Here is a 112,806-nt window from a genome sequence, read left to right on the forward strand (position 1 = left end):
CATATACATAAACACGCCATCCAGTCCCCCCGGTGGCCCCGTGTTTTCCCCTATGTCCTTTGCGGGGGGGGGGGGGGGGGGGGGGGGGGGCGCCCCCCCCCCCCCCCCCCCCGACTCGCGTTCTTGCCCGTCCTCAGCCCGAGCTGAGTGCCTCGGTCGGTGGCAGCCGTGCCGCTCGGCCGGCCGGGTAGAGACCGGCCAGCGCACCGATCGCCACCGATGCCGCGACTCCGCCCAGGATGGCCGGCCACGGCAGCACCAGTGGCCAACCCTGGGCTCGGGCATACCCGCTGGTGACGATCAGTCCGAGAACCACGCCGGCCACGCCGCCCAGGCCGGACAGCGTCACCGCCTCGGTCAGGAACTGCAGGCGGATCTGGCCGCGCCCGGCGCCCAGTGCCCGGCGCAGGCCGATCTCCTGACGGCGTTCGAGCACGGAGATGACCATCGTGTTGGCCACCCCGACCCCGCCCACCAGGAGCGCGACCGCGCCCAGGCCCACGAACAGCCCGGTGAAGGTGTTCTTGGCGGCGAGCTGTGCCTCCAGCGCGTCGGAGGGACGGCTGACCTTGACCCCGGCGGGGTCGGCCGGATTGGCCGTCGCCGCAAGCACGTTGCGCACGTCGGCCACCGCGTCCTCGGCGGAGCGCTCGTAGATCCTGGTCGGGTGCCCGTCGAAGCCGAGCAGGTCCCGCGCCGCCGACCAGCCGACCAGCGCGGAGTGGTCCACCTCGGGCGCCAGTGGCACCGGGGCCAGGACGCCGATCACGGTGAACCACCGCTCCCCGATCCACACCTGCCGGTTCGGCCCGTCGACCCCGAGCAGCTCCGCCGCCCGGGCGCCGAGCACGACCGTCGGATAGCGCGAATTGGCCGCGTTGAACCACTGGCCCTTCGCCACCCGGCCGCCGATCGTGTCGAGCAGGTCCTCGCGGGTGGCCGCCACGGTGATGCCCTTGGTCACGCGTGGATCGATCCGGTCGGTGCGCCGTACGCTGCGGCCGTCCAGCTGGGCGGTGGCGCTGGCCGACGTCACCGGGCCGATCCGGCGCACCATGTCCACCGCGTCCTCGGGCAGCGGCACCTTGCCGCCGAACATCGAGTCGCCGGGTCCGACCGAGAGCATGTTCGTGCCCAGGCTCCGGATCTGGTCCGTCAACCGGGCCTGGCTGGCCGTACCGATGCCCAGCACCGCGACCATCGCGGCGATCCCGATCGCGATGCCCAGGCCGGACAGGATCGCGCGCATCGGCCGCCCGCGTACCCCGAGCAGGCCGACCCGCACCACGTCGACCGGTCCCAGCCGCGCGGTGTCCGGCAGTGGCACCGGCGTCGGCCGGGCGGCAAGGGTGTCCTGATCCGTCGTCGTCATCCGAGCACCCCCGCCGGCAGTGCGCTCGACACTCCGCTGTCCGCGTGGATGCGGCCGTCCAGGATCTCCACCCGGCGCGGCAACGACCGGGCGATCCCGGGGTCGTGCGTGATCACCACGATCGTGGTCCCATCCGCGTGCAGTTCGTGCAGCAGTCGCATCACCGTCGCCCCGGAGCGCGAATCGAGCGCTCCGGTCGGCTCGTCGGCCAGTACCAGCGCCGGCCGGGCGACCAGCGCGCGGGCGATCGCGACGCGTTGACGCTCGCCGCCGGACAGTTCGCGCGGGACGTGGTCGAGCCGACTGCCGAGCCCGACCCGGGCCAGCGCGTCGGCCGCGCGCTCACGCCGCTCGCGTACCGGAATCCCGTGGTAATAAAGGCCGTTGGCCACGTTGTCCACTGCGGTGAAGTGCTCGGTGAGGAAGAACTGCTGGAAGACGAAACCGATCCAGTTCGCCCGCACGCCGGAGAGTTGACGGTCCTTCAGGCCGGCGATGTCGTGCCCGAGCAGCCGCACCACCCCCTCGGTCGGTCGATCCAGGGTGCCCATCAACTGGAGCATGGTCGACTTGCCGGAGCCGGACGGCCCGACCACGGCGAGCAGTTCGCCCGCCTCGATGGTCAGGTTCGCGTCGATCAGGGCCCGCACCCCGCCGGGGTAGGACCGGCCGACGCCGTCGAGTTCGATCACCGGTACCGGGCCGCGGACGCCGGGCGGCCCCGGTTCGGCCGCCGTGCGCGGCGCTCTGCGATGCCTCCTCATCCCTTGGGCACCCCGACCTTCAGGCCCTCGGTCACGCCGTCGCCGGTCACCTCGACCCGGCCGTTGGCGAACATTCCGAGTTCGACCTTCAGCAGTCGGGTGCTGCCGTCCGGTTCCACCGCCTCGACGCCGTAGCCGCCCTCGGTGAGCGCGAGCAGCGCATTGACCGGAACGGTGAGCACGCCCTTCTTCTCCTTGCCGGTGAAGCCGACGGTGACCGGCGCGCCGTCCAGGGTGCCGGCGTCCTTGGGCTGGTCGAGCGCGATGTCGACCGGGATGGTGGCCTTGTCCCCGCCGGGGGGCATGCCCGGGGTCGATTCGCCCTCCTTGGCCACCGTGCCGACCTGGGTGACGGTGCCGCCGGCGGTCTTGCCGCCGGGCAGGGTGACCTGCACCTTGGCGCCCTTGCTCGCCAGCGTCTGCTTGTTGACCGGCAGGTTGACCGTGACCCGACGCCCGGTGCCGCTCGCCTTGAGCAGCGGTCCCTGCGAGGTCGAGCCGAGAATCGCGGTGACCTCGCTGACCCGCACCGAGTCCGGCAGCACCACCGCGTCTCCGGCATCGAACCGGCCGGTCTGCTTGTGGCCCATGTCCTTCTGCCACTTCTTCACCGCGGCGGCGGTCGTGTCGGTGAACTTCTCGTCCACGGTGAACCCGCCATAGCCCAGGGCCTGGAGGTTCTGCTCCAACTCGCGGACGTCCACCCCCTTTTCCACGCCCACGTACAGCGCCCGCCAAAACGGCGTCTCGCCGTAGAACAGCGGCACCTTCGTGCCGTCGCGGCCGTACACCCGATCGCCGCGCGCCAGGGTTTCGCCCACGCCGGGAAGCCAAGTGATGGTGCCGGGACCCGCGTTGTTCCCGGTGTCCGGAAGCGAACCGCCCTGGCCCCCGCCCTGTCCCCCGCCCTGGCCCCCGCCCGAACCCCCGGTACCCGGTGCGGACCCGCCGCCCGGGCTCTGACTCGGCCCCGGGGTGCCGCCGCCCTGCGGTTTGTTCTTGCCGTCGCCGGCCGGCGGGGTCTCCTTGTCCGGCCCCGGCGCCGCCGCGTTCACGGAGTACGTGCCCGCGTATCCGAGCTTGCCGTCCACGTTCTGCCGGTCGACCAGGTCCGCGCGGGTCACCGGGACCGCGTCCAGCTTCGTGCGGTTCGCGGAGGCGTCGGAGCCGTCGCCACCGTCGGAGAGCAGTACGGCCGCGGCGCCGCCCGCGGAGGCCAGCACCAGAGCGGCGGCCAGGGCCCGACGCCGACGGCGGCGCCGACGCTCGCGCGGGTATGCCGTGCGGTCCGGCTCGGTCGTAGCCGACACCTGCTCCCCGTCGTACTCGTACTGCTGTGGGGTGTCGATCGAAACCACGAGGCCGCCCCTACTTCTTCTTCGTCAGCGGCGGAACCTTCTTGTTGCACAAATCCATCGCCTTGGTGACCTTCTCGTCGCTCGCGTCGATGGTGACCATCGCGCCCCCCGCGCCGTCGCCCACGTTCACCCCGTTCTCGCGCAGACAGTCCATGTGCTTGGCCTGCCACTCCTTGAACTTGGGGTCGTTCGGGTCGAAGTCGCTCTTCGGCTGGAACTTCTCGCACGCCTTCATGGCGTCCTCCGTCTTGGACGACCCCTCGTCCGCGGGCATCGCCCCTATCCGCATCGCGCCGCCCTCGCCGGGCTCCGGGTCGGGCATGTCGACCCCGTGCTCACGCATACAGCCCGCGAACTTGACCATCTGGTCGCGGCGCTCGGCGTCGTCACCCTTGCCCGAGTCCGAGCCGCCGCTGCCCTCGGCCTTCGCGCCGCCGCTGCCGCCGCCCGAGGCCACCTTGCTCTTCGGCGAGCCGCCGTCGTCGCCGCACCCGGCCGTGGTCAAGGCGAGGCTACTCGCGAGAACCACCCCGACCGCCAACCTGAGCGCCAAGGGCCGCCCCGATCCCGTGCGCCCGAACCTCGTCATCACTGCCGCTCCCGCCTGTAGTCCTACCGTCGGTCGTGTGGTCACCCCTCGCCGTGCCGGCGAGGGGTGCGACAGCAGGTCTACGCGGCGGCGGGTTACCCGGCCGTCTCCCGAATTGGTTATCCGGAGCTAACACGGGGTCGCGTATAACCGGTGGGGTTGGTCCGATGTGTACAAACCCCCCTCCCCCGGCCCGAAGCGGAGCGACGAGACCTTGCGAGTCCTGGTGACCGAGGACGAGGAACTGCTGGCCGACCTGGTCGCCCGAGGGCTGCGCCGGGCGGCGATCGCCGTGGACGTCGCGTACGACGGCGACAGCGCGCTGGAGCGGCTCGCGGTCAACGACTACGACGTACTGGTCCTCGACCGTGACCTGCCCGGCACCCACGGCGACGACGTCTGTCGGGCCGTCGTGGCCGGTCGGATGCGTACCCGGATCCTGATGCTGACCGCCGCCGGCACGGTCCCCGAGCGGGTTGCCGGGCTGCGCCTGGGCGCGGACGACTACCTGCCCAAGCCGTTCGAGTTCGCCGAGCTGTTGGCCCGCGTGCAGGCGCTGGGCCGGCGCGCCATGCCGGCCGTACCGCCGGTGCTGAGGAAACACGGCATCGTGCTGGACAACGCTCGGCGTCAGGTCACCCGGAACGGCGAGTACATCCGGCTCGCACACAAGGAGTTCGCGGTGCTCGCGACCCTGATGGCGGCCGACGGAACGGTGGTCAGTGCCGAGGAGTTGCTGGAGCGAGTGTGGGACGAAAACATCGATCCGTTTTCCAACACCGTGCGGGTGACCATGTCCAAACTGCGCGCCAAACTCGGCGACCCACAGGTCATCCGCACCGTGCCCGGCTCGGGATACCTGATATGAGCGGCCTGCGGAGACCCGGCACGAGCGGCCTCGGGGCAGCAGCCGGAAAGAACCGCCGGAGGGCGGCAACCACCACGAGCGGCTCGACGACGACCGGTACGAGCCGCCTGGTCGCGGACGGGCGGCTGATCCTCCGGGCGCTGTTCCGTCGGCCGTCGGCGCGGGCCCGGCTGGCGCTGATGTACGGCGGCATGTCGCTCGTGGTCGGCACGGTGCTGCTGGGCATCGTGTACTGGTTCGTCGACCAGCGGTTGTCCCAGCAGTTGCCGGGGGCGATGGCCAGGACGTTCGCGGCGGATTCCACGTACGGCTACGACCAGACCCAGAGCACCACGGGCCAGGCCCAACCCGCCCAACCCTTGCCGGGTACGGCACTTGTCACCATGATCCCCGCCGACTCGATCCGTCGGGCCACCGTCGTCGGCCAGAACGTGACGATGAGTCAACTGCTGACCGTGCTCGGCGCGGCGCTGCTGCTCCTGGCCGCGGCATCGATCCTGGTCGGCTGGTGGATGTCCGGCCGGGTGTTGCGCCCGGTGCACGGAATCACCGCGACGGCGCGCCGGTTGTCCGAACACAACCTGCACGAGCGGATCGCGATGCCCGGGCCGGACGACGAACTCAAGCAACTCGCCGACACCTTCGACGGGATGCTCGATCGACTGGAGAAATCCTTCGACAGCCGGCGGTTGTTCGTCGCCAACGCCTCGCACGAATTGCGCACGCCGCTCACGATCCAACGCACGGCGATCGAGATCGGCCTGGCCGACCCGCACTCGCCGCAGGACGTCGTCGAGACGCGCGAACAACTGCTGGCGCTGAATCGGCGCACCGAGCGCCTGATCGACGGGCTGCTGAACCTGGCGGTGAGCGAGCGCGGCAACGTCCAGGCATCGCCGGTCGCGCTGGACGAGTTGACCGCCGACGTGCTCCGGCAGACCCGGCCCGCGGCCGAACAGGCCGGCATCCGGATCGACGCGAATCTCGCCGGCAGCATGGTGTCCGGCGACCCACTGCTGCTGCGCCAACTGATCACCAACCTGGTCGAGAACGCGGTACGCCACAACCACGCGGGCGGCTTCGTCACGGTCGGCGTCTCGGCCGGTTCCCTCCGCGTTCGCAACACCGGCCCGGTCATCCCCGCCGGCCGCATCCCCGAACTCTTCGAGCCCTTCCGCCGTTTCCGCCCCAACCGCACGGGCTCCGCCCAGGGCTCCGGCCTGGGGCTCTCCATTGTCCAAGCCATCGTGCACGCCCACGCGGCCCACATCACCACAACGGCCAACCGTCACGGCGGCCTCACCATAGCCATAGCGCTCCCCAAACCACCCCCCGCACCCCACGACCCGAACCAACGCCGAACACCGGCCGAGCCCCGGGATCGAGCCCACCCGGCACTCGAGGCCACCCCAAAACAACCAACAGCCAACGCACGCCAGGGCCAAATCAGCCCGGCCGGCGCTTGAGGCCGACCCAAAGCAACCAACAACCAACGCACGCCAACACCAAATCCAGCCCGGCCGGCGTTTGAGGCCACCTCGGCCGGAGGCCGGGTCCACATCAGCCCGGCCGGCGCTTGAGGCCAAGCCCGACCGGCGACTGAGGCCAGCACCCGTCGGCGACCCGCAACAACGCGTCGGCCACCCGGTCCGCGGCATCGCCCGTCCCCTCCGCCGCCCACCGCCGCATCGCCACCCGAACCGCAACGTTCGCCACACCCGCAGCCAGGTCCACCGCGAGCCCGTCCACCTCCACCGCCTCCGCCGCCCCCGCGCGCGCCGCGCCCACCCGCGCCGCGATCACCGGCCGCAACCGCTCCTCGCAGTCGTGGTGCACCCCCAACCACACCGCCCGCAATGCCGGATGCCCGTCCGCGGTCCGCAGCACGACCCGCAATTGCGCGTCGTCCACCCCGTCCACCTCCCGCGCATGCCGCATCGCCGCGCGATAACTGGTGGTCATCGCCTCCAGCAGTCCGACCGCCGGATCACACGCCGCCAGCCGCTCCACCCAGTCCGCGATCCCGGCCGACAACACCGGCGCGACGGTCTCCTCCTTGCTCCGGAAGTAGCGGTAGAAGGTCCGCAGCGCCATTCCGGATGCCTCCGCGATGTCCTCCACGGTCGTCTCGTCGAACCCGCGCTCCGCGAACAACCGGATCGCCACCCGCGACACCTCGGTCCGGGTATCGGCCTTCCGCCGCTCCGTCAACGATGGCCGCCCGACCCGAGCAGACCCCCCACGCCGAGCCACCCGATCCGAACCCACCGCATCCGAAGCCACCGAATCCACCGGACCCACCGGGTCCGAGCCGACCGAATCCGAACCGACCGCAGCAGCATCCATCAGCCCAGTCTAATGACCCTCGAGGAATTAATGGCACAACGTGCACGTTAGGCGTAGCGTGCAAGGACGGGAACGACCCCGACCCACCCGCCCGGAAAGAAGGACGCACATGAACCGCTTCGACACCCGCCGCATCCTGGTCACCGGCGCCGGCTCCGGCATCGGCCAGGCGACGGCCCTACGGCTGCTCCGCGAAGGCGGCCGGGTCGTCGCGGCCGACGTGGTCCCCGACGGCCTCGCCGGCACCCGCGACCTCGCCACGCAGGAAGGCACCGCCGAGCGCCTCACCACCCTCGTGGTCGACATCGCCGACGAGACCTCCGTAGCCGAAGGCGTCCGTACCGCCGTCACCGAACTCGGCGGCCTCGACGTGCTGGTCAACGCCGCCGGCATCCTGCGCGCCGAGCACACCCACCTGACCTCGCTCGACATGTGGAACCGGATCATCACGGTCAACCTCACCGGCACGTTCCTGGTGACGCGCGAGGCGCTGCCCGCCCTCCTGGCCACCGGCAACGGCGTCGTCGTCAACTTCAGCTCGACCTCGGCGGCCTTCGCGCACCCGTACATGGCGGCCTACGCAGCGAGCAAGGGCGGCATCCAGTCCTTCACGCACGCCCTCGCCCTGGAATACGGCAAGCAGGGTCTGCGCGCCGTCAACGTCGCCCCGGGTAGCATCAAGTCCGGTATCACCGACGCGACTTCGGGTTACCTCCCGGCGGACACCGACTGGGAGCTGTTCGCCAAGCTCTCCCCCATCCTGGCCACCGACCTCGAATCCGGCGGCGCCCCGATGGCCGGTCCTGACGCCATCGCCGGCGTCATCGCCATGCTCGCCTCCGACGACGGCGCCTTCATCACCGGCACCGAAATCCGGGTGGACGGCGGCACACACGCCTGACGGCCCCCGGGTACGCGCGCTCACCCACCGCGTACCCGGGCCACACACCCCATGAGCCCACGACGCCAGGGCCCGTCAACCGTCCGCGCCCACCCGCCGGGCGAGAGGCGCAGGCAGCGGATACGGCTTCTCCGCCGGCAACAACCGCTGTGCCTGTGCCGCGCGGCCGTCCTTGAGCAGCCCGGCCACCCGCCGCACCAGCGGCGTCAGGTCGGTGATGCCGACGATCCACTCGTCGTTGAAGGTGCGAATCAGCTCGCGCCCGATCCCGACCTGGATGCTGTAGTGGTTCAACGCCGCGCCACGCAGGGACCGTTCCGGATCCCACTGCACGTGCACCGCCGCGCCCGCCACCGATCCCTCGGTCGACACCGCCCGGCCGAGCGCGTGCTCGAACCCCGACCGGCTGATCCGCACGGCCAACACCCGTTCCTGGCCCGCCTTCCGGCCCCAATCGCTGCGGTGCATCAGCCAGCGGAACGACGGCTTGACCCACGTCATCCGCCCGAACGAGAACGGCGCCACGAACCGCCCCTCCCGCAACGCCGGTTCGGCGATGGCCGGCGCATACGCCTGGTACACCACCAACGACGTGGCGTCGAAATCGGCCCGCACCTGCCGCGACATCACCATGCCGCGTCACGCTGCCAGGCCCCCGACCTCCGAGCCACGCATTTTCCGCGCCGCCCTCGGGCCGAACCCGGCGGCGGCCCGGATGTCGGGCGGCGCTCAGGTGCCGACGTATTCGAAGACCGCGCCGTCCGGGTGCCGCAGGACCGCGCGGCGGCCGTTCGGCGTGGGCGTCGGCGGGGCGATCGAGGTGGCGCCGTGGGCGGTCGGATCGGCGATCGTCGCGTCCAGGTCCTCGACGCCGAGGGTGGCGGCCACCGAGGCGAAGCGGGCCGCCGGCTCGTCCGGGCCGGTGAACACCAGGAACGGGCCGATGGCCGCCAACTCCAGCCCGGCAAAGGCGAATCGATTCGCCGATTCGCCGCTCAGTCGCTCGTAGAACACGATCGCCGCGTCCAGGTCGGGCACATGTCGACGCACTGTCACCGATGTGATCGTCATGCGCACAGTCTTCCGCACCGGGCCGGACCTCCCCCGCGGGCCCCCGCCCCGCCCCGCCCCACTCCGCACCTCAGCGCAGTACGCCGCGCTCCGCCCGCATGTGCGGCGCCACCAGGTTGCGCGGCCGGTTGAACAGGATCACCGTCGCCTCGATCACCGCGACGGCCAGCAGGACCACGATCGCGACCATCGACAGGTAGCCCCAGAACGCCGCCGGGTTCTCGTCCTCCGCCGCGAACCACGGCGATACCGCGATCACGATGGACAGGCACCACATCTGGATCGCCACCAGCGCCATCGCCCGCACCAGCCCGCGCCGAGCCGGGTCACTCAGCGGCAACGCGCGGAACGCCGACACGATGTCGTCGGCCACGCGCGCACTTCGCCAGATGTCGCTGGTGCGGTTCGTCAGACCCACCGAGGACATGAACGCGAAATAGGACAACCACAACCGCATGCGTACCCACCCCGTCCCCCAACGACCCGACCCGTGGCTCCGTGTCACACGTGTCACCGGCCATTCTCGCGCAGCGCCCTCCGGCTCGGTACAGCGGCTCGGAACAACGCGACCGCGACGTGTGCCGGTGGACGTGACGAACAACGCGCCGAGCCTCTCGGAACTGCGCGCGCCCACCATTGGATCCCCCGGGCACCGCACGCCCCCACCTGCCGGCGGCGCACGACGCGTACCGCGCGGGCGGGCCGGCGTGGCGACCACCGGAAACAGGGTCGAGCCGGGAGGCCCCACCCGGAGGCGGTCCGGGTCGGCTACTCGATGACGGGGTTGCGCTGCTCCCGCTCCTCGATCGTGCGTCGGTGGTCCTCGACGTTGCCGGTCAGCGCCTCGGTGCGGTGGCCGCGGGCGATGTAGTCGAGCACGATCGCCTCGATCGCGTCCTGGGCGTTGCGCACGCCGGACAGGACCATGACCTCGATCACGACGTTCGCGTCCAGACTGATGTTGACCTTGGCCATCGACGACTCCCTCGACTCGACCCGCTCCGTCCGAACCCACGCCCGCCGGCGCAAGATCCGCGCACCGGTCCGCGGACGGGGCCGCAGACGGGTCCGCACACCGAGCCGGTGACGCGCCCGGATCCACGCACCCGACCGCCCGCCCCCGGCGACCGCACACGTGTCACCCGCGCGAGGGGACTCTATCGGCCGTTGGAGGGGTTGGCCGTGCCGGCGCGACTGAATCGACCCGCCGAGGTCCATGCACCCGGCATGTGCGCTTGCGCACGGTCCCTGCCCCCGCGTCGAAGGCGAGTCGGATACCTGTGACCTCGGAAGACCCACTCGTCGTCCTCTCCGGCGTGAACAAGCACTTCGGGTCGCTGCACGTACTGCGCGACATCGACCTGACGGTGTCCCGCAACGAGGTGGTCGTCCTGATCGGCCCCTCGGGCTCCGGCAAGTCGACGCTGTGTCGCACGATCAACCGGTTGGAGACGATCGACTCCGGCAGCATCACCATCGACGGCCGGCCGCTGCCCGCCGAGGGTCGTGGACTGGCCCGGCTGCGCTCCGAGGTCGGCATGGTGTTCCAGTCCTTCAACCTGTTCGCGCACAAGACCGTGCTGGACAACCTGACCCTGGCCCAGATCAAGGTACGCAAGCGCAGCAAGGCCGAGGCGGAGAAGAGGGCCCGCGAACTCCTGGACCGGGTCGGCCTCGCCGACCAGGCGCCCAAGTATCCGGCGCAGCTCTCCGGCGGTCAGCAGCAACGGGTCGCCATCGCCCGGTCGTTGGCGATGGACCCCAAGGTGATGTTGTTCGACGAGCCGACCTCCGCGCTCGACCCGGAGATGATCAACGAGGTCCTGGAGGTCATGCGCACGCTCGCGGTCGAGGGCATGACGATGGTCGTGGTCACGCACGAGATGGGCTTCGCCCGCTCGGCGGCCAATCGTGTGGTGTTCATGGCGGACGGCCGAATCATGGAGTCGCGCAGACCCGAGGATTTCTTCGACCACCCGGAGACCGACCGGGCCAAGGACTTCCTGTCCAAGATCCTCAAGCACTGACGGGGGATCGGACATGCGCACCCGAAACCGGACCGAAACCCGTACCCGAACCCGCAGCCGAAACCGCAGCCGAAACCGCAGCGGCACCGGCGCCCACACCGCCGCCCTCCGAAACACGGCCGGAGGAAACACGTCCCGAAAAAGCGCGTTCCGAGGAAACACGCTACGAGGCGACTCGCCCCGGCCCGCAGCCCTGCTCGCCCTCCTCCTCGCCGCCCTGCTGCTGGCCGCGTGCGGCAAGTCCGGCACTCCCCCGCCCAAGGGCCCCAAGGCCAAGGACCTGCCGTCCTATCAGGTGGCCACCGATGTCGACATCGACTCGCCCACCTTCCGCTCGGCCAAGTCGCGCGGGCGACTGGTCGTCGGCACCAAGGCCGACCAGCCCTATGTCGCCCAGCAGGATCCGGCGACCGGCTACTACTCGGGTTTCGACGTCGAGATCGCCAAGATGATGGCCGCCTCCCTGGGCTTCCCGGCGGACCGGATCGAGTTCAAGACGATCACCTCCGCCAACCGCGAGACGTCCTTGCAGAACGGCGAAGTCGACTACTACGTCGGGACCTACACGATCAACGACAACCGCAAGAAGCTGGTCGGCTTCGCCGGCCCCTACTACATGGCCGGTCAGGCGCTGCTGGTCCGCAAGAACGACAAGGACATCAACGGGCCGCAGGACCTGGCCGGCAAGAAGGTCTGCTCGGTCGCCGGGTCCACCCCGTACCAGCGCCTGGTCGCCGACTACCCCAAGGCCACCGCCGTGGCCTACGACAGCTATTCGGTCTGCGTGGACAACCTGATCAGTCTTCAGGTCGACGCCGTCACCACCGACGACACCATCCTCAAGGGCTACGCCGCCAAGGTGCCCGACCAACTCCGGCTCGCCGGGGAACCGTTCTCGAAGGAGCCGTACGGAATCGGGGTGCCGCGCGGGGACCGCAACTTCCGCCTCGCGCTCGACGACGCGATCGTCGCGCACGAACAGAACGGCGACTGGAAGCGCGCCTACGACTCGACCCTCGGCCTCTCCGGCGTGCCGGCTCCCCAGCCGCCGCCGGTGGACCGGTACTAGCGGAGGGCGTCGACGATGAATGTCCTGCTCGACAACTTCACCCTGTTCCGCAAGGGCTTCGTGGGCACGCTCGAACTCACCCTGGTCGCCTCGGCGATCGCGCTCGGGCTCGGGGTGCTGATGGCCGGGTGCCGGGTCTCTCCGGTCCGGCCGCTGCGCATGCTCGGCGGCGTGTGGGTCACCGTGCTTCGCAACACCCCGCTCACCCTCCTGTTCTTCGCCGTCGTGCTGGGTCTGCCGCGATTCGGCGTGGTGCTCCCGTTCTTCACCCTCGCGGTGCTCGCCCTGGGTTGCTACACCTCGGCGTTCATCTGCGAAGCGGTCCGCGCGGGCATCAACACCGTGCCGGTCGGCCAGGGCGAGGCAGCCCGCAGTCTGGGGATGAACTTCGGTCAGACGCTCAACCTGATCGTGTTACCGCAGGCGGTGCGCGCGGTGATCCCGCCGGTGGGCAGCACGCTGATCGCGCTCGCCAAGAACACCGCGATCGCCGGTTCGTTCAGCGTCGTCGAACTGCTGGGCACATACCGCACGCTCAACGAACTCGGCTACGACATTGTCATCACGTTCATGTGGATCGCGATCGGCTACCTGATCATCACGCTGTCCATCAGCGCCCTGTTCCGCTTCCTGGAGAAGCGCCTGGAGGTGGCCCGATGAGCATCGAGACTTCGGCGCTGTACGACGTCCCCGGGCCCAAGGCCCTGGCCCGACACCGCACGTACGGCCTGGTCGTCACCGTGCTGTTGCTCGGTGTGCTGGCGTGGGTGGTCTACAAGCTGTTCGACACCGACCAGTTCGCCCACGACAAGTGGGCGCCGTTCGAATACGTGGGCGTACAGAAGCTGTTGCTCCGCGGCCTGGGGCACACCCTCCAGGTCTTCGCGTGGGCGGCGGTGCTCTCGCTGGCCTTCGGCGCCGTGTTCGCGGCCGGCCGGCTCTCCGAACACCGGGTGGTCCGCTGGTTCTCGGGCCTGGTGGTGGAGTTCTTCCGGGCCATGCCGGTGCTGGTGATGATCTTCTTCATCTTCATCGCGATGAAGGTCGAACCCCGACTGGCGTTGATCTGCGGACTGACCCTGTACAACGGATCGGTCCTGGCCGAGGTCTTCCGCGGTGGCGTCAACGCGGTCCCCAAGGGCCAGCGCGAGGCGGCCTACGCGCTGGGCATGCGCAAGACCGCGGTCATGGTGCACATCCTGATCCCGCAGGCGGTCCGCACCATGTTGCCCACGATCATCAGCCAGTTGGTGGTCACCCTCAAGGACACCTCGCTGGGCTACCTGATCTCCTACGAGGAATTCCTCTACGCCGGCAAGCAGATCGCCACCAACCTCGACTACAGCCTGCCGTTCATCCCGGTCGTCATCGTGATCGCACCGATCTACATCGGCATGTGCATGCTTCTCTCCGGCCTGGCCCGCTACCTGGAGAGCAGCGGCAGACGCCGGCACCGGACCGCCTGACCACGCCGCGGCCACACGCGTGGGCCCGGGCGCCGACCAAGGTCGCGGACGGCGGCCCGAGTTCGGGCCGCCGCCGGCGAAATAACCCTTCGATGGCGGGCCGTTCGACGCGCTAGGGTCAGCCTGCGGGGGCGGCTCCGCGGTGTGCTTCCTTCTCACTCTTCGATAACAGACAGCGCGCCCACTCTCCGCCCTCGCTTCGTCTTTTCTTCGGGGGAAACCGGTCCATGAGTGGTGGCGTGCGCAGCGTCGTTCGCGTCGATACGAGCACGGCGGCCGATGATCTCGACGGCCTGCTGGTGCGCCGACTCGCGAGCGTGTATGTCGACGCGAAGCGGGTGGTCCGTCCGGACCGGGTGGGCGTGAACACCCGCGGGATCGCCGCGCTGGAAGCGGACCTGGTGCAGCGCGGCCATGTGCTGACCGCACCGTTGAGGACCGCGCTGGCGGGCCTGCGGCCGGTGGATCTGGCCACGCACGGAATGCGGCTGCTGGCCCGGCTGGATGCCCGGCTGGGCAACGACCGCCGGCACCGGCCCCTGTTCGCCGGGTTCCCGGCGCAGGTGCCGAACTACGCGCAGGCGCGGTACTCCACCCGGATCCGGGCGTTCCTGCTCAACCAACCGAACCAGCCCTGCGCGATCTGCGGCCGGGCCGGCGACATCGGCGCACTCGCGCCCTGCGCGCACCTGCTGTGCTCGACGTGCGCACCGGTCGAGGAGTTGCGCGCATGTCCCGTGTGCGCCGAGCCGATCCGCCTGCGCAAGCCGCATCTGACCCCGGCCGGCAACCGGACCGCGGACATGCTCGTCCCGCTCACCGGCACCCTGGCGCCGCTCCGGCTCGGCGTCGACCGCGAGGCGGACGCCCTCGGCGAACTGCTTGCCCTGCTCGCTCGACGCACCCCGCTCGGGCCGCAGGACCGGCACGATCTGATCCTCCTCGCCGCCCACGCGCCGACCGACGCCGAGCGGTGGTTGCCCACCGAGATCCCGGTGCGCGAAAGCAAGGCCGTCGTCCTCGCCGGCCTGCTTCCCGACCACCTGCCCGCCGGCCGGCTGGACACCGCGACCGACGTGCTGCGGGTGTTGTGGGCCTGGTCGGGCGCCCATCCCGATCTGCTCACCCCGCCTCGGCTGCGCACGGTGCCGCGTCGACTGCGCCGCACGCTGCTCGCGGTGCTGGACGGGCTCCCGCCGGAGCACGTGTACGAGGACCTGCACCGGCATCGCCAGGCCTGGCTGCGCGCGGGCGAACTGCTGCACCCCTTCGACTACATCGGCGCGTATCCAACCGCCGCGCTCGCGTTCGCGGCGCTGCGCGGCACCGATCCGCAGGCCCATCGGGCCGGGCCCGCCTTGCTGCTCGCCGCCGAGGCGCACGGCGACGCGGTGACGGTCGTGGCGGACCGGATCGTGGTGCGCACCTTCGCGTCCCGGGTCGAAACGCTGCTCGCGGCCGGCGACACGGCCGGCGCGACCGAGCTGCTGGTCCGGCGTCCCGGCGAGCTGGTGCGCCGGCTGCACCACCTGCTCCGGGTTCGGGGCGGCAGCGGCGAAACCTCGCTGCCCGCCGAGCTCGACGCCGCGCTGCCGGGCGTGCTGCGCCGGGTCGGCCCCGGGCCGCTGCTCGGCGCGTGGGGTCGGCTGCGGGCCGAACGCACGGCGGGGGAACGGCGGGTGTGGTTCCCGCGCGGCAGCGTCGCGGGAGCGTACGCGCGCAACGACCCGGGCGCGCCCGTCCCGATCGCGCTCAGCGCCCCGGTCTGCGTCCTCATCGAGCGGGAACTGACGCGCCGGGCGCTGGAGTTGCCGCGGCACGAGGTCGCGCTTCTGGACGCCGGACTGGACGACCTGATCGCGCCGTTCGCCGAACACTCCACCGCAAAGGCGCTGGTCGCGATCCCGCGCGGAAGCACCCAGCCGATGCCGCGCGGCGGTCGGATCCGGCTGTTCCTGCACTGGATGCAGGCCGCGGACCAGCGGGTCGACCTGGACCTGTCGATCGCACTGTACGACGCGAATTGGGAATACCTCGGCCTGTGCGACTACACGAACCTGGTCTACGGCCCGGACCGCGCGATGGTGCACTCGGGTGACTTCACCTCGGCGCCCGCACCGCACGGCGCGACCGAGTTCGTGGATCTGGACATCGCCAGGCTGGCCGCGCAGGACGTCCGGTACGCCGTCGTGGTCGTCTTCAGCTACAACGACGTGGCGTTCGACGACCTGCTCGACGCGTTCGCCGGCTTCCAGGACCTGGACGCGGTGGCCGCCGGGCGCACGTTCGACCCGAGTGCGGTCCGGCAGCGCTTCGACCTGGCGGGCGACGCGCGGATCTGCGTCCCGATGACCGTCGACCTGGCCGCGGGCACCGCCCAGTGGACCGACCTGAACCTGTCCGGCCAGGACGGCCTGCACAACGTCTTCCGGCACACCGATCGCCTCGCCGAACTGGCCCGCGACCTGCGTATCCACTTCGCCCCGGGAGGCCGGGCCACGCTCGGCGACCTGGCCCGGATCATCGCCGCCGCGACCACCGACCGGGTGCTGATCCGCGGTCGGCGCGCGGGGGAGGTCACCGAGTACCGCCGGGCCGCCGACGAGGACGCCGACGCCTTCGCGGCCCGCCTGCGCGACGGCGTCGGCGGTATCGCGGCCCACCTCGACGCGGGCGAGGAACTCGTCGCCGGCCGCGCGTTCGTGGCCCTCGTCCACGGTGACATCCCGATCACCGGCGGGGGCACCCTGTACCGCCTCTACCCGGGCCCCGCCGACACCGCACCCGCCGAGATGCGGCGCTGGTCGGCGCCGGACCTGGCTTCGGCCTTGGGCCCGACGGAGTAGGCCACCGGCCCAGCCGCCGCCGAGCGCCGCCGGCGGCGTCGATGTGGTCGACTCCCGCGGACTCGCCTCAACGCGCCGCGACCGCCCGCCGCCGGTCCCACGCGACCGCGAGGTACGCGGTCGCGCCCGCGAGCGCGAACGAGAACAGCGAGGCCGAGGTCCACGTCTGCGCGTGGATGTGCAGCGCGTCCTGGATGTGGCCCCAGAACGTCGCCCACCACTCGACCGAACCCGGGTTGATCAGCTGGTACATGCAAAAGCCCAGCGCCCACGGCGCGATCATCACCCAGCGGGCCGGCGCGTGGTCGCCCAGGTCCCAGCCGGCCCGCCCGCGCCCGACGAACAGGTCCACCGCGAGCACGCCCAGCAGCGGGATGAAGATCGAGCCGATCAGCGACAGGAAGCTCGCGTAGGTGTCGAAGTCGTTCACCATCAGCGCGAACGCGGTGACCAGCGCACCCACACCCAGGCACAACACCCGGCGGTCCACGCGCGGCGCGAGGTTCTGGATGGACATCGCGGTGCTGTAGACGTTGGCGAAGCTCTGGTCCACCTCGCGCACGACCAGGACGGCGAAGAAGACCCAGCCGGCGGTGACACCCAGGAACGAGTCGAAAATCTTGTCCGGGTCGCCGCCCACCTGGGCGAGGGCGACCAGGCCGAGCAGGTAGCACCAGATGCTGGTGATCGAGAATCCGCTCAGCGCGGCCCAGAATGCGGGCTTGGTGCCGCGCGAGTGGCGGGTGTAGTCGGACGCGAGCGGGACCCAGGAGACCGCGACCGCGAGCGCCGCGTCCATCGCCGGGAAGAACCCGGACCACGAACCCTCGGTCATCGGCGGCAGGCCCTCGCGCCACAGCTGGACCGAGAAGTAGAGCATCGCGATGCCCACCGCGACCGTCACGTAGCGGCGCAGGATCCGCAGCATGCCCAGCGGGCGCAGCGTCATCGCCGTGGTGACCGTGCCGGCGGCGACGATGTACAGCCAGTGCGGGCCGTCACCGTCGGTCATCGCCTCGATGCCGATCGAGATCACCAACAGCTCGAAGGTGCCCCAGCCGATGCACTGGACGATGTTGAACACCGTCGGCACGTACGAGATCTTCGTGCCGAACAGGCCACGCAGCACGGTCATCGCGGGCGCACCGCTGCGCGCACCGGGGATGCCGGCGACCGCGACCATGAGGGTGCCGATCAGCGTGCCGCCGACGGCCGCGACGATCGCGGCGACCATCGACAGTTGCGGATACCCCGCCGGGGCCAGCACGTACAGCGCGCCGGAGAAGCCGAGCAGGCTCACACCGAGGTTGGCCCAGAACGCCGCCTGGTCGCGGAACCCGAGGGTGCGCGGCGGTGCGGTGTCCAGGATCAGGGGCGCCTCGGCGCCGCCGTGCGGCACCTCGGGGCGTGCGTCGTCGATGACCGGAGCCGACATGGCTCTACCTGCTCTCCCTACGCCGGCATTACCCGGACAGGTTCAAGCGGTCGGTGGCCCCGGGCGCGTCGGCTAGTCGCCGACACCCCATGCCGCCCTCTCAGCCCGGTTGGTCCGAGCTCCCGCGATGGCGTGGCGAACAGTACGCGCCACGCGACCCACTTGGGAAGGCGGGGTGCCAAAACGAGCCCGGGGACGGCTCGCCGAGCGGTCGCCGGGCGCCGTCACGGGCCATCGCCACGCGCCCGACCGCGAGGGGATCCACCCGGCGACCACGGGCCGTCCTCACGCGTGGGCGAGGTGGGCGGTCGGGTGTGGGCGAGACGCACCACCGCGAATGGCGAGGCGTGCGGTTGCATCCGGGCCCGAGCACCGCCGTAACCGGCGAGACGCGCGATCACCTCCAGGAGAGACGCACCACCACGAGCGAGTAAGCCACCCGGTCCGAGCAGGACGCACAACCACGAGCGGGCAAGACGCGCGGCCACGAGCGGGCGAGGCGGGCGATGGCCTCCAAGCGGGCGTGGACGCGCCACCGCGACTGGGTGGACGACGCCGCTTCGTGTGCGTGCGGCTCGCCGGATCGGGTGGGGGCTCACCAGCCCGAGTGGGTGAATGCCGGCCAGGCGGTCAGGTCGTCCGGGGCGATCGCGCGGGCTCGGGCGGCCAGTTCGGCCGGCATCGCGGCGGGGATTCCGCGCTTGGGGTCGCGCAGCCACAACTGCGCCGTGCGGACGGCCTGGGCCGGCGGCAAGTCACGGCGGTCGAGGTAGTGGTGGGCCATGTACAGCACCAGCGCGGTGGTCGTCTCGTCCACCGGCCACAACGTCGACACCACCGTGTGGGTGCCCGCCGCCAGGTACTCGGCGCCCACCCGCCAGGTCTCGTCGTGACCGCCGGCCGGCACGAACGCGATCGGGTCACCGGCGGCCCGCCCGATCTCGATCGCATACCGCCGGGCCCGCGCGCTCGCCGGCCGCGCCGCGACCTCGCACAGCAGGCGCGGCGCGCCGATGTACGAGATCTGCGCGTTCTGGAGCGCATGCCGGCGGCGGCCGTCGACGAGTGTCCAGGCCGCATGCCACGGCACCATGCCCAACGGTCCGGCGGGCAGCAGGACCAGGGACGGCGCGCGGCCGAAAGAGCCGGGCACCGCGGTCAGTACCGGTTCCATCACCGTGGTCCAGGCCCATTCGCCCAGCGCATCGAGCATGTCGGCCCAGTTCTCCCGGTCGCCTCCGGCCAGGTCCAGGCCGTAGTCGAGTTCGGGCAGGTCGAGCACCCGCGTCGTGCCATCGGCATCGGTCAACACCGCGGCGCCCGGCACGAGTTGCACAAGTGCGTCGCTGCCGAGTCGGCCGAGTGCGGCGGCGATCTCGGCGGCAGGCGGCGGGTCGAGCAGGGTGCGCCACGGCGTGCCGCGCGGGTCGAGGCCGACCCGGGCCGAGGCCACCTGCGCGGCGGCCCGGAACAGGTGGGCGTCCGCCGGTGCGGTCCGATGTGCGCGCCGGAAGCAGATCCGCGCCTGATCCCAGGCCGGCCGGCCGTCGGTGGTCGCCGCGCTCGCGGCGTACGCGATGCCCGCCGCATAGGCGAATTCCGGCCAGCGTGTATCGGCAACGTCCAGCGCGCCGAGCGCGTCCGTCAGCAACTCGATCGCCTCCGCGAACAAGTCGCGCACGGCGTCCGGAGCCTCGTCCGTCGACTCCGCGCCCAGCGCTTCGGCACACCGTGCCCGCCCGCGCTCGCCCCGTTCCCACGCCCGCCGCGTCTCCGCGTCGACGTCCTCCACGCTCACCCCCGCTAGCCCCCGCTCGCCGGGACCACGGTACCGGGGCGGGAAGCACCCCTCACCGCGATCGCGGCCGCGGCCGCGGCCGCGGCCGAAGATCACCCCGGGGAGCGCGCCGGGACTTCCGCCACCGCCGTGCGTCCGACTCCCCCACCGGCTCACGCCCCGGTCAGCCGCCGCGTCTACGTCGTGCCCGGCTCGCGCCATCCCGCCCCGGATCAACATGCCCAAAAACGCGCCGAGTCGGGCGTGAGCGCCTCGTCGGCCGGCACGAGCCGACCCTCCGGATCGAAGCCGAACTCGAACCCTGCCGCCCGCCTCCAGCGTCGCCTTACCCAGTGCGCACCATCCCGGCGTCGCCTTACCCGGCTCCTCCCACCCCACCGAAATCACCACGCCTGCCGCCCCACGCGGGCGTACCGGGCCGCGCGGCCGCCCAGGGATGCCGCTCCCCCGACTCAGGCCGCCTCGCCCGAATCACCCCAAGCCGCCGGCCCGCACCGCGTCGCCGCCCGGACCGCTCCGGCCGTATCACGACGAGTCGCCCCGCCGCACCGTCCCACTCAAGCCCGGCGCCGCACCGCCTCGCTTCACCGCCGCGTCACGGCACCCCACCGCCATCACCGTTCGCCCCCGCCGCCGCCGTCGGAACCGTGCGAAGCGGAGTTCCCCGTGGCCCTTCCGTCCTGATTTACCGGCGCGTAACTTACTCGTGAGTCACCTTCAGACGCCGTCCCTGGGCGTCGCTTCACCATGCTTTCTCGCGGGTCGGGCCACGCCCCGACCATGACGTCAGGAGACCCTCATGGGTCAATTCCGCATGCGCTCACGCGCTCGTGTGCGCCCAGGCGCTCGTGTGCGCTCACGCGCTCGTGCGGTCGCCGTCGTCTCGGCCGCGATTCTCGCCGGGCCCGCCCTCGGGCCCGCCGCGTCGGCCGGCACCGTCCCCACGCACACCCCCGCGGCGGCCGTGCAGACCGCCGCCGGCACTTCCCTGCGCTTCGTCGACATCCCCGGCGACGGCGGCACCAAGCTCGCCGCGAACGTCGTCACGCCCACCGGCGGCGCCCCCGGCACCCGCTATCCGGTCGTGGTACTGCCGACCAGTTGGGCGATGCCCCAAATCGAGTACGTCGTCCCCGCGCAAAAGCTCGCGGACAAGGGCTACGTCGTGATCGGCTACAACTCGCGCGGCTTCTGGCAGTCCGGCGGCGAGATCGAGACGGCCGGTCCCAAGGACATCGCCGACGCGTCCAGAGTGATCGACTGGGCGCTCGCCAACACACCCGCCGATCCGGGTCGAATAGGCATGGCCGGCGTCTCGTACGGCGCCGGGATCAGCCTGCTCGCCTCCGCGTTCGATCCCAGGATCAAAGCCGTGGTCGCGATGAGCGGCTGGGCCGACCTGATCGACTCGATCTACAGCGGCCGGACCGAACACGCCCAGGCGGCAGCGCTGTTGGGCGGCGCCGGCTTCCTCACCGGACGACCCAGCGCCGAACTCACCGAGATCCTGAAGAACTTCCTCTCCGGCAACCTGGACAAGGAGGCGGAGATGCTCGCTTGGGGCGCCAAGCGCTCGCCCACGACCTACCTGGACCGGATCAACGCCAACGGCGCCGCGATCATGCTCGGCAACGCCTGGGGCGACTCGCTCTTCCCGCCGAACCAATACGCCGACTTCTACGGGAAGTTGACCGGCGCCAAGCGGCTCGAATTCCGTCCGGGCGACCACGCCACCGCCGAGGCGGGCGGCCTGCTCGGGCTGCCGAACGACATGTGGGCCGATTCGACCCGCTGGTTCGACCACCATCTGCGGGGCGTCGACAACGGCATCGACCGGGAGCAGCCCGTACAGCTCAAGTCCCGCACCGGCGACGGCGGCTATGAGGGTTACCCGAGCTGGCCGGCGGTGCCCTCCTCGACCCGCACCATCGCGCTCACCGGGACCCAGCGCGTCCTGGCCAACGTCGACTCCGGGGCGGACGGCGGCACGATCTTCCTGTCCAGCATCCTCGACCAGTTCCTCCAGGTCCCGCCGGTCGCCTCGATCCCGCTGCTGCCCAGGGCATTCGCGGGCGTGTGGCAGAGCGACCGCTACGGCACACAGACGAAGGTCCGCGGTACGACGAAGCTGCACACCACCGTCACCGCATCGCACGAAAGCGGAACGATCTTCGCCTACCTGTACGACGTCGGCCCGCTGGGCATCGGCAAGTTGGTGACCCACTCGCCGCTGACCTTCCACGGAAAGACGCCGGGGGTGGCGTTCCCGGTCGACATCGACATGTACGCGACGGCCTACGACGTCCCGGCGGGCCACCGCCTCGCCGTCGTGCTCGACACGGTCGATCCGCTCTACCTGGAGCACAACCCGTTCGGCGCCGGACTCGCCTTCTCGTCGCCGTCGAACGACCCGTCCACGGTGACGGTGCCGGTCCGCGACTGAGTTCGCGCAACGGCCGGTCCTCCCCGACGAAGGACCGGCCGTTGCTGTCCGAGGGGTGTCAGCAGGCGCCGGGGCCGACACCGTCGATCCGGCCACCGAAGTCGCCGAGGTAGCGCGAGCGCCAGTCGCCGTTGAACACGTCGCGCTTCTGCACCGGGCTCCAGTTGACGAAACACGCCCTGGTGCCGGAGACGAACGAACCGACGTGGTCGTGGAAGGCCGGCGGCATATCGCGGTAGCCGCTGCGCGAGGTCCACTCCCACGTGCTGCCGTGGAATCCTTCGCCGGTCCAGAAGCAGACCGAGCCGTCGCTACAGGACGGCGGCGCGGCCGGCGCGGCGCTCGCGCTCGTTGCCGGGAGCAGGAGGGCGGTCAGCGAAAGGGCGGCGCCGAGCGCCAGGGTACGCATGTGCATCGGTTCTCCACGATCGAAACGACGACGGCGAACTGCCGCGACGCCGCCATGCTCCTGACCCGCCCCTCGAACTCGCCAGACTTGTCGATCATTTCCACCCGATCGGGGACATGCCCTCCCCAAACGGCCCAGCGCCCCGCCGCCCTGGCCACCGATGGATCACGCCACTAAGCTGCGCCGGTGACTGTTTCCCCTGCCCACCCGCGACCGGCCCTCAGGGCAACTTCGAGCCGCACCGGGGGCTGACATGGCGCCTTCCGTGTACCGCATCACCCCGTACGACCCGGCCGACGCGACCTCCGGTAAGCACATCCGCCACGACTGCCGCGAATCCGTCGCAGCCGCATACTCCGCAGCACTGGGCACATTCGCCCTCGACGCCGGTATCGACCGGCTCACGATCGACAACCCGATGAAGAACGGCTTCCACTCCTTCTCCGAGTGCTCGGGGGCCGGCGGTCATGAACTGGATGGCCTGTTCCCGTACAACCTCACCGGCTATCACGACGGCGCCCTCGTTCCACTCGGCACAGCTCTCGGCCTGGTGCGGGCGATGCTGCTCGGCCACGGCCTCTGGTGTCGACTGGTAGGCGACGATGGGTTCTTCGTGCACGTCGGATACGAACGCGACGTCTACCTCGGCAGCGCCGACCCACTTCACGAAGCCGAGATTCGGGCACGTGCGCTGGGCCTGTTCGTCGAGCAGGTCGACGCGTCACCGTACGACCCGGCCACCGACGAAGTAGCCGAAGACCGAGCGGCCGACGACGCCTTCTGGGCCGAACTGATCGAACTGGTCGCCGAGCGCGGCGGAGTTCTGTTGGAAGAGCGCCGCGTCGGCAACGCGTACCGCTGGCACCGCCTCACCAACGCGCCGGAAGTCGACGCGGTGCGGACCGAGTTGACTCCTCGTGCCCGATTGGCGGCCTGGCCGGACCTGATCGAGGAGGGCGAGGCGATCCGTGCCGCCATCGCGCGCCAGGAACGCCTCGCGTTGCTCGTTCAGCAGTACCCGGGCGGCGGGTTCTACGACGCACGGATCGCCGAACAGGCCATGGCCCGCGACCGAATCATTTCGGCTCCGGGTCACCGAGCCGCACTCGTGCTACTGGAACCATCCGATCGGGATCCGTTCCTCGCCGGTGTCCTACCCGACTCCGACGGCATCCTGCGGGCCCGTTGGCGAACCAATCGCACGCGGGCCGACGAACGCCGGACGCTGATGGCCTCGTTGCGGATCGGCGACATCGTCACCGGCGTCGTCGCAACGGGACTCAACGACATCGGGGTCCACGTCGACCTGGCCGGTGACCCGGGCGGCTGTCTGGGCTTCCTCCGCGTCCCCGAGATGTCCTGGACCCGCTTCGAATCGGTCGACGAGGTCGCGCCGATCGGCCGGGAGATCCGCGCAAAGGTCCTTCACATCGACTGGGATCGTGAACAGGTCAGCCTGTCCGTCAGGGAACTCCAACCCGATCCCTGGCAGCAGTACGCCGACACCCACCACATCGGCGACACGATCACCGGCAAGGTCACCAGACTGCTCCCCATCGGCGTGGTCGTGGAAATCGGAGACGGCATCGAGGGCTTGGCACCCCTGCCCGAACCCCCGAGCCCACCAGTTCAAGTCGGGGACCAAGTAGACGTATCCATCACCGAAATGGACCGCGAGCACCGCCGAATCGCCCTCGCGTTCGCCCGGGAACACACCGCCTGAACCTTCCGATCGGAGGCCGGGCTCGGGCCTCCGATCGGAGCCGGCTACCGCTGCCGGAGTCGGTCGACAAGCGAGATCCGGTCCGGGCGTGCCACGGATATCACTGCGAATCGGGGTACTTTGCCGTCCCGGATGCCCAAGGCAGAGCTGATGATCGCAACTTCGACACAATCGTCATTTCTGGTGTAATCGGACTTGATCCCACGAGATTCGCGCTGAACTCGATGGATCCGCGAAGCTCCTGCCGCCAATCCGCGATGGCGCTGCGGGAAGCCATCTGGGACAACGCGGACGTGTGCAGGCGATCGAACGTCGCTCCGAAGTGCTCGACGTCGTCGGGTCTGTCGATCAGAAGCGAACCCGCGAATTGCTCCAACCAGGCGGCGTGTCGACCTCGCTTCGGCTCCAGGATCAAGCACGGTGTGGATGCCATGAATCGCGCCCCAGGCGGGATGATTTGCACCCTGACATGTGGATGTTCCGAAATGACCTTCACAAGGTGGTCGAGCTGATCGGCCAGGATCTCCGGACTTCCCACCGGCTGATACAGAGCGCTCTCGGTGATGATGAACCAGGCGGGTCGGCCGTCGCGAAACAGTCGCTGCGCCCTCTCCATCCGCAGTTGTTGCCTCTCGCGGGCCTCTGCCATGGACAAGGTGGGATCGTGCATGAGGATGATCGCGAGGGCGTAATCCGCGGTTTGGAGTTGTCCCGGAATGAACATCGTCTGAAAGCAGCGGACGGACGCCGTCCCGCTCTCCAGCCGCATCAGTCGATGAAGACGTTCAGGCGCCTCGGTAATGAAGGTGCGCCAAGCTTGGCTCATCTGCTCTTCGCCCGCCTCGTCGGAGGTGGTGAAGCCGAGAGCACTCAGCGGCCTCCCGAAGAAGTCCTCCAGCACCCGCCGATAATCCGGCGTCGGATAGGGCGGATCCGCACTCTCCCACCGTCGGACCTGACGCACGCTCACCGCCAACCGCATGCCCATCGCGAGGGCATGTTCCTCGAAGGCGTCGGCGAAGCCGGCCTGGGAGTGCAGTCCGAGGGTGCGTCGTGCGGTCACCAGCTTGGAGTTGGCTCCGAGCGGTCGTGCGGGCATGGCATCTCCGGTTGGTCCATCCCCACGCGCCGCCCCCGGCGTTCGCGTATGCGGGGATCACAATGCGGCGAACTCACCTGCACACACGGTAGCGATCCCGGCACATTGCGTGTAACCGATCTGGAAACACGCATACAGAGCCGCGGCGGCGAGCCGGATTGGTGGGCGTAACCGGCATGCGGGACCGCGACGGCGCGCCGAGCCGATCCTGTTGGTGTCATGCCACTTCAGCCGGCCTTGGCGCCTCGAACCGCGTGACCGGAGGAGTTGATACCGGGACGACGGCAGGGCGACCGATGCCCACACAGGACGACGTGCTCGGATTCTCCGGCGGACGCGGCGGGGGTGCGCCCTGGTTGCGCGGTGTGTGACTCCTTCACCAAGGGCGAGTGATTGTGTTGGTGTCCAGAGTTACCGAGCCGTCGATGGCCAGGACCTGGCCGTTGACCGTCACGCCGGCATTCACCGTGATCGAAATCTGGGCAAGGACCCTTCCTGCGAAGTCGGTGTCGGTGCCCAGAGTGGCTGAACTACCGATCAGCCAGATGACGTTCCTGGCCGTGGCGCCGTTGATGAGGAGCACTCGGCTCGCGGTTGCCGTCGTCAGGGTCGATCCGATTTGGAAGATCCAGTCGGCGTTGCGGTCGCCCAAGGCATCCAGCGTCAGCGTGCCGGTGAGCCCGATGGAAGAGGCGGCGTTGTAGACGCCGGGAGGCAGTGTCACGTCGCCGAGGTCTCCGGTGATGCCGGCGTCCGGGATCCGCTCGACGCCGTCGTTGTATGTCGTGACCAGGTCGGCATGGCCTTCGACGGCGGCTGTGTCCGAGTTGTGGATACTTCCGTTGACCTGGCCGGGCGGGAATCCGGCGATGGACACTCCTGGGCTCACTCCGAGATCTCCGGTGACGCTCGTAAGCCCGGTGTTGGTGACGGACGCTCCGCCCAGGACCGCGACGAGTCCCAGATAGGTGTAGGCGTCCGAAGCGGTGGTGGTGCCACCGAGGGTGGTGACGGTGACATCGGCCGGGCCGAGCTCCCCGGCCGGCAGCACGGCGTCGATCTCGGTGTCGGAGGCGACCCGGAAGGAGAGGGCGGGTATGCCGCCGAAGGTGACGCTCGTGGTGTAGGAGAACGCGGTCCCGGTGATGACGACGAGATTGCCGCCGTCCACCGGTCCCGAGTCGAGGGTGACGGCGGTGATGGAGGGCGAGTCGAGATAGGTATAGGTGACTCCGCCAGCAATTCCGCCCCTGGTGATCACGGTAACCCCTACCGGACCCGCGGAGGCCGCCGCCGGGACGGTCACGGTGAGCCGGCCGTCCGAGTCGACGGTGAACACGGCGGTCTGCGTACCGAATCGGACCTCACTCGTGGTGTAGAGACCGAGGCCGGTGAAGATCACCGTATTGCCACCTCCCAGAGGACCCGCCGGCGGCGGGTCGATGCGGAAGGAAGGCGGCGGCAGGTAGTAAAAGGTGCCCACAATCCCCGTTCCGCCGGCGGTTGTGACGGAGACCGGGACGGCGCCGTGACCGGAAGGGGTGATGGTGTCGGTCGTGGCGTCGCTGACGACCATGAAGCTCGTAGCCTGGCGGGAGCCGTAGCGCACGGCGGTGGTTCCGGTGAAGTGGCTCCCGGCAAGGGTCACCGCGTCACCGCCGCCGGTGGATCCCTGGTTCGGTGAGACCGGCATGGGGCGCTCCCTTGGACGATCGCCGACGCACGGGGGAGCGAACCAGCCCCTTCGACGACACAACGGTTCGATTACACCAAGTAACCCTCGGGTGCAAACTGGTGTCAATAGGCAAGGAACTCATGCCGCCCACCAATGAGGCATGTTCAGTGCAAGGCCCTCGGAACGCTGCTTGGTCGGGCAGAGGCAAACCGAGGCCGGCGGACAGCCTCCAGGAACAACATCGCCACCCGGTTCAGCCCCGGTTCCTGTGACCCATCGGAGCCGTCCGGCGGCGCGGGGGCCATCGACAGGTAAGGAATCGCCCTGACGGCCCACCGGCAATCTCGCACGCGGCGACAACGGCGAACCTTCTGCTCGACATGCCGTCATGAGCAAGTTCCGATAGCGAAGTTCGCACGGGACGCTCTCACGAGTCGCCACAGCCCCTTCGGATCTGCCGCCCGAACTGTCGGCACCGTGAACTTCGGCGTCTGCCAGGCAACCGCAACGACGCCCAGGACAGTTTTCGCTTGCACCGCTCGGCACGAGCTACAGACCGCCGACGAATCCGAGCGAACCAACTTGAACGCGGCCGACGGGACGGCGCCGGAAGCGAGCTGAGCTGCGGGTTCTCGAGGCTCCCGGGGTCGGGTCGAGCACTACGAACCCCCGAACAATATCCGTCGAGAATTTACTTGGTAACTTACCTAGTAATTTACTAGGTAAGTTACCAAGTAAATTACCTAGTAATTGCGGGGCCGAGTGAGGGATGAACGTTATACCAGGTCACCCGGCCGTCCGGCCGGGTGACTATACGTTTGCAGGGCGGTCGACCGATGGTTGGTTGGTCGCAGTGCAAACGTATAGCCACTGGCCTCTACCAACGGTCGACCGCCGCACTTTCCATGCGGTACGGTTTTCGCCTTGTCCTGGAGGGAGAGAGGCATCAAAGACGCAGCGCGAGCCAATTTGCAAATTTCCACTGAACACGTCTTCCGGCTCCACGGGCACGCCCTTCGCGGCGGCCCCGGCCCGGCACTTGTGTGCGAGCACTGCGGCCATCGCGGCGTCGATCTTGCGCGGCGAATTTTTCGTTTCCTTGCGGATCTGGATGCCTGCTCGCGATGCCAATCGATGAGCGTTGAGACGTGACGACCCAAGACGACATCGCCGTCGTGGGTGAGTTCCTCGTCGACTACCGCATCGTGGAACCGCTCCAGGGCGGCGACCATCGCGCTCGGCCTGTTCGTCCATCACTCCACCGGGTGGCTCCGGCTCGCATGGATCTGGAGTCGCTGGCCATACTCGGCGCTCCCGTGATCCACATAGTCGTGCCGGCGAGATGGGTCGCAGTAGAGGTCGAAGACGTTGTATGCCTCGAAAGCCCGTGCAACGGCGGCGTCGACCTCCTCGGTCGACACCCGCCAGTACGTGCCCTCCGGTTCGTCGGGGCGCTCCCAGCAACCGAGCAGGACCAGATGGCCGTCGAGCGCACGGCGCGCGACGAGGGCAGTCGAGTCCTGCCGGATCGAGCGGTCGAAGCCAAGCGTGATCGTGTCGCCGGGATGGAGCGCCTTGTCTTCGCCGCGGCATGCTGCCCACTCGGCAGGTGCGAGCCATGTGCTGCTCGCCGCGGTCTCCTGGTTCAAGAAGTAGCGTTGCCTGTCGGCCGCGTCGGCGCGCGTGTCCATGAACTCCGCGACGAGCGAGTCCAGATCCTGCCACGCGAGTGCCTCGCCGTAGGCCTCGACGAGCGCGGCTCGAAGCGCTTCTTCGTCGCCGAGGTCTTTACACCCGCCGCAGCGGTGGTCGTACAGCAGCATCGCGGGCTTGCGGCGGCCCTGCTCGATCGCCTTGCGATGGACTCGGCTTCGCCGAACGCCAGCTCGGCGGTGGATTCCTCACCGGGCTCGTACATCGTTGTGGTCTCCAAGTACCAGGTACCCGCGAAGTGCTTCCGCTTTCGCGTGTTGCGGGTGACCGTCTTGTACATCCGCCGAAGTTCGAGCGTGACGTACAGGTGCTTTTTCTTCGAAGCAGGACCACATCTCCTTGCTGCCGTCCTTCGACGCGGAGGCCGCCGTCGACGGGGTGATCTCGCCTCCGCCCTGAAGGTAGACGCAGGTGATGCCATCGTCGACTACGGGCACACGCGAGAGCGAACAATCCTCATCCGTGAGGTTGTAGTGGAACGAGTAGTAGACGTTGCCCGTCCGGCCTTCCTCGGTAGCCATGATCCGGGTGTAGAGCGTCGTGAGGTGCTCGCCCATCGGCTCACCGGGCTCGTAGACATACTCGAAGCCGAAGTCCCACGGGTCGCGATACGCCTCGCCACCGACCGACCAGCCGGAGAAGCGGCACGGACCGAGGGCCCCGAAGAGCGCGATCCGGGCCCCCGGACCGCTCTTGTCGCAGCCCTTCGGCCTGCTGAGGAACGAGCTTTCGTAGAGCGAGTGGTTGTTCTGTGCCGACTGGCCGATCGCGTATCAGCCGACGATGAAACCCGTGAACTCGTTGCCGTGTCGGGCCGGCTGGCCCTGGACGTCGCCCGGACCATGGCGAACGAAGTGCTCCATCCACGCGACCGCGAGCCACCCGAGCGAGCGCTTCCGGTCGTGCACCGGCACCTGGAGCAGCGTCCGCGGCACGGCGAGATCAGCTCGTCAGGCGGGCCCAGCGGGACCGGATGTCCGTCACACTCGCCGCGTTCGGCGGCGCTGCCTTGGCGCTCTCGTCGTCAGCGGGGACCTCGATGGTCATGCGAAGCCGGACGCGGTCCTCGACCGTCGCGCCGAACTCCGCGGCACGGATGCGGAGTTCGCTCATGAACACCCACCTGCCCCTGGTCCACATCGTGTGGTGCATCAGGGCCGCGTCGATCAGGAAGTCCCAATCCGTGGGCAGGAAGTCGCGCGCCTGCGCCGAGCGGCGCCACGTTTGCCACAACCCCACCGTGCGCGGGTGCCAGGGCTCCAGGTCCGGCAGCGCGTCGTCCGGCAGCTCGGGGCCGCGAAGCACCGCGGGCGCGAGTTGGCAGGTCGGGAGCGGGTCGGCGTTTTTGCGGCGACGCTTCGCGGGGTCCTTCGGGGGCGGGCCGATGGCCGGGCGTGGAAAGCACCTCCCGGTGTCCTGAGATCCGCTAAAGTGCCGTCTTGATTGGTAAAGCAACGCCAATCAGCATCGCAGTGAAGTGGTCCGGACGGGCCTGGGCGATGCCACTGACCGAACAGGGCAGCACAACAACCGAACATCGTTGAGATCCCGGCGTCCGACAGGACCTCAGTTGGATCACCAAAAGAAAGCCCTTTGGTGGTCGAGCTGAGTGTGCCCTGTTCGCCACCAACTCGACTGCCCTTATGCAGGAGTTGGAGCCGGTGAGTACCGCACTTCTCGCATGGATCACGACGGCCGGAGTCGTCCTGACGGCCATCATCCTTGGCATCAAAGCCCTACTCCCCCACGTTCGCGACCTGCTCGACGAGGTGGCGAAGACGTTGGACAAGTGGCGCGAGATCCGGGGGCGGTCAGGTGAGCAGTCTGCGAAGCAGAGGACCGAGGACGGCCAAGACGACGGGCGCGACCTCGAAAGGTCGCCGGGTGACGGTGATGTAGCGTCCGGTCGAGTCGGCGGTGGCGTTCCCGACCCCCCCGACCGCGACGATTCGCCCGCGCTCAAAATCGCCGAGCCCCCGAATGGGGATTCCTTGGCCGGACGGTGAAGAGCGGTGCCACGCTGGGACGCATGAACCACGACGATCCCCTTGGCAAGACCCCTGAGTTCGTCAGTACGAGGGGCGGCCTGCAGCCTAAGGAGGACCAACGCGGGAAATTCGACGACTCACTGGAACGTGCCTGGCAAGGCGACCTGTCCGGGTTGCGAGGTGCGAGCGCCATGAGATGGGGGCTGTCCGCCGGAATATTCGCCACGATGGTTACCGTGGTTCTTCCGCCGCCACAACCCGCCCACCCTCCAGGTTGCCCAGCGCCCAGATGTGGATTCCGCGACTGGACGGTGAGACCTCGACGATGTGGGCCCGGCTGCCTCAACCAAGCGCCGGGACCACGGCACGAGTTCGCCGGCGACATCGATGCAGCGCGCGGTTTCTTCTACACCGATGCTGAAGCTGGCACCTGCCACTTTCTCGCACTTCACGTTAGGCTCCACAACGCGGAGTCGGAGCACGCTGTTCTTGAAGGCTATGCGGATCTCTGAATGTGCCGCCAGTTCGAGGCATGTGAGACGAAGCCCAGACCTACAGGGATACATTTAGCGATATGTGTCTGAAATGAATACAACCAGAACTGCCACCGGAACGACGTCAGCCCGGACCATCGAAGTGGTCCGGGCTGACGTTTGCCCAGGTGGGCGAGTGCGGAGGATACGAGATTCGAACTCGTGAGGGGGTGAACCCAACGCGCTTTCCAATTGTTCATTCGGACGTTCAGGGCTCGCCATATGTATCCTGAACTGCGCAAACGCCCCTTGATCACGGCGCTGCGAACGGCGCCGGACGGGGGTGAATGCAACCAGAACTGCAACCAGGTCTCCCGGGCGCGGGTAGTCCCGAGGTCCTCGGCGGAGAGTGGGAAGGTGTGGCGCGCGTAGTTGCCAGTGTTGAGCCCGTGGTTGGCGTGGGCGATCAAGGTCCGCAGACGGAGAACCAGTTCGTGCTGGTCGGACCACAGGGCGCCGAAGTGGCCAGTGGGGACGTCATACGCCACGCGGGCCCGCTTGTGGTCGAAGGTGGTCACGCGGCTGGTAGCCCAGTTCGACGGATTGGCTCGCGGAGGTCTCCACGTGGACGCTCGTGCCCATGCCAAAGAGGGTGGCCGAGACCTCCAACCCGGCGGAGATGCCGATCGTGACCCCCGTCCGTGGCGCGGGAACTCCGTCGACCGGTCGTTCGAGACGCCCTGTGCGATCTCCTTGGGCGATCTGGCCTCCGCCGTGTCTCCAAAAATCGACATGGCGGACGAGGTCGAACCGGCACCTGCGATGGGCCCGGTAGAAGGGGGAGTTCTCCACCTTCCATGCCTCGGGACGGCCGTTTCTTGGACCATCAGGAGGCCGATCCCGGCACCATTAAGAAAGTTCAAGTCGGCAGCCTGAAGGCACTGACGGACAGTCCTTTAGAATTCGATTTGCACGGGCCGTTTCCTGACTCAATAAGTTTCACCGGCTCGACCGCCGATACGAGGTCAAAGCATCGCACTTCGGTGCATTCGTCAGATCGTCGCCGCATTCTCTGCCACCGCCGATACGCCAAATGAACCGTCTTCTTGTAACGCCACTGCGGCCTGCCTGGCCGTCCCGGTGGACGAGTCCGGCATGGGTGGGCCACCTGGCCCGCTCATCCAATCCCCAGCCATCGAGCCCTTTGCTCGCCCTGCCGTCTATGGCTCCGCCGAATAGGCCGTGCCCACACCGGTCCTGGCAGGCGGTGTGGGCATGAAACGCGCCGTAGTCATCGTCGGTCCCCTTGGCGACCGGAGGGCTCCGGGGACAAGTGCTTTGTCATGCGGCCCGACCACGATTAGCCGCGAGATAGCGTTCCCGGTCGGCGCTCCGATCCGCTGAGGACTTTCAAAGGACGGGGCGCGTCTCGCTTACTCCCGGAGTTCCGTGCTCCAGGTATTCGGCGATCAATTCGACATCGCGGCGATCTTTGGCCCGATTGAGTCGCGACTTCCATTCCAGAGTTCGCTCCAAGGGCAGAAAACCAACGCCCTCGAAGAACTCGGCCTCGGCGATGAGACTGTTCACGTCGTATGCGAACCAGCCGTTCAGGATTTCGATGCGTCCATCGAAGAGCAAAATGTGTCGAACGAACCCGAACGGGCTCGCCGTCGGTTGCCCGAGTTGCTTCACACTCTCCCACAACGACGCGTTGACAACGATGTCGAGATCGCTTATATCGGACCTGATGCCGTGTGCCAACAGAGGGCCGCTGCCGGCGACGACGCAGTCTTCCGAGGGAAATCCCAGAGTGCGGAACTCCCGAAAAATGGGGTGGTCGCGCAGGAACATAAAGGCTCCCTACAATGGCGGCAATCCTATGGCCAGTCTAGTTGCCACTGCCGCCACTAACGCACTGGCGACGCTCGCCAATGTTCCGATAAGGTAATATTCACTCATTAATTTACCCCCCTGACTTATCCCCGGCGCACGGGCGAACGATTTCGCCGCGATGACGAGCGCGGCGGCCTCCGGATGAGATGAGGCAAGGAAGGCAAAGAGGAGTAATCGCTCGATCCATCCGATGTGGTTTCCGGATATGAAAAACTCGCGCACCTCGGGGCCCAGTGTTCCTGCGCCGATGGCGCTCTCGACACTGTCCACGAGCGGCTTCACCACACGTCCGATGACCGGTTGACAACCGAGAACCGCGATCAAGAGTCCCGAAAGGACACTGATCGAGCGATCATTCTCGATCACCGAATCGCGAACGAAGTCGAACCAGGAAGACCCTCCGATATAGGCAATGAACACCCCCGATACTGCAAGAACCGCGAGCGCCGCCTTCTTTTCCGCCCCCAGCCCGGGGGAAACAAACCATGGATATCCGAAATGCGGCAGAGACCACGACCCGGGAGTGCTCAATACAGCCACGCAGACGGCTACCGAAACGGCGGCAAGCACTGTCAACACAGCTTCCCAACCATGATTCGTCGGTAATATCACGAGCATCGCGTACGTGGCGGAGAAGCATATCGCATACCACGGCTTTCTCCGGTACCACGCAAATCCCGCCGGAGCGGTTACCGCAGCTATCAACCCGATCGATACTCGAGCGAACTCCAAGTCATTCTCCAACGGAAGTCGAATCGATGATCATGGAAGAGGTGATACCGGCCGTCGCGATTGCCGGCCCGGTAGTGGCTGGATGAAGTCTAGCCTTTGCACGAGAGGCGGCACGGCAACTTCTCCGGAGGTACAACGGGCCGCCGATTCATTGACCACCTTTGCGTGGCGTCATCCACATTGACATCCACGAGCCTGCGCACCACCGACGGCGCTTGGAGGAGCTCAACCTCCGGATCGAGCAATTTGACCGGACTCTGCACCGGGTGTCGGTGGACGAGCCCGGAACCCGAACGCCGGCCGGACCTGCGGGAGCTGTCCGTGCAGCTGGAGCGGTGGCGGATGGAACCCTGGGCGGAGATCGCCGAGGCAGCCCACATCGCCGGGATGCTCATGCGGGACCGTCTGGTCGCGAGCGGACGGTGGAAGGCGCTCCCCGCAGGCGAACAGGCCGCCGCGCACTGGGCGATGACCACCGGCCACGTGTTCTGACCACGCCGCAGCGCCATCGGAACCCGGACGAGGACGGCGCTCGTCTGCATCGACGAAACCGCACGCCACGTCGCCAACCTGTGCGACGGCTGGACACACGGAAAACGTGCGCTACGAACGCCGGGAGCCCCACAACACACCTCGCGATCGCCCATCCCTGAACGCCGGAGCCGCCGCCGGGCGCCAACGGCACGGTGATCGCCTTCGACCGGCTGCCCATTCGTCGCCGTAGCACCTCGATGTGGAGTTCGCGCAGGACGACGTCAGCGGCCGGTGGCGGGGTCTTTGCTGTTGATGGACCCGCGCCAGGCTCGCGAGGCACGAGGGGCCGATGGTCTACGCACTCGTGCGAACGGGGCCGGACGCCGTGCCGGCTGGGCACTGTCCCGGGGGCTGACCTCCGCGTTCCGAGGACCAACTGCAACCAGAACTGCAACCAAATGAAATCAGCCCCGACCTGGCGAGAGGTCGGGGCTGACTGTTTTGCCTGTTCAGGCCAGCGGAGGATGCGAGATTCGAACTCGTCACGGGGTGAACCCGACACGCTTTCCGAGCGGGCGCGAGGGCGGGTCGGAAATGTGCTTGACGGCCGCCGGTCTGTGGCGGTCGGATGGCGACTCATGAGCGCGGTTCCGATGCATCCCGATCTGCATCCCATCGACGAGGAGCTCGTGCGGCGGTTGGTGGCGGGGCGGTTTCCGCAGTGGGCCGGGGCGGCGGTGCGGCGGTTCCCCTCGGGGGGCACGGTCAACGCGATATACCGGCTCGGCGACGACATGGTCGTACGGCTCCCGTTGGGCAGGAGCGGGGCCGAGGACGTGGCGCTGGAGCGGGAGTGGCTGCCTCGACTCGCGCCGCTGCTGCCTACGGGCGTTCCCGAGGTGCTCGGGGCCGGCGAGCCCGCCGAGGGGTATCCGTGGCCGTGGTCGGTGTACCGGTGGCAGGCGGGCGGGAATCCCGAGGCCGGGGCGTTGGCGGAGCCCGCGGCGCTCGCCGAGGACCTTGCCCGCTTCGTGGCGGCGATGCGGGCCGTCGACCTGCCGGACGCGCCGCCCGCCTACCGGGGTGGGCCGCTCGCCCGGCTCGATGCCTCGACCCGGGCGGCGATCGAGGAGTTGCGCGGCATCCCGGAGGAGGGCATCGACTGCGACGGCTTGCTCGCCGTGTGGGAGGACGCCCTCCGGGCCCCCGCCTGGGACGGGCCGCCGTTGTGGCTGCACGCCGATCTGATGCCGGGCAATCTCCTGGTGGACGGTGCCGGCCGGCTGACCTCGGTGATCGACTTCGGGTGCATGGGCGTTGGTGATCCGGCGTGCGATCTGTTCCCGGCTTGGAATCTGCTGCCGGCCGGGGCGCGGCAGGTCTTCCGCGCGGCACTCGACGTGGACGACGCGACCTGGCGCCGGGGCCGGGGCCGCACCCTCTCCCAGGCCGTGATCGCACTGCCGTACTACCGCACCACGAACCCGGCGATGGCCGACAACGCCCGCCACGTGATCCGGGCCGTGCCGGAACGGGATTGATCCCGGCGCCATTCGACCATGTTCGGTGGCGGCGGCAATCGGGGTGGTGGCGCCGGGAAGACACCGGCCCGGCTCGGATGCCTTCGACCATGCCCGGCGGCAATGTCGATCCTTGACATCAAGTGCGCTTGAAGTTCTAGGTTCCGGGTTCGAGACGAGCGTCCGGGGCGGACTCGGGCGGCACGGCGGATACGGACGGAGCGCGGCGGACATGGCGACGTACACCGAGATCGAACGGGCGTACCTGCTCGGCCAGGGCCTGGGGCGATTGGCGACCGTGGGACCCGATGGCGAGCCGCAGGTGCGGCCCGTCGGCTTCCGGCTCAACGAGGACGGGACCGTCGACATCGGCGGGCCCAAGCTCAGCGCGAGCCAAAAGTGGCGCAACGCGGAGCGTAACTCGGCCGTGGCGTTCGTCGTGGACGACATGACGCCGGACGAGCCGGGGGCGTTCAAGCCGGGCTGGGGGCGCGGGGTGGAGATCCGCGGCCGGGCCGAGCTGCTGCGCGACCACGAACCGCCGCTGGCGGTGGGGTTCTTCAGCAACGAGGTACTGCGGATCCACCCCGAGCGGGTGATCGGCTGGAATCTCGAGGACGGCGGCAGCGGCACCGGTTCCTGACCCGAACGAATGCGGGCACGCGGAGCACCCTCCGGGCGCCGCCACACCCGGCACGATACGCACGCGGCCGGTCGCCGCCGCCCGTCGTCGACCCGGAGCGCGGGGCGCCCGGACCGTCCGGCGGCACCGGCCTTCCGGACCCGACCCGTCCACCCGCCCCGAGCGAAGCGCGACCGCACGCGGACGGCCCGGGCGGCGTCGACCCTCCCGATCCGTCCTGCCCCGAGCATGCGCGACCGCACGCGACACTCCGCCCCACCCCGAACAAAGCACGAACGCACCCAGAGCGTCCCGGCCCCATCGCCCCCGAACCGCCCCACCCGAGCGGAGCGCGATCGCGCGCGCGACACTCCGACCGGCCGACATCGCCCGGCTGCCCGGGCGATGTCGGTCCGCGTGCCTACTGTGGCCGTATGAAGATCCGCCGCGTCGTACCCAGCGTCTCCGCCACCGAACTCGGCCCCAATCGGGACTTCTATCAGGACTTCCTCGGCTTCGAGCCGGGCATGGACGAGCCCGGGTTCCTGATGTTCCGCTCGCCGAGCAATCCGACCGCGCAGGTGATCGTGGTCACCGACGAGTGCGACTGGGACGCCCAGTCCGGCCGCACGGCGATGTCGATCGAGGTCGAGGACGTCGATGCGGCCTATGCCCAGGCGCGCGATCGGGGCTACGAGATCGTGTACCCGATCACCGACGAGGCGTGGGGTGTACGCCGCTTCTTCGTCCGCGACCCCAACGGCTACGTGCTCAACATCAACATGCACATCGCCGACCGGGACTGAGCCCGCCGCCGCCCGACGGCCGGCCCCTCCGGCCGAGCCGCCGGGTCACCGACCGCCGATCGAGGCGCCCAGCGCGTGACCGCCGAAGCCGTCGTCCGCGTGCTGGGCGGCCCACCAGTCGACCATGTGCTCCGCCGTCATGACGGTCCAGTCCGGGGTGTCCTCGACCATCGCGTAGCCCATCGCCCGGGCCACCCGGACCAGGTCCGCGCCCGCCGGTTGCCGCTCCGCCCGGTAGCGCGCCAGCACGTCGTCCCATGAACCGTCCCGGCCCACCTCCCGGCACGCGGTCTCGAAGGCCACCGCGTCCTGGATGCCCTTGACCGCGCCGCTGGCCACGTGCGGACGGGCGATCGCCGCCGCGTCACCGGCGACCAGCGCGCGCCCGCTCGTATAGGCGTCCACCACCAGGTCGTTGATCGGCTGGATCAACGTCTCGCTCTCGGGTGTGGCGGTCACCAGGTCGGCCCAGAACGGCGGGAAGTACTTGCGGGCCAGTTCCAACAGCGCCGGACGCGGGTTGTCCGTGCCGCCCACGGCGCTGTACAGGCCCCACGACAGCCGGTCGCCCTCGCTGCCCGGAATGCGGTACATCACGCCCTGGCCGTTCGGTATGCAGACCGAGATCAGGTGATCCATCGGCTCGTGCTCCCACGCACAACTCCCGCGCCACATCGTGTAGCCCGCGTATTGCGGCACGGCGTCCGGGAACAGCGCGCTACGCACGGCGGAGCCGTACCCGTCCGCGCCGACCACCACGTCGTAGTGCTCCCGGGTGCCGTCCGGCAGTACCACCTCGCCGTCCTCGCCCAGGGTGACGGGCGTGCCGCCGCGGTAGTCCACCTCGGCCGGCACCCGGCGGCGCAACCCCTGCCACAACTGGCCCCAGTTGTACATCCGGAAGGCGGCGGACTGGTCCCAGAGCAACCGCCCTCGCGGTGAACTCCCGTCGTCGACGAGCCACTTGCGCCCGACCACGTTGCGCCACGGGGTGCTGTCGTCGATGTAGCCGGCCGCCTCCAGCTCCACATAGCGGTCGACGTGCAACGCGATGCCCACGCCCCGGTCGGCGAGTTCGCCGGTGGTGCGCTCGTACACGGTGACCTCGGCCCCGCCGCGCGCCGCCGCCAGTGCGAAGGCGCAGCCCGTGATACTTCCGCCGACCACGGCGACCCTGCCTATCGGCATGCCCATCTCCCCTTGTCCGCATCCGACTTCGTACGGATGTCCGAACGCGTTGGCGTCCGGAAGGACCCTACGGGATGTCGGCGGCAATCCGATCACGGACAACGACCAGTTGGGCTCGCCGAGTTTCGTCGAACCGAATCTCGGCCCACTCCGTGCTTTCGTTGACCGGAAGTCGACACCGGTCCTCGATCAACGCGGTCAGCCGCGGCAACGCACCGGCCGCATGCCGCCCCATGTCCGCCAACACCGGCAGCGCGTGCGCGCCGACGTACTGATCCCCGGCCACGGCGGACAATTCGGCAACGAGCCGATCCGCGATCCCGGTATCCGCGACACCCCGGTGTCGCCAAACAACCCCGGCCAACTCGTACTTGAGCACCGACTCGGGCTCGAACAGGGCCATCGCCTGCCGACCCTGACGCTCGGTCAACCCACCGCACATCCGGGTCCTCGGCCGCGAGCAGCAGCCGCACGATGCGATGGCACTCGTCCTCGTGATCGTTGCGAGCCAATCGCCACGCCCAGGTCGAGCCCCAGGATCGGGCGCCGGGGCCGACTCGACGCACCGCCGCCGGCAGATCGGCCGCGATCGCCTCGTTCAGCGCCTGTAGCCATGCCCACGGCACGCCTTCCACACCCAGCAGCCCCAGCGCGGCCACCACCCGCACCGCCGGATCGCCGTCCTCCAGGAGTTGCGTGAGCACATCCTCGAACGCACCGGCTCGCCCGGGCAGGGCCGTCACGCCCGCCACCCGCACGTCCGGATCGGCCAGGTCCGGCAACCGCGCCGACACCGTCTCGGCATCCTGCGTCGCCACGAACAGGTCCGCCGCCGCGACCCGCACACCCGGCTCCGGGTCCACCACGTACGCTGCGGCGCGCTCGCCGACGATCGGCCAGGTTTACCCGAACTCGGCCGGCGAACACAGCAGTTCGATCGCGCTCACCCGCGCCTCGGCCGCTCCCGCATCGGCGAGGGCGAGCAGCAGCCCGGTCACCGGTCCGTTTCGGTCCGCGCGTACCGCCTCGAAGATCGCCGTGCGCCGCACACCCACCGTGGCCGCCGCGCCGGAGGTCACGGCCCGTTTCGACATCTCTTCATCGGTCATCGTGCCCGACGGTGTCACATCGGGCCGGTCCGCCCCAGCCGATCCCGCCGGCCGTCAGGGGCGCTCGGCTCCCGTCCCGGCGCTGCCACAGGCTTCCTCGCCCTGCGGTCGCCCGGCCGGCTCGGGCGGGGTCGCGGGCGTCGACGCGGTCAGGTGCATCGTCATCCGGACCACCACGCCCTCGGCACACTCCGCCACTTCGACCTCGTCGCACAACGCGCGGGCGATCCACAACCCGCGGCCGGGGGTCTCGTGTTTGTCGGTCAGTCTCGGGAAGGCCCGCCGTCGGCAGCCGTTGTGCTCCTCGCTACTCGCGTGGATCTCACACACCACCCGGCCCATGCGGGGCACACAGCGCAGCAGGGCCGGCTTCGAGCCGCTCGTGACCGCACACGCGGCGATCTCGTGCACCGCCAGGACCAGACAGTCGGGTCGGTCGTCGGCCAGGCCGACCGCGTCGGCGTGCCGGCGCACCACCGCGCGCACCAGGCACAGGTCCGAAGCACCGAAGGGCAACACCTCCACCGGACCGCCGCCGGTACAGGCGCGGGCGTGATCGTGCTTCGGGCCGGTCACTGCGCTCCCCCACTACGCTCCCCGGACGGACGGTCCCCGTCCACGATCAAGCCACCGGTGCCGCTCCAGCCGAGCAGGTCGAGCACCTTGCGTACGGCCGGCCCCGGAGCGCGCAGCACCAACCGCCGGTCCGGGCTCAGCGCGGCGGCGGTGCGGTACAACGATTCCATCGCGCACAGGTCGGCGAACTCCAGCGCGGACAGGTCGACCACCAGGTCACGTCCCGACTGAGCCGCCGTGGCCCTCCGCAGCGCGTCCTCCAACAGGGCGCGGGTCGCCACGTCGGCCTCGCCGATCAGTCGCAGACCCCTGGTCGTGTCGGCGACCTGGAGGCTGGGCGGACGAGCGCGCCCGGTGCCCGCGACGAGCGGGTGCAATCGTTCCTGGGCGTCGACCTGGACGGAGCTGAACTCGCGCGGATCGTAGAGGCAGAAGCCCATCGCCTGACGGCCGGGAAGGCCCAGACCCGCGAGCCGTTCGAACTCGTGCAGGTCGTCGTACGCGACGCCACCCGCCGGGCCCCATGTCATGTCGCCGCACACCCGCAGGCCCCGAAAGCCGTCCGCCAGTGCCTGCTCCACCGCGGTGAAGAACGTCTTCGCCATCCCCTCGGGCGAGAACTCGCCTTCCCACAGCGGCGTTCGGCCGACGTCGACGACCACGAGCGAGCCGTCGGCCTCGCGTTCGGCCGGCCATGTGGGTCCTTCGGAGAGCGTACTCATCAGCCAGGTCCGGTCGCGCCGACCGAGCAGGCACAGCACTCGGTCGTCGGCGGACAGGCCGTCCCGAACGTAGCTGTGCACCGCGAGCCGGACGATCTCCTCGTCGGCCGACACGAAGCAACAGTGGCTTCCGTATGCCATCGATCCCACCGCGGCCACCGTGGCCCCGGCCTGGGAAGTGTCCATCTGCGTATGCCCCCTGGTCCTGGTGCGCCGCGGGCGGACCCGGGCGCTCGTCCCGATCCAGACCGTAGACCCACCAGGTGGTGTCATCGAGCGAAAACAGTCCAGAAAGCTTCTTTCGGGGGTATCGGCCGCCCGGTCGAGGCACAATCGTTGGTTCCCGGTCACCACCTCGACCGGGCTCCGAACCGGCGCCGGGGGCGGCGACGTCTGCTCCGTCGCGGTGTCCGGTGCGATGCCTCGATGCGCCGCGGGAACTCTCGTACGGGACCACGGGACCACGGGACCACCGGGCCACCGGAACGCTCGGACCGCTCGGACGTTTCGGCGGGGCGGCAAAGGGCCGTGCCGGGCGCCATGACAGGGCGCACGCCGCCGGGCGCGGCAGCGGCCTCCTCGCGACCGCGACCGCGATCGCGAACCCGATCGGGTGACGCCGACATCGGTTGGCCCAATACCACCCGGGTGCCGACCGTTCGGCGACTAGCGTCCTGACGAAACCCACTCGTCCCAGGGAAGACATTGACCACGCATGCCCCGGCGCAGCGCGCCATCGGGCCCGACTCGCCGCGCGTCGACACGGTCGACATGACGCCCCGTCAGGCCATTCGGAAGAACCTGCAAGGAGTTTGCTGAGCCATGCGCGTCGCCATCACCGGAGCAACCGGATTCCTCGGTCTCCATCTGCTCCGCGAACTACTCGACCGACACCGCACGATCACCGTGCTCTCGCACGCGGGCTCGCGCGGCGCGATCGACCGGATTCGGGCCTTTCTGGAAGTCACCGCCGCTCCCGACGAGTTGGTGCGGCGACTCCCCGAACGGCTGCGGATCGTCGAGACCGACCTGACGCAGCCTCGACTGGGCCTGTCCCGGTCGGACTTCACCTCGCTGGCCGATTCGATCGATGTGATCTGGCACTGCGCCGGCGATCGCCGGATCGACGCGACGTTGGCCGAGCTGCGTCCGGTCAACGTCGAAGGCACCCGGCATCTCCTGGAGTTGGCCGAGGTCGGCCGGCGTCGGCCGCGCATGTTGCACATCAGCACCGCGTATGTGGCCGGTTCCCGGCGCGACGGCACGGTGAAAGAGGAACTGCCTGACGACTCGGGCGGTTTCGAGAACGACTACGAGCGATCCCGGTACGAGGCCGAGGTGCTCGTCCGGGACTGGGCCGCACGATCGGGCCGGGCGGCGATGATCCTGCGGCCGACCACGCTGGTCTCCGACCGGCCCGGCGTGCCGGGAAATGCGCTGCGATACATGGTCGAACGAGCCGAGGCGACCGCCGGTTGCGCGGCGCTGGGCTGGGCGGCGCGGTTGCCGCGGCGGATCCGGCCGGTCCTGCGCCTGATCTCGGCGCCGGAGGGCCGGCTCAACTTCGTGCCGGTGCACGAGGCCGCTCGGGTGATGACCAGGCTCGCCGACCTCGCCGGATCGGGTGGTGTGGACGTCTACCACGTACGGCATCCGCACGACGTGCCGATCGAGGTCGTGCGCGAGGTGTTGGCCGAATTCCTGCCGGTCCGGCTGCGGTTCGTGGCCGAGCCGCCTGCCGGGCCGACCGGCGTGGAGCGGCTCGCGGAGGCGCACACCGCGTTCATGCCGTATCTGACGCACCGTCGCAGCTATGACGACTCGGGTGTGCGGGCGCTGCTCGGCGAGCCGCGCTCGGCCGTCGGGATCGACCGGGACTACCTGGTGGACTGCGTCCGGCCGGGTCGCAGCGGGCGGCGGGTCGGCGCGCAGCGGCACTCGCACCCCGAGCACGGTCGAGCCGAGCGGGCCGAGCGGGCCGGGTCGGTCGAACTCGGGTGTGTGTTGCGCTTTCGCGGCCTCGCGCCGACCGTCGAGGATCTGCGCGAGGCGGTGGCGGCGCGGCTGTGGCGCGTGCCCACGCTCGCGTACCGCACGGACGGCGGCCATCGCCGACGCGGCCCGCTGGATCCGGCCCGGCACGTACACGCGCACCCGGTCGGTCCGGATGGCCTCGGCACCGCCGTGGACGAAGCGCTCGCGGCCCGGCTGCCGCGGGATCGGCCGCTGTGGGAGGCCCGGCTCGTACACGGCCACGCGCACGACGAATGGGCGGTGATCGTCAAGGCGCACCCCGCCCTGCTGGACGGCGCGTCGGTGGTCGAGGTGAGTCGGCGGCTGTTCGGCGTGGAGCCGATCGACGCCGCGCCGGCGCACCCGGCGGCGGTCGGCGATCCGGGCGCGTGCGCGCGCGTACGGCGCCTGCTCCCGCCGGCCACCCGGCCGTTCGCCACCCGGGGATCGACCGGCACGCGGCGCCTGGCCTGGCTGGGCCTGGACGCCGAGCGGCTGCATCCGGCGGGGGCCGACCAGGACGCGCTGTTCCTCGCCGCGCTCGCGGGCGCGCTGCGGGACTGCGCCGATGTCCCGTGGCGGCGCGGGCCACGACCGGTCTGGGCGCTCGTACCGACCCCTTCCGGCGCGGCGGAACCGGGCGCGCACGCCCGGCCCACGCGGGTGCGGCTGCCGTGCGACCAGACGGATCCCGCACGACGCCTGGCCCTGGTCACCGAGGCGATCCGGGCGGCGCACCCGGCTTCCGGCGCGCGTTGGCACGCGCGGGCGGCGACGTCACCGTGGCAGGTCGACCTGGTGGCGGGCCCGATCCACCGGTGGCTGCGCCGACCGTACGCATTCCGCGGGTCGCCGCTGATCGGCGCGGTCCCCTTCGGCGGCCTGCCCCGAGGCATGCCGTTCGGGATGTTCCTCGCCACCTTCGAGGACACCCTGTACGTCAGCGCCGTCGCCGACACCGGCCTGCCCGCGGAGTTGGCCGAGTCCCTGTGCGCGTCGTGGTCGACGGCCCTGGACGAGCTCACGAGGGACTGAGGCGCGGCGCGGGGGTCACCGAGGCGAGGCGGTGTTCGGAGTCGGCGGAGACGGTTGCGGGCTGCTTGCTCGGCTTCGCGCCGACTTTGCGGTTGCCATGGCCTTCTCCTGCGGTGGCAGGTTCGATCTGCCGCACGTCCGTCCGGGCCGGTACTGCCCCACACCCACGAGCGGGGCACCCGGCCTTCGCCCCCACCCGCTTCGGCGCGACCCGGTTCGGTCCGGTCAGACCAGGTGTCGCCACACGTCCGCGTCGGCCGTGGTGCTCCATGTCGCGTCGCCGTGGCCGTAGTCCGGGACGACGGTGAAGCTCACCTTCGGGTTGCCGCCGGCCCGGATCAGGTCGGCGCCGAGCGGGTGGTCGCCGCGGCCCAGGGCCGTGTTCACCCAGGTGACCTCGGCGTCGATGGCCGCCCAGTCGATCCGGTAGACCGACTCCTCGCCGGCCCAGATCGCGGTCAGGTCGCGGAGCAGCGCGGTCGGGATCAGGCCACCGCCGAACCGCGCGGTGGCCTCCGCCCACACCGACAGCGGACCGTGCGCGAGGCCGAACCGGTCCTCGGCCGGCGTCGCGCCGAAGGCGAAACTCCCTGCGGCGAAGCCCTGTTCGTAGACCCAGTTGGTCGGTCCCGGCAGGCTGCTCGTATGGATCAACGCAAAATGGGCGAGTGCCGCGTTGGTGAACCTCGTGTTCGGATCGACCGGTCGCGGCACCGCCGAGGCCCCATCCGGGTCGCCGACCGCGCGCGCGAGCAGGCCCTTGAGGCCCGGGTCGTTCGCGTACGTGCCGGCGGCGAGCTGCCGGTCGAGCGCGGCCCTGGTCCGGGCGGCGCGGATCGCCGGGTCGCCCTCGTACGGCCCGGTCGTATCCAGCACCATCACCCGCCGCAGCCTGGCCGGCCGGTCCGCGGCGAGGTCCAGCGCGAGCGCGGCACCCGCGGAGTGGCCGAGCAGTTCGTAGGGCACCCGCAGCGCCGAGTCGACCGCGTCGATGATCTTGTGCGCGTCCCGCTTGTGCGCGGCCAGGCCCCATGCGGCGGTGAGGTCGGCGGGCGCCGCGTCGTTCTCGCGCGGTGAGATGCCGATCACGAGATAGCCGCGTTCGCGCAGGTGGTGGGTGAGGTTGTGGGCGGTGGGGGTGAAGAAGTTCGAGGAGAAGTCGAGGCCGCCGCCCGGGAGCAGATAGACGAGCCGGCGCGGCAGATGTCGGGTGTCCGCGACCACGTCCACCACCAACGGCACGGCAGCGTCCCGCACTTCCAGCCGGGTCCGGGTCCACTCCGGGCCGTGCTCGCGCCCACGCACCTCGAGGTCGCCGCCCAGTGCGCCGGCGATACGCTCCGCCGCCGGCTGCGCCCGCGCGCTACCCGCCCCCAGGCCCACCAATGCCGGAGCCGCCAGCACCGCCAACGCCTTCCTACGCCGCATCCCGTCTCCCAACCTCGCCCCACCCCAGCCTGCCCACCGTCCCCACCCCACAAGCCCCCGGCACCCCGCAACACACCGGCCACGGAACCGGGTTCGATGGGCGCAACGGGCACGACGCGACGAACGCGGCGGACGTCGGCGAACGCGACGAACTCGGCGGGACGCGACGAACGCGGCAAGAACGCGCCGAGCGCAGCGCACCACGGCGATGTCGGCCACCCCGGGTGATGGGGTGGCCGGCGTCGCGGTTGTGGGGCGTGCGGGGCGCGTTGCGGGGGCAGTGGCTTTCGGGAGGGCTTGCCGACTAGTCGGGGTCGACGGTGGCGGTGGCGGAGGTGAAGTCGGCGAAGCGGGCGGCGGCGATCAGGTGGGGGTCGCCGGTGCGGAGTGCGTCCTCGACCAGGGCGGTGGCCAGCGCCGGGTCCCGTCGGGCGACCGAGAGGTAGGGCAACGCGCGCAGCACGGCGCGGCGTTCGTGGGCGTCGCCGCGCCAGTACAGGGTGCGCAGGTGGGCGGACAGGTCGCCCTCGGGGGTGCGCGTCGCCAGTTCGGCCAGGGCCAGCACGCGCGCGGCGTCGTCGCAGGTCCAACCGGGCAGCCCGATCAGCGGGGCCCGGCCACATGTGCGGCCGGCGGCGGCGAACACGGTGAAGTCGGCGAGGGTGGGCCAGTCCTGGCTGCCCGGTTTGGCGGACGCGGTGAACGCGCTTCGCAGAGCTGCGATCGGCGGGTGGGGCATGGGCGGATTCCTCCCGGTGGCGGCGATGCGGAGTACGCATTCGTGGCTGTGCGTTCCCCATCCGCAGTGATCGCCAATCGACGAATCGCAGGCGGACGCATCGGCCCACGCCGGACGTACCGGCGACATACGTTTCAAGCCGATTCACATTTCCGGCAAAGCCTACGAATTGCCGCAAACAATCGCCCCCGCACCCGGTACCGCCCACGCCCCGCCCGCACCACCCGGCCGCGGAGGCGCACACGGCGCGCGTACGGCGCAAACTTGACCTTCAGCGAACCGTTCGCGAACCGTTGGCAGGCTGACGTGGGCGTTCGCGAGATCTACCGTTGGTCCATGGTTCGTGAACCGCTCGTCGAGGTCAGTGTCGTGATCGCCGCGCCCGCCGAGGCGGTCTGGCATGCCCTCGTGGACGCGGACACGCGCGCCTTGTGGTGGAGCTACCTGGACCTGGACGCGCGGGTGAACGGCCGGCTGTCCGAGCGCTGGAGCGGAGCCGACGGCGAGGCCCGACTGACCACCGGTCGAGTGGAGGCGCTCGACCCGTGCCGGCTGCTGCGGTTCACCTGGGCCGACGACGACTGGCCGGTGTCCACGACGGTGACCATCGAGCTGACCCGGGCCCGCCCGGGTACCCAACTCCGGGTCCGCGAGACCGGCTGGAACCGCCTCGCGGACGGCCCGAACCTCGCCGCCGCACACCGCGACGGCTGGGGCGCCCACGTCGAAGACCTCCGCCGCTTCACCGAAGCCGCCGGTGGCCCCCGCTGATGACCACGCCCCCACCCGGGCTGCACGGCAGGCAGGTCGGCAACCGGTTCACCCGGCAATCACCGAGACATCGACCGCCCGCCCGTCCGGATCGGTCAGCCGGTGCCGCCCCGCCGGGAGCGGCGAGGTCTCCAGCGTCAGGCCGAGTCGCAGATATCCGGTGAGCCGATCGGGCCGCGCCGGATACAGCTCCACCACGACACCGTCGGCAAGGGTCGCCGCGTAGTGCTCGGGGCCGGTCCCATGGCACTCGCGGACCAGATCGAGGCCGAGCGATGCGTAGAAGTCGCGGCACGCATCGAGCCGCGACGTATAGACGACGATCAGTCCCAACGACATGGCCGCCAGTCAAGCACGGCACCGCCCGCCCATCCGACCCTCCCGACGCGAACCGACCCTCACCGGGACCGACGACCCACGGACCACGACCCGCCACGCACCACCCACGACCGACGACCCGCGGTCGACAACCCACGCCCGACCCGTGGTCGCCGACGGTTGACGTCGGCACGGGCGGTAGTGTTTGTGCCGCCGCTCGGAGGACGAACGGCGGAGCGAGCCGACGGCGGCTCGTGCGACCGGTTCGGCCGGTGGCGCGGTCGCGCGGCTGCACCACTTTTGGGAGTCATCGTGTTGAACGCCCTCGGCGCCCTCGCCGAACTCACCCCTTTCGTCGTGGTCGCGGTCGGCTTCACGTTCGTGATCCGCGGCATCCTGCGTGCGGACCGGCGCGAGCGCGAGCACTACGCCAAGAAGGACGCCGAGGCGCAGACGCACTCGTCCTGACCGTTCGGCGTTCGGCGTTCGGCAGTCGTTTCCCGGCGGTCGTCCCGAGGGCCGACGTCCGAGGTGCCGGTTGTGCCCGCCGATTGCCCGGCCCCGAGCCGGACCGACCCGCCCGCCGCGCTTCCGGTCCGCCCACGGATTGCGTGCGTAGGTCCCGGATACGTCGTCACTCCTCCCCGACGTGAACGTCGAGGCTTCCCGCCATGCCGGGCCCGCGTCGCGACGCCCCGCCCCGCCCAGGTCTCGGCGGACCCAGCCCCGACCAACCCAGCCCCGCCCCCGCAGCACCGCGAAGTGCTCCCACCGCGTCGGCACGCACGGTGTGGCCGCAGGCAACGCACCGGAGCCTCCCCCGCAGGTCGGTCATCCTCCGGCGTCGCGCCTGCCGGTACAGCCCGGCTGCCCGCCGACACGCTCCACGTCGCCCGCTGCCTCACCGCGGCCCGAATGAGACCCTGCGGCGGCGGCGCGATCAGTACGTACGCCCGCCCTCCCGCCGCACACGCCCGACCGCCCGGCGACCGGCGACCGGCGCCGCACATCGACCCTCGTGTCATTGCCCGGGCAACCCACCGCGCCTCCCCGGCCCCGAATCCGCCGCGCTCCGACCCCCTACTGCGGTATCACTCCGGAGTTGGCGCCGCGGTGTGATGCCCGCCGCCGACTCGGCTCCTACCTTGGGAAAACGGCGCCGATCCCGGCACCGAGCATCGAGCACCAACCGCGAGCGTTCGCGCACCACGCACCGCGACCGCGTAATCGTGGGCACACCCCGAGGACCCGCCATGACGCTCACCACCGCCCGCCACGTCCCCACCCGCTCCCGCGTCCGTCGTGCCCATCCCGCGCTGTGCCGATTCGCGCCGAATTCGGTGCGCGAGGCCGCTCGACGCTCGGCGTACGCGCTGATCGCGCTCCCGCTGGGCCTGCTGAGCATCGGCCTCGTGCTGACCGGCCGGTCGTCCCGCGCGGCCCGACTCCGACTCGCGGCGGCGCGCCGGTTCCTGGACCCGGGGTTGGGCGTGGCCGCCGGTCGGGACGCCCCCGGTGCACTGCGGGTGCTGCGCTACACCCTGCTCGACACCGCACTCGGCATCCCGACGCTGCTCCTGGCCGGGTACGCGTACGGCAACACGCTCCGCAACCTGACCTACCCGATCTGGTACGGCGACACCGACTATTCCGACGCGTGGGGCGGGCCGACCCTGGCCGGGGTCTGGGCCGTGCACTCGATCGGCGGGCTCGCCTTCTTCGCGGTGTGCCTGTGCCTGATCAAAGTGCTCACCGACGTACAGGCGAGGTCGGCCCGCCGCGCGTTCGGTCCGTCGGCCTGATCCGCGCATCCGCACATCCGTCACCCGTACGCCCGCATCCGCACCCGCACGCCGGTACGCCCGTACCCGCACGCCCGTTCGCCCCACCGCGGAGAGCGCCATGACCACCACCCTTGCCCGGCCCGGTCAATCGGGCCCTCCGGGCATACCATCACCAACCGTGGAGACCGTTCGACCCTCGATCGTCCTGGCCACGCTGCGCGAGGCGATGTCGCCGAACTCGGTGGCCCCGCTGCCGCACACCCGCCGCACCACGTTGGTGTTGTCGCTGACCGCGCTGGCGGTCGCCGTGGTCGGGTGGTTCGACCTGTACCAGCACTACGACCCGCACGGCCCCGGCGTGACCGTCGCCGCCCTCGCCCGCGCGGTCCCGGTCCTGCTGTGCCTGTATCGCCCGCTGGGGGCCTGGTGGTTGGCCCTGGCCGCGGCGATCGCGACGGCGGTGCCGACGCACCCGGTGTCCGACGCCGAGCCGTGGCCGTGGGCGGTGACCACGGTGATGTCCCTGGTCGTGGTGCTGACCGTGATCGCGCTGCGGGCGCCGCGCCGCGTATTGGTCGCGCTGTGGCTGATCCTGCTCGCGGCCGGCACGACCCTGGTGCTGATCCGTGGCCCGGTCCGGCTCAGCGATCTGTTGCCGATCACGATCCTGTCCGCGCTGGCCCCGCTCACCGCCGAGGCGATCGGCAGCCGAGGTGCCGCCCAGCGCCGCCTGGTCGTGGTCGAGGAGATCGGCCAAGCCGAACACGCCCGGCGTACCCTCCTGGAGGAACGCACCAGGATCGCCCGCGAGTTGCACGACGTGGTGGCCCATCACATGTCGGTGATCACCGTGCAGGCGGACAGTGCGCCGTATCGGATCGCCGACCTACCGCCCGCCGCCGTCGACGAGTTCGGCTCGATCGCGGCCGAGGCGCGCCGCTCGCTCACCGAGATGCGCCGCCTGCTGCACGTGCTGCGCCAGGACGCGGACGCCGGCGCCGAGCACAGCCCGCAACCGGGCCTGGCCGAACTGCCCGTACTGATCGAGACCGCGCACCGGGCCGGCCTCGACGCACACCTGTCCGTCGCGGACGGCGTGCCCTCACCCGACCGGGTACCGGTGGGTGTGCAGCTCTCCGCGTACCGGCTGGTCCAGGAGTCGCTGAGCAACGTGGTCCGACACGCGCCGGGCGCAACGGTACGGGTCACCGTGACCGGGGACACCTCTGCGCTGCGGATCACCGTCCTGAACTCCGCCCCCAAAGCACCCGGAACGCCCGGAACACTCGGAACGCCGGGAGCACCGGGAACAACGCCGGGAACGGCAAAAGCCGCAGGCGCCACAGGAGCCCTCCGCAGACCCGTCGAGGCCCACGACCGCACCGCAGGCACCGAACCGACCGGCACAGGTACCGGCCAGGGGCTGATCGGCATGCGCGAGCGGGTCGCGATGCTGGCCGGCGAGTTGCGCACCGAGGCGCTGCCCGACGGCGGCTTCCGGGTCGCTGCCATGCTTCCCCTACCACCGGCCGACGCGACACCGGCCCCGACCACCCCCGGAGCGGCATGACCACCCTAGTGATCGCCGACGACCAGGCAATGATCCGCGCCGGCTTCGCCGCTCTGCTCGCGGCGCAGCCGGATCTGGAGGTGGTCGGCGAGGCGGCCGACGGCCGCGAGGCCGTGCGGCTGACCCGGGAGGCTCGGCCCGACGTGGTCCTGATGGACGTTCGCATGCCGATCCTGGACGGCCTGGCCGCGACCCGCGAACTGCTCGGCGAGAAGGGCGGGTTGGACGTGGTGCCGAAGGTGTTGATGCTGACCACGTTCGACATCGACGACTACGTGTACGAGGCGCTGCGGGCGGGCGCGAGCGGATTCCTGCTCAAGGACGCCTCGCCGGCCGACCTGATCGCCGCAGTCCGCATCGTCGCGGCCGGCGACGCACTGCTCGCGCCCTCGATCACCCGCCGGCTGATCGCCGATTTCGCCCGCAACCGGCCGATCACCCGCGCGGGTTCGACCCGTCTGGGCACCCTCACCCCGCGCGAGACCGAGGTCCTCGGGCTGATCGCACAGGGCCGCTCCAACGGCGAGATCGCCGCCCATCTCGTGCTCGCCGAGCAGACGGTGAAGACCCACGTGAGCCGCATCCTGGACAAGCTCGACCTGCGCGACCGCGCCCAGGCGGTGGTCTTCGCCTACGAGAGCGGCCTGGTCACCCCGGGCACACCGTCGTAGGGCTCCGAACACCCAGGGCGCTCCCTCGCGGGACTCCCGCCGATCCGGACCCTCTCGACGCAGGACTCCGAACAACCCGAGCACCGCAGGCCGGTCGACCAGGCCTGCCCCGTCCCCGCCCCCGCCGCGGAGTCGCGCCGTCGGCGCACCCGGGCAGCCCGGAGCGGGCCCACCGAAGCCGACACCGACACCGACACCGACGCCCCCGCGTCGGCACCGGTGTCAGCGCCGTGCGGGTACCCGCGCCGGCATCGGCATTCCGCGGAGTTGCCCCGGTTCAGTCCGTAGGCAACCCCAACAGCTTTGCGAGCTCCGGGTCGACCGGCCCGGTCGGACCGACCAGGTCCTGGTTCTCGGGCCGAGCCAGGCGGGTGGGGTCGGCGAGGATGTTGATCTCGACGATCTTGTCGCCGACGATGGTGAAGTCCATCACCCCGAACGCGCGGCCACCCGGCGCGTTCAGCAGGCCCGGCGCGCCGTTGATCAGCACGGGTCGGGCGTACTGCGCGAAGCGGGCGAAGCTCAGCGCCTGCTCGACCACCGCGCGGGCACCGCGGACCAGTTGCGACACGCCGATCGGGCCGCCACCGGTGTCGGCGCGGAGCAGGACGTCGGGGTCGAGCAGGTCCAGCAGCGCCTGGAAGTCGCCGCCCCGGGAGGCGGCGAGGAACGCGTCCACGACCCGGCGCTGGCGGGGCAGATCCGGCTCGGGCGCGGCCGAGGCCCCCTGTACCTTGCGCCGGGCCCGGCTGGCGAGTTGCCGGGTCGCCGCGGTCGACTTGTCCACGATCGGCGCGATGTCGTCGAACGGCATCGCGAACATGTCGTGCAGCACGAAGGCGAGTCGTTCGGCGGGCGGGAGCGTGTCCAGCACGACCAGCATGGCCAGTCCGACGGAGTCGGCGAGTACCGCGAGTTCCTCGGGGTCGGCCCCGTCCGCGCGGGAGAGGATCGGGTCCGGCACGTGGGTGTCCCACATGTCCTCGCGCCGGGACTTGCGCGAGCGCAGCATGTCCAGGCACACCCGCCCGACCACCGTGGTCAGCCAACCGCCGAGGTTGTGCACATCGCTGATGTCGGAGCGATCCAGGCGCAGCCAGGCCTCCTGGACCGCGTCCTCGGCTTCGCTGAGCGAGCCGAGCATGCGATACGCCACCGCCCGCAGGTGGCTCCGGTTCTCCTCGAACCGTTCGGCCAGCAATTCGTGCTCCGTCATCGTTCGTTTCTCCCGTTCCCGTTCCCGCAGCGCTGTGACCGGCGGTTTCCAGACGATATGACACCCGGAATCCACCACCCCGACGCCCCGCCCACGGCCTGCGCCGACCGGGCTTCACCCGCACGGCCCGCCGGCCGCGTCGGTGGTGAGGGACTTCCCGCCGATCCACCCGCAGAGCTGTCCCCGGGGCCGAACCCCTGGTTGCATGGGCGCGGCAACCGGGATCAAGGAGGCGAGTGCGTGCCCAGGCCACGGCGGAACATGCCCGTGCGGCGTGGCGCGCTACCGCCGACCGTCCTCGCCCTGCTCGCCGCCGCCTGCTGCGCGGCCTGCGGCGACACCGCGGCCGCGGCCCAGGATCGGGAGATCACCGGGTATACGGACGGCATCGTGTCCGCCACGGCCGGCCGGCAGGACTGGCCGGTCGCCTTCGAGTTGGCCGTCGGCGTGACCACCGCGCCCGAACGGCCCCGGGTCACCGATCGCCTGCCGCAGGTGGGCACCGCCCCACAGGGTGCGACGTTCGTCCTGATCGGCCTGCACGCCGCACTGCGCCCGACCGCTGCCGGCGGCGCATCGGGCTGCACCTTCGCCTACGGCCAAAAGCTCGCCGACGAGGTGGTGCTGCGCCTGCCGGACGGCCGCCGCGTCCCGGTCCTGAACGCCTCCCCGCAGCCGAATCCCTACCTCGCCTCGGTCGAACTCGCGTTCCAGGTCCCCAGGTCCTTCCGCACCGGCACCCTCGACCTGACCCCGACCGGCACCCTGCACGCGACCTGCCCCACCGGCCCGACCGACATCCCGCTCACCTTCCCCACCCACCACTTCACCCTCAAGACCGACTGAACCGAACCCAACGGCCCGAGCCGAAGCGAACGGCCCGAGCCGCAACGAGCGGACCGAACCGAACGGGCCCGTCCCGGTCGACCTCACCCGATCCACACCAGATTGATCACGCTCACCATCACCCGGTTCTCCTGCACGATGTACGTGGCGAACCCGTGCGCCGCGAACGCCGCCTCCAGCGTGTCCCTGAGGCCCCCGCTCATCCGCGCCCCCGCATTCCACGGGTCGTTCCGCAACCGCCGCTCCAGTTCGGCCCAGGCCCGGCGCGCGGTGGCCGGCAGGGTGCGCCGGATCGCCTCGGCCTCGACGTGGTACTCGACGCCGTAGTTCACCGCTGCGCCCGGAACAACCGGTCCACCCGCGCCGGAACGATCCCCGACAGATCGCCGTCCCGAATCCGCCGGGCCCGCTCCAACACGGCCTCGTAGTCCCCGTTGCGGTGGTGGACCAGCCGCCGCTGCCACGGGATCAGCACGCTCGCCAGCTGGGCCAGATCCCCCGCGTCACGCGCATGGTCCAGCGCCCGGCCGTACTCGTCCTCGAACTCCTCCCGCGCCCCATCCGGCAGTTCGGCACGCAACTGCCCCGGCGTGGGCCACAGCGCGCCGCCGGTATGGATGGTCACGTCCGGGACGGATGGATCACGAGGTGCGGTCATGCGCCCAAGCGTCGCACCACGCATCCGCCCGACACCGAGGCACGCCGAAAATCGCTGCCGCCGACACCGCCGGCGTCACCCCGACACGGCCCGGACGGCGCCGCTGCGCAACCCGCACCACTTCGACGCGGCCGGCAGGGCCGGCTTCAGCCGCCCGAACCGCTCACATCCTCAACTTCTGCCAGGCCGTGCGCAGCGCCTCCAACTCGCGGCGCGGGAACGGCCGTCGCCAATCGGCGTACCAGCCGTCCTCGCCGAGGTCGAAGTCCACCCGGTCGAAGCCGCGCAGCACGCTTCGCGCAAGCAGCTCGATCGGGTGGCGCGCCTCCCACAACACGTCGCCGGGCCGGGTGCGCACGGCCGCGTCGGCGTATTCGACGATCCGCACGTCCACCGCGTCGCCGTCCGGACTCAGGTGCCACAGATAGCCGTTCGGTTCGGCCTCGAACATCACCTTGTGGTCGTCCGGTTCGCCGAGCGCGAGTCGAGTCACCGCGCCGATCAGTTCCTCGGGGGCACAGGTGATGTAGGAGACGACCAACTGCGCCTCCCCGGAGATGTCGGCGATGGTGCAGTCGGCCCAGCCGGAACCCGACAGGGTCCAGGTGAACCACAGCGATCCCTTCATTCCGGACATGTTGCCGGCCGACCCGAGCCGCGGCCCGGGCGCGGCCCTAGGATCGCCGGATGGACCGCACGAATCTCACCCGGCCGGGCGGCGACTGGGATGCGCTGCGCCTGGACGTGCCCGAGTCGGCGCGGCCGTCGCTGCGCCTGCTGGCGGCGCACAACCGCAGATTCGTACTGGTCGACGCCTCGGTTGAGGGCGCTCCCGACGCCGACGCACCACCGCTGCTGCTCGCCGAGGTCGACGCCGGCTGGTTCGGCGTGGACTACCGCTGTCCCACCCCGTACCGCTCCCCGTTCGCCCCGCTGCGCGCCGCCGAGGCACGCGCCCTGGGCACCCCGAACGACCCTGCCTGGTATGCCCGTTGGGCGCATCGCATGGCGGACGAGCTGAGCCGGACCGGGCCGCTGTACGGGGGTGAGTGGCTGCTGTCGCGGGACATGGATCGCACCCGGCTGCGCTTCCCGGAGTTCGCCCTGCCGACGCTGCCCACCTGGCCCGAGGGGCACATCGACTTCAACGCACACACCTATCACTACTGGGAGATCATGCCGCTGCGCCCGCTCGCGTCGGCCGAGCACGGACGGGTCAAGGCGTATCGCAAGCAGGTCCGGGACGGTTCGCTGCCGCCGGTCCTGGTCTGGTGGATCAGCATGTTCCAGACGCACGTGGTCCTCGACGGCCACGACCGGCTCGCCGCGTCGCTCGCCGAGGGCCGGGTGCCGCCGCTGCTGGTGCTCTCCCGCCCGACGGAACACGACGCCTACGTGGCAGGCCCGGTGGGCGGCTACGAGCAACGCATGGCCGCGATCGCCGGGGTTCCCGAAGGCGCCGTCGGGAACGCGGTACGCGACGCGGGCCGGCAACTCGCCCGGGACCTGCACCGGTTGCGCGAGGGCTACGGCCTGACTCGGGCCTGGCCGCTCAAGGGCGGCGTCCCCGCGTGGCAGCGCCTGGTCGAGCGGTACGCCCCCGACTGGACGCGCTGAAGCGCGGCGCACCGCTCGACTCCGGGTCGGCCCGGTCGGTACCGCCACGGATCCGCACATCCAGCACGGCCGCCGCACCCACTCGCCGATCGCGCACCGCCTCGGCCCGCACCGCCGCGTGATACAGCAGCCCCGGCCCCGGCCCGCCGGGGGCTCCCGCACCCACCGGGCCCATCTCGCGCGGCACCCGGTAGCGCACGGTCCACACCACCTGCGCCCCCGGTCCGATCGGCACACCCGGCTCCGGCTCCACCACCACGACCCGCTCCGCGTCGAACACCCGGACCCGGAACCGCTCGGCCGCACCCCCGCGATTACGCACCACCAGCCGCGCCTCGACCACGTCCCCGGGGGCCGCCGCCACCCGCGCCCGCTCGAATCCGACCTGCACCGCGAGCGCCGGATCCCCGACCCGCTGCCCGGCCAGGTCGGCCCCGCACAGCCGCCCTTCGCAATACCCGTGGCGCTCGTCCGCAACCGAAGTCCCACACAGTCGGCAGTACCCCGTCACACCCATGGCTGCCTCCGAACGTCGATCCCCCGCCACCGAAGACGCCCGTCGGCCACCCCCCCGTTCCGCCCGCACCCCCACATAAGGGAACCCCCTCTCCCCTCCCTTCCCCCCAACCGCATCCTGCACTAACGTGCGCCCACACCCACGACCCGACCACCCCCGATCCACCCCACCCAGCACTAGAGGACACCCGTCCGCACAACACCCGACCACACCTCGAACCACCGGTCCACCAACCCCAATCACCCCGTCCGGCGCTTGAGGACAAGCCGTCCGCAGGACACCCCAACCGCAAGCAAGGCACCCGGCCACCCAACCCCAATCCAGCCCACCCGGCGCTCAAGGACACCCGGCCGCACAACACCCCAACCCGCACCTCGAACCACCGGCAACCCCCATCAGCCCGTCCGGCGCTTGAGGACAAGCCGTCCGCAGGACAACCCCCACCGCAGCCCAACCCACCAAGCCCACCAACCCGAACCCAGCCCGTCCGGCGTTTGAGGACAAGCCGTCCGCAGGACACCCCAACCGCACCTCGAACCACCGGTCCGGCAACCACAATCAGCCCGTCCGGCGTTTGAGGACAAAAGAGCCTCCACCCCCAGACCGCACCCACCCGCCAAAACCACCAAAAATCCCACCAGCAAAGCGCAGCGAACCCGCACGGAGGACCCCATGGCATCGACCCTCACAGGCGCCAAGATCGTCGTCACCGGAGTCACCGGCCAAGTCGCCGAACCGGTCGCCAAGATCCTCGCCCGGGACAACGACGTGTACGGCGCAGCCCGTTTCCACGACGACGAGGCCCGCGAGCGCCTGGAGGCCGCAGGCGTCACGTGCGTTCGGATCGACCTGGCCGCCGGCGACGTCGCGGCGCTGCCCGCCGACGCCGACTACGTGGTCAACTTCGCCGTCGCCAAGAACGGCGACTGGAACGTGGACCTGGACGCGAATGCGGGAGGCGTCCTGTCCCTGATGGAACACCACCAAGCCGCCCGGGCGTTCCTGCACTGCTCCTCCACGGCGGTGTACCAGCCCGCCGGCCACAAGGAGCTCGCCGAGAGCGCGTCGCTCGGCGACAACCACGGCGTGTGGTCGTTCCTGGAGACGTACAGCATCTGCAAGATCGCGGCCGAGGGCGCCGCCCGCTGGGGTGCCCGCCGCTTCGCGCTGCCGACCACGATCGCGCGACTGTCGGTGCCCTACGGCGACAACGGCGGCTGGCCCGGGATCCACCTGGAGATGATGCTCGGCGGCGCGCCGATCGACGTGCACACCAACGCGCCGAGCATCTACCACCCGATCCACGTGGACGACATCGCCGGCACTCTCCCCGCACTGTTCGCCGCGGCCACGCCCGAGGTCACCACGGTCAACTGGGGTGGCAGCGACCCGGTGAGCATCGAGGAGTGGTGCGGCTATCTGGCCGAACTCACCGGTGTCACGCCCGAGTTCAACCCCACGGACACGACCATCGACTCGGTCACGCTGGACCTGACCCGGATGCACGAGATCACCGGCCGCACCACCGTGCACTGGCGGGACGGCATGCGCCGGATGGTCGGGGCGCTGCACCCGGAACTGCTCAAGTAGCCCGCCCGCCCTCCGCGTTCGACCCGGCCCCGCTCCCGGGGAACGCATGCTCGGTGACCGGCCCGAGTACCTCGAAGCCCAGCTTCCGGTACACGGGCTCACCCACAGCCGAGGCCTGCAACACCGCGACGGGGTACCCCTCGTCGACCGCCGTGTCCAGCGCGGCCCGGGTCAGGGCCGCGCCGTATCCGCGCTGCCGGTGCGCGGCGAGCGTCGCGATGTTGTACACACCCGCGACGCCGGCGTGCGGAAAGACCTCGGCGGTGGCCACCGGCCGATCCGCCACGTACCCCACCAGGTAGCGCGCGGCGGACCCGAGCGCGGCCTCCGCGGTCAGTTCGGCGAACCGTACGACGTCCTGCGCGGAGGGCGTCCAGAGCGCGGCGAGCACCCCGGCGAAGTCGAGCAGCCCCGCGCGCGTGCGCACCGGCTCGATCCGCAACCCGGCCGGGAGCGCGGCCTCGGCGGGCGTGGTCCGACTCCACCGTGTCCACATCGCCACCTCGGTGTCGCCGACCGGCAGGCCGTGCGCCACCAGGTGCTCGGCCAGATCCGTCGGCCGCGACCCCTGCGTGACCCACCACGAGAACGGCCGTCCGGTCGCCGCAACCCGGCGCATGGTGCGCTCGACGACCGACCCCACCGTCTCGGCGGTCAGTCGCGCGCCCGCGACGATGTTGTACGAGTCGTGCCCCAGGCCGCTGTCCGCGACGACCACGCCGTCGTCCTCGTCCACCCGCATCCCGGGGGTGCTTCGGTGCACGTGGCATGCGTGCTCGGCGAGATTGCGGTCCATCGCTTCGATCGGTGCGCCCATCCGGCCATTCTCACCGGGCCCCGGCGCCCGCCCAACCCGGGTCGACCGCATGAAGCGCGGCACCGGGATCGCGTGGATGAACACCATCGCCGGCAACACCACGCCGGCCGGGCACCACACGAACGTCAACGGCACCCCGATCGCCAACTGCCGGGCACCCGGGTCGAAGATCTCCGGCCGCAGCGCGAAGTACCGCACCACCCGAGCCCGCGCTCGACCTGGAAACCGACAGGCTGCACGCCCCCCTCGACGGCCTCGCGGTCCACGCCGCGATGCGCCCCGCCCTGGTCGGCTCGGACCGGATGCGCTCGATCGTCGCCGCCCGCCTGGACGCGCTGACCGCGGCCCCGGGGTGCACCGAGCCGCCGGATGCCCGGGGACGGCGCGGCGCAACCCGTCGCCCCGTGTTCATCTGCGTCGGGTTCCCAATGTCGGCTTCGCACGGGAGCATGGAGGGCAACTGCCCTAGAGGTAGGTAGGGAGGAGCACCATGGACGGACTCGTCGTGCTCGCCGTCTCCGCGTGTCTGCTCGGCCTGACCGTACTCCTGGTGGTGCGTTCGCTCGGTCGTCGTGACCTCAGCACCGCGCCCAGGGACCTGCTGCGCGAGGACCGACTCACCGATCTCGACGAGACCGCGTGGGTGCAGGACACCGAATGGCCCCGACAGGCGGACCGGCGAACCGCGCCGGACCCGCACACCTGTCGCTGACCGTCCGGATCCGGCCGGCTTCGGGCCGCCGCGGAGGCGTCGACCCGAAGCCGGCCGGATCCGACTACGGCACCTCCGGCAACTCGCGGGGCGCCTTCGCATGCGGCGTCGGCGCATCCGGTGACTCGGGCGGTTCCGCGTCCGCGGCCACCACCTGGGCCCGGGCCCGGTCGATCCGGCGATGCCAGCGGGCCACACCCGGATCGCTGTCCGGGTCGGCGGAGCGGGCCAGCGCGACACCGTAGCCCAACTGGGCGCGCTGCAATCGGCTCTGCGCCCGGGCCGCCTTGCGACCGTGTTCGCGCTGGGCCGCCTCCACCGCTTCCTTGCGGGTCTTGTTCGAGGCGAGCGCGGCGAGTTCGCGCAGTGGCAGCAAATCCGGCTCGTCGCCCACAGCGCGCGCGAACCAGCGATACTCCTGTCGGGCGGCGAGCCGGTAGACGAAGCTCGCGATGGCGAGCACGACCAGCCCGTTGAGCACGATCTGCACGATGGTCAGGTACCAGTCGGTGCGCTCCAGGACGATCTCCAGGATCGGCGAGTTGTTCACGAAGTGCAGGGCCCACGCGACCGCGTACAGCGCGCCGGCCGCCGCGAGCCGAACCGCGAGCCGCCGCCGGACGCCGACCACCACGTATGCCGCGCCCGCGCCGGTCATCGCGGTGAACGCCGCGTGGCTCCACAGCCCGTTGACGATCGCCCGGACGAAGAAGCTGGCCATGATCCCGCCGGTCCAGGTCTCGCCCGCCTGGATCGCCGCGTTCAGCGCGTACATCACGTTCTCGACCACCTGGAACCCGAGGCCGACCAGCGCGCCGAAGACGAAGCCGTCGAGCACGCTCTCGAAGACCCGGCGGTTGATCAGGATCAGCATCACCACGCCGAGCAGCTTGAGCGTCTCCTCGACCACCGGCGCCGAGATCGAGGCACCCCAGTCGGTGGCGAACTTGGGATCCAGCTTGGACAGATAGCTGAGCACGTTGTCGTTGGCCACGAGCGCGAATCCGGTCGCCACCACGCCGCCCCACAGCACCGCGGCCACGCAGAACGACAGCGGCTCGCGCTCGAACAGGTCCAGGTGGGTGATCACGGCAAGCGCCGGGATCAACCACAGCGTGTGGATCACCACGCTCAGCACGATCGCGCCGGAGGGCGCTGCCGAGGACAGCCGGACGAAGTTGGGCACCACGCTGGCGGCGCCGAGCGCGAGCACGATCGGATACAGCCAGAACGCGGCACGCCCGGGCTGCACGATGCTGCCCGCGTCCCGCCGGCCCCGGCGATCGGTCAGCGGAGCCACACTCACGAGTCGACCACCTCCACCGAATCCACCATGGTCACCACGTCGTCGGCGATCGCCTCGGTCAGTGGTGCGGTGTGCCGGGCGGTGAGCCAGACCCCCAGACCCTGGCCGCCGCCGACCAGGACGGTGAGCGTGCCGGCCACGGTGTTCCCACCGATCGGCGCGACCAGGCCGGTGAGCCCGCGTGCGGTGGCCACCGTGGCCGGGTCGCCGCCGATCCGTCCGCGCCCGGTCGCCTCGTAACGGCGCGCCGCCGCCCTGAACGCGCCCGCGGCCGAGGACTGCCGGCCCAGCGGGGTCAACCGGTACGTGGTCGCGCCCTTGACCAGCACGCTGACCAGATCGGCCTGTGAGGCGCCCCGGTCGATCTGCCAACCCGGCGCCGGCCGATAGCGGAAGGGTCCCAGCGTGACCACCTGGCCGGCCCGCACCGGCGCGGCGCCGACGACGGAGCGGTTGAGCAGGTACGGAATCGCGATCAGGAACAACATCACGAGTGCCACCACGACCGTCGCGCGCAGTCCGTGCGTACGCGGAATCGGCCCCGACCTCGAACTCGGACTCGAATCCGGGGAGGGGGGTCGCGGGACAGGCGTGGTGAAGGACAAGCGCGACTCCTGGTTGCGGCCGACGGCGTCCTCGCCGGTACCCTCGCCGTCGCCGAAAGTCACTCGTGGCTCGACCGAAGGGGTGACTCGGTCACGGTAAAATCACGAAAACGCTGTTTTCGTCCCGCCGATCGATGGACGGCTGTTACAGAGCCGTCGAGTGACCGTTTCGATGTCCGGTTAAGGTCGTTTTTGTCAACAGCACCCCCTGACGCCTGCCGGAGCCCTTCCCTTGAACTCCCTTTCCGCACGCCGTCGTCGCGCGACGGCGCTGCTCGGTGCCGTACTCGTCGCGGTGACCGCGTCCGCGTGCGGCTCGTCCGGCGATTCGGCGGCCGAACACGCCAAGTCCACGGCGGCACCGTCGCAGTCCGGCGGCGCGGCGAGCCCGCCCGCCAAGCCCGCCGCGCCGACCAAGGCCGTGATGCCGACCGGTCCCACGACGAACTTCACGACCGCCACGACCACCACGGTCGGGCCGATCCTGATGACCTCGTACACGGGCCCCAAGTCGGGCGTCACCGGCAAGGTGTGGGTGTGGCTGCCGCCGGAGTACAACGACCCGGCCTTCGCGAAGCACGGCTTCCCGGTGCTCACGCTCTACGCGGGTGGCCAGAGCAACGGCTACAACACCTGGACCGACAACCAGTTGCCGATCCAGCAGGAGGCCGTACGCCAGAGCCGGGCCGGCACGAGTCATCCGTTCATCATGGTGATGCCGGTGCAGAACCTGGAGAAGGACGAGAAGCGCAGCCTCGAATGCAGTGACATCCCGGGACAGCCGAAGATGGGCACCTGGATGGCTCAGGACATCCCCGACCTGGTCAAGGCCAACTTCCGCACGCTGCGCGACCCGGCCGGGTGGGGGGTGATGGGTGCCTCCACCGGCGCGTTCTGCAGCGTCAAGCTCGCGCTCCAGCACCCGGACCGGTTCAAGGTCGCGGTGCCGATCGACGGCTACTTCAACCCGGACTCCCCGCTGTGGAAGGGCCACGAGGCCGAGCGGCTCGCCAACAGCCCGGACAAGCTGATCGCCGCGGGCAAGGCGGACATCGACGTGCTCGCGACCGCGGGCGGCGGGGACGCGGCCGAGGTCCGCCTGGTCAAGGCCTTCGTCGCGAAAGCAGCCCCACCCGTACGCATCGAGTACTACGAGCAGCCCGCCGGCAGGCATCTGACGTCGCACTTCAAGAAGATGATCCCGGATCTGCTCGGCTGGCTCGGCCGCCACATGTCCCCGCCCACCGCCGACTGACCGTGTCCGGATCGTCGCTGAATCCCCCTGGAAGACCACAGTGAGCCTGACCGGTACTCCCTTCTACATAACGACCATCGTGCTCGCCATCGCGGCCCTCGTGCTGGCGCTGGTCGCATGGAACCGCATCCCCGGGCCGAAGGCGGTCAGAGTCGTCGGACGGCTGTTCATGCTCGTCACGTGCCAGGCGACGGCCATCCTGATGGTCTTCGTGATGGTCAACAACGCGAACAGCCTCTACGACACCTGGGACGACTTCCTGGGCACCGGTGGCGGCCACGTGACCGAGGCCCGCGAACCGGCTCCGCCGCCGGCGCCCGAGCAGAAGCTGATCAGCAAGTTCGAGCCCGCCTCCGACGGCAAGATGGGCGACGGCGTCCAGGAGACCAACCTCAAGGGCCCGCAGTCGGCCGTCGAGGCCGAGGTCTACGTGTGGCTGCCGCCGCAGTACAAGGACCCGGCGTTCGCGGACAAGAAGTTCCCCGTCGTCGAACTACTGCCCGGCTACCCCGGCTCGGCCAAGGCCTGGTTCGGCACGCTGGACGTCAACAAGCAGCTCAAGAGCCTGATGGCCAAGGGTGAGGTGGCACCGTTCATCCTGGTCTCGCCGCGGACCAAGCTGCTCGCGGGCAACGAGGACACCGGCTGCGCGGACGTGCCGGGCAAGGCCAACGCGGACACCTGGATCTCCGGCGACGTGCGCCGCATGGTGATCGACAACTTCCGCGCCGAGACCGACCCCAAGCACTGGGCCATCGCGGGCTACTCGGCCGGCGGCCACTGCGCCGTCCGGATGGCGCTGCTGCACCCGGACCGCTACGGCGCGGGCGTGAGCCTGTCCGGCTACAACGACCCCAAGGGCGAGTCCGACTCGGTCACGTCCAAGGACCCGGCCCTGCGCGTCTCGGCGAACCCGCTGAACATCCTCAAGGGCGCACCCCAGCCCCCCAAGGTCGCCCTCTACCTGGCCGGCGAAAAGGGCGACGGCTACGGCGACGCCCAAGCCCTCAAGGCCCTCGCCAAACCCCCCACAGCCATCACCCTCGCCGAAATCAACGGCGGCGGCCACGGCACCGACGTCTGGCGCCGAATGGTCCCCGACGTCTTCCGCTGGCTCACCAAAACAATGACCTGACCCCACCCACCGACCACCACCCCAGCCCACACAACCCCACTCGGCCCGGCCGGCGCTTGAGGCCAATTCAGCCCGGCCGACGCCCGAGGTCAGCCGAACACCCCATCAGCCCGGCCGGCGCCTGAGGCCAAATCAGCCCGGCCGGCGCCTGAGGCCAAATCAGCCCGTGCGGCGCTTGAGCACACTCAGCCCGGCCGGCGCTTGAGGCCAATTCAGCCCGGCCGGCGCCTGAGGCCACCCCAGCCCGACCGACGCCCGAGGTCAGCCGAACACCCCATCAGCCCGGCCGGCGCCTGAGGCCAAATCAGCCCGGCCGGCGCCTGAGGCCAACCCCGCCACCTCCCGAACGTGCCCCCTCGCCCCCTCCGCAAGGAGCGAGTGCAGGGACAGAAACACCTTCCGAGCCTCGACCGCATTCCAATCCGCAGGCAACAACTCCGCCGGCAGCCCCGGATCCAGATACGGCAACCGCCGCCATTGCGTCAACATCGGCACGTACGTGCGAAACGCGTCGACCGTATCCACCATCGGCCGCCCCACGAGTTCGGCGGCGGCCGGACCGTACTCGTCGGTGAACAGCGCGTACTGCTCCTCGATCGCCTCGAAGTCCCACCAGTCCCCGACCGCGGAGCCCAACTCCGCGAATGCCGCATCGCCCGTGAACAGGTGTACGTAGTCCGCGAGTTCAACCCGAACCAGGGTGCGCCGAGCATCCTCCAGCAGCCGGGCCGGCGCGATCCACACCCCCGGCGACACATTGCCGAAGCCCAGCCACGTCAGCCGCGACCGCAGTTGGTGGCGGTGCGCGCGCTCGGACTCGGGCACCGAGAAGATCGCCAGCACCCAGCCGTCCTCCAGCCGCGCCGGCTCCAGGTTGCCGAAGATCCGCCGATCGCCCTCGTCGAAGATCGACTCCATCGCCGGACTGAGCCGATACCCGGTACCGTCCCGCCGCTCCTGGGTGAGCGTGCCGCGCTTCTTCAGCCGCGAGATCGCCGATCGCACCGCAGGCGCGTCCACGCCGAGTTCGCCCATCAGCACGATCAGGTCGGCGATCGAGATCCAGCCGCCGAGACCACGCACGAACGCGCCGTACACGGTGTTGATCAACGAGCTGGGCCGGGCCGGGGTCTCCGCCATGGTCGCCTTCCTCGCGGAGTCTGGTTCGCCGGCGATCCTATCCGGGAGCCGGCCCCGCCCCGGCTACCGGCGTACCCCGCGCCGCACGCCGGCGCAGTTCGCCGCGCCGCAGCTTGCCCGTGTCGGTGCGCGGCAGCTCGGACACGAACTCGACCAGCCGCGGGTACTTGTACGGCGCCATGGTCTGCTTCACGAACGTCTGGAGCGCACGCGCCGTGGCCTCGTCCGCGACCACCCCGGGGTGCAGCACCACGTATGCCTTGACCACCATCCCGCGCCGCTCGTCGGCCGCCCCGACCACCCCGCACTCGGCCACGTCCGGGTGGGCGCACAGCACCGCCTCCACCTCGGGGCCGGCGATGTTGTAGCCGGACGAGACGATCATGTCGTCGCTGCGGGCCTGGTACCAGAGGTAGCCGTCGGCGTCGCGGATGTAGGTGTCGCCGGTGATGTTCCAGCCGTCCCGCACGTAGTCGAACTGCCGCGGGTCGTCGAGGTAGCGGCAGCCGGTCGGGCCCTTGACCGCGAGCTGCCCGGGCGTACCGTCCGGGACCGGCTTGCCGTCCGGCCCCAGCACCGCGGCGCGGTAGCCGGGCACCGGAAGCCCGGTCGCCCCCGGGCGGATCGCGTCGTCGGCGGCGGAGACGAACACGTGCAACATCTCGGTCGCACCGATCCCGTCGATGATCCGCGTCCCGATCGCGTCGTGATACGCCTGCCACACGCCGACCGGCAACGCCTCGCCGGCGGACACGCAGCGCCGCACGCCCGCGAGCAGGTCGACGAGCCCGGCGCCGAGGATGGACCGGTAGGCGGTCGGCGCGGTGAACAGTACGGTGACCCGCCGCTCGGCCACGACGGCGGCGAGCTCCTCGGGGGTGGCCCGCTCCAGGAGCAGCGTGGCCGCGCCCGCCCGCAGCGGGAACACCACCAGCCCGCCGAGGCCGAAGGTGAAGCCCAGCGGCGGGGTCCCGGTGAACAGGTCGGTGGGCTCGGGGCGGACGACGTGCGCGGAGAAGGTGTCGGCGATGGCGAGTACGTCCCGGTGGAAGTGCATCGTGGCCTTCGGCCGACCGGTCGTCCCGGACGTGAACGCGATCAGCGCGACGTCGTCGCACGCGGTGTCCACCGCCTCGTACCCGGTGCTCTTCGCTGCGCAGCGGGCGGGCAGCGTGTCCTCACCGGGCCCGCCGTAGGTCAGTACGCGCAGGCCGGGGGTCCGCGCCGCGTCGAGTTCGGCGGTGAAGCGGTGATCGCACAGTGCGGCGGTGGGTCGGGCGATCTCGTGGATGGCGTCGAGTTCGTGGGCGCGCAGCAGCGGCATGGTGGTCACCACGACCGCGCCGGCCTTCAGCGCGCCGAACCAGCTCGCGACCAGCCAGGGGTTGTTGGGGCCGCGCAACAGGACCCGATTGCCGGGCACCACGCCCAGGTCCTCGGTCAGCACGTGTGCGACCTGGTTGGCCCGGGTGAGCAGGTCGCCGTAGGTCCAGGTCTCGTCGGCGGTCAGCAGGCAGCGCCGGTGCGCCCCGTGCCGCGCGATGGTGTCGTCGAGCAGTGCGACGGCGCAGTTGAGCCGGTCCGGATAGCACGCTTCCGGCAGCTCGAAGATCAGCTCGGGCCACTGCTCGACCGGCGGCAGCCGATCCCGGGAGAACGTGTCGACGTGTGCGGAGGGACGGAGCTGCATGGCCGGCACCTCATCATCCTGTTGCCATCGTGACGACAGTCAACGGTACGCGACATCTGCCCTCGGGGACATCCCCTTGCCCCCGCGGGCGGCAGGCGGCAGGCGGGCCGTCAGTCGGCGGTGCCGTCGACCACCAGCACCGTGCCCCGGCCGATCGCACAGACCGTCTCGCCGCCGTCGGCGCCCCGCATGATCAGGCTGCAGTCGCAGACCGCCTGCCGACGACCGGCATGCACGATCCGCGCCTCGGCGCGCAACACGGCACCGAGCGCCGGCCGCAGGTACTGAACGGAAACGCTGCCGGTGAGCACGGCCGAGCCGAGGGTGCTGCCGGCCGCGAAGGTGATCGCGTTGTCGGCCGCGTAGGCGAGCACGCCGCCGTGCAAGTAGCCGTTCTGTTGCCGGAGTTCGTCGCGGACGTCGACCTCCAGGGTGGCCCGCCCACCGCCGAACTCGGTGATCCTGGCCCCGACGAGTCGGCTGAACGGCTGGGCGGCGAGCACGGATCGGGCGAAGTCGAGCGCCTCGGAGCCGGTCGGCGGGTCGGCGGGGGTCTCGGTCATCGCGGTATCACCTTTCGCTCGGGAAACCGGCCCGGCGGGGAGCGGATACGGGCAGGTGATCATCGAACCAGAGTCCGAATCACCGCCGCCGGGGCCCGGTGTGCACAATCGGGGCATGTTCGAACTGCTGCCGGGCGTGGGCGTGGTGTTGCCGCGCGGCGCCGGCATGCTGCGCTTCGGGATGAGCGAGCGGCAGGCCCAATGGGCACTGTCCACCGTGGTGGACGTGCGCCCCTACTGGTCGTGCGCCGGGACGCGCCGGGTCGACGACGGCCACCGGGAGTTCTGGAGCTTCGGCGGCGGATCGGGCACCCTGCGCATCGACGTGACCGGCTCCGAGCACGGGTGCCGCACGATCGTCTTCGAACGCGAGCCCGGCACCGAGACGGACCCGGTCGTCTGGCGGGACGTCGACGTGTTCGGATATCCCGCCGCCGAGGTCGAGGCGGCACTGCCGACGACGGCGGTATGCGCGGAACTCGGGCTGATCCTGGACCCGGAGCCGACGATCGGCGGGGGCCGGATGGCGCGGGCGCGACTGACCATCGAGGGCGTGTCGGCATACCGGAACCGCTGACCCCGTCGGATGCGGTTCGTCACACGGCGGCGTCATGGCGAAGTTGGACAGCTTCCCTTACCGTAGGCGCGCGTTTCGGCCCCGGCCGGCCCGCGGTGGGCCCGCCCCCGCCGTGGCCGCGGTCGACACCGAAGCCTCGGCCCCGAAGAAGGAGAGCGACGTCATGGCGCGGAACAAGCTGGGTGTGGCGATCGTGGGAACCGGTTTCGGGTGCATCACCCACCTGCCCGCCTTCCGGGACGCGGGCTTCGAGGTACGGGCGCTGGTCGGCCGGGACCCGGTGCGTACCGCCGAGCGGGCCGAGCGCTTCGGGGTGCCGTACGCGTTCACCGACCTCGACGCGGCGCTCGCCCTGGACGGCGTGGACGCGGTGACCGTGGCCACGCCGCCGCACACGCACGCCGAGATCGTGCTCGCGGCGGTCGCGGCGGGCAAGCACGTGGTGTGCGAGAAGCCGTTCGCGAGCGACGCGAACGAGGCGGCGCGGATGTTGGCGGCGGCGCAGCAGGCCGGCGTCGTGCACATGCTGGGCACCGAGTTCCGCTGGCAGTCCTCGCAGGCCCTGCTCGCGCGGCTGATCGCGGCCGGCGCGATCGGCGAACCCCGGCTCGCCACCTGGTTGTTGCACATCCCGGTACTGACCGGACCGGCCGCCGAGGTGCCCGCGTGGTGGGGTCGGGCCGAGGACGGCGGCGGCTGGCTGGGGGCGCACGCCTCGCACTGGATCGACCAGATCCGGCACACGCTCGGCGAGTTCGCGGGCGTCAGCGCGGGCCTGCCACTGGTCGCGGACCGGCCGGGGCAGACCGCCGAGGACACCTTCAACATCCGCTTCCGCACGGTGACCGGTGTCGAGGGCACGCTGCAAAGCTCCGCCGGGATCTACGGGCCGCCGCTGATGACCACGCGCGTGGCCGGCACCCACGGCACGGCCTGGGTCGAGTTCGACGACGTCTGGCTCGCCGACGCCTCCGGCGACCGCCGCGTGGAAACCCCCGCCGACCTGGTCAACCCGGACCCGATCGCGCCCCCGTCCGACCTGATGCACACCGCCTATGACCTGCTCCACTCGATGGGCATCGACCGTGCGCCGTACACCCGCCTCGCCGCCGCGTTCGCCGCCCTGATCGACGGCGACCCCGCCGCCGAGGCCCCCCGGCACGCCACCTTCGCCGACGGCGTCGCCGGCCAACGCGTCCTCGACGCCGTCCGCGCCTCCGCAGCCGCCGGCGGTCGATGGGTCCCGTGCAGCCGGTAATCGAGGGATTCGGCACGCCGGGCCGTGCCGTTGCCCCGGAAACGGCTCAGACGACCACGACTCGGCGCCCGCGCGTGTGGCCGGCTTGGCTGTCGATGTGCGCCGCCGCGGCCTCGGCGAGCGTGTAGGACTTCTCGACCGGGATGTGGAGATTTCCCCGCGAGATGAGGTCGGTGGCCTCGGCGAGCGCGTCCGGCACGCTCCCGGCCGTGCCGGAGAATCGCACGCCGAACTCCGGCGCGCCGAGATCGGCGATGGAGACCACCTTCCGCGGGTCCCCGGTCAGTTCGACCAACTCGCGGATCACACCCGAGCCGGCCAAATCCAGGGCCGCGTCGACCCGGCCGAGCCCGCGCACCCGCTCGACCCACCCCTCGCCGTACGTCGTGGCGAGGGCGCCCAGGCCGCGCAGATAGTCCTGGTTCGCGGCCCCGGCCGTGCCGATCACCGTGATGTCGCGGTCCCGGGCGATCTGTAGGACCGCCGATCCGACTCCCCCGGACGCACCGCTGACCAGCAGCGTCTGCCCGGGCTGCACACCCACTTCACGGATGATGCGCAGCGCGGTCTCCACCACGGAGGGGTACCCCGCGGCCTCTTCGAACGTCAGACCCTCCGGCATCCGCGCCCAGGCCGACAGCACGGCGAACTCGGCATAGGTGCTCGAACCTTCGCCGAACACGTGGTCGCCGACCTCGACCCCGTCGACACCCTCGCCGACCTCGTCCACCACCCCGGCTGCGTCCAGCCCGACACCGGCGGGCAATTCGATCGGATGGGCCTTCAAAACCTGGCCTTCACGGACCCGCCAGTCGACGGGATTCACACCCGCCGCCCGTACGGCTATGCGTACTTGGCCGGGGCCCGCGTGGGGCTCCTCGGCGTCTTCGAGGCGCAGCACGTCCGGACCGCCGAACTCGGCGAAGCTCACTTTCTTCATGCGTCGGACCGTAACACTAACGGTTAGTGTTTAACAACCGTTACGCATTCGCATCTGATAGCGTCAGGTCATGACCGTGCCGCCCGGACGCCGCGAACGCAAGAAGGCCGCGACCCGCCAGAAGATCGCCGACACCGCCCTGCGGCTCTTCCTGGAACGCGGGTACGACGCGGTGGGCATCCGGGACGTGGCCGCCGAGGCCGACGTGGCCGTCACCACGCTCTTCTCCCACTTCGCCTCGAAAGAGGCGCTGGTGTTCGAGCAGGACGAAGACTTCGAACAAGGTCTCATCCGGGCGGTCACCGGCCGGGCGCCGCACGAGCCGCTCATCCCCGCACTGCGCGGCGAGATCCGGGCCCTGGTGGAACATTGCACGGGGGACGGCGCCGCCCCGATCTGGCGCATGATCGACGAGTCACCCGGCCTGCGGGAGTACGAGGAATCGATGCGGCTGCGCCACGCGGAGTCGCTGGCAGCGGCCATCGCCGCCGACCTCGACCTGCCGCGGACCACCACGGCCTGCCGGACGATCGCCAGGTTCGTGATCGACGCCTATTCACTGGCCCGCGAGGCGGCCGATCCGCAGGCCGCGGTGGACGAGATCTTCCGGATGATCGAGGCGTCCTGGGAGGTCGGCCGCCCCTCACCACGTGCGTGAGAAGCCGTTCCCGCGGGTGGTCCTTTCCGCTTTCCGGAATCCGAAATTCCGGAAAGCGGAAATTCGATAACCCCACCCGGCCGGCCGAGGCCGAAACGATCCGGTGTACCATCGGGAATTCCGGCATCGACGCGCGACACTTACACGTGTCAATGGAAAAACCTCGGTCTATTTCCGGTCGATCATCCGCCGGGCAAATATCCGACGCCGACTCCCGCTCATCCGCCCGAAAAGAATGCAATACGGGGCAGCCGGGTCCGGCATTTTCGCGCCGGCGCTCCACCGACCGGGAATAGCGGCACCGGAACCGGCACAAACGGCCGAGGCCCGAGCCGGCCGAGCGATGGCCCGACAACGGCCCGTCGGTGGCCGAATCCCATCACCTCGACCATCGGGTTGCTTGAGAGATCGATCCTCCCCGGCCATCCTCTGAGCCACCCGAGCGCCAACCCCGGGTATGGCGACGGGCACCCCGACGGAGGCTGAAAATGATCAAGAAGATCGCCGGCGTACTCGCCGCGTGCGCGCTCCTGCTGCTCGCCATTCCACAGTCCGCGTCCGCCATGGTCATTCCGAATCATTTCTCGCGCATGCTCATCGGATCCAACTGGAAATGCCTGGATGCCGATGCCAACAACCTCAATACGAACGGCGCCACCGTCCAGCAGTGGCAGTGCATCGGCAATCCGGCCAACAGCACCACCCCGAACAATCAACTCTGGCTCGCCGTGCCGCAGAACAACGGCAGCGCGGCGTACAGCCTCGTGGTCGGCGGCACCGGGTTCAAGTGCCTGCAGGCGATGGGTACCGGAGAATTTTCCCCGGTCCGGCTGTGGGACTGCAACGTCGGCACCTCCCAGGCATGGATCCCGATCAACGTCAACGCGTGGTTCAACCCGACCTCCGGACGGTGTCTGGAGGCCGACCCCAACCAGAACTACAACGGCGGCGCGATGTACATCGCGACCTGCCGGATCGCCGACAACAAGCCGGTCCTGAGCCAGACCTTCGGCTTCCTCGACTGACCCACCCGCAAGTGCACGACGCGGTGCGCATCGGCAACCCCGGTGCGCACCACACCCATCGCGCCACGCACGAAAACGCACCGCAACGAGCCCTCCGAAGCCGACCACCAGCCCCACTCGAACCCCGGAACGCCGCGACCCGCAGGGTCGATCAGCAGCGCCGCACCGGTTCGTCGAAGTGGTCCAGCAGTGCGGCGATATACTCCTCCAGGCGCCCGGCCACGAGGGTCGGGGTCAGGTCGGGTCGACCCGCCTCGCGCCACGGGACGGCGATCTTCTCCGCGTCGGGGGCGTAGCCGAGCGCGTCGAGCAGCCGCCAGTACAGGTGGGCGGCGGGGTCCTCGGCGAGCCGACCGCCGGCCGCGGTGTAGGCGGCGGCGAAGCTCATCCCGGCGGCCGGCCCGTGCAGCAGGGCCAGGGCGGTCGAGCAGTGCGCGACGTCCAGGTCGGCGGGCCCCCACGAGGTCTCCACCCAGTCGACCACGCCGGTGACCCGGGTGTGCGCACCCTCGCCGGTGAAAAGCACGTTGCCCGGGTGGAAGTCGCGATGCAGGAAGCACCCACGATACGGCGGCGGTTCGCGCCGAATCAGGTCGACCGCGCGCCGCCAGAGCTCGGGCCGCCCGGAATCCTCGGGTACGCGCACGCGCTCGGGGGCGGTCCACGCCTGATAGTCGCGAGGTCGATCGCGATCGTCGACCACGATCGCGTGCACGGCCACGAGTTGGCGGGCGAGCGGCACGATCCGCTCGTCGGCGCCGTCGTCGCCCAGCCGAATCCCGCCCGGAAGCAACGACATCAGCAGGGACGGATGATCGCAGTGCTCGCCACGCGGGTCCACGGCCAGGCACGTCGCGGCCGGAATGTCGGTGTCGGCAAGCAACCCGAGGATCTTCGCCTCACGGTCCAGCAGGCCCTCGGCATGCACCAGAAAGAACGGCTTCACGAACGACCGCAGCACCAGAGGCCGTTCACCCCCGGGCCCGACCACCCACAAGCGCCGCATCACCGAGGTCCAGCCCCCGATCAGCCGCTCGCCCCCCACCACCCGCTCCCCCGAGGCCAACCCCGCCTCGACCCACACCCGCGTCCGCTCCCAGCCGACCCCGCCACCATCCACGTCGGCAGCGTATCCACCCGAACCCCGCGCCGATCCCCACCACCAAGCCCCGCCGTCCGGCCCCATGGGCCGGCGTCGATACCGCATGCGCGCCGGGCAACGGACCGGGGCCGGGGGCAGTCTGTGGTTGTGCCGGTTGGGCGGTCAGGTGGTGTGGGGGTTCGGGCGGAGGTCGAGGCGGCGGAGAAGTTGGGCGTTGAGGGCCACGACGACGGTGGACAGGCTCATCAGGATGGCGCCGACTTCCATCGGCAGGACCACGCCCGCCCAGGCCAGGACACCCGCGGCCAGCGGCACCGTGACGATGTTGTAGCCCGCGGCCCAGGCCAGGTTCTGTCGCATCTTGCGGTAGACGGCCGTGGACAGGCGACGGACCCCCAACACCGCGCGCGGGTCGTCCGAGGCCAGCACCACGCCCGCCGACTGGACGGCGACGTCGGTACCCGCGCCGATCGCGATGCCGACGTCGGCGCGGGCCAACGCCGGAGCATCGTTGACGCCGTCGCCGACCATGGCCACCCGCAGGCCGCGGGACTGGAGTTCGGCGACCTTGGCGTCCTTGTCGCCGGGCAGTACCTCGGCAAAGATCTCGTCCACCCCGAGGTCGCGCCCGACCCACTCGGCCACCTGCCGGGCGTCCCCGGTGAGCATCCCGACGCGCACCCCCGCCGCGTGCAACTCGTGGACCGCGGAGCGGGATTCGGGACGGATCTCGTCCTCCAGCGCGAGTGCCCCGGCGACCTCGTCGTCGGCCAGCACGTACAGCACCGCCGCGCCGTGTCCGACCCAGTCCCCGACCGCCGCCGACAGCCCCTCGGGCACTCGGACGCCCGCCTCGCGCAACAGCGCCGGCCCGCCGACCCGCACCCGGGTGCCGGCCACGTCCGCCTCGACGCCCCGGCCCGTCATCGATCGGAACCCGCTCGCCGCGACCGGCCTGCCGCGCTCCTCGGCCGCCCGCACGATCGCCCGGGCCAGCGGGTGTTCGCTCTCCCGCTCGGCGGCGCCCGCGAGCAGCAGCACTCTCGTCTCGTCCCGGCCGGGCGCCGCCGCGACACCGGTCACCGCCGGCGCGCCGCGCGTGAGGGTGCCGGTCTTGTCGAACAGCACGACGTCGACGTTGCGCATCCGCTCCAGCGCGATGCGATCCTTGATCAGGATGCCCTGTCGCGCGGACAACTCCGTCGAGATCGCGATCACCAGCGGGATGGCCAGCCCGAGCGCGTGCGGGCAGGCGATCACCAGGACCGTGACGGTCCGTTCGATCGCCGATCCGCCCTCGCCGAGCAGCGACCACACCACCAGGGTCAGGACCGCGGTGCCGGCCGCGTAGTAGAACAGCAGCGCCGCCGCCCGGTCCGCCAACGCCTGGGCCCGGGAGCGGGATTGTTGCGCCTCGCCGACCAGCCGCCGGATGCCCGCGAGTTGGGTGCCCTCCCCGGTCGCGGTCACCGTCACCCGCACTGCGCTGTCCACCGCGACCGTGCCGGCCACGACGGTGGCACCCGCGCCGCGCGCCACCGGTCGGGACTCGCCGGTGATCATCGACTCGTCGAACTCGGCCGCACCGTCCGTGATCGTGCCGTCCGCCGGGACACGTGCCCCGGAACGCACCAGGACGGTATCGCCGGTCGCCAACGCGGCCACCGGGATCTGCTCGAACCCGCCATCCGGACGCACCCGTTCCGCCTCGTCCGGAAGCAGCGCGGCGAGTGCGTCCAGTGCCCCCGAGGCGGCGCCGAGGGCACGCATCTCCAGCCAGTGGCCGAGCAGCATGATGTCGACCAGCAGGACCAGTTCCCACCAGAAGTCCAGTTCTTGCGACGCGAGTTCGAGGGTGGATGCCCAGGAGGCGACGAACGCGACGGTGATCGCCATCGCGATCAGCGTCATCATCCCCGGTTGCCGCGCGGCCAGTTCGTCGCGTGCGCCGGTCAGGAACGGCCACCCGCCGTAACCGAACACGAGCGTGCCGAGCAGCGGCGGGATCCAGGACGAGCCCGTGAACGACGGCTCGTGATAGCCGAGCAGGTCCGCGAGCATCGGACTCAGCACGAGCACCGGGACGGAGAGCAGCAGGCTCAGCACGAACTTGCCGCGGAACATCTCGGCGTGACCGACGTGACCGGCGTGACCTTGGTGCTCGCCATGCCCACCGTGCCCACCGTGATCTGCATGGTCACCGCGCCCTGCCCGCCCGGCGGCCTCCGCGGAGCCCCCGTGCCCGGCATGATCCGGGCGATCCGAATGATCCGTACCGCCCGCCGGCTCCGGATGGCCCGAGTGTTCGTCCCGCCCGATCCGGCCGTGCTCCATCCCGTTCCCTTCCTCGTCCGCCGTCGACTCTTCATCTATACCACCCAGGGGTATGGATAACCTTCGATCGACCCGCGCTCATTCCTTGCGATTCCGGCAGAACCATCCGCATCTCGGGCCGGCGGCGGTATAACCAGAGACCATCCCCCTCTCCTCCGGGAGGCCAAAATGGTGCGTCAGCCACGATCCCGCAGCGTCGACTGGCTGTGGTGGGCGACCTCGTCGGGCGAACTGCAACCCTTCCTGGACCATCCGGATCACGATCAGCAGGAGATAGCCCGGGAGAAGTCGGCGGTCGCGGTACAACTCGCCCGCCTCGGCGACCCACTCGTGGACTGTCTCGCGGCAATCGCCCCGGACGTCCTCGCCGACGCCCTGTGGCGATTGCCCAACCCCACCCGGACCGACACCCTGCGCGCGTTGCGCGTACCGCCCGCCCGCCGACCGACCCCCGCGATCGCCGAACACGCGCTCAAGCGGCTGCGCAAGCAGACCCCGAGCGTGCGCGGCTACACCGCGCAGGTGGTCACCCTGCCCGTGTTGCGCGTGCTGCTGCCCGCGACTTTGGACACCGACTCGGGCGCGCTGGACGGCGAGATCCTGGAAAGCCTGAAGGCCACGACCTTCACGCCCGATCTGATCCGGCTCACCGCGGTCGCCGACTGGGGATTCAGTTGCCAGGCCGCCGCGCTGCTGCGGCTCGCGCTGACCGAGGCCGACCTCGCCCTGCCCGGCTGGCCCGCCGACATCATCACGGACGTGGTGGCCGCATGTCGCCGATTCGAGGCGTTCTGCCGGGACCGGATGTGCGGCGCCGGCGAGCCCCCGTCGCCGCTGCGCTCGCTCGACGACGCCCTCGGCCGGGCCCGGGCCGCCGCCGACGCGGTGACCGCGGCGGTCGCCGCCGGCCGCGCTCCGGAGGAGGCCGACCTGACCATGCTCGGCCTCGTCGGCCCGGCCGTGGCCGAGGCACGCGCGGCGGTCGGCGCGCTGGTCGAGGTCGAACCGGACACCCTGCCCGAGGACCGGCCGGGGCTGGCCGACGCGATCACCGCACACGAGACCGCCGTTCATGCCCGCGAACTGGCCGGCGTGGACCGCTTCCGGCACCTCGACGGCCCGCCGGCGCACGCCACCGCTATCGGCGAACTCCGCGAGCTGGCCACCGACCTGAGCACCCGTCACGAGAACTGGGAACCGGCCGACCGCCGCCGGGTACTGGCCCTGGCCGACCTCGGCGGGCTGATCGACGCGATCGCGGCCGACCGGGACGACGGGGTGGACGAGTTGGCCGAGACGATCCGCCCGCACCTACCGGACCCGACGATCGTCAACGCCGCGTTACGTGGCCGGCTGTCCTGGGACGAGACGCCGACCTCGGCCGCTGCGGAGGACGCGGCGACCGCGCCCGAGGACACGGCGCGGGCGACGTCCCCCGGAGCCGACTCGGACTCGGCCCCGGGCTCCGATACCGATACCGACACCGGCCCGACCCCGGCGCCCGACACGCGGCCCGCCGACGCCGACGAGGCATCGGCTGCGGAAGAAGACGGCCCCACGGAGGACGACGACCCGGGGACGGCCACGCCGAACCACGCGAACGCCGAAGACTCGGACTCCACGAACGCCGCCGCCGCCGCGGAGCGCACTCCCGAGGCACCGGCCGATCCCGAGCCCGCGGCGCTGATCGGCGAATTGATCGGCCGGGGCGACTACGCCTCTGCGGCACAGGCCATGTCGCCCGACGCGCCGGAACGCATATCCGCGCTGCGCGCCCTGGCCTATGCCGACGGCGCACGCTCGGACACCGGCGCCGTCGCCGTGTCGCTGCGCGAGGAACTCGACGAGATGGCGATGAACGAGCCCAGCCACGACCGGGCGACCCAACTGCTGACGGTCGCCGCCGCGGCGCGCGCCGCCGTACTGTGCGGGCACAGCACGTACGGCCTGCTCCAGGAGGCCGCCGCCGGCCTGGGCGACCTGCCCGCGGTGGCGGGCCTGGCCCGCCACATCGCCACCGGCTCCGCGCAGGGGCTGCTCGGCGGCACCCGCAACCTCGGTGCGCTCGAGGCGCTCGCCGAGGCCGAGGCGGGCGCCGCGACGTGTGCGGCGGACGCCGCCGAGGCGCTGCTGCACCCGCGCCACCTGCGCTTCCCACGGGCCACGTCGATCGCCCAACTGTGGTGGCGGCCCGAGGACGGCCTGCTCGGCCGACTGCTGCGACTGGCCGCCGGCAACGAGCGTCGCGATCTGGACGAGGTCGCCGAGGCGCTGCGCCGACTCAACAAGCACCACGAGTTGGAGAACCGACTCTCCGCGATCGACGAGGAGTTCCGCAACGGCAAGGGCCACCGCCTGGAAGGACCGGCCAGGCGTCGACTGCTCGAATACGCCCGCGAGTCGCTGGGCACCGTCAGCCGCTGGGTGGACGCCATGCGTCGGGTCGCCGAAACCGAGGCGGAGGCCGAGTCCTGGATCGCCGGTCCGCTGACCGACCTGCGGCACACCCTGCTGGCCGACCGGCCCGAAGCCGAACGCGAACTCGCCGAGCTCGCCGCCCACACCGGCGATCCCCTCACCGCCGGCGCCGCCCGAGCCGCCGCCGCGAGCCTGTCCGCAACCCTGGACCTCCTCGACGGCCACCTCCTGACCGGCCCCGAACCCGCCCCCGAAGCCCTCATCGCCAACACCCCGGGCCCGAACCCCGACAACACCTGACCCACACCGCGCCACGCCGCACGGCGGCGCTGATCGGCGGACCGCGGAAAGCACGAAACACAACGACACGACGCGGCGTGCGCGGCGGACGGAAGGAGGCGGCGCGGACCTCGCGGCGGGGCGGGTCGATCCGGCGCGCGGCACGGCACCGGCAGCCGGCGGCCCGGATCGCCGAGGCGGCGGCGCCCTCGGGCACAGCGTGGCGTGGTGCGCACGGGCCCGGCCGTGCACCTCGGTCGGCCCGACCCGGCCCGATCGTCGGTCGGCCACAACCGTCGGTTCGAACACCCGGGTGGCCGGGTCACGGCCCTGGCAGGCGCTCTACGGGACCTCTTCCTCCGGGATGATGTGCATCGCCGCCTCCTCGGCCCCCGCCGCGCCGCCGTCGATGCCGACGTCGTGGGCGATCGCCTCGGATTCGGTGTCCTCGTGTGCGCCCTCGTCGTCGGCGACCAGCCGGCCGGCCCGCGGGTCGGGGCCGCCCTCCCACTCGTCGGAGATCACGTCGTCGTAGGCGACGTCCGGCTCCTCCTCGGCCAGCAACTGGTCGAGCGACTCGCCGCGTCGCTCCTCCTCCGGCGTGTTGCCGTATCGCTCGGCCGCCGACCAGCGGTCCGGCGGCACGATCCCGGTGTCCAGCGGGTCGTACGACAGGTCGTCGGTCGACAGCGTGTCCTCGGGGCCGAGCACACCGTCGTCGCCCGGCGTGTCCGGGGAGTCTTCGGTCGGGTCCGGAGTGTCGTCGCTCATCGCCTGCCGCCTTCCGCTGAAGTGCAAGTGCTCGTGTCGTGCGTCCAGGGCTCGACCCTGTGCCTCGCGACCCGAGTGACTCTGCCCAACGCCGGCCGGTTCATTCGGAGCCGTCCGGCGGCCTTCCCCGCCTGGCAGCATGTCCGGGTGCCGGAAAAGCGAGTACCCGTCGCCGCCGCCCTGACCTGCCTGCTGATCGCCGCGACCGCATGCGGCGCCGGCCACGACGAGCCCGACCGGATCGAGGGCAACCGCACCGCCGAGCCGACCCAGGTCGCCGACATCCGCCCCGAGCCCGCCGTGACCGTCGACTGCCTGCACACGATCGGCACATACCCCGCACCCACGAGCGCGAGCACCGTGTTCCTCGGCGACGTCGCATTGGAGACCGGCCGCAGGCTCCGGACCGCCGAGGCGGGCACCGGTGACCAGCACCCACTGTTCGCCAAGGCCGGCCTGATGGTGCGCAACGGCGCGGCGGTCGACATCGAGGTGCTGCCGGCCGCCGGCAACGGCACGTCCATCGGTTGGGGCAACGGCCTGCCCTCCGCGAGCTCCGTCCGCGTACCGGGCTGCACCACGGGCTCCACCGAGGACTCCTGGGCGGCCTTCCCCGGCGGCTACCACGTGGACCGGCCCGGCTGCGTCACGCTGGTCGTGCGCTCGCGCGGGTTGCAGACGAAAGTGCACATCCCGGTGGGTGCCGACTGCTGATCCGACCGGTTGGAGACGCGACCCCCGCCGCTGGGCGCACGGCCGGCGAAACCGCTCGTTCCGTCGGTGTAGACACCTCCACCCGTCTCATGCCTGAGGCTGATTTTTCCTGACGGATTTGGACGATCTTTGATCGCCGGCGCAGGGTGGGTCCAGGGGGCCAGGGAAGCAAGACCCGGTCCTACAGGGCCGGGGAGGGAGCGGACGGAATGCACGAGGCGCAGACACGCGAGACCAGCCGCGACGATTGGCAGACGCTGCACACCGGCACCCGGGAATCGGCGGCCCGGGCGCTGCGCGCGGATCTGGTCCACGCCGGCGTGGCCGAGGCCGACCTGAGCCGACGGGTGACCGAGGCCTGGGCCGGGTCCGTGGTGACCGTGCCGAGCACCGGCCGGCAGTTCCGGGTCACCCGGGTCGGCGTCCCCGCGCCGACGATCTCGATCGCCGAACCGCAACGCACCGACGCGGAACAGGCCCTGCTCAACCGCTGACCGGGCCAATCCGCATCAGTCGCCACGAACCGGGGCGACTCGACCCGCCGAACGAACCACCCGCCCGCGGGCGTCGAAGCCGGGCGAGGCGGGACCTTCCACCGACCCCCCGGGCCGTGCTGTGCTGTCGGCCATGGTCGACGAAACCACATACCCCACGGTTCCGCACCGGCACCGAGGCGTCCCCGCCCACGAGGCGGAAGCCCGCAGCCGAGCCTTCCACGACGTGATGGCCCAGCGCCGCACCGTCCGCGACTTCTCCTCCCGGCCGATCCCCGACAACGTGGTCGACTGGGCGATCCGTACCGCCGGCACCGCGCCCAGCGGCGCCAACGTGCAGCCCTGGCGCTTCGTCGTGCTCAGCGACCCCGAGCGCAAACGACACCTGCGCGAGGCCGCCGAGAAGGAGGAGCGCGAGTTCTACGAGCACCGCGCGTCCGCCGAATGGCTCGAAGCCCTCGCGCCGATCGGCACCGACTGGCGCAAGCCCTTCCTGGAGGAGGCGCCGGTCGTGATCGTCGTGTTCGAGGTGCACAAGGGCCCGGACTCGCCCCGCCCTTACTACACCAAGGAGTCGGTCGGCATCGCCGTCGGCCTCCTGCTCGCCTCGCTGCACCAGGCCGGCCTGGCCACGCTGACCCACACGCCCAGTCCGATGCGCTTCCTCAACGAGGTGTGCGACCGCCCGCAGGAGGAGCGCGCCGCGTACGTCATCCCGGTCGGCTACCCGGCCGAGGACGCACGGGTCCCCGACATCCGGCGCAAGCCACTGGAGCAGGTCGTCGTCCGGCTCTGACCCGCCGCCACGAACGCCGGACGGGCGGACCCACGACGCCCGTCCGGCACCGAGGGCCGGCTCGCGCCACCCGAACACCTGCGCCGAAGCCCTTCCCTCTGCGATCCTGAACCGGCACGTCCGGATCCGCATCAGCCGTACGTACGGGGGGCGTTGATGAGTGTCGTCGCCGGAAAGATCATCGACGAGTCGATCGTGATCGCCGCCGATTCCCAGGTGACCTGGGGTCAGGCCAAGACCGAGGGCACCAAGCTGTACAAGATCGGCGAGGGCCTGATCTTCGGCGGTGCCGGACTGCTGCGCGACATCAACCTGATGCGCCTGTTCCTGGACACGCACACACCCGCGTCCGCCGAGGAACGCGACATCCTGGAGTTCTACGCCGAGTTCGTCGAGTGGGGCAAGCGCAAGCTGTCCAGCTTCGAGCCCAAGTCGGAGTTCATGTTCGCGTTCGACGGCAAGCTGTTCGAGACGAGCAACGACTTCGACGTCTTCTACTACGACTACGGCGCGATCGGCTCCGGTTGGGAGTACGCACGTGCCGCGCTGCACCTGGGGCACACCCCCACCCAGGCGGTCGGCGTCGCGTGCGACCTGACCATCTTCTGCATGCCGCCGGTGACCGAGTACCGCATACCGCGCCATCCGCAGCCGTCGCCGGGCCGTGATCACGAAGCCATCTGAAAGCGCTCCTTCGTCGGGCCCACCGCAATCCAAAGCTAACCCTGTGTTTACGTGGACTCTCGTAAGCTCTCTGGTATGTCCGAACAGCCCATTCCGGCGGACCTGATCGCGTTGCAGCGGGCCCGGGACGCCGCCTACGAGGCCATCGCCCGGCACGCGGGGCAGCTGACCGAAGAGGAGCATGCCCGGCTGTGGGCCCGAGCCCGCGACGCGGTCGAGGCGCTGCACGCACACCCGGCGATGACCGCCGGCGGCGACCGCGCCGACCTGGTGACCCGCCTGCGCATGGCCGCCCAGGCCGCCTGAGCCGGACGCCGAGGCCCCGCCGCCCCCGTGCGGCGCCGCCGACCCGGCGCGGCTCGGCCGGCCCTTCGACAACCGATGTCGCGCACCCGACGCAAAGCGTCCGCTATCGGCGGACTTGACCGGAAAACATCCCGGGGCGAAGCCGTCGAGCCCACCTGAAGGCGCGCCGAAAGCGGCTGATCCGCCTCGCCCCGAAAGCACCGCACCCCCCGCGCCGAAACGCCGCCGGCCGCGGCACGAACCCCGAAGGGTCCGCACCACGGCCGGCGGCGAAGCGCAGGGGAGAGAGCCGGCGGCTCAGATCCCCGCGGCAGCCTTGAGCGCGTCCACGCGGTCGGTCCGCTCCCACGTGAAGTCGGGCAGGTCCCGGCCGAAGTGGCCGTACGCCGCGGTCTGCGCGTAGATCGGGCGGAGCAGGTCCAGGTCCCGGATGATCGCGGCCGGGCGCAGGTCGAACACGGTGCCCACGGCGGCCTGGATGGTCTCCACCGGCACCGCCTCGGTGCCGAACGTCTCCACGAACAGGCCGACCGGCGCGGCCTTGCCGATCGCGTACGCGACCTGCACCTCACACCGGCGGGCGAGCCCGGCGGCCACCACGTTCTTGGCCACCCAGCGCATCGCGTACGCGGCGGAGCGGTCCACCTTCGACGGGTCCTTGCCGGAGAACGCACCGCCACCGTGCCGGGCCATGCCGCCGTAGGTGTCGATGATGATCTTGCGACCGGTCAACCCGGCGTCGCCCATCGGGCCGCCGATCTCGAACCGGCCGGTCGGGTTGACCAGGAGACGGTAACCCTCGGTCTCGATGCCCAGGCCGGCCAGCTCCGGCTCCACCACGTACTCGCGGATGTCCGGTGCGAGCAGCGAGTCCAGGTCGATGTCGGCCGCGTGCTGCGAGGAGACCACGACCGTGTCGAGGCGGATCGGACGGTCGCCGTCGTACTCGATGGTGACCTGGGTCTTTCCGTCCGGGCGCAGGTAAGGGATGGTGCCGTTCTTGCGTACGTCCGCCAGGCGCTTGGCCAGCCGGTGGGCGAGCGTGATCGGCAGCGGCATCAGCTCGGGCGTGTCGTCGCACGCGTAGCCGAACATCAGGCCCTGGTCGCCCGCACCCTGGCGGTCCAGCTCGTCCTCGTCACCGTCGACCCGGTTCTCGTACGCCGTGTCGACGCCCTGGGCGATGTCGGCCGACTGCGCGCCGATGGACACCGAGACGCCACACGAGGCACCGTCGAAGCCCTTCTTCGAGCTGTCGTAGCCGATCTCCAGGACCCGCTCGCGCACGATCGTGGGGATGTCGGCGTAGCCCTGGGTCGTGACCTCGCCGGCCACGTGCACCTGCCCGGTCGTGATCAGCGTCTCGACGGCGACCCGACTCTTGGGGTCTTCCTTGAGGAGCGCATCCAGGATGGAATCGCTGATCTGGTCGGCGATCTTGTCCGGGTGACCTTCGGTCACGGACTCAGAGGTGAACAGACGGCGGGACACATCGCTCCCTGGGGTTGCAGCGGCTGCTGGCTGGCAGGTGGACCCGGCCGTCGGGACAGGTCGGGACGGGCGGGTCCACCGAATACTGGGGCCGAGTTTATCCCCCCGACCCCCGCCGGGGGACGGGGTGTCCCAAGACATGGACGGCGTGGCGTTGCTCACTTTGTGTGAAGCTGCCGCGATCGGGCGTTCGAATCGACCGACGAATCAGTCGAAACGGGGCACGGAAATCAGGCGAAACGAGGCACGACGAGATCCCACACCACGTCCGCCAGGTCCTCCTTCGGACCGTGCGGAACCGGGGTTTCGCTCCCGTCGGCGGCCAGCACGATCGCCTCGTTCACGTCGGTGCCGAAGGTCAGTTCCTCGCCCACCCGGTTGACCACGAGCAGGTCGCAGCCCTTGCGGGCGAGCTTGGCGCGGCCGTTCTCGAGCACGTTGTCGGTCTCCGCGGCGAAGCCGACCACGACCTGGCCGGGCCGGAGCCGGTCGCGGGCCAGTTCGGCGAGAATGTCCGGGTTCTTGACCAGCGCGATCGGCTCCGGTTCCGCGTCGGTCTTCTTGATCTTGCCGTCGACCCGGGTCGCCGGGCGGAAGTCCGCGACGGCCGCGGCCATCACCACGCAATCCGCGTTCTCCGCCGCCTTGACCACCGCCTCGCGCAGCTCCAGCGCGGTGCCCACGTGCAGCACGTCGGCCCCGGCCGGGTCCGGCAGGCCGGTGTTGGCCTCGATCAGGGTGACCCGGGCGCCCCGGGCGATCGCGGTGCGGGCGAGCGCGTAGCCCTGCTTGCCGGACGAGCGGTTGCCGAGGAAGCGGACCGGGTCCAGCGGCTCGCGGGTGCCGCCGGCGGTGACCACCACGTGCCGGCCGGCCAGATCCGGCACGGTCGCCCCGCGTACGAGGGTGCGCCGGACCACCTGGAAGATCTGCTCCGGGTCGGGCAGCCGGCCCTTGCCGGTGTCCTTGCCGGTCAGCCGACCCACCGCCGGCTCGATCACGATCGCGCCGCGGCCGCGCAGCGTCGCGACGTTCTCCACCGTGGCCGGGTGCTCCCACATCTCGGTGTGCATGGCCGGGGCGAAGATCACCGGACATCGCGCGGTGAGCAGAGTGTTGGTGAGCAGGTCGTCGGCGAGTCCGTGGGCGGCCTTGGCGAGCATGTCGGCGGTCGCCGGGGCGACCACGACGACGTCCGCGTTCTGGCCGATCCGTACGTGCGGGACCTCGTGCACCGCGTCCCACACCCCGGTGGCCACCGGTTGCCCGGACAGCGCCGACCACGTGGCCGCGCCGACGAAGTTGAGTGCGGACGCGGTCGGCACGACCCGCACCTCGTGCCCGGACTCGGTCAACCTGCGCAGCAGTTCGCACGCCTTGTACGCGGCGATGCCGCCGGCGACGCCGAGCACGACACGGGGTCGGGATCCGGTACTCATCGCTGCTCCTGGTCCTGGTGGCGACCGGCCCGTGTTCCGACCGGCACGGCGAGCCTACGACACCGTCCGCGACGGCTGGATCCCGTGTCGGCCGGGCGTCCGTTGCCGACGGCCCGGCTGCGCCGTCGTCGCCGGCGACCTGCCCGGGCCGTCGCTGCGGGCGGGATCTGAGTACGAGTACGGATGTCCCCTCCCGCCCGCGCTGCCAGCATCGGGAGCCGGAAGTCCATCGGGGGGGATGAAGTCGATGTCGAACGAGTGGCTGCTGGACGACGCGACGCGGTGTCCGGGCTGTGCGCAGCAGCTCCGCATGCCGCGCACCGTGCGCTGCCACGAGTGCGCGATCCGGCTGACCGGCCCGGATGCCGACCGGTTGTGGCAGCTCGGCGTGTCCGCGGCTCGGCTTCTGCGGCTGCGCGAGGCTCTGCTCGAGCGCATGCGCGCCGAGGCGCGCCAGGCGCTCATCCGCCCGCCCGTGGCACCGTCGGCGCCGATGCCGATGCCGATGTCGATGCCGGTGCCGACGCCGGCCCCCGCGGCAGCGCCGGCACCGGTGCCGGCGACCGTCGCCGCTCCCGCCCGCCCGCCGGCCGCTCGGGTTCGCGAGATGGCCGAGGTCGGGCGGCGTCGGGTCGCCCGGATCGTGCTGGGCGCGGGCGTGCTGCTCGTGGTGCTGGCCGCGGTCGTGTTCGTCGCGGTCACCTGGAACCGCACCGGCACCGGTGGCCGGGCCCTGGTGATGGCGCTCGCGCTGGTGTTGTGCGCGGCGGGTACCACGCTCGCCGAGCGGCGCGAACTGCCCGCCACCGCCGAGGCGATGGCCGCGCTCACGGTCGCCATGGGCCTGCTCGACGGCTACGCGGCGTGGGCCGCCGACCTGGCCGGCGTGCGCAACGGAAGCGCGGTGCTGGTCGGCGCGGCCACCCTGCTCGCGGTCGGTGGCGCGGCGGCGCTGGGCTCGGTGGTGGCGCCGCTGCGGGCATTGCGGATCTCGGCGGCGCTGCTGCTCCAGGGTCCGCTGCCGCTGGTGATCGCCTGGTTCGGGGTGGGCCGCGCATCGCTGCTGCCGCTCGCGATCGGGCTCGGCCTCCAGGCGGCCGTGGACGTCGTGCTGCTGCGCCGGATCTACGCCGAGGCCGCGCGCGGGCTGCGGATCGTCGCCGAGGTCGGCGTGCTCTGCTACTGGCTGACCGCGGTCGTCCTGACCTTCGCCGAGGGCGCGAGCGGCGCGTCGGCGGGCACCATGCTCGCCCTCGCCGCGATCGCCGGCGGGATCGCGTTCGTCCTGCGCCGGGCTCCCGTGGTGCGGCACCTGGCGTCCGCAAGCGCGATGGCGGGCTCGCTCGCGGCCACGGCCCTGCTGCTCGCCACCCGGCCCGCGGGCGAGGAGTCGGATCTGCCGATCACCTGGGCGGGCGTGGGCCTGCTGCTGGTGGTCCTGGTCGCGATGGCACCGCTGTTCGCGGTGCCGCGCGGCTTCCGGGCCGGGCCGCTCGCGGTCCTCGTGCCGCTGACGGTGGCGCCCGCGTTCTGGGTGGTCGCGACGCCCGCGGTGGCGCTGGCCGGTCCGCTGTCCTGGCCCCGGCCGGCCTGGAGCCTGGGCTCGGCCGATACCGGCAGCCGGGACGCGATCATGGCGGGCTCCGACTGGAACTTCGGCCTGGCACCGCTCGTGCTGCTGCCGGCGGCGGCGCTCGTCGCGCTGACCGGCGTCACCCTGCTGCGCGGCCGACCGGGACGTACGCCGGTCCTGGTGACCGCCGCGGTCGCCGCCGAGGGGCTGTTCGTGGTGCTGCCGCCGGCCCTGGATCTACCGCTGTGGGCGGCACTCGGCTGGCACCTGGTGGCGGCCGTCGGCTGGGCCTGCGCCTGGCGGGTACGGCCGTGGTTGCCGCTCGTCGGTCTGGCGCACGGCGCGTTGGCCCTGGCGTGGGCGACGGCGCACCCGCTGACCTCGATCGTGGTCTGGGCGATCGCCGCAGCGGGCCTCACCATCACCGCCGTCCTGTCGCCGGGACGTCCGGCGTCCGCGCCGAACTCGGCAACCGCCCCGGGGCACACCGCGACGGCCGATGCTCATGTACCGGAACAAAACGGTGCTGATGCCTCCGAATCGGTCGACGAGTCGATCGCCCCGCCGATCAGGAAGGTCGCCGCAGCTCCCAGCGGCCTGACCGACAAGACCACGAGTGCACCGGAGGATCGGGGCGGCTCGACCCACCGACCGCACGACGCCGACGCCGAGGGCGACACCGACTCCGACGCCGATGCCGGCACCGACTCCGACTCGACCGAGCACCCGGAGCGCTCCACCCCGCTCCCACTTCCCCACCTGATCCGGTCGCGCGCAGCCGCGCTCGCGCTCGCCCTCGCCGGCGTCGACGTGGCGATGACCGCGGCGCACGCGGGTGCCTCGACGACGATGGTCGGGTTCGTCCCGGCCCTGCTCTTCGCCCTGGTCACCCTGATCGCCCTGGCGCTGCGCCCCACCGCCCCGACCTCCCGCGCCCTGACCCTGGTCGGCGCCACCGGCTGGGCGGTCGGCAGCCTTGCCACGGCCCACGACACCCCGGTCCCGCTCGCCGTGACCCTCGCCGCGGCCCTGATGGTGAGCCTGGTCGGCGCCGTCCGCGACCTGCCCGGCATCCGGCCGGCGTGGGCCGGGGCAGCCGCCCTGTGGTGGGTGGGCACCATCGCGGCCGGCGCGCACGCCTTCGGTGCGGATCGGCCCGGCACGGTGCTCGCCGCCGTGATCGCCGCGGCCCTGCTGTTCCCGCTCGCCATCGCCTGCGCCGGCCGGCCCGGCATGGCCGTCGCGCTGGAGGGCACGGGGGCCGCAACCCTGCTCGGCACACTTCTGGTCGGCCGGGAGAGCTCGCCCGTCGTATTCGCGATCGCGGCGGCGGCCACCCTGTGCGGCGCGTCGTTCGGCCGCACGATGTTGCGGCCCGGGTGGGCGCCCGCGACCGCGGTGTTGCTGTACGCCACGACGGCGGCCACGCTGTACCGGCTCGACGTGGGCGTGTCCGGCCAGGCGGTGGCCGGCGCGTGTGCGGCGGCGATCCTGCTGGTGGTCGCCACGTACCTGCACGACCTGCCGATGGCCGCGATCATGATCGAGGCGGTCGCCGTATTCGCGGCGGCCGTCTCGATCGCCCGGTCCGACGGCCTGCTGCCGGTCGCACTCGCCGTCGTCACCGCAGGCACGCTGCACAGCGCGCTCCGCGGGCACGGCGAGGCCCGGCCGGTCTGGGCGCCCGCCACCGTCGTGCTGTGCACCGCGACGGTGGCGGCGACGCTGTACCGCCTCGACGCGACGGACACCGTGTCCGCGTTGGCCGCGGTCGGCACGGCCGCCCTGTTGTACATCGCCGTCGCCCGACTCCCCCGCCCCGCCCCGGCGGCCACACTCGCCGCCGCGGCGTGCGTGCTCGTCGCCGGCACCACAACCGCCGCCGTGGCTCCCGAACGGATCTGGCTCGTCCTGGCCTGGGCCGGCGTCGCCGCGGCGACCACCCCGGCCGGACCGCTGCGCACGCCGGCCCGACTCGCCGCCCTGCCGCTGTTGTTCGCCGCGTACTGGGTCCGGCTGGCGTTGTCCGACGTCACCCACCCGGAGGCGTACACGATCCCGCTCGGCCTGGTCCTGCTGGTCGAGGGCATGCTCCGCCGGCGGGCCCACCCGGACACCGACTCGTGGGCCGCGTACGGCGGGCCGCTCGCGGTGCTGCTGCTGCCCTCGCTCCCGCTCGCGGTGAGCCAGGGCGAGCCGATCCGGCCGAGCCTGCTGGGCGCGGCGGCGATCGTCACGCTCCTGGTAGGCGCCCGCTTCCGGCTCCAGGCGCCGCTGTTCCTGGGCGCGGCGGTGCTGGCCACGGTCGGGCTGGTGCACCTGCTGCCGCACCTGGCCCCGGTCTACGACGCGGTGCCGCGCTGGGCCGTCCTCGGCACGGCGGGTCTGCTCCTGATCGTGATCGGCGCCGGCTACGAACGCCGCCTGCGCGACCTCAAGCGCCTGCGCCGCGCGGTCGGACGACTCGGCTAGAACCACCCCGGCACACCACATACCGAAGCATCCACAACAACCGGGCCAACCGAAATCAACCTGAACGACCCGCACGATCCGAGCAATTCGAGGAGTCCCGGCAAGACCGCACGACCCGAACAACCGTCGACTCTCCCGGCGCGGTCGGTGGAAAGCCCACCGCGCCGGCCGGCAGCCCGCCGACCCGCTCCCGCCTCAGGTGAGCGCCCGCAGCTCGTCCAGCACCTCCGACACGCACGCCGGGTCGGCCCGGTAGGGCAGGTAGAACCCCAGACGGTCGGCGACCCCGTGGGCGCGCGCGGCCAGCTGGGCCGCGACGTCCTTGGGTTCGCCGATCGCCACCACCCGGCCGAGCAGCGTGTCGTCGATCGCGTGCGGGATGTCCGGCCAGCGGCCCGCCCGGATCAGCGCGTGCAACTCGGCCTGCAACGGCCCGTAGCCCTCCACGTCGAGCACCGGCCGATAGGCGGGCGTGGAGGCGTAGAACGCGACCATCGCCCTGGCCCCCTTGAGCGCGGCGCGCATCTCCTCCTCGGTCCGCCCGGCGGCGACGATCACGTCGAGCATCACCGAGAACCGATCCCGGGTGCGTTCGGAGAGCACCAGGCCGTCGGTCACCGCGTCGGTGACCGGGCCGCGCACGAACAGGTCGGTGTTGAGCGGGTGGACCAGCAGCCCGTCCGCGTGCTCGGCGACCATGGTGATCATCCGCCGGCCCACTCCACCCGCGAGCAGCGGCGGCAGCCCGTACGGGTTCGGTCCCGGGCGCAGCGTCGGCGGCATCAGGGTGAGGTCGAAGAACTCGCCGTGGAAGTCCAGCGGCGTCTCCCGCTGCCAGCAGGTGAGCACCGCGCGGACCGCGCGCAGCGTCTCGGCCATCCGGGCCACCGGACGCGACCAGGTGGCGCCGTACCGGCGTTCGATGTGGGCCTGGATCTGGGTGCCCAGGCCGAGACGGAACCGCCCGTGCGAGGCCAGATGCAGGTCGTACGCGGTGTGTGCGAGGTGGGTGGGGCTGCGCGGGAAGGCGACCGCGATGTTGGTCATGATGTCCACGCCCGCGGCAGCGGCCGGCACCAGCGGCAGGAACACGTCGGTGGGGCCCTCGAAGGTGAACACCCCGTCGAAGCCCGCCTCGCCCAGTTCCCGGGCCCGGTCGCCGGCGCGGCTCAGCGGCACGTCCAGCAGTGTGTCCACCGGCAGCGCCCGCCTGCCCGGCTTCGGCGCGTCCGCGCCGCTCTCGATCCGGTCCACCCTCGTCGCCCACCCTCCGGATCACTTGCGTCGCGCGTGTCGCCGCCCACAGGTACGCCATCTGCGATCAAGGGTCAAGACGATCGGTCGGCACGCGGTACGTACGGTCGAAACGCACGAAGGGCCCGACGGAACTCCGTCGGGCCCTTCGTGTCCTACCGGTTCAGCGATACAGCGCAGATACGGCGCCGTCGAGTCGCGTGACTCGCTCAGCCCTCGATGGGCTCGGCGGTCAGCATGCCCGAGTTGATCTCGCGCAGCGCGATCGACAGCGGCTTCTCGTGCACGTGCGTGTCCACGAGCGGACCCACGTATTCCAGCAGGCCCTCGCCGAGCTGCGAGTAGTAGGCGTTGATCTGCCGAGCACGCTTCGCCGCGTAGATGACGAGGCTGTACTTGGAGTCGGTCGCCTCCAGGAGCTCGTCGATGGGCGGGTTGATGATGCCCTCGGGTGCGGTGGAAGAAGCTGACAAGGCGGGGGCCCTTCGAAAAGCTGTGAAAGCTGTGGGTGAAAGTCGGGCTGCCTGTCGGCTATCGGGCAGCCCGAACGATCAAGATACGTTCATCAAGGCTAGCAGTTCGCGGACGACGTCTTCGACGGACGTGTTGACCAGCGTCACGTCGAATTCGGATTCCGCGGCCAACTCGACCTTCGCGGCGGCCAGGCGCCGCTCGATGACTTCGGGGGATTCGGTCCCCCGGCCCACCAGACGGCGGACCAATTCGTCCCACGAGGGCGGGGCGAGGAACACCAGGCGTGCCTCGGGCATCGCCTGCCGTACCTGCCGAGCGCCCTGCAGGTCGATTTCGAGCAGGGTCGGTACGTCGGCGTCAAGCCGTTCGAGCACGGGCAGTCGCGGGGTTCCGTATCGGTTCCCGGCGAATTCGGCCCATTCGAGCAATTCATCCGAGGCGATCAGTTTGTCGAACTGATCGCCGTCGGTGAAGTGGTACTCCACACCGTCGCTCTCCCCCGGACGGGGTTTGCGTGTGGTCGCGGACACAGACAGCCAAACCTCGGGGTGACGGCGGCGCAGGTCAGCGACCACCGTGCTCTTGCCGACCCCGGAGGGGCCGGAGAGCACGGTGAGTCGACGGGTGCCGTGCACGGTACGGGGATCGGAGCCGGCGCCCGCGTCAGGACGCGGAGCCACCGAATTCCCGTTCGAGTGCTGCGATCTGGTTCGTGCCGAGACCGCGGACGCGCCGGGTCTCGGAGATGTTCAGCTTCTCCATGAGCTGCTTGGCGCGCACCTTGCCGACGCCGGGGAGGGACTCCAGGAGGGCCGATACCTTCATCTTGCCCACGACCGGATTGTCCTTGCCCTCCTTGATGACGTCGCTGAGCGAAGCACCGGAGTTCTTGAGCCGGTTCTTCACCTCGGCGCGCTCCCGCCGAGCCGCAGCGGCTTTAGCGAGCGCATCCGCGCGTTCTTCGGGGGTCAGGGGTGGGAGAGCCACGCCGTGTCACCTCGGACTTCGTTGCGATCCTCAAGGCCGCCCGGCTCGGACGGCCACCAACAAACAGTGGAACCTAGCTGGTCAGAGCGTTCGCGGCAACGCGCGACACTCCACCGGGCCGGCTCACGAGGGAGCCTAGTCGGCGAATCGGTCCGCGTCGCCCGAATCGATGGGAAAAGCCCGGCTACCTGCGGCAGAACCCGAACCTGACGGAGCGTCGGGCGGCTGCGGGACGGTCGGCGGCGCCGATCGCGCTTCCGTGCCCCCTCCCGGCGCTCTTGCGCGAGGCGACCGCGGTGCGAGCCCGGACGCCCGACCCGGGGCGAGCAGCGCGCCGGGTCGGGGATCGACCCGGGGGCAATCGGCTCTGCGGGACGCGCCACGGCCCGTTCGACCTCCGCCGGAGCATGCGGAAACCGCCGCAGCGGCCCCAGGGCGCCTTCGGAGCGCTCCCGGGCGGCGGCCGGCACCCCGAGTGCCGAAAGCCCGGTCCGGCGCCACACACACGCCCCAGCGGCATTCGCGGCCCCGCAGGTCCGAGCAGCGCCCACCGACCGAGGCGACACCACCGGCGCGCCCCGCCGCACCTACCGCGCGGCCAGGCCCGCCCCGATCGCGCGCGCCGCCTCGCCGACGTCCGCCGCGCCCGTGATCGGCCGCCCGATCACCAGCAGGTCCGCGCCGTCGGCCAACGCCTGCTCGGGCGTGGCCACCCGGCTCTGGTCGCCGAGGGCCGCGCCCGCCGGCCGCACCCCCGGGGTGATCAGCACGATGCCCGGGCCCACCTCGGCCCGCACCGCCGCGACCTCGCGCGGCGAACACACGATCGCGCGCGCGCCGGCCCCGACCGCGAGGCCGGCCAGCCGTCGGGCCGCCTCGATCGAGGGGCCCGCCAGGCCGATCGCCGCCAGGTCCTCCTCGGCCATCGAGGTCAGCACCGTCACCGCGACGATGTTCACTTCCGGTGCCGCGTCCGCCGCGGCGCGGATCATCGCGCTCCCGCCGCTCGCGTGCACGGTCAGGTAGGTCGGCGCCAGCCGCGCGACCGAACGCACCGCGCCCGCCACCGTGTTCGGGATGTCGTGCAGCTTCAGGTCCAGGAACACGTCCCGTCCGCCGCTGGCCTCACGGGCGCCCGAGACCGCGTCCGCGCCGTCCCGCAGGAACACCTCCAGGCCGACCTTGACCGTGCTCACATACGGGCCCACGGCCTTGGCCCACGCGAGCGCGCGGTCCGCGTCCGGTGCGTCCAGGGCCACCGCCACGGGTGCGAGGTTGCTCATCGAAATCCCACTCTCGTCGACATCGAAAATTCGTCCGCCCCCGGGGACCGAGCACCGGCCCGAGCCGCGACCCGGGCCCGACCCGGGTGCCGACCCGAGCCCGAGCCCGGACACGGCGATGCCGGCACGAACCCCGTCCGTACCGGCATCCCCGCCATTCGTCGCGAACCCCTCAGCGGTGCGCGTACCCGATCGCCGCCTCCAGCGACCCGAAACCGCGGGCGATCAGTGCCGCCCGCAACTCGTCCAGGATCCGCACCGGCGCCGACGGGTCGTTGAAGATCACCGTGCCCACCGACACCGCCGCCGCGCCGGCGAGGATGAACTCCAGCGCGTCCAGGCCGGTCCGGATGCCGCCCATGCCGACGATCGGCACCTGCGCCATCTGCCCGTCCAGCATCGCCGCGTGCACCTGGTAGACGCAGCGCACCGCGACCGGCCGCACCGCCGGGCCGGAGAGCCCGCCGGTGACGCCCGCCAGGACCGGCTTCATCGTGTCGGTGTCGATCACCATGCCGAGCAGCGTGTTGATCATCGACAGGCCGTCCGCGCCCGCCTCCACACACGCCCGGGCGATGTCCACGACCGACGTGACGTCGGGCGACAGCTTGGCCAGCACCGGCACCAGCGGGTCGGCCGCGTCGCGGACCGCCCGGATCACGTCGTAGGACGTGGCCGGGTTGCACGCGAACACCTGGCCCCGGTTGGCCACGTTCGGACACGAGATGTTGGCCTCGATGCCGACCACGCCGGGTGCGCCCTTGAGCCGCTCGGCCAGCGCCACGAAGTCGTCCACGTGGCCGCCCGCGATGGACACGATGGTGCGTCCGCCGCGCGCCGCCAGCCAGGGCAGGTCGCGCTCGACGAAGGCGTCGATGCCCGGACCCTGGAGGCCGATCGAGTTGAGCATCCCGGACGGCGTCTCGGCCATCCGCGGGGTGGCCCGACCCGAACGCGGGTACGGCATGATCGTCTTGGTGACCACCGCGCCGATCGCGGCCGGTTCGAAGAACTTGGCCAATTCCTTGCCGTAGCCGGCGCAGCCCGAGGCCGTGGTCACCGGATTCGGCAGCAGCGTCGAGCCGAGCCGGGTGGCCAGGTCGATCCCGCCGCCGGGCAGCATGATCGTGGACGGCGGCGCGTCGAAGTCGCCGGCGTCGCCATCGTCGTCGAAACCGCTGTACCCGTCGGTCATCAGTGCGCTCCCATCGCCGCTGCGCCCTCGATGTCCGCCGGAATCGTGCCGGCGTCGTCCCAGCGCACCTTGGTGCCGTCGAAGCACGGGCCGTCCACACACGAGCGGACGAACCGGCTGACCCCGTCGTCGCCGACCACCGGGAGCACGCACGTCATGCATACCCCGACGCCGCACGCCATCGATTCCTCGACCGCGGTGAAGACGCGCGCGTCGTGCGCGGTCGCCACCTCGGTGACCGCGCGCAGCATGCCCATCGGCCCGCACGCGTACACGACGTCCGCCTGTACCGCGGTGAGCACCTCGGGCAGCGGGCCGGTGACGAAGCCGCGCACGCCCTCGGAGCCGTCGTCGGTGGTGACCACGACGTCCTCGGTGATCGCCCGCGCCTGATCCACGCCGTACAGCCGCTCGGCGGTCGCCGCGCCGAGCACGAAGGCGACCGAGCCGCCCTCGGCCACGATCTTCTCGGCGAGTGCGAACATCGGCGCGCTGCCGTAGCCGCCGGCCACCATCACCGCGCTGACCGGCTCGCCCGGCAGCGGGAACGGCGTGCCCAGCGGAGCGACCACGTTCACGCTGTCGCCGACCCGCAGGCGGGCCAATTCGCGCGTGCCGCGCCCGGCCTCGGCGAAGACCACGTCGATCGTCTCGGCGGTCGGGTCGGCCCGGTGGATGGAGAAGGCGCGGCGCAGCAACATCGCCGAGTCCACGCCGCCGATCGCCACGGCGACGAAGTGGCCGGGTTCGACGCGGGCGGCGATCCCGGGGGCGCGCAGCACCATGCGGTGGTACGCGCCCGCGGGTTCGCGGCCGACGATCTCCGCCTGCACCTGCAGGGGAAGTGCCATCGGTGTCGTCAGCCCTTTCGGTGGGACGTGATGTGGTCGGCGTGCTCCTGGAGCGAGCGCACCCCGATGTCGCCGGCGATCAGCGACTGGATGCCCTGCACCGCCGCGGCGAAGCCCTGCACCGTGGTGATGCTGGGGATGCCCCGGGTGACCGCCGCGGTGCGGATCTCGTAGCCGTCGAGCCGGCCGCCGGTGCCGAACGGGGTGTTGACGATCAGCTCGACCTCGCCGTTGTGGATCATCTGCACGATGGTCGGCTCGCCGGCCGGGCCGGCGCCCTCGCTGTGCTTGCGCACCACGGTCGCGGGCACGCCGTTGCGGCGCAGCACCTCGGCGGTGCCCTCGGTGGCCAGGATCTCGAAGCCCATGTCGTGCATGGCCTTGACCGGGAACACCATCGAGCGCTTGTCCCGGTTGGCGAAGGAGACGAACGCGCGCCCCTTGAGCGGCAGCGATCCGTAGGCGCCTGCCTGGGACTTGGCGTATGCGGTGCCGAACACCGCGTCGATGCCCATCACTTCGCCGGTGGAGCGCATCTCCGGGCTGAGCACGGTGTCCACGCCGCGGCCCTTGGTGTCGCGGAAGCGGTTCCAGGGCAGGACCGCCTCCTTGACCGCGATCGGCGCGTCCATCGGCAGCGTGCCGCCGTCGCCCTCGGCGGGCAGCAGGCCCTCGGCGCGCAGTTCGGCGATGGTGGCGCCGAGCGAGACCCGCGCGGCGGCCTTGGCCAGCGGCACGGCGGTCGCCTTGGACACGAACGGCACGGTCCGCGACGCGCGCGGGTTGGCCTCCAGGACGTAGAGGATGTCGCCGGAGAGCGCGAACTGGATGTTGATCAGTCCGCGTACCCCGACGCCGCGCGCGATGCCCAGCGTGGCCGCGCGCAGCCGCTTGATGTCGTGCGCGCCGAGCGTGATCGGCGGGAGTGCGCAGGCCGAGTCGCCGGAGTGGATGCCGGCCTCCTCGATGTGCTCCATCACGCCGCCGAGGTAGAGGTCCTCGCCGTCGTAGAGCGCGTCCACGTCGATCTCGATCGCGTCGTCGAGGAAGCGGTCGACGAGCACCGGGTGGTCGCTGACCAGACCGGCGTTCTGCTCCAGGTAGGTGGCCAGGGAGGGCTCGTCGTAGACGATCTCCATGCCGCGTCCGCCGAGCACGTACGAGGGTCGCACCAGCACGGGGTAGCCGATCTCGGCGGCGATCGCGCTGGCCTCGCCGAAGGAGAACGCGGTGCCGTGCTTGGGCGCGAGCAGGCCGGCCTCGGCCAGCACCCGGCCGAACGCGCCGCGCTCCTCGGCGAGGTGGATCGCCTCGGGAGAGGTGCCCGCGATCGGCACACCCGCGTCCTTGAGCTTTTGCGCGAGGCCGAGCGGGGTCTGGCCGCCGAGCTGGACCAGGACGCCGGCGACCGGTCCGGCCTGGGTCTCGGCGTACACGATCTCCAGCACGTCCTCCAGGGTGAGCGGCTCGAAGTAGAGCCGGTCGGAGGTGTCGTAGTCGGTGGAGACGGTCTCCGGGTTGCAGTTGACCATCACGGTCTCGTAGCCGGCGTCGTGCAGCGCGAACGCGGCGTGCACGCACGAGTAGTCGAACTCGATGCCCTGCCCGATCCGGTTCGGCCCGGAGCCCAGGATGATCACGGCGGGCTTGGTGCGCGGCGCGACCTCGCTCTCCTCGTCGTAGGAGGAGTAGTGGTACGGGGTGCGCGCGGCGAACTCGGCGGCGCAGGTGTCCACGGTCTTGTACACCGGACGTACGCCCAGGGCCTGGCGCACCTCGCGCACGACCTCCTCGCGCATGCCCCGGATCGCCGCGATCTGCAGGTCCGAGAGGCCGTGCCGCTTGGCCAGGCGCAGCACCTCGGGGGTGAGCTCGGCCGCGTCGCGGACCTCGCCGGCGATCTCGTGGATCAGGTACATCTGGTCCAGGAACCACGGGTCGATCCGGGTCGCCTCGAACAGCTCCTCGGGCGTGGCGCCGGCCCGGATGGCGTCCATGACCACGTTGATCCGGCCGTCGGTGGGCTTCTCGGCCGCGACCAACAGGGCGTCCTTGTCCGCGAGTTCGGAGACGAAGTCGAACTGCGAGCCCTTCTTCTCCAGCGAGCGCAGCGCCTTGTTCAACGCCTCGGTGAAGTTGCGGCCGATCGCCATCGCCTCGCCGACCGACTTCATCGTGGTGGTGAGGCGGTCGTCGGCGGCCGGGAACTTCTCGAAGGCGAAGCGCGGGACCTTGACCACGACGTAGTCGAGCGAGGGCTCGAAGCTGGCCGGGGTCTCCTTGGTGATGTCGTTGGGGATCTCGTCCAGCGTGTAGCCGATCGCGAGCCGCGCGGCGATCTTGGCGATCGGGAAGCCGGTCGCCTTGGAGGCCAGCGCCGAGGAGCGGGACACCCGCGGGTTCATCTCGATCACGATCACCCGGCCGTCCTCGGGGTTGATCGCGAACTGGATGTTGCAGCCGCCGGTGTCCACGCCGACCTCGCGGATCACCGCGATGCCCACGTCGCGCAGCGTCTGGTACTCGCGGTCGGTCAGCGTCATCGCGGGCGCGACCGTGATCGAGTCGCCGGTGTGCACGCCCATCGGGTCGAAGTTCTCGATCGAGCAGACGACCACGACGTTGTCGTGCTTGTCGCGCATCAGCTCCAGCTCGTACTCCTTCCAGCCGAGGATGGACTCCTCCAGGAGCACCTCGGTGGTCGGCGACAGGGTCAGGCCCTGACCGGCGATCCGGCGCAGGTCCTCCTCGTCGTGCGCGAAGCCGGAGCCGGCGCCGCCCATGGTGAAGGACGGGCGGACCACGACCGGGTAGCCGCCGAGCGTCTCGACGCCGTCGAGCACGTCCTGCATCGAGTGGCAGATCACCGAGCGGGCCGACTCGCCGTGCCCGATCTTCTCCCGCACCCGCTCGACCACGCCCTTGAACAGGTCGCGGTCCTCGCCCTTTTGGATCGAGTCGAGATTGGCGCCGATCAGCTCGACGTTGTACTTCTCCAGCACGCCGTTCTCGCTGAGCGAGACCGCGATGTTGAGCGCGGTCTGCCCGCCCAGGGTGGGCAGCAGCGCGTCGGGGCGCTCCTTGGCGATGATCTTCTCGACGAATTCGGGGGTGATCGGCTCGACGTAGGTCGCGTCGGCGATCTCCGGGTCGGTCATGATCGTGGCCGGGTTGGAGTTGACCAGGATCACCCGCAGGCCCTCGGCCTTGAGGATCCGGCACGCCTGGGTGCCGGAGTAGTCGAACTCCGCGGCCTGGCCGATGACGATCGGGCCCGAGCCGACGACCAGGACGGACTTCAGGTCGCTGCGCTTAGGCACTCTTGGTCTCCATCAGCGTGACGAAACGGTCGAACAGGTAGGCGGAGTCGTGCGGGCCGGCCGCCGCCTCCGGGTGGTACTGCACGCTGAACGCGGGTCGGTCCAGCAGCCGCAGGCCCTCGACGACGTCGTCGTTGAGGCACACGTGGCTGACCTCGGCCCGCCCGTAGGGGGTGTCCGAGACGGTGTCCAGCGGCGCGTCCACGGCGAAGCCGTGGTTGTGCGCGGTCACCTCGACCCTGCCGGTCGTACGGTCCTGCACGGGCTGGTTGATGCCGCGGTGGCCGTACTTGAGCTTGTAGGTGCCGAAGCCCAGCGCGCGCCCGAGCAGCTGGTTGCCGAAGCAGATCCCGAAGAACGGGGTGCCCTGGGCCAGCACGGCGCGCAGCAGCTCGATCTGGTGGGTCGCGGTGGCCGGGTCGCCGGGGCCGTTGGAGAAGAACACCCCGTCCGGGGCGACGGCGTTGACCTCCTCCAGCGTGGCGGTCGCGGGCAGCACGTGCACCTCGATGCCGCGCTCGGCCATCCGGTGCGGGGTCATGCCCTTGATGCCCAGGTCCAGCGCGGCGACCGTGAAGCGCTTGGTGCCGATCGCGGGCACCACGTAGGCGGCGTCGGTGCTGACCTGCTCGGCGAGGTCGGCGCCGGCCATCTCGGGGCTGGTGCGCACCCGCTCCAGCAGCGCGGCCTCGTCCGCGCGGGCGGCGTCGCCGGAGAAGATGCCCACCCGCATCGCGCCGCGCTCGCGCAGGTGGCGGGTCAGCGCGCGGGTGTCGATGCCGCTGATGCCGACCACGCCGTAGCGCACCAGTTCGTCGTCGAGCGAACGCCGCGAGCGGTGGTTGGAGGGCACTCGGGCGGGGTCGCGGACGACGTAGCCGGAGACCCAGATCCGGGACGACTCGGGATCCTCGTCGTTGACGCCGGTGTTGCCGACGTGCGGGGCCGTCATCACGACGACCTGGCGGTGGTACGAGGGGTCGGTCAGGGTCTCCTGATAGCCCGACATGCCGGTGGAGAACACCGCCTCGCCGAACGTCTCCCCCACCGCGCCGTAGGCGCTGCCGCGGAACGTGCGCCCGTCCTCCAGGACGAGCACCGCAGGCGTCGTGGCCCGTCCGGTCATTGCGGTCACGTGACCGATCCTTCCTGGTGGTTCCTTGTAGCCGTGCCGGCGGTCGCCGGCAGTTCCCCGGCGATCAGCCGGGTGACGGTCTCGATCCACGCGTCGTGGTCGTCCGGGTGGTCGCTGCGGAAGCCGGAGTCGAGCGAGGTGTCGCCGTGCGTCCAGGTGATCACCAGCAGGCCGCCCTCGGGCAGCACCTTCCCGGCGATGCCCTTCTCGTGCCGCACGCCGGTCAGCGCCGCGGCGGGCACGAAGAAGTCGGTCGCGGCGGGGCGCTCGACCACCAGGCCGTCCGGGCGCAGGGTCAGCTCGACCGGGCTGCGGGTGCCCAGGCCGTGCGCGACCACCCGGTCCAGCCAGTCGCCGGCGGTAGTGCTGCCGAAGTAGCGCCCGACCAGCGGCGGCAGCAGCGGCGCTGCGCCGGACTCGGGCGCGGTGGGCAGTGCGGGCAGCGCCGCCTGGCGCTCGCCTCGCTTCTTCCAGGCGCGCCACATCAGCAGGTAGACACCGAGCACGAAGACGAGGCAGATGCCGATCCAGAGGATGCGACCGCTCCAGTTCGTCACCTCCGCCGACTTCTGTTCGGTGGTGGCGAGCAGCAGCAGGTCGTGGTGGGCCGTGCCTGGAGTCACGCGAGCTTCCCGTCGATCACCGTGGGTACGCCGCGCAGGAACGTGGCGACCACCTTGCCGGGGAGTTCGAGTCCGGCGTAGGGGGTGTTACGGCTGCGCGAGGCGAGTTCGGACGGTTCGACCGTACGCCGTGGGGTCGGGTCGACCAGCACCAGGTTGGCGGGCTCGCCGACCTCGACCGGGCGACCGTGCCCCTCCAGCCGACCGATCGCGGCGGGGCGCACGGACATCCGGTCGGCGACGCCGGCCCAGTCGAGCAGGCCGGTGTCGACCATGGTCTCCTGCACGATCGACAGGGCCGTCTCCAGGCCGAGCATGCCCATCGCGGCGACCGCCCACTCGCAGTCCTTGTCCTCGCTGGGGTGCGGGGCGTGGTCGGTGGCGACCGCGTCGATGGTGCCGTCGGCGAGCGCTTCGCGCAGCGCGGTGACGTCGGCGGCGGTGCGCAGCGGCGGGTTGACCTTGTAGACCGGGTCGTAGCTGCGCACGAGTTCGTCGGTGAGCAGGAGGTGGTGCGGGGTCACCTCGGCGGTGACGTTCCAGCCCTTGGACTTGGCCCAGCGCAGGATCTCCACCGAACCGGCGGTGGAGACGTGGCACACGTGCAGGCGCGAGCCGACGTGCGCGGTGAGCAGCACGTCGCGGGCGATGATCGACTCCTCGGCGACCGCGGGCCAGCCGCGCAGGCCCAGTTCGCCGGAGACGGTGCCCTCGTTCATCTGGGCACCCTCGGTCAGCCGGGGCTCCTGCGCGTGCTGGGCGACGACGCCGTCGAAGGCCTTCACGTACTCCAGCGCCCGGCGCATGATCACCGCGTCGTCGACACACTTGCCGTCGTCGGAGAACACCCGCACGCGCGCGGCCGAGTCGGCCATCGCGCCCAGTTCGGCCAGTCGCTTGCCCGCCAGGCCCACGGTGACCGCGCCGACCGGGTGCACGTCGCAACGACCGGTCTCCTGGCCGAGCCGCCAGACCTGCTCGACGGTGCCGGCGGTGTCCGCGACCGGGTCGGTGTTGGCCATCGCGTGCACGGCGGTGAAGCCGCCCAGCGCCGCCGCGTTCGCGCCGGTGGCGACCGTCTCGGCGTCCTCGCGGCCGGGCTCGCGCAGGTGGGTGTGCAGGTCGACCAGGCCCGGCAGCAGGATCTGCCCGGCGGCCTCGATCACGGCGGCGCCGTCGGCGGTCAGGCCGGTGCCGATCTCGGCGATCACACCGTCGCGGATGAGCACGTCGGACGCGTCGCCCCCGAGGACCTTGGCGTCCTTGATCAGGTACGTGCTCACTTGGTGCTCTCCTCGGTGCCGGTGCTCGGGGTGCTCGGGGTGCTCGGGGTGCCGGACGTGCTCGGGGCGCTCAGGGCCGGTTCGTTGCCGCCCAGGAGCAGGTACAGGACCGCCATCCGCACGCTGACGCCGTTGGTGACCTGCTCGACGATGGTCGAGCGGGTCGAGTCGGCGACCTCGGCGGCGATCTCCATGCCTCGGTTCATCGGGCCGGGGTGCATCACGATGGCGTGCTCGGGGAGCATCGCCATCCGGCGCAGGTCCAGGCCGTAGCGGCGCGAGTACTCGCGCTCGGTGGGGAAGAACGCGGCGTTCATCCGCTCGCGCTGCACGCGCAGCATCATCACCGCGTCGCTCTTGGGCAGCGGCGCGTCCAGGTCGTAGGAGACCGTGCAGGGCCAGGTCTCCACGCCGATCGGAAGCAGCGTGGGCGGCGCGACCAGGGTGACCTCGGCGCCCAGGGTGGCCAGCAGGAGCACGTTGGAGCGGGCGACCCGGCTGTGCAGGACGTCACCCACAAGGGTGATCCGGCGGCCTTCGAGATCGCCGCGCCCGCCGGCCAGCCTGCGCCGCATGGTGAACGCGTCGAGCAGCGCCTGGGTGGGGTGCTCGTGGGTGCCGTCGCCGGCGTTGACCACCGAGCCGCGCAGCCAGCCGGAGCCGGCCAGGCGGTGCGGCGCGCCGGAGGCGTGGTGGCGGATGACCACCGCGTCGGCGCCCATCGCCTGCAGGGTCAGCGCGGTGTCCTTGAGCGATTCGCCCTTGGAGACCGAGGAACCCTTGGCGGAGAAGTTGATCACGTCCGCGGACAGCCGCTTGGCGGCGGCCTCGAACGAGATGCGGGTGCGGGTGGAGTCCTCGAAGAACAGGTTGACCACGGTGCGGCCGCGCAGCGTCGGCAGCTTCTTGATCGGCCGCTCGGCGATGTGCGCGAGTTCTTCGGCGGTGTCGAGGATCAGGATGGCGTCGTCGCGGGTGAGGTCCGCGGCCGAGATCAGGTGGCGCTTCACTGGCTACTTCTCCGCGTCGGTGGGAGCCGCGGCGGGGTCGGCCGCGCGGGTGCCGAGCAGGACCGCATCGCGGCCGTCGTACTCGGCGAGATGGACCTTGACGGTCTCGCGCAGCGACGTCGGCAGGTTCTTGCCCACGTAGTCGGCGCGGATCGGGAGTTCGCGATGGCCGCGATCGACCAGAACGGCCAGCTGGACCGCGCGCGGGCGGCCGATGTCGTTCAGGGCGTCCAGTGCGGCGCGGATGGTGCGGCCGGAGAAGAGCACGTCGTCGACCAGGACGACGAGCTTGCCGTCGATGCCCTCGGCCGGGATCTCGGTGCGCTCCAGCGCGCGGGCCGGGCCCAGCCGCAGGTCGTCGCGGTACATGGTGATGTCCAGCGCGCCGACCGGGACCTTGGCGCCGTCCTCGATCGAGGCGAGCCGCTCGCCGAGCCGGCGGGCCAGGGCCACGCCTCGGGTCGGGATGCCCAGGAGCACGACGTCGTCGGCGCCCTTGGCGCGTTCGACGATCTCGTGCGCGATCCGGGTCAGGGCCCGGTTGATGTCCGAGGGGTCCAGGACCGTGCGGGCGGTGGCCGGGTCGAGGTCCTTGGGGCGGGCGGCCGACGTGCCGCCGGTGGAGCCAGGTGCTGTCATGGAAAACAGACCTCCTTCCCCGTCTCACAGGACGGGCTTTAAAGGACGTCGGGGTACGTCCCTCACAGTATCAGCCAACATCATCAGTCTTTCGGCCGCCCGGACCGAGGGATCGAGCCGGGCGAAAGCGGAGTAAAGGTGCCTCTCACCTGCGCGAATCCGGCTTTGTAGGCCGTTCGGCTTGACGGACGCAAATTACTCTGCGTAACCTCACAATGAGTCACCACCGGGCCAAACGCGACAGTCGCGACGTGCCGAACCTCGCAGCTTCGGGGAGAGTTCGAGGTACAGAAAGCCGGCCCGGAGGTAGCCACCCCATCGGTTCGGCCAACCACCGGTGGACCTTCACGGTCAGTCACCTGTTTTGGGAGCGAGATGTCCAGCGACTACGCCAAGCAGCTCGGGGCGAAGCTCCGCGCGATCCGGACCCAGCAGGGCCTGTCCCTGCACGGCGTCGAGGAGAAGTCCCAGGGCCGCTGGAAGGCCGTCGTCGTCGGTTCTTACGAACGCGGCGACCGTGCGGTAACCGTGCAGCGCCTGGCCGAGCTCGCCGACTTCTACGGCGTCCCCGTGCAGGAGCTGTTGCCCGGCGGCACCCCGAACGGCGCCGCCGAGCCGCCGCCGCGACTGGTCCTGGACCTGGAGCGGCTGCAGACCGTTCCGTCCGACCAGGCCGGTCCGCTGCAGCGCTATGCGGCCACCATCCAGAGCCAGCGCGGCGACTACAACGGCAAGGTGCTGTCGATCCGCCAGGACGACCTGCGCACCCTGGCCGTGATCTACGACCAGTCGCCGAGCGTGCTGACCGAGCAGCTGATCGGGTGGGGCGTGCTCAACCCGGAGGCTCGTCGGGCCGTGGAGAACCAGAACAACGCGTGATGCGCTAGTGCACGGAGCGTGACCGCTACGCGCGGAAACGTCGAAGGGTCCCGAGGCCGACCGGCTTCGGGACCCTTCACCTTTTGTACGATCACCGCTCTCAGCCGGATTCGCGGACCATCACGCGCGGGTGCACGACCATGCGACCACCCGGTCGGTAGTCACGGCCGCGGATCAGCGTGGTGATCGCGTCCGAGGCGCCCGAGCCCATCGTCCGGGTGTGCATCGAGACGCTGGTCAACCGCGGCCAGACCAGATCGCAGAACGGCAGGTCGTCGGCGCCGACCACGGCCATGTCCTCCGGCACCGACCAGCCGGATTCGCGCAGCGCCGAGATGATCATCAGGGCGAAGTCGTCGTTGCCGGCGAACACCGCGGTCGGCGGCTCGCTCTCGCGCTGCCACTGGCGCACGATGGCGAGCACGTCCTCGCGCACGTAGCCCACGTCCACCCGGCGCAGCGAGACACCCGCGTCCTCGGCCGCGGCCTGGGCGCCGGCCCAGCGCTCCTCGCCGAGGAAGGCCAACGGTCCGGACGGGACCAGGCAGGCCAGCCGGCGGTGGCCGCGGTCGATCAGATGGCGTACCGCGACCCGGCCGGTGTCCCGGTTGTCGAAGATCGCGGTGGGCACGTCGGGGTGCTCCTCGCGGCCCCACGCGAAGATCGCCCGGACGCCGGCCCGCTTGAGCACGTCCACCGCGCCCCCGGTGAGCCGGTTGGACTCGGCCATCACCGCGAGTGGTCGCAACGCGGCCCACTGCCGGGCCGCGTCGGCCCCGCGCGAGGTGCGGTCGGCATGGATGAGCAGGCTCAACTCGTGCCGGTTCAGGGCCTCGGTCAGCTCGTCGATGAACGCTTCCAGGAGTTGGCCCATCGGTTGCAGCGGCAGCGGGAACAGCACCACGTCACTGTTGCCCGAGCGCAGCGAACGGGCGGGCGCGCTGGGCGCGTAGCCCAGTTCGCGCACCGCGAGCATGACCCGCTCCCGGGTCTGCGCGCTGACCCGGACCCCGGGCGGCGAGTTGAGCACGTAGCTCACGGTGGATCTGGATACGCCGGCGAGCCGGGCGACGTCGGAACTGGTGGGGGGTTTGGCCCCCGCCTCCGGCGCGCTCATCCGTGACCCCCCGGGCGGCAAGTGACCGACTTCGTGCTCGTCATCTCGACGACACCCCCTACCGCACCCGCACGCGGGGCCGGCCCGCGCGCAACCGATGTCCACCGGATCACAGGGACGTGCGATCCGATACCGCTTGGTTAGCGGGCACAACCTTGGCCGTAATCGCTCGAATGCGCTACCGACGCGTGTCGGTCGTTACAAGATCACTCACGGTGACGATTCGGTTCGAATTGCGCTTCCTTCAAGCCTTGAACAATCAAATCGTTATCTTGTCGCACTGATTTCACGTTGTGGACCCATTCCCCTGCTTATTCGTGTCACCTAGGCTCCCAACCCAACACCTCGTCAGCAGATTCGAGTCCTCCGTGCAGGGACGGAATCGGATCCCCTCCACTGGACGGTCCACATGAGTTCGACCACCACAGAGGCGCCCGGCTCCTCCTCGTCACCGACACCGGGATCCGACACCGGCGCCGAGCCCACCGGATACCGGGTCGGTCCGCTCTACGCGACGCTGCCCCTCGCCAACATCGCGCTGTACATGCTGTGGCTGGGCGTGGGGGTCTACCTGCTCCCGACGCAGGTCATCCACATCAAGGGCGTTCCCGACCAGGAAGCGCTCAAGTGGCCGATCTTCTGGGGCGCCCTGTTCGCCACGATCGGCAATCCGCTGTTCGGCAAGCTGTCCGACATCACCCGGTCCCGGTTCGGCCGGCGCTCGCCGTTCATCCTGTTCTGCGCGCTCGTCGGCGCCGCCGCCCTGTGCTTCCAGGCCAACGCGAACTCGATCGCGGTCGTGGGTCTGACCTGGGGTGTCATCCAGTTCATCATGAACGGCTACCAGGCCGCGGTGACCGCGGTCATGCCCGACCGGGTGCCGGCGGGCAAGTACGGCAGGTTCTCCGCGCTGATCGGCCTGGGCATCCCGGTGGGCACGATCGTGGCCTCGCTGCTGCTGGCCGGCGTCGACCTGAGCATGATCGGGATCGACAGCCGTATCGGCGGGTTCGACGGCAGGTTCGCCGATCCGGCGGACGGCGGCGCCAAGGGCTTCTACCTGATCGCCGCCGTGCTCGTGGCGGCCGCGGTGATCTTCGTGATCGTCAGCCCGGACAGGTCCACCAAGGACATGCCGCGCGAGAAGTTCGAGTTCGTCTCGTTCGTCAAGGGCTTCTGGGTCTCGCCGCGCGAGCACGCGGACTTCTTCATCGCCCTCGTCTCGCGCCTGGGCGTGATGCTCGGCTACATGGTGGTCCTGCAGTTCAACTTCTTCATCCTGTTGATGTACATCGAGATCCCGCAGAACGAGGTGCTGTCCAAGCTCGGCACCCTCACCGTGATCAACGCCGTGGTGACCATCGTCGCGGCGATCGTGATCGGCCCGATCGTGGACCGGGTCGGCCGGGTCAAGCCGTTCGTGGTCGGCGCGGGCGCCGGCGCCGCGCTGTCCCTGATGATCCCGCTGATCTGGGCCACCGAGGACGGCATGATCGCGTTCCAGGTCGCCAACGGCCTGTTCTTCGGCATGTACATGGCCGTCGACATGGCGCTGATCACCCAGGTGCTCCCGCGTCCGCAGGACGTCGGCAAGGACATGGGCCTGATCAACATCGCCAACGCCGGCCCGCAGATCGCCGCGCCGTTCCTGGCCCCGTTCCTGGTCGACGACCTGGACTTCGGCTACGAGGGGCTGTTCGCCTTCGCCGCCGCCATATCCCTGCTGGGCGCGTTGCTCGCGCTGCTGGTCAAGCGGGTGAGGTGACTTCGCGCACCACACACGCCGACGGGGCGGACCGGATCACCGGTCCGCCCCGTCGGTATCTCGGTGCCCGGTCGCGGCCCGGTCGGGTCGACTCCCGTCCGCGGCGCCCTCGGCTCGCCGCCGACGGTGCGGGACGGCGACACGGCCGACCTGCGCGGGTCGCGTCGGCGCGGACGCGGCGCGGGTCCGCGACATCACCGACGTGCGCGGGCGCAGCACCGCCGAGAGATGCGCCGGCGCAACACCGCGATGTGCGCGGGACCGTACCGCCACCCACGTACAAGGGCCGCGCCGCGGCCGACGTCCACGGGTCGCGGCAGCGCTCACGTGCGCGCGGTCGTGCCGGCGCTCACGAGCGCCGGATCTCGCCCGCCGTCCAGCGGCCGGTGAGCAGGACTCCCATGTCGTCCCACGTGTCGTCGATGAGTCGGGCCAGGCCGGCGACCTCCAGCACCTCGCCCTCGATCCACTCGTCCATCGCCACCCGCATCACCGAGTGGTACAGGGTCACCAACAGCGCCGGCCGCCGATCGGCGCCCGGGGTCAGGCCCTCGCGCCGGGCGATCTCCTCGGCCATCCGTCGTTCCGACTCGATCATGTTGCGCAGCGACGCGGCCAGCAGGACCGGGGTGTCCTCGATCAGCCGCCGCATGTGCAGGAACTCCCGGCCCGCGCCGTCGCGTTCCTCGCCGGCGACCCGGGCGAACACCTCGGTGCCCGCGCGGCGCAGGGCGGTCAGCGGCGCCTCGTCCGCCGGGCGGCTCGTGAGCGCGTCCAGGAACAGCGCCTCGAACTCCATCGCCCGGGCCAACGCCACCTCCTCCTTGCCCGCGAAGTAGCGGAAGAAGGTGCGCCTGGACACCTCCACGGCGGCCACGATCTCGTCGATCGTGGTGGCGTCGTAGCCCTTGCGCAGGAACAACTCCTGCGCGGCGTCCACCAGTGCCTCGCGCGTGCGTTCCTTCTTGCGCTCCCGCAAACCCGTCGCGGTGCCGGCCGTGTCCCGCACGTTGGGTGATCCTCTCGTTCGTCTCTGCACAGTATGACACTTGCCACTGCGTGCAACTTGAGTGATTTGGCTATATGGCACCGTGTGCCATATCGTTCGATGGCTCGGTTCGGCGGTGGAACACGGATGGATGTAGGGGACGCATGAGTCAGACTTCGACGGCGGCGACATCGGACGCGCTCCCGCCGGCCCCCTCGGAAAACCCCGTGCGCAAGGGCATGCAGGGGCACCCCTGGCTCACCCTGCTGGCGGTCGCCTTCGGCGTGATGATGGTGGCCCTGGACGGCACCGTGGTCGGCATCGCGAACCCGGCCATCTCCAAGGACCTGGACGCCTCGCTCGCCGACCTGCAATGGGTCACCAACGGCTACCTGCTCGCGCTCGCGGTGTGTCTGATCCCGGCGGGCAAGCTCGGCGACCGCTACGGCCACAAGACGATCTTCCTGATCGGCGCGGCCGGTTTCGCGGCCACGTCGCTGATCATCGCCTTCTCCCAGTCGGTGACGATGCTGATCGCCTTCCGGGTGCTTCAGGGTGTGTTCGGCGCACTGCTCCAACCCACGGCGCTCGGCCTGCTGCGCAACAGCTTCCCGGGCAACAAGCTCAACATGGCGATCGGCATCTGGGGCGCGGCGATCTCCACCGCGACCGCGGCCGGACCGATCGTCGGCGGCCTGCTGGTCGAGCACGTCAGTTGGCAGTCGGTGTTCTACATCAACGTGCCGATCGGCGTGCTGACTCTGGTCGTCGGCATCTGGGCGCTCGCCAACAGCCGGGTGGCCGGCGCGAGCAACCGGATCGACTATCTCGGTGTCGTGCTGCTCTCGGTGGCGATGTTCTGCCTGGTGTGGGGTGTGATCAAGAGCGGCGAGAAGGGCTGGGGCAGCGCCTACACGCTGAGCTTCATGGCCGCCGCGCTGATCCTGCTCGCGCTGTTCGCGCTGTGGCAGACCAGGGCGCCCGAACCGCTGATGCCGCTGGTGATGTTCCGCAACCGGTCGTTCTCGATCGGCATCGTGCTGATGATCTTCATGGCCTTCGCGATGTTCGGCGCGATGTTCTTCATCACCTTCTACCTCCAGGGCGTCAACGGGCTCAGCCCGACGGAGACCGGTGTGCGGATGTTGCCGATGTCCGTGGTGATGATGATCGGTTCGCCGATCGGCGGCTTCGCGATCACCAAGCTCGGCCCGCGCATCCCGATCATCGCCGGCCTGGCGCTGTCGGCGACCGCGATGGCACTGCTGGCCCGCCTCGGCGAGGACGCGAGCTTCGGCGCCACCATGCTGCCGTTCGTGCTGCTGGGCTTCGGGCTCAGCCCGATCATGGTCGGCGCGACGGACATCATCGTCGGCAACGCCTCGCTGGAGTTGTCCGGCGTCGCATCCGGTATCCAGCAGGCCGCGATGCAGGTCGGCGGCGCCCTGGGCACCGCGGTGCTCGGCGCGGTGGTGGCGGCCAAGGTCTCCTCGGTGCTGCCGAACCGGTGGCCGACCGAGGCAGGCACCTACGACGAGTTGCCGCACGGGCGGCGCGAGGCGATCGAGGGGTCGGTCGCGCAGGGGTTCCCGCCGGTGGACCCGGCCACCATGAACGAGCGGACCATGGACGCCGTCCGACACGCGTCGGACGTCACCTTCCTGGACGGCATGCAGCTCGCCTTCACCATCGCCGCGATCACGATGGCGATCGGGATCGTCCTCGCACTGTTCGTCCGGCAGGGCGAAAAGCGGGAGGGCGCGGTCGCCGTGCACGTGTAGGGCATGATCGACCGGAGCATCATCCGTAGGCCGTGGTCGTGGGCAAGACCGTCGCGCCGTTCCCGATCCACATCGGGGACGGCGTTCCGGTTTGCCCGGCAAATTAGACAGGTATTCTTACCTCGTGCAGCAAGACACCTCCTCCGAGTCCGAACTGGTGACGTTGCTGGTCGGCGCCGTGCGCGGAATCAGTCAACTGTTCTCCGACCGCATGACGGCCGCGGGCTTCGACGAGATCCGGCCCACCCACGGCTTCGCGCTGACCCTGGTCGGCGAGGGCGGCACCACCGCGACCGAGCTGGGGCGCCGGCTGGGCATGACCAAGCAGTCGGCCGGCGAGGTGGTCTCACACCTCGCGCGCCACGGCTACGTCGAACGCAAGCCCGATCCCGCCGACCGCCGGGCGCGCCGGATCACCCTCACCGAGCGCGGGCGCGAGTGCCTGCGGGTGATCTGGGCCGAGCTGTCCGGGATCCAGGGCGCATGGACGAAGGCGGTCGGCGACGACGGCGTCGAGGTGCTCAAGGAAGGTCTACGCGCGGGCATGCGCCAACTCGGCGCATCCGGCGAACTGCCCGACAACCTGAGCCAGGCGTGGTGGTGGCGGGAGAACTAGTGCCGCGCCCGGCACTGGAATCCGTCTTCGGTCCCCCGCCGGGCGGTGGGTTCGAGCGCTCCCCGGGTCACAGTGGCGGCTCGAAGTCGCGGCGGCGGGCGATGTAGGTGTCGGTGATGTAGGCCAGTTCGATCGGCTCCGCGTACTCGCCGAGGAACTCGCGTACCCGGGACAGGAATCGGGCCCTCGGCTCGGCCGCCAACCCGGCTGCCACGTAGCTGAACGTCGAGCACCTCTCCACCACCTGATCGCGCGTCAGCTCGTCCCGCCAGGGGAACCGGGTGCGCTCGGCCGGCTCGAACCGGTCGCTGCCGTCCAGCTCGGCGCGATAGTCGTGGGGCGCGTGGAAGGGCCACTCGGCCACTCGGTGCAGACCGGCGATGAACTCCTCGCTCTCGTCCAACTCGTTCCACACCATCGCCAAGGCGCCGCCCGGCCGCAGTACCCGGGCGATCTCGCGCAGCGCCTGCTCCGGGTCGAACCAGTGGAACGCCTGGGCCACGGTGACCACGTCGTACGCCCCGGCCGGGGCCGGGATGCGCTCCGCGGTGCCCGCGTACACCGGCACGCCCTCGACCACCCGGGCGAATGTCTCGCGCATCGCCGCCGACGGTTCGACCGCGGTCACGCTCGCCCCGCGCTCGACCAGCAGCCTGGTCAACTTGCCGGTACCGGCCGCCAGGTCGAGCACTCGGGTGCCCGGCCCGATGCCCGCGCCGGCGCACAGATGCTCCACCACCTCGTGGGAATAGGACGGTCGCGCCCGCTCGTACCGATCGGTGCCGTGGGCGAATCCTCGGGTGCCGAGATCGTCGGTCGTCATGTCGCGCATTCTGGCCAACGACCCGAGGCCGGACAAGGGTTCGCTCAGGGCCGGCCCAGCAGAACCGCCGCCGCGAGCACGCACGCCACGACCGAGGTGAGCAGCGTCGCCCGGATCGCCCGATCACCCGCCGCGGGGGTGCCCGCCCGGACCGCGCGGTAGACCTGGCGATGCCGCAGCAGCCCCACCGCGTACACCACGCACCCGGCCGCCATCACCGCGCATCCGGGCACCATGTACCACCAGCGGTCCGGCACGTGCCCCGCGCGCACCAGCAGGGCGCCGTTGGCGACGAACGCGAGCGCGGTGCGCGACCACGCCATCCTGGTGCGTTCCGGTTGCAGTCCCGGATCCAGCGGTGCGCCCGGCAGCCGCGCCGATCGCGACATCAGGACGCGAGCATGAGCACGACGCTCACCACGATGACGATCACCAGGCCGGTCGAGAGCACCAGCGGCAGCGCGGAGAACGGCAGCGCCCGCCCGAGCCGCATCGCCCGCTCGACCTGGTACCAGCGCCGGTACGCGGTGGCCGACAGGGTCAGCGCCAAGCCGACCAGGGCCAGGCCGAGCACGAGCCGCTGCGCGTGCGGAGCCAGGTCCGGTACCAACTGGACCACCGCGACGCCGCCCGCGAGCAACGACAGGGCGGTACGTATCCAGGCCAGGAAGGTCCGCTCGTTGGCGAGCGTGAAGCGGTAGTCGGGCTCGTCCCCGATCTCCCGCAGCCTGGAGCCCTTGTGCTCGGATCTCATGATCTTCATTATCGGCATTCGATCATGACCCGATCGTCGCGACCCCGCCGGACCCGGGAAAGCCGACGAGCCGCCTCCCCCGTGACGGGGCAGGCGGCTCGATGCAGTCCCGGAAGCGGGCCGGCGCGGCTAACGCAGCAGCGTCGGCTTGAGCTCCTTTATCCGCGCGAGCAGGCCGTTCACGAAGGCCGGCGACTCGTCCGTGGAGTATTCCTTGGCGAGTTCGACGGCCTCGTCAATGGCCACGACGTCGGGGACGTCGCTCTCCCAGAGCAGCTCGTAGATGCCCAGGCGCAGCACGTTGCGGTCCACGCCGGGCATGCGGTCGAGCGTCCACCCCACGGCGTAGGTGCCGATCAGGTCGTCGATCCGCTTGCGGTGCTCCTGGACGCCCTCGACCAGTTGCATCGTGTAGTCGGCGACCTGCGGCTCCGCCTTGTCGGCCTGGAAACGGCCGACCCAGTCCGCGAGGATGGTCACCGGGTCGACGCCGCGCTGGTCGGCTTCGAACAGGATCTGCAAGGCGCGCTTCCGGGTCTTGCTACGGGCACCGGCCACTAGCTGTTCACGCGGCCCAGGTAGTCACCGGAACGGGTGTCGACCTTGACCTTCTCGCCCGTCGTGATGAAGAGCGGAACCGCGATCTCGAAGCCGGTCTCCAGCTTCGCAGGCTTGGTGCCACCGGTGGACCGGTCGCCCTGGACACCCGGCTCGGTGTACTCGATGAGCAGCTCGACGGAGGCCGGCAGCTCGACGTAGAGCGCCGAGCCCTCGTAGATCGCGACGGTCGCCTCGAAGCCTTCGAGGAGGTAGTTGGCGGCGTCGCCGACGGTCTCGGGCGAGATCGGCAGCTGCTCGTACGTGTCCGTGTCCATGAACACGAAGTCGGTGCCGTCCTTGTACGAGAACTGCATGCCGCGCTTGTCCACGGTGGCCGTCTCGACCTTGGTGCCGGCGTTGAAGGTCTTGTCCACGACCTTGCCGGAGAGGACATGCTTGAGCTTCGTACGAACGAACGCGCCGCCCTTGCCGGGCTTGACGTGCTGGAACTCGACGACGGACCAGAGCTGGCCATTGTCGAGCTTGAGCACCATGCCGTTCTTCAGGTCGTTGGTCGTGGCCACGAGTGTGGTGTCTCCTGCGTGCTTCCGGGACCGGATGATCGCGCGTCGGACGGGACTGGTATCGATACCGCCCGCTACAGGACGAGCAACTCCTTGGTCGTGATGGTGAGTAGCTCGGGCCCGCCGTCTTCGAGCGGACGAACCACAAGGGTGTCCTCGATGCGGACACCGCCTCGGCCCGGGAGATAGATCCCCGGTTCGACGGTGACCGGCATGCAAGCGTCCAGCTTACCGGTCGCCGTCGGACCCAGATGCGGGTCCTCGTGGATCTCGAGCCCGACGCCGTGACCGAGGCCGTGTTTGAAGAATTCCAGGTAGCCGGCCTGCTCGATCACCTCGCGCGCGGCCCGATCCACCGCGACCGCCTCGACGCCCGGCGCGAGTGCCTCGCGGCCCGCCTTCTGGGCGGCGAAGACCACGCCGTAGATCTCCTGCTGCCAGCCGGCCGGCTCGGTGCCGATCACGAAGGTGCGGGTCATGTCGGCGTGGTAGCCGCGGTA

Annotated in this window: 110 protein-coding genes, 1 pseudogene and 1 riboswitch (1 of these 112 cut by a window edge); of the genes and pseudogenes, 44 read left to right on the top strand and 67 right to left on the bottom strand. The window is 70.8% G+C overall.

All coding sequences use genetic code 11. From position 1 onward, the window contains the following. Nucleotides 1–133: 133 nt before the first annotated feature. From ACFZBU_RS33325 to ACFZBU_RS33340, 4 genes are read right to left on the bottom strand one after another with little or no spacing between them, the layout of a single operon-like run. Nucleotides 134–1,372: an ABC transporter permease gene (locus tag ACFZBU_RS33325; RefSeq protein ID WP_391587439.1), complete on the bottom strand. Its 1,239-nt coding sequence runs from the start codon at nt 1,370–1,372 to the stop codon at nt 134–136. Continuing rightward, complete coding sequence (locus tag ACFZBU_RS33330) at nt 1,369–2,136, bottom strand: ABC transporter ATP-binding protein (RefSeq protein WP_391587440.1); 768 nt, start codon at nt 2,134–2,136, stop codon at nt 1,369–1,371. The genes ACFZBU_RS33325 and ACFZBU_RS33330 overlap by 4 nt, the downstream gene beginning before the upstream one ends. Further along, on the bottom strand, nt 2,133–3,494 hold the full coding sequence (locus tag ACFZBU_RS33335; RefSeq protein ID WP_391587441.1) for a peptidoglycan-binding protein: 1,362 nt from the start codon (nt 3,492–3,494) through the stop codon (nt 2,133–2,135). The genes ACFZBU_RS33330 and ACFZBU_RS33335 overlap by 4 nt, the downstream gene beginning before the upstream one ends. Before the next feature lie 10 nt (nt 3,495–3,504). Further along, on the bottom strand, nt 3,505–3,999 hold the full coding sequence (locus ACFZBU_RS33340) for a hypothetical protein (protein WP_391587442.1): 495 nt from the start codon (nt 3,997–3,999) through the stop codon (nt 3,505–3,507). 298 nt (nt 4,000–4,297) lie between these two features. Between ACFZBU_RS33340 and ACFZBU_RS33345 the strand changes: the two genes are divergently transcribed. Together ACFZBU_RS33345 and ACFZBU_RS33350 are read left to right on the top strand one after the other, a co-directional pair. Next, complete coding sequence (locus ACFZBU_RS33345; protein ID WP_391587443.1) at nt 4,298–4,951, top strand: response regulator transcription factor; 654 nt, start codon at nt 4,298–4,300, stop codon at nt 4,949–4,951. After that, on the top strand, nt 4,948–6,417 hold the full coding sequence (locus ACFZBU_RS33350) for a sensor histidine kinase (protein WP_391587444.1): 1,470 nt from the start codon (nt 4,948–4,950) through the stop codon (nt 6,415–6,417). Before ACFZBU_RS33345 ends, ACFZBU_RS33350 begins: the two co-directional genes overlap by 4 nt. 94 nt (nt 6,418–6,511) lie before the next feature. On the opposite strand, the gene ACFZBU_RS33355 is transcribed toward ACFZBU_RS33350, so the two are convergent. Further along, nucleotides 6,512–7,117, bottom strand: coding sequence for a TetR family transcriptional regulator (locus tag ACFZBU_RS33355; protein WP_391587445.1), 606 nt, complete (start codon nt 7,115–7,117; stop codon nt 6,512–6,514). Nucleotides 7,118–7,406: 289 nt separating this feature from the next. Between ACFZBU_RS33355 and ACFZBU_RS33360 the strand changes: the two genes are divergently transcribed. Further along, nucleotides 7,407–8,198, top strand: coding sequence for an SDR family NAD(P)-dependent oxidoreductase (locus ACFZBU_RS33360; protein WP_391587446.1), 792 nt, complete (start codon nt 7,407–7,409; stop codon nt 8,196–8,198). 75 nt (nt 8,199–8,273) lie between these two features. Here the strand turns inward: ACFZBU_RS33360 and ACFZBU_RS33365 are convergent, their stop codons facing one another. The 4 genes from ACFZBU_RS33365 to ACFZBU_RS33380 all read right to left on the bottom strand — a co-directional run bounded on the left by ACFZBU_RS33365 (nt 8,274) and on the right by ACFZBU_RS33380 (nt 10,244). Next, complete coding sequence (locus ACFZBU_RS33365; protein ID WP_391587447.1) at nt 8,274–8,831, bottom strand: DUF4291 domain-containing protein; 558 nt, start codon at nt 8,829–8,831, stop codon at nt 8,274–8,276. A 96-nt stretch (nt 8,832–8,927) separates the two neighbouring features. After that, nucleotides 8,928–9,269 carry a VOC family protein gene (locus tag ACFZBU_RS33370; RefSeq protein ID WP_391587448.1) on the bottom strand — a complete coding sequence of 114 codons (342 nt, stop codon included), beginning with the start codon at nt 9,267–9,269 and terminating at the stop codon, nt 8,928–8,930. Between the two features lie 70 nt (nt 9,270–9,339). Continuing rightward, nucleotides 9,340–9,726: a hypothetical protein gene (locus ACFZBU_RS33375; protein ID WP_391587449.1), complete on the bottom strand. Its 387-nt coding sequence runs from the start codon at nt 9,724–9,726 to the stop codon at nt 9,340–9,342. Nucleotides 9,727–10,037: 311 nt separating this feature from the next. After that, the gene (locus ACFZBU_RS33380; RefSeq protein ID WP_391587450.1) at nt 10,038–10,244 is read right to left on the bottom strand and encodes a DUF2191 domain-containing protein; all 207 of its coding nucleotides are present in this window, start codon (nt 10,242–10,244) and stop codon (nt 10,038–10,040) included. A 305-nt stretch (nt 10,245–10,549) separates the two neighbouring features. On the opposite strand from ACFZBU_RS33380, the gene ACFZBU_RS33385 reads away from it, so the two are divergent. The 5 genes from ACFZBU_RS33385 to ACFZBU_RS33405 all read left to right on the top strand — a co-directional run bounded on the left by ACFZBU_RS33385 (nt 10,550) and on the right by ACFZBU_RS33405 (nt 16,677). Next, a complete protein-coding gene (locus ACFZBU_RS33385) occupies nt 10,550–11,296 on the top strand; it encodes an amino acid ABC transporter ATP-binding protein (RefSeq protein WP_391587451.1) in 747 nt (248 codons plus the stop codon). Nucleotides 11,297–11,309: 13 nt separating this feature from the next. Further along, nucleotides 11,310–12,365 (top strand): glutamate ABC transporter substrate-binding protein, encoded by a 1,056-nt coding sequence (locus tag ACFZBU_RS33390; RefSeq protein WP_391587452.1) that lies wholly within the window; start codon nt 11,310–11,312, stop codon nt 12,363–12,365. A gap of 15 nt (nt 12,366–12,380) precedes the next feature. Continuing rightward, entirely contained in the window at nt 12,381–13,025 is a 645-nt protein-coding gene (locus tag ACFZBU_RS33395) for an amino acid ABC transporter permease (RefSeq protein ID WP_391587453.1), read from the top strand. Then, nucleotides 13,022–13,831, top strand: a complete 810-nt coding sequence (locus ACFZBU_RS33400; protein WP_391587454.1) for an amino acid ABC transporter permease — start codon at nt 13,022–13,024, stop codon at nt 13,829–13,831. The genes ACFZBU_RS33395 and ACFZBU_RS33400 overlap by 4 nt, the downstream gene beginning before the upstream one ends. A gap of 227 nt (nt 13,832–14,058) precedes the next feature. Beyond that, on the top strand, nt 14,059–16,677 hold the full coding sequence (locus tag ACFZBU_RS33405; RefSeq protein WP_391587455.1) for an MXAN_6230/SCO0854 family RING domain-containing protein: 2,619 nt from the start codon (nt 14,059–14,061) through the stop codon (nt 16,675–16,677). A 67-nt stretch (nt 16,678–16,744) separates the two neighbouring features. Here ACFZBU_RS33405 and ACFZBU_RS33410 read toward each other — a convergent pair whose 3' ends face one another. The 3 genes and pseudogenes from ACFZBU_RS33410 to ACFZBU_RS33420 all read right to left on the bottom strand — a co-directional run. After that, nucleotides 16,745–18,112, bottom strand: a complete 1,368-nt coding sequence (locus ACFZBU_RS33410; RefSeq protein ID WP_391587456.1) for a purine-cytosine permease family protein — start codon at nt 18,110–18,112, stop codon at nt 16,745–16,747. Next, nucleotides 18,108–18,248: riboswitch (TPP riboswitch) on the bottom strand. (Overlaps the previous gene by 5 nt.) A 459-nt stretch (nt 18,249–18,707) precedes the next feature. After that, nucleotides 18,708–19,910: a CHAT domain-containing protein gene (locus ACFZBU_RS33415; RefSeq protein WP_391587457.1), complete on the bottom strand. Its 1,203-nt coding sequence runs from the start codon at nt 19,908–19,910 to the stop codon at nt 18,708–18,710. A 212-nt stretch (nt 19,911–20,122) separates the two neighbouring features. After that, nucleotides 20,123–20,197, bottom strand: a pseudogene (locus ACFZBU_RS33420) (hypothetical protein); the annotation flags it as partial. 512 nt (nt 20,198–20,709) lie between these two features. Here ACFZBU_RS33420 and ACFZBU_RS33425 point away from each other — a divergent pair. Then, nucleotides 20,710–22,353, top strand: coding sequence for an alpha/beta fold hydrolase (locus ACFZBU_RS33425; RefSeq protein WP_391587458.1), 1,644 nt, complete (start codon nt 20,710–20,712; stop codon nt 22,351–22,353). Between the two features lie 58 nt (nt 22,354–22,411). Here the strand turns inward: ACFZBU_RS33425 and ACFZBU_RS33430 are convergent, their stop codons facing one another. Next, nucleotides 22,412–22,768 carry a peptidase inhibitor family I36 protein gene (locus ACFZBU_RS33430; RefSeq protein ID WP_391587459.1) on the bottom strand — a complete coding sequence of 119 codons (357 nt, stop codon included), beginning with the start codon at nt 22,766–22,768 and terminating at the stop codon, nt 22,412–22,414. 247 nt (nt 22,769–23,015) lie between these two features. Here ACFZBU_RS33430 and ACFZBU_RS33435 point away from each other — a divergent pair, with 247 nt between their 5' ends. Beyond that, nucleotides 23,016–24,485 (top strand): S1 RNA-binding domain-containing protein, encoded by a 1,470-nt coding sequence (locus ACFZBU_RS33435; protein WP_391587460.1) that lies wholly within the window; start codon nt 23,016–23,018, stop codon nt 24,483–24,485. Between the two features lie 100 nt (nt 24,486–24,585). Here the strand turns inward: ACFZBU_RS33435 and ACFZBU_RS33440 are convergent, their stop codons facing one another. The 6 genes from ACFZBU_RS33440 to ACFZBU_RS33465 form a co-directional block, all read right to left on the bottom strand. Beyond that, a complete protein-coding gene (locus ACFZBU_RS33440; protein WP_391587461.1) occupies nt 24,586–25,584 on the bottom strand; it encodes a DUF5753 domain-containing protein in 999 nt (332 codons plus the stop codon). Nucleotides 25,585–25,960: 376 nt separating this feature from the next. Then, nucleotides 25,961–27,277, bottom strand: a complete 1,317-nt coding sequence (locus ACFZBU_RS33445; RefSeq protein WP_391587642.1) for an ice-binding family protein — start codon at nt 27,275–27,277, stop codon at nt 25,961–25,963. Nucleotides 27,278–28,512: 1,235 nt separating this feature from the next. Then, nucleotides 28,513–29,082 carry a hypothetical protein gene (locus ACFZBU_RS33450; RefSeq protein WP_391587462.1) on the bottom strand — a complete coding sequence of 190 codons (570 nt, stop codon included), beginning with the start codon at nt 29,080–29,082 and terminating at the stop codon, nt 28,513–28,515. 78 nt (nt 29,083–29,160) lie between these two features. Beyond that, nucleotides 29,161–29,529, bottom strand: a complete 369-nt coding sequence (locus ACFZBU_RS33455) for a hypothetical protein (RefSeq protein ID WP_391587463.1) — start codon at nt 29,527–29,529, stop codon at nt 29,161–29,163. Between the two features lie 216 nt (nt 29,530–29,745). Further along, the gene (locus ACFZBU_RS33460; RefSeq protein WP_391587464.1) at nt 29,746–29,907 is read right to left on the bottom strand and encodes a hypothetical protein; all 162 of its coding nucleotides are present in this window, start codon (nt 29,905–29,907) and stop codon (nt 29,746–29,748) included. Between the two features lie 7 nt (nt 29,908–29,914). Further along, nucleotides 29,915–30,277: a hypothetical protein gene (locus ACFZBU_RS33465; RefSeq protein WP_391587465.1), complete on the bottom strand. Its 363-nt coding sequence runs from the start codon at nt 30,275–30,277 to the stop codon at nt 29,915–29,917. Nucleotides 30,278–30,633: 356 nt separating this feature from the next. On the opposite strand from ACFZBU_RS33465, the gene ACFZBU_RS33470 reads away from it, so the two are divergent. Further along, nucleotides 30,634–30,978, top strand: a complete 345-nt coding sequence (locus ACFZBU_RS33470; RefSeq protein ID WP_391587466.1) for a hypothetical protein — start codon at nt 30,634–30,636, stop codon at nt 30,976–30,978. 1,865 nt (nt 30,979–32,843) lie between these two features. On the opposite strand, the gene ACFZBU_RS33475 is transcribed toward ACFZBU_RS33470, so the two are convergent. Both ACFZBU_RS33475 and ACFZBU_RS33480 read right to left on the bottom strand, forming a co-directional pair. Continuing rightward, nucleotides 32,844–33,287: a hypothetical protein gene (locus ACFZBU_RS33475; protein WP_391587467.1), complete on the bottom strand. Its 444-nt coding sequence runs from the start codon at nt 33,285–33,287 to the stop codon at nt 32,844–32,846. Between the two features lie 9 nt (nt 33,288–33,296). Further along, nucleotides 33,297–33,908, bottom strand: coding sequence for a hypothetical protein (locus ACFZBU_RS33480; RefSeq protein WP_391587468.1), 612 nt, complete (start codon nt 33,906–33,908; stop codon nt 33,297–33,299). Between the two features lie 474 nt (nt 33,909–34,382). Between ACFZBU_RS33480 and ACFZBU_RS33485 the strand changes: the two genes are divergently transcribed. The 4 genes from ACFZBU_RS33485 (at nt 34,383) to ACFZBU_RS33500 (ending at nt 37,483) form a co-directional block, all read left to right on the top strand. Next, nucleotides 34,383–34,553 (top strand): hypothetical protein, encoded by a 171-nt coding sequence (locus ACFZBU_RS33485; RefSeq protein ID WP_391587469.1) that lies wholly within the window; start codon nt 34,383–34,385, stop codon nt 34,551–34,553. Nucleotides 34,554–35,173: 620 nt separating this feature from the next. Further along, entirely contained in the window at nt 35,174–36,076 is a 903-nt protein-coding gene (locus ACFZBU_RS33490; protein WP_391587470.1) for an aminoglycoside phosphotransferase family protein, read from the top strand. 211 nt (nt 36,077–36,287) lie between these two features. After that, the gene (locus tag ACFZBU_RS33495; RefSeq protein WP_391587471.1) at nt 36,288–36,698 is read left to right on the top strand and encodes a PPOX class F420-dependent oxidoreductase; all 411 of its coding nucleotides are present in this window, start codon (nt 36,288–36,290) and stop codon (nt 36,696–36,698) included. A 413-nt stretch (nt 36,699–37,111) separates the two neighbouring features. Next, complete coding sequence (locus ACFZBU_RS33500) at nt 37,112–37,483, top strand: VOC family protein (RefSeq protein WP_391587472.1); 372 nt, start codon at nt 37,112–37,114, stop codon at nt 37,481–37,483. Between the two features lie 45 nt (nt 37,484–37,528). On the opposite strand, the gene ACFZBU_RS33505 is transcribed toward ACFZBU_RS33500, so the two are convergent. The 5 genes from ACFZBU_RS33505 to ACFZBU_RS33525 form a co-directional block, all read right to left on the bottom strand. Then, on the bottom strand, nt 37,529–38,671 hold the full coding sequence (locus tag ACFZBU_RS33505; RefSeq protein ID WP_391587473.1) for an FAD-dependent monooxygenase: 1,143 nt from the start codon (nt 38,669–38,671) through the stop codon (nt 37,529–37,531). 67 nt (nt 38,672–38,738) lie between these two features. Beyond that, nucleotides 38,739–39,101, bottom strand: a complete 363-nt coding sequence (locus tag ACFZBU_RS33510; protein ID WP_391587474.1) for a hypothetical protein — start codon at nt 39,099–39,101, stop codon at nt 38,739–38,741. 472 nt (nt 39,102–39,573) lie between these two features. After that, on the bottom strand, nt 39,574–39,780 hold the full coding sequence (locus ACFZBU_RS33515) for a hypothetical protein (protein WP_391587475.1): 207 nt from the start codon (nt 39,778–39,780) through the stop codon (nt 39,574–39,576). 54 nt (nt 39,781–39,834) lie between these two features. Next, nucleotides 39,835–40,356, bottom strand: a complete 522-nt coding sequence (locus ACFZBU_RS33520) for an ATP-binding protein (RefSeq protein ID WP_391587476.1) — start codon at nt 40,354–40,356, stop codon at nt 39,835–39,837. Beyond that, nucleotides 40,353–41,264, bottom strand: coding sequence for an MEDS domain-containing protein (locus ACFZBU_RS33525; protein WP_391587477.1), 912 nt, complete (start codon nt 41,262–41,264; stop codon nt 40,353–40,355). The genes ACFZBU_RS33520 and ACFZBU_RS33525 overlap by 4 nt, the downstream gene beginning before the upstream one ends. A 636-nt stretch (nt 41,265–41,900) precedes the next feature. Here ACFZBU_RS33525 and ACFZBU_RS33530 point away from each other — a divergent pair. Beyond that, complete coding sequence (locus tag ACFZBU_RS33530) at nt 41,901–44,126, top strand: SDR family oxidoreductase (protein ID WP_391587478.1); 2,226 nt, start codon at nt 41,901–41,903, stop codon at nt 44,124–44,126. Between the two features lie 225 nt (nt 44,127–44,351). Here ACFZBU_RS33530 and ACFZBU_RS33535 read toward each other — a convergent pair whose 3' ends face one another. Continuing rightward, nucleotides 44,352–45,554, bottom strand: a complete 1,203-nt coding sequence (locus ACFZBU_RS33535; protein WP_391587479.1) for an alpha/beta fold hydrolase — start codon at nt 45,552–45,554, stop codon at nt 44,352–44,354. Between the two features lie 304 nt (nt 45,555–45,858). Continuing rightward, nucleotides 45,859–46,293, bottom strand: a complete 435-nt coding sequence (locus tag ACFZBU_RS33540; RefSeq protein WP_391587480.1) for an EboA domain-containing protein — start codon at nt 46,291–46,293, stop codon at nt 45,859–45,861. Between the two features lie 336 nt (nt 46,294–46,629). Between ACFZBU_RS33540 and ACFZBU_RS33545 the strand changes: the two genes are divergently transcribed. After that, complete coding sequence (locus tag ACFZBU_RS33545) at nt 46,630–47,064, top strand: SRPBCC domain-containing protein (RefSeq protein WP_391587481.1); 435 nt, start codon at nt 46,630–46,632, stop codon at nt 47,062–47,064. A 48-nt stretch (nt 47,065–47,112) separates the two neighbouring features. On the opposite strand, the gene ACFZBU_RS33550 is transcribed toward ACFZBU_RS33545, so the two are convergent. Further along, the gene (locus tag ACFZBU_RS33550) at nt 47,113–47,403 is read right to left on the bottom strand and encodes a VOC family protein (RefSeq protein WP_391587482.1); all 291 of its coding nucleotides are present in this window, start codon (nt 47,401–47,403) and stop codon (nt 47,113–47,115) included. 291 nt (nt 47,404–47,694) lie between these two features. Here ACFZBU_RS33550 and ACFZBU_RS33555 point away from each other — a divergent pair, with 291 nt between their 5' ends. From ACFZBU_RS33555 to ACFZBU_RS33570, 4 genes are all read left to right on the top strand, one after another. Beyond that, nucleotides 47,695–47,850 (top strand): hypothetical protein, encoded by a 156-nt coding sequence (locus ACFZBU_RS33555; protein WP_391587483.1) that lies wholly within the window; start codon nt 47,695–47,697, stop codon nt 47,848–47,850. 785 nt (nt 47,851–48,635) lie between these two features. After that, a complete protein-coding gene (locus ACFZBU_RS33560; protein WP_391587484.1) occupies nt 48,636–49,184 on the top strand; it encodes a hypothetical protein in 549 nt (182 codons plus the stop codon). A gap of 160 nt (nt 49,185–49,344) precedes the next feature. Then, nucleotides 49,345–50,736 carry a sensor histidine kinase gene (locus tag ACFZBU_RS33565; RefSeq protein ID WP_391587485.1) on the top strand — a complete coding sequence of 464 codons (1,392 nt, stop codon included), beginning with the start codon at nt 49,345–49,347 and terminating at the stop codon, nt 50,734–50,736. Beyond that, entirely contained in the window at nt 50,733–51,407 is a 675-nt protein-coding gene (locus ACFZBU_RS33570; protein WP_391587486.1) for a response regulator, read from the top strand. Before ACFZBU_RS33565 ends, ACFZBU_RS33570 begins: the two co-directional genes overlap by 4 nt. 277 nt (nt 51,408–51,684) lie before the next feature. Here the strand turns inward: ACFZBU_RS33570 and ACFZBU_RS33575 are convergent, their stop codons facing one another. Further along, the gene (locus ACFZBU_RS33575; RefSeq protein ID WP_391587487.1) at nt 51,685–52,623 is read right to left on the bottom strand and encodes a sigma-70 family RNA polymerase sigma factor; all 939 of its coding nucleotides are present in this window, start codon (nt 52,621–52,623) and stop codon (nt 51,685–51,687) included. Between the two features lie 240 nt (nt 52,624–52,863). Between ACFZBU_RS33575 and ACFZBU_RS33580 the strand changes: the two genes are divergently transcribed. Further along, nucleotides 52,864–53,469 (top strand): hypothetical protein, encoded by a 606-nt coding sequence (locus ACFZBU_RS33580; protein ID WP_391587488.1) that lies wholly within the window; start codon nt 52,864–52,866, stop codon nt 53,467–53,469. An 83-nt stretch (nt 53,470–53,552) separates the two neighbouring features. On the opposite strand, the gene ACFZBU_RS33585 is transcribed toward ACFZBU_RS33580, so the two are convergent. From ACFZBU_RS33585 to ACFZBU_RS33595, 3 genes are all read right to left on the bottom strand, one after another. Beyond that, nucleotides 53,553–53,801, bottom strand: coding sequence for a hypothetical protein (locus tag ACFZBU_RS33585; protein WP_391587489.1), 249 nt, complete (start codon nt 53,799–53,801; stop codon nt 53,553–53,555). Continuing rightward, nucleotides 53,798–54,127, bottom strand: coding sequence for a DUF6247 family protein (locus tag ACFZBU_RS33590; protein ID WP_391587490.1), 330 nt, complete (start codon nt 54,125–54,127; stop codon nt 53,798–53,800). The genes ACFZBU_RS33585 and ACFZBU_RS33590 overlap by 4 nt, the downstream gene beginning before the upstream one ends. 163 nt (nt 54,128–54,290) lie before the next feature. Beyond that, the gene (locus ACFZBU_RS33595) at nt 54,291–54,755 is read right to left on the bottom strand and encodes a hypothetical protein (RefSeq protein ID WP_391587491.1); all 465 of its coding nucleotides are present in this window, start codon (nt 54,753–54,755) and stop codon (nt 54,291–54,293) included. A 59-nt stretch (nt 54,756–54,814) separates the two neighbouring features. Between ACFZBU_RS33595 and ACFZBU_RS33600 the strand changes: the two genes are divergently transcribed. Then, nucleotides 54,815–55,744 (top strand): hypothetical protein, encoded by a 930-nt coding sequence (locus ACFZBU_RS33600; protein WP_391587492.1) that lies wholly within the window; start codon nt 54,815–54,817, stop codon nt 55,742–55,744. Here the strand turns inward: ACFZBU_RS33600 and ACFZBU_RS33605 are convergent. Continuing rightward, a complete protein-coding gene (locus tag ACFZBU_RS33605; protein WP_391587493.1) occupies nt 55,680–56,261 on the bottom strand; it encodes a hypothetical protein in 582 nt (193 codons plus the stop codon). The two genes, ACFZBU_RS33600 and ACFZBU_RS33605, sit on opposite strands and share 65 nt — an antisense overlap. Before the next feature lie 672 nt (nt 56,262–56,933). On the opposite strand from ACFZBU_RS33605, the gene ACFZBU_RS33610 reads away from it, so the two are divergent. Next, entirely contained in the window at nt 56,934–57,851 is a 918-nt protein-coding gene (locus ACFZBU_RS33610; RefSeq protein ID WP_391587494.1) for an NAD-dependent epimerase/dehydratase family protein, read from the top strand. On the opposite strand, the gene ACFZBU_RS33615 is transcribed toward ACFZBU_RS33610, so the two are convergent. Next, nucleotides 57,844–58,866, bottom strand: coding sequence for a GNAT family N-acetyltransferase (locus ACFZBU_RS33615; RefSeq protein WP_391587495.1), 1,023 nt, complete (start codon nt 58,864–58,866; stop codon nt 57,844–57,846). The two genes, ACFZBU_RS33610 and ACFZBU_RS33615, sit on opposite strands and share 8 nt — an antisense overlap. A gap of 35 nt (nt 58,867–58,901) precedes the next feature. Between ACFZBU_RS33615 and ACFZBU_RS33620 the strand changes: the two genes are divergently transcribed. Beyond that, nucleotides 58,902–59,147 carry a hypothetical protein gene (locus ACFZBU_RS33620; RefSeq protein WP_391587643.1) on the top strand — a complete coding sequence of 82 codons (246 nt, stop codon included), beginning with the start codon at nt 58,902–58,904 and terminating at the stop codon, nt 59,145–59,147. An 11-nt stretch (nt 59,148–59,158) separates the two neighbouring features. Continuing rightward, a complete protein-coding gene (locus ACFZBU_RS33625; protein ID WP_391587496.1) occupies nt 59,159–59,380 on the top strand; it encodes a hypothetical protein in 222 nt (73 codons plus the stop codon). A 64-nt stretch (nt 59,381–59,444) separates the two neighbouring features. On the opposite strand, the gene ACFZBU_RS33630 is transcribed toward ACFZBU_RS33625, so the two are convergent. Together ACFZBU_RS33630 and ACFZBU_RS33635 are read right to left on the bottom strand one after the other, a co-directional pair. Further along, complete coding sequence (locus tag ACFZBU_RS33630; RefSeq protein ID WP_391587497.1) at nt 59,445–60,686, bottom strand: PrsW family intramembrane metalloprotease; 1,242 nt, start codon at nt 60,684–60,686, stop codon at nt 59,445–59,447. Continuing rightward, nucleotides 60,683–61,354: a hypothetical protein gene (locus ACFZBU_RS33635; RefSeq protein ID WP_391587498.1), complete on the bottom strand. Its 672-nt coding sequence runs from the start codon at nt 61,352–61,354 to the stop codon at nt 60,683–60,685. The genes ACFZBU_RS33630 and ACFZBU_RS33635 overlap by 4 nt, the downstream gene beginning before the upstream one ends. Before the next feature lie 169 nt (nt 61,355–61,523). Between ACFZBU_RS33635 and ACFZBU_RS33640 the strand changes: the two genes are divergently transcribed. Continuing rightward, complete coding sequence (locus ACFZBU_RS33640; protein WP_391587499.1) at nt 61,524–62,546, top strand: alpha/beta hydrolase; 1,023 nt, start codon at nt 61,524–61,526, stop codon at nt 62,544–62,546. Nucleotides 62,547–62,586: 40 nt separating this feature from the next. Continuing rightward, the gene (locus ACFZBU_RS33645) at nt 62,587–63,681 is read left to right on the top strand and encodes an alpha/beta hydrolase (RefSeq protein ID WP_391587500.1); all 1,095 of its coding nucleotides are present in this window, start codon (nt 62,587–62,589) and stop codon (nt 63,679–63,681) included. A gap of 261 nt (nt 63,682–63,942) precedes the next feature. Here the strand turns inward: ACFZBU_RS33645 and ACFZBU_RS33650 are convergent, their stop codons facing one another. The 3 genes from ACFZBU_RS33650 to ACFZBU_RS33660 all read right to left on the bottom strand — a co-directional run bounded on the left by ACFZBU_RS33650 (nt 63,943) and on the right by ACFZBU_RS33660 (nt 67,074). Further along, on the bottom strand, nt 63,943–64,821 hold the full coding sequence (locus ACFZBU_RS33650; protein ID WP_391587501.1) for a PaaX family transcriptional regulator C-terminal domain-containing protein: 879 nt from the start codon (nt 64,819–64,821) through the stop codon (nt 63,943–63,945). A gap of 37 nt (nt 64,822–64,858) precedes the next feature. Next, nucleotides 64,859–66,511: an AMP-binding protein gene (locus tag ACFZBU_RS33655; RefSeq protein WP_391587502.1), complete on the bottom strand. Its 1,653-nt coding sequence runs from the start codon at nt 66,509–66,511 to the stop codon at nt 64,859–64,861. Nucleotides 66,512–66,621: 110 nt separating this feature from the next. Beyond that, nucleotides 66,622–67,074, bottom strand: coding sequence for a PaaI family thioesterase (locus tag ACFZBU_RS33660; RefSeq protein ID WP_391587503.1), 453 nt, complete (start codon nt 67,072–67,074; stop codon nt 66,622–66,624). A 115-nt stretch (nt 67,075–67,189) separates the two neighbouring features. On the opposite strand from ACFZBU_RS33660, the gene ACFZBU_RS33665 reads away from it, so the two are divergent. Both ACFZBU_RS33665 and ACFZBU_RS33670 read left to right on the top strand, forming a co-directional pair. Beyond that, a complete protein-coding gene (locus ACFZBU_RS33665; protein WP_391587504.1) occupies nt 67,190–67,651 on the top strand; it encodes a hypothetical protein in 462 nt (153 codons plus the stop codon). A 163-nt stretch (nt 67,652–67,814) separates the two neighbouring features. Further along, complete coding sequence (locus ACFZBU_RS33670) at nt 67,815–68,909, top strand: Gfo/Idh/MocA family protein (protein WP_391587505.1); 1,095 nt, start codon at nt 67,815–67,817, stop codon at nt 68,907–68,909. 46 nt (nt 68,910–68,955) lie between these two features. Here the strand turns inward: ACFZBU_RS33670 and ACFZBU_RS33675 are convergent, their stop codons facing one another. Next, entirely contained in the window at nt 68,956–69,849 is an 894-nt protein-coding gene (locus ACFZBU_RS33675) for an NADP-dependent oxidoreductase (protein ID WP_391587506.1), read from the bottom strand. 70 nt (nt 69,850–69,919) lie between these two features. Between ACFZBU_RS33675 and ACFZBU_RS33680 the strand changes: the two genes are divergently transcribed. Together ACFZBU_RS33680 and ACFZBU_RS33685 are read left to right on the top strand one after the other, a co-directional pair. Further along, entirely contained in the window at nt 69,920–70,507 is a 588-nt protein-coding gene (locus ACFZBU_RS33680) for a TetR/AcrR family transcriptional regulator (protein WP_391587507.1), read from the top strand. A gap of 488 nt (nt 70,508–70,995) precedes the next feature. Next, entirely contained in the window at nt 70,996–71,532 is a 537-nt protein-coding gene (locus ACFZBU_RS33685) for an RICIN domain-containing protein (protein WP_391587508.1), read from the top strand. A 151-nt stretch (nt 71,533–71,683) separates the two neighbouring features. Here the strand turns inward: ACFZBU_RS33685 and ACFZBU_RS33690 are convergent, their stop codons facing one another. Together ACFZBU_RS33690 and ACFZBU_RS33695 are read right to left on the bottom strand one after the other, a co-directional pair. Continuing rightward, nucleotides 71,684–72,718: a phosphotransferase family protein gene (locus ACFZBU_RS33690; RefSeq protein WP_391587509.1), complete on the bottom strand. Its 1,035-nt coding sequence runs from the start codon at nt 72,716–72,718 to the stop codon at nt 71,684–71,686. A gap of 78 nt (nt 72,719–72,796) precedes the next feature. After that, nucleotides 72,797–74,758, bottom strand: a complete 1,962-nt coding sequence (locus ACFZBU_RS33695; protein WP_391587510.1) for a copper-translocating P-type ATPase — start codon at nt 74,756–74,758, stop codon at nt 72,797–72,799. A 6-nt stretch (nt 74,759–74,764) separates the two neighbouring features. On the opposite strand from ACFZBU_RS33695, the gene ACFZBU_RS33700 reads away from it, so the two are divergent. Then, complete coding sequence (locus ACFZBU_RS33700; RefSeq protein ID WP_391587511.1) at nt 74,765–75,028, top strand: hypothetical protein; 264 nt, start codon at nt 74,765–74,767, stop codon at nt 75,026–75,028. Between the two features lie 108 nt (nt 75,029–75,136). Further along, nucleotides 75,137–77,686, top strand: coding sequence for a hypothetical protein (locus ACFZBU_RS33705; RefSeq protein WP_391587512.1), 2,550 nt, complete (start codon nt 75,137–75,139; stop codon nt 77,684–77,686). Between the two features lie 321 nt (nt 77,687–78,007). Here the strand turns inward: ACFZBU_RS33705 and ACFZBU_RS33710 are convergent, their stop codons facing one another. Then, nucleotides 78,008–78,436 carry a DUF5709 domain-containing protein gene (locus ACFZBU_RS33710; protein ID WP_391587513.1) on the bottom strand — a complete coding sequence of 143 codons (429 nt, stop codon included), beginning with the start codon at nt 78,434–78,436 and terminating at the stop codon, nt 78,008–78,010. Nucleotides 78,437–78,583: 147 nt separating this feature from the next. On the opposite strand from ACFZBU_RS33710, the gene ACFZBU_RS33715 reads away from it, so the two are divergent. The 5 genes from ACFZBU_RS33715 (at nt 78,584) to ACFZBU_RS33735 (ending at nt 81,430) form a co-directional block, all read left to right on the top strand. Beyond that, nucleotides 78,584–79,150, top strand: a complete 567-nt coding sequence (locus ACFZBU_RS33715; protein ID WP_391587514.1) for a hypothetical protein — start codon at nt 78,584–78,586, stop codon at nt 79,148–79,150. Between the two features lie 209 nt (nt 79,151–79,359). Beyond that, nucleotides 79,360–79,644 carry a hypothetical protein gene (locus ACFZBU_RS33720; protein ID WP_391587515.1) on the top strand — a complete coding sequence of 95 codons (285 nt, stop codon included), beginning with the start codon at nt 79,360–79,362 and terminating at the stop codon, nt 79,642–79,644. A 133-nt stretch (nt 79,645–79,777) separates the two neighbouring features. Further along, complete coding sequence (locus tag ACFZBU_RS33725) at nt 79,778–80,440, top strand: nitroreductase family protein (protein WP_391587516.1); 663 nt, start codon at nt 79,778–79,780, stop codon at nt 80,438–80,440. Nucleotides 80,441–80,596: 156 nt separating this feature from the next. After that, nucleotides 80,597–81,124, top strand: a complete 528-nt coding sequence (locus ACFZBU_RS33730; RefSeq protein ID WP_391587517.1) for a hypothetical protein — start codon at nt 80,597–80,599, stop codon at nt 81,122–81,124. A 75-nt stretch (nt 81,125–81,199) separates the two neighbouring features. Beyond that, the gene (locus tag ACFZBU_RS33735) at nt 81,200–81,430 is read left to right on the top strand and encodes a hypothetical protein (RefSeq protein ID WP_391587518.1); all 231 of its coding nucleotides are present in this window, start codon (nt 81,200–81,202) and stop codon (nt 81,428–81,430) included. Nucleotides 81,431–81,727: 297 nt separating this feature from the next. Here ACFZBU_RS33735 and metK read toward each other — a convergent pair whose 3' ends face one another. Both metK and coaBC read right to left on the bottom strand, forming a co-directional pair. After that, the gene (gene metK, locus ACFZBU_RS33740) at nt 81,728–82,921 is read right to left on the bottom strand and encodes a methionine adenosyltransferase (protein ID WP_391587519.1); all 1,194 of its coding nucleotides are present in this window, start codon (nt 82,919–82,921) and stop codon (nt 81,728–81,730) included. Nucleotides 82,922–83,151: 230 nt separating this feature from the next. Then, complete coding sequence (gene coaBC, locus ACFZBU_RS33745) at nt 83,152–84,360, bottom strand: bifunctional phosphopantothenoylcysteine decarboxylase/phosphopantothenate--cysteine ligase CoaBC (protein WP_391587520.1); 1,209 nt, start codon at nt 84,358–84,360, stop codon at nt 83,152–83,154. A 247-nt stretch (nt 84,361–84,607) separates the two neighbouring features. On the opposite strand from coaBC, the gene ACFZBU_RS33750 reads away from it, so the two are divergent. Next, on the top strand, nt 84,608–88,405 hold the full coding sequence (locus tag ACFZBU_RS33750) for an SCO7613 C-terminal domain-containing membrane protein (protein WP_391587521.1): 3,798 nt from the start codon (nt 84,608–84,610) through the stop codon (nt 88,403–88,405). 195 nt (nt 88,406–88,600) lie between these two features. Here the strand turns inward: ACFZBU_RS33750 and ACFZBU_RS33755 are convergent, their stop codons facing one another. From ACFZBU_RS33755 to pyrR, 13 genes are all read right to left on the bottom strand, one after another. After that, nucleotides 88,601–89,659, bottom strand: coding sequence for a TIGR03617 family F420-dependent LLM class oxidoreductase (locus ACFZBU_RS33755; RefSeq protein WP_391587522.1), 1,059 nt, complete (start codon nt 89,657–89,659; stop codon nt 88,601–88,603). A 209-nt stretch (nt 89,660–89,868) separates the two neighbouring features. Next, on the bottom strand, nt 89,869–90,132 hold the full coding sequence (gene rpoZ, locus ACFZBU_RS33760; RefSeq protein ID WP_020551792.1) for a DNA-directed RNA polymerase subunit omega: 264 nt from the start codon (nt 90,130–90,132) through the stop codon (nt 89,869–89,871). Nucleotides 90,133–90,210: 78 nt separating this feature from the next. Then, entirely contained in the window at nt 90,211–90,813 is a 603-nt protein-coding gene (gene gmk / locus ACFZBU_RS33765) for a guanylate kinase (protein WP_020551791.1), read from the bottom strand. Then, on the bottom strand, nt 90,797–91,120 hold the full coding sequence (gene mihF / locus ACFZBU_RS33770; RefSeq protein ID WP_026218483.1) for an integration host factor, actinobacterial type: 324 nt from the start codon (nt 91,118–91,120) through the stop codon (nt 90,797–90,799). Before mihF ends, gmk begins: the two co-directional genes overlap by 17 nt. A gap of 587 nt (nt 91,121–91,707) precedes the next feature. Then, on the bottom strand, nt 91,708–92,403 hold the full coding sequence (gene pyrF, locus ACFZBU_RS33775) for an orotidine-5'-phosphate decarboxylase (RefSeq protein ID WP_391587523.1): 696 nt from the start codon (nt 92,401–92,403) through the stop codon (nt 91,708–91,710). Nucleotides 92,404–92,575: 172 nt separating this feature from the next. Then, a complete protein-coding gene (locus ACFZBU_RS33780; protein WP_391587524.1) occupies nt 92,576–93,598 on the bottom strand; it encodes a dihydroorotate dehydrogenase in 1,023 nt (340 codons plus the stop codon). Further along, entirely contained in the window at nt 93,598–94,449 is an 852-nt protein-coding gene (locus tag ACFZBU_RS33785; RefSeq protein WP_391587525.1) for a dihydroorotate dehydrogenase electron transfer subunit, read from the bottom strand. Before ACFZBU_RS33785 ends, ACFZBU_RS33780 begins: the two co-directional genes overlap by 1 nt. Nucleotides 94,450–94,457: 8 nt before the next feature. Then, the gene (carB, locus tag ACFZBU_RS33790) at nt 94,458–97,769 is read right to left on the bottom strand and encodes a carbamoyl-phosphate synthase large subunit (RefSeq protein WP_391587526.1); all 3,312 of its coding nucleotides are present in this window, start codon (nt 97,767–97,769) and stop codon (nt 94,458–94,460) included. After that, the gene (gene carA / locus ACFZBU_RS33795; RefSeq protein ID WP_391587644.1) at nt 97,762–98,895 is read right to left on the bottom strand and encodes a glutamine-hydrolyzing carbamoyl-phosphate synthase small subunit; all 1,134 of its coding nucleotides are present in this window, start codon (nt 98,893–98,895) and stop codon (nt 97,762–97,764) included. Before carA ends, carB begins: the two co-directional genes overlap by 8 nt. 5 nt (nt 98,896–98,900) lie before the next feature. Beyond that, nucleotides 98,901–99,527, bottom strand: coding sequence for a hypothetical protein (locus ACFZBU_RS33800; protein ID WP_391587527.1), 627 nt, complete (start codon nt 99,525–99,527; stop codon nt 98,901–98,903). After that, nucleotides 99,524–100,810 carry a dihydroorotase gene (locus tag ACFZBU_RS33805; protein WP_391587528.1) on the bottom strand — a complete coding sequence of 429 codons (1,287 nt, stop codon included), beginning with the start codon at nt 100,808–100,810 and terminating at the stop codon, nt 99,524–99,526. The genes ACFZBU_RS33800 and ACFZBU_RS33805 overlap by 4 nt, the downstream gene beginning before the upstream one ends. Next, nucleotides 100,807–101,820 carry an aspartate carbamoyltransferase catalytic subunit gene (locus ACFZBU_RS33810; RefSeq protein WP_391587529.1) on the bottom strand — a complete coding sequence of 338 codons (1,014 nt, stop codon included), beginning with the start codon at nt 101,818–101,820 and terminating at the stop codon, nt 100,807–100,809. The genes ACFZBU_RS33805 and ACFZBU_RS33810 overlap by 4 nt, the downstream gene beginning before the upstream one ends. Nucleotides 101,821–101,823: 3 nt before the next feature. Next, entirely contained in the window at nt 101,824–102,459 is a 636-nt protein-coding gene (gene pyrR, locus ACFZBU_RS33815; RefSeq protein ID WP_391587530.1) for a bifunctional pyr operon transcriptional regulator/uracil phosphoribosyltransferase PyrR, read from the bottom strand. A 375-nt stretch (nt 102,460–102,834) separates the two neighbouring features. Between pyrR and ACFZBU_RS33820 the strand changes: the two genes are divergently transcribed. Continuing rightward, a complete protein-coding gene (locus ACFZBU_RS33820; protein WP_355535963.1) occupies nt 102,835–103,338 on the top strand; it encodes a transcriptional regulator in 504 nt (167 codons plus the stop codon). 100 nt (nt 103,339–103,438) lie between these two features. Here ACFZBU_RS33820 and ACFZBU_RS33825 read toward each other — a convergent pair whose 3' ends face one another. After that, the gene (locus ACFZBU_RS33825; protein ID WP_391587531.1) at nt 103,439–104,455 is read right to left on the bottom strand and encodes a LacI family DNA-binding transcriptional regulator; all 1,017 of its coding nucleotides are present in this window, start codon (nt 104,453–104,455) and stop codon (nt 103,439–103,441) included. Nucleotides 104,456–104,864: 409 nt separating this feature from the next. Here ACFZBU_RS33825 and ACFZBU_RS33830 point away from each other — a divergent pair, with 409 nt between their 5' ends. Next, nucleotides 104,865–106,220 carry an MFS transporter gene (locus ACFZBU_RS33830; RefSeq protein ID WP_391587532.1) on the top strand — a complete coding sequence of 452 codons (1,356 nt, stop codon included), beginning with the start codon at nt 104,865–104,867 and terminating at the stop codon, nt 106,218–106,220. Nucleotides 106,221–106,569: 349 nt separating this feature from the next. Here the strand turns inward: ACFZBU_RS33830 and ACFZBU_RS33835 are convergent, their stop codons facing one another. Further along, nucleotides 106,570–107,229: a TetR/AcrR family transcriptional regulator gene (locus tag ACFZBU_RS33835; protein WP_391587533.1), complete on the bottom strand. Its 660-nt coding sequence runs from the start codon at nt 107,227–107,229 to the stop codon at nt 106,570–106,572. A gap of 218 nt (nt 107,230–107,447) precedes the next feature. Between ACFZBU_RS33835 and ACFZBU_RS33840 the strand changes: the two genes are divergently transcribed. Continuing rightward, nucleotides 107,448–108,989 carry an MFS transporter gene (locus ACFZBU_RS33840; protein WP_391587645.1) on the top strand — a complete coding sequence of 514 codons (1,542 nt, stop codon included), beginning with the start codon at nt 107,448–107,450 and terminating at the stop codon, nt 108,987–108,989. Nucleotides 108,990–109,113: 124 nt separating this feature from the next. Next, a complete protein-coding gene (locus tag ACFZBU_RS33845; RefSeq protein WP_355535948.1) occupies nt 109,114–109,605 on the top strand; it encodes a MarR family transcriptional regulator in 492 nt (163 codons plus the stop codon). A gap of 67 nt (nt 109,606–109,672) precedes the next feature. On the opposite strand, the gene ACFZBU_RS33850 is transcribed toward ACFZBU_RS33845, so the two are convergent. The 6 genes from ACFZBU_RS33850 to ACFZBU_RS33875 form a co-directional block, all read right to left on the bottom strand. Then, nucleotides 109,673–110,428, bottom strand: a complete 756-nt coding sequence (locus tag ACFZBU_RS33850; protein ID WP_391587534.1) for a class I SAM-dependent methyltransferase — start codon at nt 110,426–110,428, stop codon at nt 109,673–109,675. A gap of 44 nt (nt 110,429–110,472) precedes the next feature. Beyond that, complete coding sequence (locus tag ACFZBU_RS33855) at nt 110,473–110,817, bottom strand: DUF202 domain-containing protein (protein WP_391587535.1); 345 nt, start codon at nt 110,815–110,817, stop codon at nt 110,473–110,475. Next, the gene (locus ACFZBU_RS33860) at nt 110,817–111,191 is read right to left on the bottom strand and encodes a YidH family protein (protein WP_391587536.1); all 375 of its coding nucleotides are present in this window, start codon (nt 111,189–111,191) and stop codon (nt 110,817–110,819) included. Before ACFZBU_RS33860 ends, ACFZBU_RS33855 begins: the two co-directional genes overlap by 1 nt. A gap of 120 nt (nt 111,192–111,311) precedes the next feature. Then, nucleotides 111,312–111,740, bottom strand: a complete 429-nt coding sequence (nusB, locus tag ACFZBU_RS33865) for a transcription antitermination factor NusB (protein ID WP_355535936.1) — start codon at nt 111,738–111,740, stop codon at nt 111,312–111,314. Continuing rightward, complete coding sequence (gene efp / locus ACFZBU_RS33870) at nt 111,740–112,306, bottom strand: elongation factor P (protein ID WP_020551770.1); 567 nt, start codon at nt 112,304–112,306, stop codon at nt 111,740–111,742. The genes nusB and efp overlap by 1 nt, the downstream gene beginning before the upstream one ends. 74 nt (nt 112,307–112,380) lie before the next feature. After that, a protein-coding gene (locus ACFZBU_RS33875; RefSeq protein ID WP_391587537.1) for an aminopeptidase P family protein crosses the window boundary here: on the bottom strand, nt 112,381–112,806 show its 3' end. 705 nt of this gene lie beyond the right edge of the window; the window shows 426 of its 1,131 coding nt (coding positions 706–1,131); its start codon lies off the right edge, out of view — the gene reads right to left on this strand; the stop codon is at nt 112,381–112,383.

Origin of the sequence: Embleya sp. NPDC008237, assembly GCF_042956465.1 — a bacterium.
Taxonomy (GTDB): Bacteria; Actinomycetota; Actinomycetes; order Streptomycetales; family Streptomycetaceae; genus Embleya.

Bases quoted from the DNA above. Each gene is read 5' to 3' on its own strand.
- ACFZBU_RS33545 (WP_391587481.1), top strand. From the start codon at position 46,630: ATGGTTCGTGAACCGCTCGTCGAGGTCAGTGTCGTGATCGCCGCGCCC.
- ACFZBU_RS33720 (WP_391587515.1), top strand. From the start codon at position 79,360: ATGCACGAGGCGCAGACACGCGAGACCAGCCGCGACGATTGGCAGACG.
- ACFZBU_RS33595 (WP_391587491.1), bottom strand. From the start codon at position 54,755: ATGAAGGGATCGCTGTGGTTCACCTGGACCCTGTCGGGTTCCGGCTGG.
- ACFZBU_RS33350 (WP_391587444.1), top strand. From the start codon at position 4,948: ATGAGCGGCCTGCGGAGACCCGGCACGAGCGGCCTCGGGGCAGCAGCC.
- ACFZBU_RS33650 (WP_391587501.1), bottom strand. From the start codon at position 64,821: ATGGCGGAGACCCCGGCCCGGCCCAGCTCGTTGATCAACACCGTGTAC.
- ACFZBU_RS33395 (WP_391587453.1), top strand. From the start codon at position 12,381: ATGAATGTCCTGCTCGACAACTTCACCCTGTTCCGCAAGGGCTTCGTG.
- pyrF (WP_391587523.1), bottom strand. From the start codon at position 92,403: ATGAGCAACCTCGCACCCGTGGCGGTGGCCCTGGACGCACCGGACGCG.
- ACFZBU_RS33390 (WP_391587452.1), top strand. From the start codon at position 11,310: ATGCGCACCCGAAACCGGACCGAAACCCGTACCCGAACCCGCAGCCGA.
- coaBC (WP_391587520.1), bottom strand. From the start codon at position 84,360: ATGAGTACCGGATCCCGACCCCGTGTCGTGCTCGGCGTCGCCGGCGGC.
- ACFZBU_RS33425 (WP_391587458.1), top strand. From the start codon at position 20,710: ATGGGTCAATTCCGCATGCGCTCACGCGCTCGTGTGCGCCCAGGCGCT.
- ACFZBU_RS33785 (WP_391587525.1), bottom strand. From the start codon at position 94,449: ATGGCACTTCCCCTGCAGGTGCAGGCGGAGATCGTCGGCCGCGAACCC.
- ACFZBU_RS33685 (WP_391587508.1), top strand. From the start codon at position 70,996: ATGATCAAGAAGATCGCCGGCGTACTCGCCGCGTGCGCGCTCCTGCTG.
- pyrR (WP_391587530.1), bottom strand. From the start codon at position 102,459: ATGACAGCACCTGGCTCCACCGGCGGCACGTCGGCCGCCCGCCCCAAG.
- ACFZBU_RS33735 (WP_391587518.1), top strand. From the start codon at position 81,200: ATGTCCGAACAGCCCATTCCGGCGGACCTGATCGCGTTGCAGCGGGCC.
- ACFZBU_RS33360 (WP_391587446.1), top strand. From the start codon at position 7,407: ATGAACCGCTTCGACACCCGCCGCATCCTGGTCACCGGCGCCGGCTCC.
- ACFZBU_RS33570 (WP_391587486.1), top strand. From the start codon at position 50,733: ATGACCACCCTAGTGATCGCCGACGACCAGGCAATGATCCGCGCCGGC.
- ACFZBU_RS33820 (WP_355535963.1), top strand. From the start codon at position 102,835: ATGTCCAGCGACTACGCCAAGCAGCTCGGGGCGAAGCTCCGCGCGATC.
- ACFZBU_RS33475 (WP_391587467.1), bottom strand. From the start codon at position 33,287: ATGTTCCTGCGCGACCACCCCATTTTTCGGGAGTTCCGCACTCTGGGA.
- ACFZBU_RS33690 (WP_391587509.1), bottom strand. From the start codon at position 72,718: ATGGGGCCGGACGGCGGGGCTTGGTGGTGGGGATCGGCGCGGGGTTCG.
- ACFZBU_RS33455 (WP_391587463.1), bottom strand. From the start codon at position 29,529: ATGGGCGAGCACCTCACGACGCTCTACACCCGGATCATGGCTACCGAG.
- ACFZBU_RS33670 (WP_391587505.1), top strand. From the start codon at position 67,815: ATGGCGCGGAACAAGCTGGGTGTGGCGATCGTGGGAACCGGTTTCGGG.
- ACFZBU_RS33490 (WP_391587470.1), top strand. From the start codon at position 35,174: ATGAGCGCGGTTCCGATGCATCCCGATCTGCATCCCATCGACGAGGAG.
- ACFZBU_RS33730 (WP_391587517.1), top strand. From the start codon at position 80,597: ATGAGTGTCGTCGCCGGAAAGATCATCGACGAGTCGATCGTGATCGCC.
- ACFZBU_RS33655 (WP_391587502.1), bottom strand. From the start codon at position 66,511: ATGCAGCTCCGTCCCTCCGCACACGTCGACACGTTCTCCCGGGATCGG.
- ACFZBU_RS33680 (WP_391587507.1), top strand. From the start codon at position 69,920: ATGACCGTGCCGCCCGGACGCCGCGAACGCAAGAAGGCCGCGACCCGC.
- ACFZBU_RS33400 (WP_391587454.1), top strand. From the start codon at position 13,022: ATGAGCATCGAGACTTCGGCGCTGTACGACGTCCCCGGGCCCAAGGCC.
- ACFZBU_RS33780 (WP_391587524.1), bottom strand. From the start codon at position 93,598: ATGACCGACGGGTACAGCGGTTTCGACGACGATGGCGACGCCGGCGAC.
- ACFZBU_RS33750 (WP_391587521.1), top strand. From the start codon at position 84,608: ATGTCGAACGAGTGGCTGCTGGACGACGCGACGCGGTGTCCGGGCTGT.
- ACFZBU_RS33505 (WP_391587473.1), bottom strand. From the start codon at position 38,671: ATGCCGATAGGCAGGGTCGCCGTGGTCGGCGGAAGTATCACGGGCTGC.
- ACFZBU_RS33560 (WP_391587484.1), top strand. From the start codon at position 48,636: ATGACGCTCACCACCGCCCGCCACGTCCCCACCCGCTCCCGCGTCCGT.
- ACFZBU_RS33445 (WP_391587642.1), bottom strand. From the start codon at position 27,277: ATGCCGGTCTCACCGAACCAGGGATCCACCGGCGGCGGTGACGCGGTG.
- ACFZBU_RS33450 (WP_391587462.1), bottom strand. From the start codon at position 29,082: ATGCTGCTGTACGACCACCGCTGCGGCGGGTGTAAAGACCTCGGCGAC.
- ACFZBU_RS33855 (WP_391587535.1), bottom strand. From the start codon at position 110,817: ATGTCGCGATCGGCGCGGCTGCCGGGCGCACCGCTGGATCCGGGACTG.
- ACFZBU_RS33440 (WP_391587461.1), bottom strand. From the start codon at position 25,584: ATGCCCGCACGACCGCTCGGAGCCAACTCCAAGCTGGTGACCGCACGA.
- ACFZBU_RS33550 (WP_391587482.1), bottom strand. From the start codon at position 47,403: ATGTCGTTGGGACTGATCGTCGTCTATACGTCGCGGCTCGATGCGTGC.
- ACFZBU_RS33605 (WP_391587493.1), bottom strand. From the start codon at position 56,261: ATGGGTGTGACGGGGTACTGCCGACTGTGTGGGACTTCGGTTGCGGAC.
- ACFZBU_RS33665 (WP_391587504.1), top strand. From the start codon at position 67,190: ATGTTCGAACTGCTGCCGGGCGTGGGCGTGGTGTTGCCGCGCGGCGCC.
- ACFZBU_RS33410 (WP_391587456.1), bottom strand. From the start codon at position 18,112: ATGTCGGCTCCGGTCATCGACGACGCACGCCCCGAGGTGCCGCACGGC.
- ACFZBU_RS33525 (WP_391587477.1), bottom strand. From the start codon at position 41,264: ATGGACACTTCCCAGGCCGGGGCCACGGTGGCCGCGGTGGGATCGATG.
- ACFZBU_RS33515 (WP_391587475.1), bottom strand. From the start codon at position 39,780: ATGACCGATGAAGAGATGTCGAAACGGGCCGTGACCTCCGGCGCGGCG.
- ACFZBU_RS33435 (WP_391587460.1), top strand. From the start codon at position 23,016: ATGGCGCCTTCCGTGTACCGCATCACCCCGTACGACCCGGCCGACGCG.
- ACFZBU_RS33860 (WP_391587536.1), bottom strand. From the start codon at position 111,191: ATGAAGATCATGAGATCCGAGCACAAGGGCTCCAGGCTGCGGGAGATC.
- ACFZBU_RS33325 (WP_391587439.1), bottom strand. From the start codon at position 1,372: ATGACGACGACGGATCAGGACACCCTTGCCGCCCGGCCGACGCCGGTG.
- ACFZBU_RS33625 (WP_391587496.1), top strand. From the start codon at position 59,159: ATGGACGGACTCGTCGTGCTCGCCGTCTCCGCGTGTCTGCTCGGCCTG.
- ACFZBU_RS33495 (WP_391587471.1), top strand. From the start codon at position 36,288: ATGGCGACGTACACCGAGATCGAACGGGCGTACCTGCTCGGCCAGGGC.
- ACFZBU_RS33600 (WP_391587492.1), top strand. From the start codon at position 54,815: ATGGACCGCACGAATCTCACCCGGCCGGGCGGCGACTGGGATGCGCTG.
- ACFZBU_RS33590 (WP_391587490.1), bottom strand. From the start codon at position 54,127: ATGACCGCACCTCGTGATCCATCCGTCCCGGACGTGACCATCCATACC.
- ACFZBU_RS33540 (WP_391587480.1), bottom strand. From the start codon at position 46,293: ATGCCCCACCCGCCGATCGCAGCTCTGCGAAGCGCGTTCACCGCGTCC.
- ACFZBU_RS33830 (WP_391587532.1), top strand. From the start codon at position 104,865: ATGAGTTCGACCACCACAGAGGCGCCCGGCTCCTCCTCGTCACCGACA.
- ACFZBU_RS33660 (WP_391587503.1), bottom strand. From the start codon at position 67,074: ATGACCGAGACCCCCGCCGACCCGCCGACCGGCTCCGAGGCGCTCGAC.
- ACFZBU_RS33365 (WP_391587447.1), bottom strand. From the start codon at position 8,831: ATGGTGATGTCGCGGCAGGTGCGGGCCGATTTCGACGCCACGTCGTTG.
- ACFZBU_RS33330 (WP_391587440.1), bottom strand. From the start codon at position 2,136: ATGAGGAGGCATCGCAGAGCGCCGCGCACGGCGGCCGAACCGGGGCCG.
- ACFZBU_RS33575 (WP_391587487.1), bottom strand. From the start codon at position 52,623: ATGACGGAGCACGAATTGCTGGCCGAACGGTTCGAGGAGAACCGGAGC.
- ACFZBU_RS33405 (WP_391587455.1), top strand. From the start codon at position 14,059: ATGAGTGGTGGCGTGCGCAGCGTCGTTCGCGTCGATACGAGCACGGCG.
- ACFZBU_RS33535 (WP_391587479.1), bottom strand. From the start codon at position 45,554: ATGCGGCGTAGGAAGGCGTTGGCGGTGCTGGCGGCTCCGGCATTGGTG.
- ACFZBU_RS33380 (WP_391587450.1), bottom strand. From the start codon at position 10,244: ATGGCCAAGGTCAACATCAGTCTGGACGCGAACGTCGTGATCGAGGTC.
- ACFZBU_RS33695 (WP_391587510.1), bottom strand. From the start codon at position 74,758: ATGTTCCGCGGCAAGTTCGTGCTGAGCCTGCTGCTCTCCGTCCCGGTG.
- ACFZBU_RS33725 (WP_391587516.1), top strand. From the start codon at position 79,778: ATGGTCGACGAAACCACATACCCCACGGTTCCGCACCGGCACCGAGGC.
- carA (WP_391587644.1), bottom strand. From the start codon at position 98,895: ATGACCGGACGGGCCACGACGCCTGCGGTGCTCGTCCTGGAGGACGGG.
- ACFZBU_RS33610 (WP_391587494.1), top strand. From the start codon at position 56,934: ATGGCATCGACCCTCACAGGCGCCAAGATCGTCGTCACCGGAGTCACC.
- ACFZBU_RS33375 (WP_391587449.1), bottom strand. From the start codon at position 9,726: ATGCGGTTGTGGTTGTCCTATTTCGCGTTCATGTCCTCGGTGGGTCTG.
- ACFZBU_RS33850 (WP_391587534.1), bottom strand. From the start codon at position 110,428: ATGACGACCGACGATCTCGGCACCCGAGGATTCGCCCACGGCACCGAT.
- ACFZBU_RS33530 (WP_391587478.1), top strand. From the start codon at position 41,901: ATGCGCGTCGCCATCACCGGAGCAACCGGATTCCTCGGTCTCCATCTG.
- ACFZBU_RS33430 (WP_391587459.1), bottom strand. From the start codon at position 22,768: ATGCACATGCGTACCCTGGCGCTCGGCGCCGCCCTTTCGCTGACCGCC.
- ACFZBU_RS33675 (WP_391587506.1), bottom strand. From the start codon at position 69,849: ATGAAGAAAGTGAGCTTCGCCGAGTTCGGCGGTCCGGACGTGCTGCGC.
- ACFZBU_RS33840 (WP_391587645.1), top strand. From the start codon at position 107,448: ATGCAGGGGCACCCCTGGCTCACCCTGCTGGCGGTCGCCTTCGGCGTG.
- ACFZBU_RS33370 (WP_391587448.1), bottom strand. From the start codon at position 9,269: ATGACGATCACATCGGTGACAGTGCGTCGACATGTGCCCGACCTGGAC.
- ACFZBU_RS33710 (WP_391587513.1), bottom strand. From the start codon at position 78,436: ATGAGCGACGACACTCCGGACCCGACCGAAGACTCCCCGGACACGCCG.
- ACFZBU_RS33825 (WP_391587531.1), bottom strand. From the start codon at position 104,455: ATGAGCGCGCCGGAGGCGGGGGCCAAACCCCCCACCAGTTCCGACGTC.
- ACFZBU_RS33500 (WP_391587472.1), top strand. From the start codon at position 37,112: ATGAAGATCCGCCGCGTCGTACCCAGCGTCTCCGCCACCGAACTCGGC.
- ACFZBU_RS33705 (WP_391587512.1), top strand. From the start codon at position 75,137: ATGGTGCGTCAGCCACGATCCCGCAGCGTCGACTGGCTGTGGTGGGCG.